Here is a 115343-nt window from a genome sequence, read left to right on the forward strand (position 1 = left end):
TTATACGAGAATTCAGTCAAACTCCGAATGCCAGCGACTTGTTATCCGGGAGTCAGACTGCGAGTGCTAAGATCCGTAGTCGAGAGGGAAACAGCCCAGACCACCAGCTAAGGTCCCTAAGTATACGTTAAGTGGAAAAGGATGTGGAGTTGCTTAGACAACTAGGATGTTGGCTTAGAAGCAGCCATCATTGAAAGAGTGCGTAATAGCTCACTAGTCGAGTGACTCTGCGCCGAAAATGTACCGGGGCTAAACGTATCACCGAAGCTGTGGATGCACACCATCGGGTGTGCGTGGTAGGGGAGCGTTCAAAGGGCGGAGAAGCCGGATCGTGAGGACCGGTGGAGCGCTTTGAAGTGAGAATGCCGGTATGAGTAACGAAAAGAAGGGTGAGAATCCCTTCCGTCGAAAACCCAAGGTTTCCTGAGGAAGGTTCGTCCGCTCAGGGTTAGTCGGGCCCTAAGCCGAGGCCGAAAGGCGTAGGCGATGGAAAACAGGTTGAAATTCCTGTACCACCTCCTTCCCGTTTGAGTGACGGGGGGACGCAGGAAGGTAGGGTAAGCGCGCTGCTGGAATAGCGCGTCCAAACCGTAAGGCCGATGAACAGGCAAATCCGTTCATCATTAGGCGAAGCGGTGATGGCGAGGGAAATAATAGTACCGAAGTTCCTGATCCTACACTGCCAAGAAAAGCCTCTAGCAAGGGAAGAGGTGCCCGTACCGCAAACCGACACAGGTAGGTGGGATGAGAATTCTAAGACGCTCGGGAGAACTCTCGTTAAGGAACTCGGCAAAATGACCCCGTAACTTCGGGAGAAGGGGTGCTCTCTAGGGTGAATAGCCTTGGAGAGCCGCAGTGAATAGGCCCAAGCGACTGTTTATCAAAAACACAGGTCTCTGCGAAGCCGCAAGGCGAAGTATAGGGGCTGACACCTGCCCGGTGCTGGAAGGTTAAGAGGAGGGGTTATCCCTTTTGGGAGAAGCTCCGAATTGAAGCCCCAGTAAACGGCGGCCGTAACTATAACGGTCCTAAGGTAGCGAAATTCCTTGTCGGGTAAGTTCCGACCCGCACGAAAGGTGCAACGACTTGGGCACTGTCTCAACGAGAGACCCGGTGAAATTATAATACCTGTGAAGATGCAGGTTACCCGCGACAGGACGGAAAGACCCCATGGAGCTTTACTGCAGCTTGATATTGGATTTTGGTACAGCTTGTACAGGATAGGTAGGAGCCTTGGAAACCGGACCGCCAGGTTCGGTGAAGGCGTCGGTGGGATACTACCCTCGCTGTACGGAAATTCTAACCTCGGACCGTAACCCGGTCCAGGGACAGTGTCAGGTAGGCAGTTTGACTGGGGCGGTCGCCTCCCAAACAGTAACGGAGGCGCCCAAAGGTTCCCTCAGAATGGTTGGAAATCATTCGCAGAGTGCAAAGGCAAAAGGGAGCTTGACTGCGAGACCTACAAGTCGAGCAGGGACGAAAGTCGGGCTTAGTGATCCGGCGGTACCGTATGGAAGGGCCGTCGCTCAACGGATAAAAGCTACCCTGGGGATAACAGGCTTATCTCCCCCAAGAGTCCACATCGACGGGGAGGTTTGGCACCTCGATGTCGGCTCGTCGCATCCTGGGGCTGAAGTAGGTCCCAAGGGTTGGGCTGTTCGCCCATTAAAGCGGCACGCGAGCTGGGTTCAGAACGTCGTGAGACAGTTCGGTCCCTATCCGTCGCGGGCGCAGGAAATTTGAGAGGAGCTGTCCTTAGTACGAGAGGACCGGGATGGACACACCGCTGGTGTACCAGTTGTTCCGCCAGGAGCATGGCTGGGTAGCTACGTGTGGACGGGATAAGTGCTGAAAGCATCTAAGCATGAAGCCCCCCTCAAGATGAGATTTCCCATAGCGCCAAGCTAGTAAGACCCCTTGCAGATGACAAGGTTGATAGGTCTGAGGTGGAAGCGTGGTGACACGTGGAGCTGACAGATACTAATCGGTCGAGGGCTTATCCAAAACAAAGGTAAGCGCCTCGTAGAGCGGCTCATGTATTTCGTTGTGCAGTTTTGAGGGAGCAATTCCCTATCAAGAAAAGGATCGTTGAGATGTTGTCTCCTATGACGATGATCAAACGATTCCATCCAAAGTCTGGTGACGATAGCGAAGAGGTTCCACCCGTTCCCATGCCGAACACGGAAGTTAAGCTCTTCAGCGCCGATGATAATGAAGGGGCAACCCTTTGTGAAAGTAGGACGCTGCCAGGCCATAACGAAAGCTGTCAGAATAGAATTCTGACAGCTTTTTTGGATTTTTAAAAAATGGCTCTATTATATTTGTTGGGGTAAAAACACGCAAGCTCCAAAATCCTTTACACTTGAATTGTCCAAGAAACAAGAAAAAGATTGGAGTTGCGCAAAACGGAAGAGATAGGGGAGGCATTTTATCTCCACGTGGAGATACCTCGTAAATCCCATCGGTGTCCAGCATGCGGGGAAAGAACAAGCCGAGTCCATGATTACCGTATCCAAAAGATCCAGCACCTTAAAGTATTTGAACGAACGTCTTATTTATTTTATCGAAGGCGTCGTTATGTGTGCTCCTGCGGCAAACGCTTTGCGGAACGCAATCCTATCGTCCAGCGGTATCAACGCCACTCCAGGGAATGGAATCAAGCCCTTGGTCTGGTGTCATTCAAGGAAAAAATTTCAAAGATACGGCAAGTCAATTTCGTACATCCTCTGCTACCGTGATTCGGCGTTTTGATTCGATGTCGGCCCCAACGTTAAAGGAAGTGAAGAGCCTGCCGCCGGTGATTGCGATCGATGAATATAAAGGGGATACGAATGAAGGGAAGTATCAAGTAGTCATTGCGGATGGAGACACCAGAGCTCCTCTCGATATTCTTCCTAATAGATCCGTTGAAACGGTGAAAAACTACTTACGGGAAAAGGGTTCCGACGTGGAGATGGTGATTATGGATATGAGTTATGCCTTTAAGTCTGCCGTTCGAAAAGCATTAGGAAACCCTATCATTATTGCGGACCGTTTTCACTTTTGCCGCTATATTTATTGGGCATTAGAGCGCGTGAGAAGGAAAGTGCAGAAAGAGTTCCACGAGTATGACCACGAGTATGATCGGAAAAAATGTAAACGAATGAAACATGTCTTTTACAAACGGTATGAAGAGTTAAGTGAAAAGCAGCTCTGGTATTTAGAGTTATCCGATGAGTTAAGAAGAGCCTATCATTTAAAAGAAGTGTTTCGAAATTGGTTTGAAGAAGCGAAAGAAAAAGGAAAAACGGCTGCCGGACAAGTGAAAGAGGAATTATACGCTTTGTATCAACAGGTACATAACGAGAGCATGCCGGAGTTTATTCAAACGATTCAAACGCTGAAAAACTGGCAGGTAGAGATATTAAACAGTTTTGCCTTTGGATATACCAATGGCTTTATCGAAGGCTTAAATAATCAAACAAAGGTGATGAAACGAAATGCTTTTGGCTTCAAGCGTTATGATCGTTTAAGGTTACGTGTCTTATTACATCACCAATATAAAACAACGGAATTTCAAGTAGGAGCAAGCCACTCCTACCCCAACATTTGACATAGAACCTAAAAAATACAGGATTTTACTGGCAGCCAATATAAACAAAACGACGACATTCAAAGTACAGGAACGCCGTTGTCACAGTACTTGGTGTTTTATACTATCAATTGACTTCCACACACTTCTTCTAAGTTGAATCCCACAGTATGCGTGGATTTTTAGCAGAAGTACATTAAATCTGCCGCCAAAAACCTCCATGTTCTGTGGCTTTGGCTACATTAGCACGTCCTATACATCAAGCGTGTTGCGTGCAGTAGAAGCTCCTTACCTTAGCCGAACTTCCTTTTTTAGGATTATACTTTGATCCTTTAACAAAGGTAAAATTTTCTAAAAGTATAAAAAGGGAGTAGCTCCCTAAAAATCGAAGATATGAAGATATATAGTTACCACACAAAATCCCAAGATTCAAGGACAACTCTTTGTGCTGAAGAAGCACTGTACCTAAGCCTCTCACGAACAGGAAATTAGATTTGCTTAGAGATTTTGTCTCCAAGACTTTTTGAAGGCATAAGATTTTTTAACTGAGAAATTAGGTGTGATCCTCATTCATTCTTTGCATGTCTAGCAATGTTAGTGGGTATAAGAAATAAAATATAATAATATACATAGGCTTAAAAGCAGGGAGGGGAAATGCATATGGATATGTGGCTTGATCAGGAAGCATATACAATAATAATTAGAATACTAGCAGCTGCTTTTCTGGCAGGATTAATTGGAATAGAACGAGAATATAAACGACATCCTGCTGGATTCCGAACACACCTTTTAGTTGGGACAGGGGCATGCTTAGTGATGGTTATGGCACTATTTGGATTCCAGGAATACATGGAAGCAAATAAAGAAATTGTACGATATGACCCATCTCGGCTTGCTTCTTATGTGGTGAGCGGGGTCGGCTTTTTGGGAGCAGGGACAATTATCGTTCAAGGCGTTTCCATCAAAGGTTTAACAACTGCAGCTTCTATTTGGGTGGTAGCTGCGATAGGACTAGCTGCTGGAGCCGGAATGTTTTTTGCAGCTGTTTTTACTACAATTGTTGTTTTACTGAGTTTATTTTTTCTTAATAATGTTGACCGTTTTTTTCGAGCCTCTTCACGTCCTGAGAAAATAGAGGTTACTGTACGAAAAAATACATCGGTTTTATCATCATTAATAGAAATATTGGAAGATAATGAAGTAATTATTAAAAAAGTAAATGGGAGTACAAAAGAAGGTAATGGTAAAGAAAGTAAATGTGTTTATGATCTGCATGTTCAATCTCCAAATGCCCTAAAGCGTTCCCAGCTTTATGAACGATTACTATTGACTGAGGGGATCTTAGAAGTTGAAATGCAAATGGAAGAAGAATGATTAAAGACAACTTGGCTATAATGAATAGTACCGTCTGCTTGAAATTTGCAGACGGTTATATTATATTTATAGTCAAAGATAGTCAAGGTCAAAACCTGAGGGGAACGGCTTACAGCAGGAAGGGGGTTGTTTTCTTGCGTAATATTTCTGATGTGATTGAAAACTATTTAAAAGAAATTCTTATGCAAAGTGAGAAGGATTTAATTGAGATTAAACGAAGTGAGTTGGCTAAACGGTTTGAATGTGTTCCCTCTCAAATTAATTATGTGATAAGTACTCGTTTTACAACAGAAAAAGGGTATATTGTAGAAAGCAAAAGGGGCGGCGGTGGGTATATACGTATTTCAAGAGTGAAAATTGGTGACCATGCTGAGCTTATTGATCAATTAATACATTTAATAAAAGAAGGAATTGACCAGCTCACAGCCGAAAGTATTATTATGCGTCTTTTTGAAGAGAATGCAATATCTAAAAGGGAAGCTAATATTATGCTTGCATCCGTACATCGTTCGATAATTTCCTTGCGGCATGCAGAAGACAGAGACTATATCCGGGCCAAAATGCTGAAAGCTATGCTTCACAGCTTACGTTATAAATGAGTATATTAGCTGCGAAGGGAGGAGATGAAAATGCTCTGTGAAGAATGTCACCAGCGTCAGGCCACGTTGCATTTTACAAAAATCATAAACGGAAAAAAAGAAGAGATGCATCTGTGTGAGGAGTGTGCTCGTGATAAAGGGGAACATATCCCGGGTTCAAACAGCTATTCTATCCATGATTTATTATCAGGGTTGTTAAACTTTGAACAACCGATGGGGAATGGGGGGCCTCACCCTTCAAGGGCTTCTGTTCAAAAGCAGCTTGTTTGTGATTCTTGTGGGCTTTCATATGAACGTTTTGCAAAAACAGGAAGATTTGGATGCTCGCACTGTTATAAGGCGTTTGACCCAAAACTTGACCCAATTTTCAAAAGGGTTCACAGTGGAAATGTACGTCATGCTGGCAAGGTTCCAAAAAGAGCTGGCGGCCGAATGCAAATTCAAAATCAGATAGATAAGTTGAGAAAACAAATGCAGCAGCATATTGAACAAGAGGAATTTGAAGAAGCAGCCCAACTCCGCGACCAAATTCACGATTTAAATGAAAACATACGTGATGGAAAGGGGGGTGCTTAATGTCACTTCAACGTTTCATTTCAGAAGCGATCAGTCCGTGGATGAAAAGTGGGCCTGGTCCAGAAGGTGATATTGTTTTAAGTACAAGAATCCGTTTAGCAAGAAACTTGGAAAATTACCCTTTTCCAATTGTGGCTTCCGAGGAATCGGCAAACACGATGCTTCACTACACTTCAAAAGAATTGGCAAAGGATCCATATCAATATGTTGGAAATCTGGAAGTATTAAAAATGGATGATCTTTCTTCCAATGAAAAAAGAGTATTAGTAGAAAAGCACTTGATCAGCCCGCATTTGGCAGAAAAAGCTCAACATGGTGCTGTAATGCTGAGTGAAGATGAGTCTGTTAGTATCATGCTTAACGAAGAAGATCATATAAGGCTTCAATGCTTATTCCGGGGTTTTCAGTTAAATGAAAGTCTAGTTTTATCTAACGGTTTAGATGATTGGATTGAAGAAAAAGTGACATATGCTTTCGATGAGAAAAGAGGATTTTTAACAAGCTGTCCAACAAACGTTGGAACAGGTATGAGAGCTTCGGTTATGATGCATCTTCCTGCACTCGTTATGACTCAGCAGCTCAATCGTATATTACCTGCGATTAATCAGTTGGGGCTTGTGGTGAGAGGTATTTATGGAGAAGGAAGCGAAGCGTTAGGAAACTTATTCCAAATATCAAACCAAATGACACTTGGTAAATCAGAGGAAGATATTGTAGAAGATCTTAGAGGCGTTGTGATGCAGTTAATTCAACAGGAGCGTTACGCAAGAGAAGAGTTAATACGTACTTCAAAAATCCAAATAGAGGATAAAGTATTTCGTTCATTCGGACTGCTAACAAATAGCCGGGTGATGGAGTCAAAAGAAGCAGCAAAAAGACTGTCCGATGTTAGATTAGGGATTGACATTGATTTAATCCAAGGAATTTCGGGTAATATTTTAAATGAACTAATGATTCTAACTCAGCCTGGTTTTCTGCAGCAATATGCAGGTAAAGGTCTTACACCGGATGAGCGTGATGTGAGACGGGCGGCGTTGATTCGTGAGAGAATGAACTTAGAGAGAGAAGATTAAGCAAAATTTGGAGGTGCGCATATATGATGTTTGGAAGGTTTACAGAACGAGCGCAAAAGGTATTAGCCTTGGCTCAAGAAGAAGCGATCCGTCTTGGGCATAATAATATAGGTACAGAACATATTCTGCTAGGGTTAATTCGTGAAGGTGAAGGAATTGCAGCAAAAGCACTGCAAGCACTTAATCTTGGCTCTGAGCAAATCCAAAAAGAAGTGGAGTCTTTAATTGGAACTGGTCAAGAAGGCTCTAAGACTATCCATTATACTCCACGTGCTAAAAAAGTTATTGAATTGTCCATGGATGAGGCTAGAAAGCTTGGTCATTCATATGTAGGGACAGAACATATCTTGTTAGGATTAATACGAGAAGGCGAGGGAGTGGCTGCAAGAGTATTAAACAATCTTGGTGTCAGCTTGAATAAGGCTAGACAGCAAGTGTTACAGTTGCTTGGAAGTAATGAGGCATCAACCTCTAATCACCAGCAGGCTTCTGGAGCCGGCTCTTCCAATGCTAATACACCGACTCTAGATAGTTTAGCGAGAGACTTAACTGCAGTTGCTAAGGAAGAAGGGCTTGATCCAGTGATCGGCCGCAGCAAAGAAATTGAACGAGTCATTCAAGTGTTGAGCCGTCGTACAAAAAACAACCCTGTTTTAATCGGTGAGCCAGGGGTTGGTAAAACAGCAGTTGCTGAAGGGCTTGCCCAGTCCATTATTTCAAATGAAGTGCCGGAAATTCTTAGAAATAAACGCGTGATGACGCTTGATATGGGTACAGTAGTGGCAGGAACCAAATACCGCGGCGAGTTTGAAGATCGTTTGAAAAAAGTAATGGAAGAAATTCGACAAGCAGGTAATGTGATACTGTTTATTGACGAACTTCACACTTTAATTGGTGCAGGTGGAGCAGAAGGAGCTATTGATGCTTCGAATATCTTAAAACCATCACTTGCTCGTGGAGAATTACAGTGCATTGGAGCTACTACGCTAGATGAATACCGCAAATATATTGAAAAAGATGCAGCATTAGAACGCCGCTTTCAACCTATCCAAGTGGACGAACCGACAACTGAAGAGTCCATTCAAATTCTCGCAGGTCTTCGCGATAGGTATGAAGCACACCACCGGGTTACTATTACGGATGAAGCTATTGCTGAAGCCGTTAAACTTTCTGACCGTTATATCTCGGATCGTTTCCTGCCAGACAAAGCAATTGACTTAATTGATGAAGCTGGTTCAAAAGTACGGCTGCGTTCCTACACGGCTCCGCCAAACTTAAAAGAGCTCGAGCAAAAACTAGAAGAGACACGAAAAGAAAAAGATGCCTCTGTTCAAAGTCAGGAGTTTGAAAAGGCGGCTTCCTTACGGGATAGTGAACAACGGCTTCGTGAAGAATTAGATAAGATGAAAAACGAGTGGAAAGAAAAACAAGGTCAGGAGAATACGGAGGTAACCCCTGAAGATATTGCACAGGTTGTAGCTAGTTGGACGGGAATTCCTGTCTCTAAGCTTGCTGAAGAAGAAACAGATCGCCTTCTTAAAATGGAAGATATTTTGCACAGTCGTGTCATTGGCCAGGAAGAGGCGGTAAATGCAATTTCTAAAGCAATCCGCCGTGCTCGTGCAGGATTAAAGGATCCAAAACGTCCGATTGGTTCTTTTATTTTCCTTGGGCCTACTGGTGTCGGGAAAACAGAATTAGCCCGGGCTGTTGCTGAGACATTATTTGGTGACGAAGACTCGGTTATTCGTATAGATATGTCTGAATACATGGAAAAACACGCGACCAGTCGTCTTGTAGGTTCCCCTCCTGGTTATGTAGGGTTTGAAGAAGGCGGCCAGTTGACGGAAAAAGTTAGACGTCACCCATATTCCGTTATCCTGCTTGATGAAGTAGAGAAAGCTCACCCAGAAGTGTTCAATATCCTTCTCCAAGTTCTTGAGGATGGTTTTCTCACCGATTCCAAAGGGCGCCGCGTTGATTTTCGAAATACCGCAATAATCATGACATCCAATGTCGGGGCTAGTCTGCTAAGACGCAATAAAAATGTAGGCTTTACCACACAATCAGAGGGAGAAAAGTTTCAGGATATGCGGGATAAAGTAATGGGAGAATTAAAAAATACGTTCCGGCCTGAATTTTTAAATCGTCTGGATGAAATTATTGTCTTCCACAGTCTTGAAAAAGAGCACATTAAGAAAATTGTGGTGCTTATGACAGAACAATTACAAAAACGTTTGGCCGAACAGGGTATTAATGTTGAATTAACAGAAGAAGCTCAGAATAAAATTTCTGATGAAGGATTTGACCCTGAGTATGGTGCACGTCCATTGCGTCGTGCTCTGCAAAAGCAAGTCGAAGACCGTTTATCAGAAGAACTTCTTCGCGGAAAGATTCAAAAAGGTGATACGGCAGTGATCGATGTGAAAAACGATGACTATGTCGTTGAAACGAAAACAGGAGCTAGAACGTAAATATATTAAGAGATAAGACTGTCCGATATTATTTTCGGACAGTCTTTTTCACCCAATTTCTGTTACTTTTTCGTGGTAAAATAGAAGGTGGTATACATAAGTTAAAGTGAGGGTAAAAAAAGTATGGCGAAACAAAAATCAAAATTTGTTTGTCAAGAATGCGGATATGAATCAAGAAAATGGATGGGGCGCTGTCCTGGCTGCAACCAATGGAATACCATGGTAGAGGAGTTAGAGGGTCCGTCAGTTAAAAGTGGAGGAAGGAAATCATTAAGTACTTCACCAGATGGAACCCGCCAACAACCACAACCCATTACGAATGTAACTGGAGAACGTGAACCAAGAATTGATACTTCCTTAAAAGAGCTTAATCGCGTACTTGGAGGAGGAATCGTTCCTGGATCATTAGTGCTTGTAGGAGGGGATCCAGGAATTGGTAAGTCTACTCTTCTATTACAAATGACAGCCATTTTAGCAGCTCGTGATCATAAAGTGTTGTATATATCAGGAGAAGAATCAATAAAACAGACAAAATTACGCGCTGATCGACTCGGAGCACATTCTGATAAACTATATGTATTTGCTGAAACAGATATGGACTTAATCGAAAATGCCATTGACCAAATACAACCAACACTAGTTGTTATTGACTCAATCCAAACAGTACACCAGGCCGGGGTTACCTCTGCTCCCGGAAGCGTTGCGCAAGTCAGGGAATCAACTTCTATGTTTATGAGAATTGCCAAAACACGAGGCATCGCTGTTTTTATTGTAGGTCATGTAACAAAACAAGGCTCAATTGCAGGTCCAAAAATGTTAGAACATATGGTGGACTCGGTGTTGTATTTTGAAGGAGAACGACATCACACTTACAGGATGTTACGTGCAGTGAAAAACCGTTTTGGTTCAACAAACGAGCTGGGCATTTTTGAAATGAAAGAAATGGGATTAAAAGAAGTGAAAAATCCGTCTGAAATTTTTTTAGAAGATCGAACAGAAGGAAGCTCTGGTTCTATCGTAGTTGCTTCCCTTGAAGGCACACGTCCGGTTCTAGTGGAACTGCAGGCCCTAATAGCCCCTTCTAGTTTTGCCAATCCGAAGAGAACCTCTACAGGGGTGGACCAAAACCGAATTGCATTATTAATGGCAGTTTTAGAGAAAAGGTTAGGAATGCTTCTGCAAAACCAGGATGCATATATTAATGTCGCAGGCGGTGTGAAACTTGATGAGCCTGCAATTGATCTTGGTATTGCTATTTGTATTGCTTCAAGTTTTCGAAACCATACAACAAATCCTACAGACGTAGTGATCGGAGAAGTTGGACTAACAGGAGAAATAAGACGGGTCGCTAGAATTGAAGAAAGAATTCAGGAGGCAGCAAAACTAGGTTTTAAAAGAGCAATCATACCTGAAAAAAACATGGATGGATGGACGTCTCCTAACAATATAGAAGTTGTGGGAGTAACAACACTAGAAGAAGCGCTGGATATTACACTGGAGGGGAGAGCACCGTCTTGGTAATCGCGCTGGTCAGCAAAAGGAGGAAAAGAAATGCTAGATAAACAACGTGACTCATTCATTCGAGAAGTACTGCATTTCGTTGCCCCCGGCACCCCCCTTCGTGATGGTATAGATAACGTTTTGCGGGCTAACACGGGTGGTTTGATCGTTCTTGGATATTCAGAAAAAATAAAAAGTATAGTGGACGGTGGTTTTTTTATTAATTGCCCTTTTACCCCAGCTTATTTGTATGAACTAGCAAAGATGGACGGGGCCATTATTTTAAGTGAAAAAGGCGAGCGTATCCTTTATGCGAATACACAGCTCGTTCCTGATAACACCATTGTTTCCAACGAGACAGGAATACGGCATCGTACAGCTGAAAGAGTTGCTAAACAAACAGGAAATCTTGTCATTTCTATTTCACAGCGTCGTCAAGTTATTACTTTGTACAAAGGTGCATACCGATACTCCCTCAAAGATATGGAAATGATTTTAACGAAAGCAAATCAGGCCGTACAAACCCTCGAAAAGTACAAAGCGGTGCTTGATCAGAGCTTGACCAATCTGGGGGCGCTGGAATTTGAAGAGCTGGTTACTTTCCAGGAAGTGGCACAAGTCATTCACCGAATTGAACTGGTTATGCGAATAAAATATGAAATCTTAAACTACGTGATGGAATTGGGAAATGAAGGTCGTTTAATAGCAATGCAGCTCAATGAATTAGTTTCTAACTTAGAAGAGGAGACGTACCATTTAATAAAAGATTATATTGCAGATGCCAGTATCGACCCAGAAGCCATTAATCAAAAGTTAAAACAAATGACAAATGAAGAACTTATGGATGACACCGTTATTATGAGATTGCTTGGTTATTCTCAACGAACCAATTCTTACGAGCAGTCTGTTTCTCCAAGAGGGTATAGAATATTGCATAAAATTCAGCGGCTGCCAGCTGGAATAATTAACAACTTGATTCATCGGTTTGAAAACTTAGGAGGAATAATGAAAGCTTCTATTGAAGAACTTGATGAAGTTCAGGGAATAGGCAGAACCCGTGCAAAAAAGATAAAAGAAGGACTGAGCCGTATTCAGGAACAGTTATTTATTGACCGGCATATATAGATTACATCTGACCTCTCTCCAAAAAAAGTGATTGACGTTACAATTTGTTCACGATACAATGAAAATTTATTAAAAACTATGACAATCCCGTAAAAATTTGCTACATTAATAATAAACGTTCCCATAAAAAGTAAATTATTGGGTGATTGAAGTTTCATAGGTTTTAAAATAAAGTATTTGTCTATAATAGAGAAAAGGAGGTGCATGTTAAGGTGTTAAAAAGGATAGTACAATTGTTTTTTATACTTGCCGGGGCTACACTCGGATTTATTTTTATACCGGAATTTATTACCTTATTGGATTATAGCTCATTTCCTGAGTGGCTCGGTAATCCTTATGTCGGCGGTCTTATCGGCGCGGTTATTCTCTTTTTGTCGACATTCTGGTTTGCAGATTATATCGTGAATGGCATGAGAGTACTAGAAGAAATGATTGTTAAAGCACCAGTGACAGACGTATTATTTGGTACACTTGGATTAGTTTTTGGATTACTTGTTGCTTTTCTTATCGGTATTCCTTTAAACTCCGTAGATTTTCCGGTAATCAGTTCCGTCTTGCCTATTTTCATCACATTTTTTCTTGGCTATTTTGGCTTCCAGGTAGGGTTTAAAAAACGAGATGAACTTATGAATTTATTTCCAGCAAGCCGTGTTGCAGCTAAAAAAAGGGAAGAAACGGGGCAAATTTCAAACCAATCCAAAGTAAAGATTCTTGATACTAGTGTAATTATTGATGGACGTATTGCAGATGTTTGCCAGACTGGTTTTCTTGAAGGTACTTTAGTTATACCGGAATTTGTATTAGAAGAACTCCAACATATTGCTGACTCTTCTGATGTTTTGAAACGAAACCGAGGACGCCGGGGACTTGATATTTTAAACCGCATTCAAAAGGAATTGGCTGTGGAAGTTGAAATTTACGAAGGAGACTTTGAAGACATACAAGAAGTTGACAGTAAGTTGGTGAAGCTGGCCAAGGTTAGACAAGGAATGGTCGTAACCAACGATTTTAATCTTAATAAAGTTTGTGATCTGCAAGGTGTAGAAGTCCTAAACATTAATGACCTTGCCAATGCTGTTAAGCCCGTCGTTTTGCCAGGCGAAGAAATGAATGTCCAAGTAATAAAAGATGGAAAAGAGCAAAACCAAGGAGTTGCCTACCTTGATGACGGTACAATGATCGTCGTCGAAGGCGGACGTGATTATATAGGTGAAACGATTGAAGTTGTGGTAACAAGTGTTTTGCAAACAAGTGCTGGACGAATGATTTTTGCAAAACCTAAGTTAATGGAGAAAGCACTTTAATTTATATACGGAAATGCCTCTGTCGGGTGGTTTTTTAAACCGGTTCACAGAGGCATTCTTTTGTGAAATCTCATCAACAATTGGTGAAAAGATGTGGTGGATAAGTCATTGCCTAGTACGATCTTTCAAGTGTATGATAATAAGAGCCTGAAAAATGACTGAAATTACATTGGAGAGGTAATATGAATTACGATGTAGTTATACCCGCAGCCGGGCAAGGTAAACGAATGCAGGCGGGCTGTAATAAACAATTTTTAATGCTTGAAAAAAAGCCTGTGATTATTCATACCGTTTCTATTTTTGATAATGACCCTTGGTGTGAGCGGATTATTATCGCAGCTAATAGCAATGAGATCAATGCAATGGAACGTTTGATGAAAGATTGGAATATTAAAAAGGTAAAGGCTATTGTAGCGGGCGGTCGGGAAAGGCAGGACAGTGTGTTTAAAGGTTTAAAACAGCTGAATTCCTCCAGTCTGGTTCTCATTCATGACGGCGCTCGTCCCTTTATTACAAAAGAACAAATTCATTCTTTAGCCGAGAAAGCCAACACAGACGGAGCGGCTGTATTGGGTGTGAAAATGAAAGATACCGTAAAAAAAGTAAAAGATGGGCTTGTTCTAGAAACGATAGAACGTTCTAGTGTATGGTCTGTGCAGACACCCCAAGCTTTTCAATTTCCTATTATTTTTGATGCTTACAAGAAGGCAGCAATGGATGGGTATGCTGGAACAGATGACACTAGTTTAGTAGAGCGGTTAGGCTTTCCGATACATATGGTTGAAGGCAGCTACGATAACATAAAATTAACCACTCCAGAAGACATGACAGTAGCTCGAGCTATCTTAAATAAACGAAAGGAGGAGGCATAAGAGTGAGAATAGGACATGGATTTGATGTACATCAGCTTTCAGAGAACCGCCCGCTTATTATCGGCGGTGTGAATATTCCTCATAGTAAAGGCTTAATCGGTCATTCTGATGCAGATGTTTTACTTCATGCAATATCAGATGCCTTGCTCGGTGCAGTAGGGGAAGGTGACATCGGCAAACATTTTCCTGATACAGACCCGGCCTTTAAAGGTGCAGACTCCGCAAAGTTGATGAAACATGTTTATCAACTAGTTGATGAAAAAGGCTATTACATAGGGAACGTAGACTGTACGATTATGGCAGAAAAGCCAAAGTTGGCTCCTTATATTAAGGAGATGCAGTCCACAATAGCAAGCATTTTTGAAATAGAACAAGCTCAAGTAAATGTAAAAGCTACTACAACAGAGAAGCTGGGATTTACAGGAAGAGAAGAGGGTATTGCCGCTCATGCTGTAGTATTACTGCAGCCATTATAGTAATTTTATTCTTCTTTAATTGGTGGTAAAATAGGAAAAGTATTTATACACAACGTTAGGTATATCTAAAAAATAAAACAAACTAAATCTGATAAAATATTGAGAAATGGAAGGTGTAGAAACATGAGCAATGAAGTACGAGTACGTTTTGCTCCTAGTCCAACTGGACATCTTCACATAGGAGGCGCACGTTCTGCTCTTTTTAATTATCTTTTTGCAAGAAGTCAAGGCGGAAAATTTATTATTAGAATTGAAGATACCGATCAAGCAAGAAATGTTGAGGACGCTACAGAAAAACTAATAAACAGCATGAAGTGGCTCGGTGTCGATTGGGATGAGAGTGTGGATATTGGCGGACCTTATGGACCGTATCGTTCCATGGAACGGCTTGAAATATACAAAGAGTATATTCAGCAGCTTCTAGATGAAGGTAAAGCATACTATGACTATATGACAGAAGAAGAATTAGAAAAAGAACGGGAAGAACAGCTTGCACGAGGCGAAGCTCCAAAGTACAGCGGGCGGGACCGTGACCTGACAGAGGAGCAGCGGAAAGCGTATGAAGCGAAAGGGATTAAGCCCGTTATTCGTTTTCGTGTGCCGGAAAATCAACAAGTCCTCATCGAAGATGCTGTACGTGGAGAAGTAACTTTTGAAACGGATGACATTGGAGATTTTGTTATTGCTCGTAAGGATGGTATTCCTACGTATAACTTCGCTGTGGTAGTAGATGATCATTTGATGAAAATTTCTCATGTCATTAGGGGAGAGGAGCACTTGTCTAATGCTCCGCGTCAGGCTCTTGTATTTGAAGCACTTGGCTGGGAGAAGCCGATGTTTGCCCATGCCTCTCTTATTTTAAATCCAGACCGCCAAAAAATGAGTAAGCGTGACGAGTCTATTATTCAATTTGTAGAACAGTATAAAGAGCTCGGTTATCTTCCAGAAGCAATTGTTAACTTCCTTGCTTTATTAGGCTGGTCTCCAGTGGGCGAAGAAGAAATTTTTTCATTAGAAGAACTAGCATCTCAATTTAGTTTGGAACGTGTCTCTAAAGCTCCGGCCGTTTTTGATACCGATAAGCTCGCATGGATGAATAATCAATATGTGAAAGAAGCAGATATTGAGCGGTTGACACAACTGGCTGTTCCACACCTTCAGAAAGAAGGAAAACTCCCAAGTGAACTGTCAGAAGAGCAATATGAATGGGCTAAAAAGCTGGTAGCATTATATCAGGAACAAATGCATTATGCTGCAGAGATAACAGACTTAACCGAACTGTTCTTTAAGAAAGAAATAGAGTATAATGAAGAAGCGAAAGAAGTACTTAACGGTGAACAAGTTGCACAAGTTTTAGAGCAATTTTCTAAAGAATTGGACGGCCTTGAAAACTTTGAGCCGGATGAGATTAAAGCTGCAACAAAAGCAACACAAAAAGAAACAGGGCAAAAAGGAAAAAAATTATTTATGCCTATCCGAGTTGCTGTTACAGGTCAAACGCATGGACCTGAACTTCCTCACGCTATTTCTTTATTAGGTAAAGAAGTCGTACAAACACGGCTTCAACAAGCTATTAAACAATAAAAACAGAATTAAATAAGAAAAAAGCATTGAAGGGAAAAAGTAGGAATGTCAATTTCTGTACAGAGAGAATCACGCTGCTGAAAGTGATTTCAGAAATCATTCTGAACATGCATCCCTGAGCCTTCTGTTGAATAAAGTAGGCAGAAGCGGCAGACATCCGTTACATGTTTAAGGGGAAAGGCAGTATATACATGCTTCTTATCTGCTGCCTTTAAACAGAGTGGAACCGCGCCATAAAAGCGTCTCTGTGCAAAACAAGCACAGGGATGCTTTTTTAGTTATTGTAAAAAGTTTAAAAGCTAAAGGTTTTACGCGGCTAATACAATTCGTAGTATCACTCAAAAACAGTCGCTTTTGGGAGGATAGAGGAGAGGAGAGAAGTAATATGTTAAAGACATTTAAAAACGATATAGATGTTGTCTTTGACCAGGATCCAGCTGCTAGAAGCAGAATGGAAGTAGTATTGACCTATGCAGGTGTGCATGCGATTTGGTCACACCGAGTAGCTCATTGGCTTTGGAAGAAAAAAATGTATTTTTTAGGAAGGCTTCTTTCCCAAATAAGCCGTTTTTTTACAGGTATTGAAATTCACCCGGGTGCTGTAATAGGCGAGCGTCTTTTCATTGACCACGGTATGGGAGTGGTAATTGGAGAAACCTGTGAAATAGGGGATAACGTTACCATTTATCAAGGAGTAACACTTGGAGGTACAGGGAAAGAAAAAGGGAAACGCCATCCAACCGTAGAGGACAATGTGCTTATCGCTACAGGAGCTAAAATTCTTGGCTCAATGACAATTGGAAAATACTCAAGGATTGGGGCAGGCTCTGTCGTTTTAAACGAAGTTCCTCCCAATTCAACGGTAGTTGGTATTCCAGCAAAAGTAGTTGTCCAAGATGGTGTGAAGGTGAAAAAAGATGAGCTTGCCCATCATATACTTCCTGATCCGGTTGCCGATAAGTTTAAGGAACTTGAAAAAGAAATTTCAGAGCTCAAAAAAGAATTAGACGCATATAAAGATAACAAAACTGACGGAAGGACCGATGAATAATGGCCATAAAATTATATAATACATTGGCTAGAAAAAAAGAAGAATTGAAACCTCTTCAAGATGGAAAAGTGACGATGTATGTATGCGGGCCAACAGTGTATAACTATATACACATCGGAAATGCCCGCCCTGCTATTGTTTTTGACATGATCAGAAAATATTTAGAATACAGGGGCTATCATGTGCACTTCATTTCTAACTTTACCGATGTGGACGATAAAATCATTAATGCTGCAAAGGAATTAAAAGAAGAAGTTCCCGTATTAGCTGAACGTTTCATCGAAGCTTATTTCGAAGACACCGGTGCACTTGGAGTGAAAAAAGCTGATATACATCCGAGAGTAACCGAAACAATGCCTGATATTATTTCCTTTATAAAAGCATTAATGGAAAAAGGCTATGCTTATGAAGCAGAAGGCGATGTATATTTTGAAACAAAATCTTTCAAAGAATACGGCAAGCTTTCTTCCCAATCCATTAATGATTTACAAATGGGAGCACGGATTGAAATTGGCGAAAAGAAAAAGGATCCACTGGATTTTGTGCTTTGGAAGAAAGCAAAAGAAGGTGAAATTTCTTGGGATAGTCCATGGGGAAAAGGTAGACCAGGATGGCACATTGAATGCTCTGCGATGGTAAAAAAATATCTTGGCGATACCATTGACATTCATGCAGGCGGACAGGATTTGGCTTTTCCGCATCATGAAAATGAGATTGCTCAATCAGAAGCATTGAATAATAAGCAAATGGCTAAGTATTGGCTGCATAATGGATATATTCAAATAAATAACGAAAAAATGTCGAAATCACTCGGAAATTTTGTATTAGTGCATGACATTATTCAAAAGCATCGCCCTGAGGTTATACGTTTTTTTATGCTGCAGTCTCACTATCGCAGTCCGCTTAATTTTAGCGAAGAATTGTTAGAAAGCGCGAAAAGCAGTCTTGAGCGTATTCATACAACGACAAATAACTTGAAACACCGGTTCAATGAGAGCGCTGATTTTGGTGAAGAAAGTGATTGGATCGACACGGTTCGACAGCATAAAGAAGCGTTTATTAGGGAAATGGATGATGATTTTAACAGTGCAAATGGAATTAGTGTACTTTTTGATTTAGTAAAAGATGCTAATCGTTATCTTCAAAAAAACCATTCGTCCAAACGGGTGATGCAAACATTTTTGGATGTTATTCGTGAAATTGGCGGGGTTCTTGATATTCCAGTCGAAGCTGAAGAGGAAATATTGGATGAGGAAATCGAACGTTTGATTGAGGAAAGAAACCAAGCAAGAAAAGAAAGAAATTTTGCTCGGGCTGATGAAATTAGAGACTCATTAAAAGAACAAGGCATTATTTTAGAAGATACTTCACAAGGAACACGATGGAAGAGAGAGTAGACAATATGATAGGAAAGCTAGAAGGAGATAAAGTGGACGCTAAACAATTGAATGCTCTGGCGCTAGCTTATATAGGAGATACAGTTTATGACCTTTATATAAGGCATTACCTCATTGCGTCAGGACGGGTGAGACCTCACCTATTACATCGAACCTCTACATCTTTTGTGTCTGCTTCAGCTCAAGCAGCAGTTATGTTTGAAATTCTTGATAAACAACTCCTCACAAAAGAGGAAGAATCGGTGGCTCGTCGAGGAAGAAATGCAAAATCAGGAACGGTACCAAAAAATACCGACCAAAACACTTATCGTTACAGTACTGCTTTTGAAGCTTTATTAGGCTATTTGTATTTTCTAGGTAGAGAAGAAAGAATAGAGCATCTGGTCACATTTGCCATTGAAACAATTGAAAGGAGTGAAAAGGAATGAAAGAAGAGTGGATTTCTGGAAAAAATCCAGTACTAGAAGCAATACGTTCTGAACGATCGATCAATAAAGTTTGGATAGCAGAAGGTGCTGGAAAAGGGCAAATGAAACAAATTTACCAGACTGCTAAAGAAAATAATATCATTGTTCAGCAAGCCCCTAGAAAGAAGTTAGATGAGCTTTCTGGTACTTCTCGCCACCAAGGTGTTGTTGCTTCAGTGGCAGCATATCGTTATGCAGAACTAGAAGATATACTTGAAAAAGCAGCCGATTTGCAAGAAGATCCTTTCTGTATTTTATTAGATGAAATAGCTGATCCTCATAACCTTGGCTCCATTTTAAGAACAGCAGATGCTGCAGGAGCTCATGGAGTCATCATTCCTAAAAGAAGATCTGTGGGCTTAACTCAGTCTGTTGCTAAATCTTCTACAGGCGCTATAGAACATGTACCTGTCGCTAGAGTTACCAACATGTCTCGGACAATGGATGAGTTAAAAAAACGAGGATTGTGGCTTGCGGGTACTGATGCTTCGGGAAAAGAAGATTTCAGAGAATGGAATGCTGATATGCCGCTTGGGCTAGTTATTGGGAGTGAGGGCAAAGGGATGAGCCGTTTAGTAAAAGAAAAGTGTGATTTCTTATTAAAAATCCCGATGAAAGGACATGTTACATCCTTGAATGCCTCTGTAGCTGCCAGTCTCCTAATGTATGAGGTATACAGGAAACGTCAGCCGATAGGAAGAAAATAACATGAAAGATATACTGTTAGTAGATGGTTATAACATGATTGGGGACTGGCCGGAATTAAAAAAATTAAGAGATAAAAGTTTAGCAGAAGCTCGTGATCGCTTGGTTGAAAAAATGGCAGAATATCAAGCCTACAAAGGATGGGAAGTTAAAATCATTTTTGATGCCCATATGGTTCCTGGTGTAGGACGTAAATACAACAATTATCTCGTAGATATAATTTATACTCGAGAAAAAGAAACGGCCGATGAAAGAATCGAAAAACTGGTCGGAGAATTAAAAAACATAGAGACGCGGGTGCATGTTGCAACGTCTGACTATGCTGAGCAATCAGTTACTTTTGGAAGCGGAGCACTGCGGAAATCTGCACGGGAACTTCGGGTAGAAATGGAAGTTGTCGAACAAAACATTTCACGCGAGGTAAAAGAGCAAAGTAAGCATGATAATTTGTCGAATTTTCCGCTCACTGAGGAAGTTGCTGAAATTTTTGACAAATGGCGTCGAGGCGACCGCTGAGCTGTTGACGCTTGAATCAAAGGTGCTATATAATTAGGCTATATTCATACAATCAGTCGAGGGCGGAGGGATTGTATTGGGTTTAGACCTCAAAGAAACGGAACACCAGTACTTTGATAAAGCAGAAGATGAATTATTAGTTGAAAAAGTGCGTTCAGGAGATAGTGCTGCATTAGAGTTCCTGATTAATAAGTACAAGAACTTTGTCCGGGCAAAAGCCAGGTCATATTTTCTTATTGGCGGTGACCATGAAGATATTGTACAAGAAGGCATGATTGGATTATATAAAGCAATTAGGGATTTTAATGGAGACAAGTTATCGTCTTTTAGAGCTTTTGCCGAACTGTGTATTACAAGACAAATTATTACAGCTATAAAAACGGCAACCAGGCAGAAGCATATGCCATTGAACTCATATGTTTCCCTGGACAAGCCTCTTTATGATGAAGAATCAGAGCGAACTTTATTGGATGTGCTTTGCGGTTCGAAGGTTAGTGATCCAGAAGAATTGATTATTAATCAAGAAGAATTTGATGATATAGAACTGAAAATTGGAGAAATACTCAGTGATCTTGAACAAAAAGTACTGAGGCTGTATTTGGACGGGAGGTCTTACCAGGAAATATCGGGTGAATTGAACCGCCATGTCAAATCGATCGACAATGCGCTTCAGCGTGTGAAGCGAAAATTGGAGAGGTGCGTGGAAGTCAAGGGTATCAGTTCATAATGAGGGGGACCTTTTATTTTGGAACAATAAAGAAAGCGTTTTCAAGCATCCTGATCCGAGGGTGCTTTTCTGCTTTTGGTTAATTAAGGCTTTATAGTAGATGATGTTGTGGTGTCTTCTTCGAAATCAGAAAGAAAGCGACCGTGGACAAATGGTACGTTTGTTATTATGAATGAATCACTCTGCACAATGAATCCGCTATAGAAATCGAGCAATATCCAACGTATTGGCACGTAATAGCTGAATAGATGTCCACTCAACCTTTTATAAGAGATATAGCAGAACAAATATCCGATCCGTAATGCAAAAGCAATGACTGACCAACTTTTGAGATAAACCCATCTTAGGAAATTTCTTTTAGCAACTTTTAAACAGAGGCCTAAATTAAACAGTGTTTTTGGTAAAATTGACACGGTTTTTTCAATGTGATAAGGTAATTAAGCGTATGCAAAGGGAACCTGTCAAATTCAGGAGGTGCTCAATGCGGAATAAAGTAGTACTAGCATGTACGATTTGTTTATCAAGAAATTACACAAGTGAAAAGAATAAGCAAAAGCAACCCAACCGCATTGAGATGAAGAAGTTTTGCAAACACTGCAATGCGCATACCCTTCATCGTGAAACAAAATAGCAGCGGTTATTTTTTTATTCCTAAAAAATAGTAAAAACAACAGGTTTGTATTACTGGTATAGAGGAGAATCGTTTTTCTGCTGATCTTACATAAGTGGAATAGCGAACGGTTTGGAGGTGGCTGTATGGCTGATGGAGCAAAAAATCCAGCAAGGTTTCTTCGCGACGTAGGAAGGGAAATGAAGCGCGTCACATGGCCGAATCGCAGGGAACTGACAAAATACACCGTCGTTGTAATTATAACGATTATATTTTTTGTTATATTTTTTGCTGCAGTAGATTCAGGCTTGTCTGAGCTGGTGCGTTTACTGCTGGATTAAAAAATTTTGAACCGAAAGAGGAGGAGGGAAGGACGTAACCGTCCGGAAAACAATGGAAAAGAACTGGTTTGTAGTTCACACATACTCCGGTTACGAAAACAAAGTAAAAACCAATTTGGAAAAACGTGTGGAATCAATGGAAATGACCGATAAAATCTTTCGCGTCCTCGTTCCGGTAGAAGAAGAGACTGAAGTGAAAAACGGGAAAAGTAAGGCTGTAACCCGTAAGGTTTTCCCAGGTTACGTGATTGTTGAGATGGTGATGACCGATGATTCCTGGTACGTGGTTCGAAATACTCCTGGAGTAACCGGGTTTGTTGGTTCGGCTGGAGCTGGCTCTAAACCGACACCTCTCTTGCCGGATGAGGTAGATAACATTTTACGTCAAATGGGTGAAAGCGAACCGAAAGCAGAAGTAGACTTCGCCTTGAAAGAATCAGTGAAAGTAAAAGAAGGACCCTTTGCCGATTTCACAGGAACAATTGAAGATATTAATACAGAAAAACAAAAGGTGAAAGTCCACGTAAATATGTTCGGGCGCGAAACACCGGTGGAGCTTGAGTTTAACCAAGTAGAGAAGATATAAAAAATCAAGTCTTGCAGATCTTTGTTTGAAGTGATAAGATTTTAATGTTTGGTATTAAAATTAACAGCAGAGGGGTTAGTAGGTATATTTACACTGTGCCCCTTTTTATGAGTGGGAGGACAATTTGTCCGACAAACCACATCACGGACTAAGGAGGTGTGTCGCGTGGCTAAAAAAGTCGAGAAAGTAGTAAAGCTTCAAATTCCTGCCGGCAAAGCTAATCCGGCTCCGCCAGTTGGCCCTGCATTAGGTCAAGCAGGTGTTAATATTATGGGATTTTGTAAAGAATTTAACGCTCGTACTTCAGATCAAGCAGGTATGATCATTCCTGTTGAGATTTCAGTATATGAAGACCGTTCGTTTACTTTTATTACAAAAACACCACCTGCAGCTGTACTTCTTAAGAAGGCAGCAGGCGTGGAGAGCGGTTCTGGAGAACCAAACCGCAATAAAGTAGCTACGGTAAAGCGTGATCAAGTACGTGAGATCGCTGAAACGAAAATGCCAGATCTTAATGCGGCTGATGTAGATGCAGCGATGCGTATGGTAGAAGGTACAGCACGTAGTATGGGAATTACAGTAGAGGACTAATGAATGCCTTGCCTAAGGTTGCGACTGCCGTTCCGAATGGGGCGGATACCTTGTTCGCAACCTTTAATAGTGGGAGGTCTAACCGCTAAAACCACAAACGAGGAGGAAATGAAATTGGCTAAAAAAGGTAAAAAGTATCAAGGTGCTGTAGCGCTTGTTGACCGTGAACAGCAATATAATGCCGAAGAAGCCATAGAACTTGTGAAAAAAACATCTATCGCAAAATTCGATGAGACAGTAGAAATTGCTGCACGTCTTGGAGTGGATCCTCGAAAAAACGACCAGCAAATCCGCGGAGCAGTTGTGCTTCCGCATGGTACTGGTAAAACACAGCGTGTTCTCGTTTTTGCAAAAGGGGATAAAGCACAAGAAGCAGAAGCTGCTGGGGCTGACTATGTTGGAGAAGAAGATCTTGTGAACAAAGTTCAACAAGGATGGTTTGACTTTGATGTAGTTGTTGCCACTCCTGATATGATGGCTCAAGTTGGTAAACTCGGTAAGACATTGGGACCAAAAGGTCTTATGCCAAACCCTAAGACAGGTACTGTAACAATGGACGTTACAAAAGCAGTTGAGGAAATTAAAGCAGGTAAAGTGGAATACCGTGTAGATAAATCCGGGAACATCCACGCACCAATTGGTAAAGTGTCTTTTGATACAGATAAACTAGTTGAGAACTTCAACACGTTAATTGACACGTTAGTAAAAGCAAAACCAGCTGCTGCTAAAGGCACCTACATGAAGAATGTTGCTGTAGCCTCTACAATGGGACCAGGAGTAAAAGTAAGTACCTCAACCCTTAATTTAAAATAATTGTTGACGAAAGCTGTAGAAGTCGCTATACTAAATAGCGGTGTGAAAGCTTTGAATAAAATATAAATGTTTACCGCAGACAGCAGGTGCGCTTGCCGCTTAATTTCCTGCCGAGGTAGTTTTCGACACACTCTTATTTGTGATAAGGGGAGAGTGTGTATATATTGAGAACAAACCTTCATGTCTGCGGACATGAAGGTTTTTTATGATTTCATAGACTGAGATCATAAAACACCATCTGTTTGCGGAACGTCATAAATGAGAGCAGGAGGTGTGACAGTTGAGCAAAGTAATCGAACAAAAACAAAGTGTTGTTCAAGAAATTGCAGAAAAACTTGAGAATAGTGTTTCTACAGTTGTGGTTGATTATCGCGGCTTGGATGTTGCTGAAGCAACAGAATTACGTAAGCAGCTTCGTGAAGCAGGCGTTGACTTTAAAGTGTACAAAAACACAATGGTTCGTCGTGCTACAGAAAAAACCAACCTAACAGAACTTGATGAATTTCTTGTTGGACCTACAGCAGTAGCTACAAGTACTGAAGATGTAGTTGCTCCGGCGAAGGTTCTTAACAATTTTGCTAAGGACCACGAACAGCTGGAAATTAAAACAGGTGTCATTGAAGGTCGCGTAGCTTCCTTAGAAGAAATCAAGGAGCTTGCCAGTCTTCCTTCTCACGACGGTTTGGTTTCCATGCTTCTCAATGTTCTGCAAGCGCCAATCCGGAACTTTGCGTTGGCTTCTAAAGCAGTTGCTGATCAAAAAGAAGAAGAAGGCGCATAAGCAAAACGATATACAGATGTACATTTGTCATGTGTTTTAGAATAAAATTATTATTTAAGGAGGATCAACACAATGAGTAATGAACAAATCATTGATGCGATCAAAGAAATGTCCGTTCTTGAATTAAACGATCTTGTAAAAGCAATTGAAGAAGAATTTGGTGTAACAGCAGCAGCTCCTGTAGCAGTTGCTGGCGGCGGTGCAGCAGAAGCTGAAGAAGAGCAAACTGAATTTGACGTAGTTCTTGAAGAAGCAGGTGCTTCTAAGATCAACGTTATCAAAGTTGTTCGTGAAATTACTGGCCTTGGCTTGAAGGAAGCTAAAGCTCTAGTAGATGGAGCGCCAGAAACAATTAAAGAAGGCGTTGAAAAAGAAGAAGCAGAAGAGCTTAAAGGCAAGCTTGAAGAAGCAGGCGCTAAGATCGAACTTAAGTAAATTGATGCAAAAGAGCTTTCTCTATTCGTTAGAGAAGGCTCTTTTTTACACTATCAAGGGGTTGTCCTATAAGTCGGGTCGGCTAAGAAAAAGGATCTTCTACGAAGAAATAAGGAACTTCTACTAAAAACCGCACACTCCTGTGTGCAACGTAGAAGCCACCGCATCCTTCGGAAGTCCGTCCTGTGATCAGCGCCGACATTAGAACGTCGGCTTCGTCAAAGCAACAGTCTGAAAATCCTGCAGTGAGCGGTCTTTGCTCACGAGGAAGCTGAAGTGTTGCAAAGAAGACACTACGAGAACGATCAAAGAGAGTTTGAGTAGATGTTGCACTTGTGCCCTGAGGGTGAAAGCGAAGTGTATTTCAGCAGAAAAAACCTTTTGGGACAGCCCTTTTTCATAAAAAGATTGTTTGAGAGTTTTGGCTTACTTTTTTATACTGAAGCAAGCCCTTTATTAAGCTGTGTTATTGAGGGACTATATGGAAAGAAGACAATGATCAAACGAAGGACGTGGAAAAATGAGCAGTCATTATTTTGATAAATCTCCTGATAAAGAAAGTGAAGAGAGGATAATAAAGAGTTACCTTCGTAGAAAAAACATGACGTTCAAGAGTGATCATTCCGTTTTTTCAAAAAGAGAAGTGGATTTTGGGAGCAAAACACTGTTAGAAGCTTTCGAGTGGCCTGATGCTCAAGGTGACATTTTAGATATCGGCTGCGGATATGGCCCGATTGGAATTACTCTTGCTAAAGAGACGGAACGAACAGTTTGGTTAGCAGATGTCAATGAAAGAGCTGTTTCGCTTTCGAAAAAAAATGCAGCCTATTATGGTCTTCAAAACATTAAAATAGTTGAAAGTGATCTGTTTTCTGGAATTCAGGCCCGAGATTTTGCCGCAATAGTAACAAATCCACCAATAAGAGCAGGGAAGAAAGTAATTCATTCCTTATTTGAGCAAGCTCATGCACATTTGCAAAAAGGCGGGGAGTTCTGGGTAGTGATTCAAAAAAAACAAGGGGCACCGTCGGCAAAAGAAAAATTAGGCTCTCATTTTGAAAAGATAGAAACTGTTAAAAAGAATAAAGGATATCATATTTTTTGTGCAAAGAAAAGTTGACCGTACTGCTGTTTTGTGTTATTGTTATTTAATGCGTATAAGTATCCGATTGGATATAATACATTTTTACGTCCGCTCTATATTTTTCATACCAAAATCATGTATAAAAAAGGCAGGAACTGGGAAAAATAATATAATCAGCCTGACAGTTGGAAAATAGTGGTTCTTTTTAAGAAGAAACCATTTTTTTCTTTGTACGAAAAAGAAGGGTCGGGCACTAAAAGATGGAGAAAACATAATGGATTCTGTTTTTTGGGATCAGTTATGTTTCTATATTTTTGGCAGCCGCCTTGGGTATACTGCCTGTCGAAAAGATAGGTGGACACTATGCGATATTTAAGGGGTGACTCAGTTGACAGGTCAACTTATTCAGTTTGGACGCCACCGCCACAGAAGAAGCTATGCAAGAATTAACGAAGTATTGGACCTTCCAAACTTAATTGAAATTCAAACAGCTTCCTATCAATGGTTTCTTGATGAGGGTATTCGTGAAATGTTTCAGGACATCTCTCCCATCGAAGATTTCACGGGTAATTTGGTTCTTGAGTTTATTGATTACAGCCTTGGTGAGCCGAAGTATTCTATTGACGAATCCAAGGAAAGAGACGTTACGTATTCTGCGCCTTTGCGAGTGAAAGTTCGTCTTATGAATAAAGAGACCGGTGAAGTGAAAGAGCAGGAAGTATTTATGGGAGACTTCCCTCTCATGACGGATACCGGCACATTTATTATTAATGGGGCAGAGCGGGTTATTGTTTCTCAGCTTGTGCGTTCACCGAGCGTTTATTTTAATGAAAAAACGGACAAGAACGGCAAAAGAGGATACACAGCTACGGTGATACCGAACCGGGGTGCATGGCTGGAATTAGAAACCGATGCTAAAGACATCGTATATGTCAGAATAGACCGTACCAGAAAACTGCCTGTTACGGTACTCTTGCGTGCGCTTGGATTCGGGTCTGATCAAGAGATCATTGATTTGCTTGGTGAAGATGAGTACTTACGTAACACATTGGAAAAAGATAATACCGAAGGAACGGAAAAAGCATTATTGGAAATTTATGAACGCCTTCGTCCTGGAGAGCCTCCAACTGTCGAAAGTGCAAAAAGTTTATTAGAAACAAGATTTTTCGATCCTAAACGGTATGACTTAGCAAATGTTGGTCGTTATAAGGTAAATAAAAAGCTTCATATCAAAAATCGTCTTTTTAACCAACGTTTAGCTGAAACCCTGGCTGACCCTGAAACAGGGGAAGTTCTTGCTGAGGAAGGCGCTGTTTTAGATCGGAGAACGCTCGATCGTCTTCTTCCTTATTTAGAGAACAACCTTGGATTTAAACGCTATACGGTTTCAGGAGGCGTTGTAGAAGAAGCTGACCTTGACGTTCAATCTATAAAAATATATCCGCCAGAAGGACAGGAAGAAGAAAAAGTTATTAACGTTATTAGTAATGGCAATATTGAACGCAATATCAAAAATATCATGCCAGAAGATATCATTTCTTCTATTAACTATTTCTTCAACCTTCTTCATGGTGTTGGTTTAACAGATGATATAGACCACTTAGGAAACCGCCGCCTTCGCTCGGTCGGTGAGTTATTACAAAATCAATTCCGAATTGGCTTATCTCGTATGGAAAGAGTCGTTCGCGAACGCATGTCGATTCAAGACCCAAGTGCGATTACTCCGCAGGCTCTTATCAATATTCGCCCAGTGATCGCTTCTATTAAAGAGTTTTTCGGAAGCTCTCAGCTTTCTCAATTTATGGATCAAACGAATCCGCTTGCTGAGCTTACCCATAAACGACGGTTATCAGCACTTGGGCCCGGAGGTTTGACAAGAGAGAGAGCAGGGTTTGAAGTTCGTGACGTCCACTATTCTCACTATGGGCGCATGTGCCCGATTGAAACACCGGAAGGACCTAACATTGGTCTTATTAACTCACTCTCAAGTTATGCAAAAGTTAATGAGTTCGGTTTCATTGAAACGGCATATCGCCGGGTGGACCATGAAAAAGGTCAAGTTACCGAAGAATGTGACTATTTGACTGCAGATGAAGAAGATAATTATGTTGTAGCTCAAGCAAACGCTAAGCTGAACGAAGATGGTTCATTTGCTGATGATAATATTATTGCCCGCTTCCGAGGAGAAAACACAATTGTTCCTAAGGAAAAAATTGACTACATGGACGTTTCTCCTAAGCAGGTAGTTTCTGCAGCTACTGCATGTATTCCTTTCTTGGAAAACGATGACTCTAACCGTGCTTTAATGGGGGCTAACATGCAGCGTCAAGCTGTACCGCTGCTTGAACCGGAAGCGCCGTTGGTAGGTACGGGTATGGAATATGTATCTGCTAGAGACTCCGGGGCAGCTATTGTGGCCAAAACAAGAGGTGTTGTAGAGCGTGTTACAGCTCGTGAGATTTGGCTGCGGCGCATAGAAGAAGTGGACGGAAAAGATGTAGAAACAGACATTGATAAATACAAGATGTCTAAATATATTCGTTCTAACCAAGGAACAAGTTATAACCAACGTCCAATTGTCAGCGAAGGCGACCGAATTGAAAAAGGAGAAGTACTCGGTGATGGGCCTTCAATGGATAAGGGTGAAATGGCCCTTGGCCGCAACGTGCTAGTCGGGTTTATGACCTGGGACGGTTATAACTATGAAGATGCGATTATATTAAGTGAACGTTTAGTTAAAGATGATGTATATACTTCCGTACACATTGAAGAATACGAATCAGAAGCTCGAGACACCAAACTTGGGCCGGAAGAAATCACACGTGATATACCGAATGTAAGTGAAGAAGCATTAAAGAATTTAGACGATCGCGGTATTATCCGAGTCGGTGCAGAAGTAAAAGATGGAGATATTCTAGTCGGAAAAGTAACACCGAAAGGGATGACCGAACTCACAGCTGAAGAGCGCCTGCTTCACGCAATATTTGGTGAAAAAGCAAGGGAAGTACGAGACACTTCATTAAGAGTTCCTCACGGTGCAGACGGTATTGTGCTTGATGTCAAAATCTTTAACCGCGAAGATGGAGATGAACTCCCTCCCGGGGTGAACCAGTTAGTTCGTGTTTATCTCGTGCAGAAGCGTAAAATTCACGAGGGAGATAAAATGGCTGGGCGCCACGGAAACAAAGGTGTTATTTCAAGAATCTTACCAGAAGAAGACATGCCTTATCTTCCTGATGGAACACCTATTGAAATTATGTTAAACCCGCTTGGGGTTCCATCCCGTATGAATATAGGCCAGGTTCTTGAATTGCACTTGGGCATGGCCGCTCGTTCTTTAAATCTTCATATGGCAACGCCGGTATTTGACGGAGCTAGAGAAGAAGACGTATGGGAAACTCTAGAAGAAGCAGGAATTGCTCGTGATGGTAAAACTGTTCTCTACGACGGACGGACCGGAGAACCTTTTGACAGTCGTGTTTCTGTCGGGGTTATGTACATGATTAAACTTGCTCATATGGTTGATGATAAACTTCACGCGCGCTCCACTGGTCCATACTCCCTTGTTACGCAGCAGCCTCTTGGCGGTAAAGCCCAGTTTGGCGGTCAGCGTTTCGGTGAGATGGAGGTTTGGGCCCTTGAAGCTTACGGCGCAGCCTATACTCTACAAGAAATTTTAACAGTGAAATCAGATGACGTTGTCGGTCGCGTGAAGACGTACGAATCAATTGTAAAAGGTGAAAATGTACCGGAGCCAGGAGTACCTGAATCTTTTAAAGTGCTGATTAAAGAACTTCAAAGTCTTGGTATGGACGTTAAGATGCTTTCTAGTACCGAGGAAGAGATCGAAATGAAAGAACTCGATGATGAAGACGAACAATCCAGCGATAAATTAAATTTAAAAATGGAGTCCAGTGAAAACGCCTAAAGAAAGTTCAAAGCACAAACACTGATAAAGAAGGTTAGCAAATTTAAAGCACAGATGAAACTTCTTCCTTGAAAAAGGGAGGGTTTCCTCTGGCCTGCTTTTCTTATACTAAAACTTTCCCGTGCTTGTACTTTTAGCTACCCAAAGTTCGAAAGGGAGGTTGACCCCTTGATTGATGTGAATAATTTTGAATACATGAAAATCGGTTTGGCATCGCCGGATAAAATTCGTTCGTGGTCCCGCGGAGAAGTCAAGAAGCCCGAGACCATTAACTACCGCACATTAAAACCGGAAAAAGACGGTCTTTTTTGTGAGAGAATATTTGGTCCAACGAAAGACTGGGAATGCCATTGCGGGAAGTATAAAAGAGTTCGTTATAAAGGCGTAGTATGTGATCGCTGCGGGGTGGAAGTGACCCGTGCAAAAGTCAGACGTGAACGTATGGGCCATATTGAATTGGCTGCTCCTGTTTCTCATATCTGGTATTTCAAAGGAATCCCTAGTCGTATGGGACTGGTGCTGGATATGTCACCAAGGTCACTTGAAGAAGTGATTTATTTTGCTTCCTATGTAGTAACAGATACAGGGGAGACTCCACTAGAATATAAACAATTACTTTCTGAAAAAGAGTATCGTTCCTATTATGATAAATATGGACGTGGCTTTTCTGCTCAAATGGGAGCAGAAGCTATCCGTAAACTTTTGCAAGATATTGATTTAGATAAAGAAGTAAAGATTCTCAAAGACGAGTTAGAAACAGCTCAAGGTCAAAGAAGAACTCGTGCTATCAAACGCTTGGAAGTTTTAGAGTCTTTCCGTAATTCAGGGAACCATCCTTCGTGGATGATTTTAGATGTTCTTCCGGTAATCCCTCCTGAATTGCGCCCAATGGTACAGCTAGACGGCGGACGTTTTGCCACTTCTGATTTGAATGACTTGTACCGCCGCGTCATAAACCGAAACAACAGGTTGAAGCGTCTGCTTGACTTGGGGGCGCCAAACATCATTGTGCAAAATGAAAAACGGATGCTTCAGGAAGCAGTTGATGCGTTGATTGATAATGGCCGCCGCGGCCGTCCGGTTACTGGACCTGGAAATCGTCCACTTAAATCTCTTTCTCATATGTTAAAGGGAAAACAAGGTCGTTTTCGTCAAAACCTTCTTGGTAAACGTGTAGACTATTCAGGTCGTTCTGTTATCGTTGTAGGTCCAGCATTGAAAATGTATCAATGCGGTCTTCCTAAGGAAATGGCACTTGAATTATTTAAGCCTTTTGTAATGAAAGAACTGGTCAGCAGAGGTTTGGCTCATAATATAAAGAGCGCAAAACGTAAAGTCGAACGTGTCCACCCTGAAGTGTGGGACGTACTTGAAGAAGTGATTAAAGAACACCCAGTACTTCTTAACCGTGCACCAACATTGCATCGTCTTGGTATCCAGGCTTTTGAGCCGACACTGGTAGAAGGCCGGGCTGTTAAACTTCACCCGCTCGTATGTACAGCATACAATGCGGACTTTGACGGCGACCAAATGGCTGTTCACGTTCCTCTGTCGGCAGAAGCTCAAGCCGAAGCTCGTATATTAATGCTAGCTGCTCAAAACATTTTGAATCCAAAGGACGGAAAACCAGTTGTAACGCCATCTCAGGATATGGTTCTTGGTAACTACTATCTTACGCTAGAAAGAGCTGGTGCAGTAGGGGAAGGATCAATATTTAAAGATACTAATGAGGCTTTAACTGCTTATCAAAATGGATATGTGCATTTACACAGCAGAGTTGCTATTCCTGTATCATCTTTATCAAAAACGAACTTTACGGAAGAACAAAACAAGAAATTGCTTCTTACAACCGTAGGGAAAATTATATTCAATGAAATACTCCCTACATCTTTCCCATATGTAAACGAACCAACAGCTACTAATTTGGAAGAGCATATACCTGAAAAATATATCGTACCGATGACAGCTGATATTAAAAAAGAATTTGAAAACCGGGAAACTGTTCCTCCATTTAAAAAAGGGTTTTTGGGAGATATAATTGCAGAAGTCTTTAAGAACTTCCAGATAATAGAAACTTCTAAAATGCTTGACCGTATGAAAGACCTAGGATTTTACTATTCTACGAAAGCCGGGATAACGGTTGGGATCTCAGACATTGTCGTTCTAGGTGATAAGCAAGTTATCCTAGATGATGCAGAAGAAAAAGTAGAACGTGTAATGAAGCAATTCCGCCGCGGTCTTATTACAGAAGAAGAGCGTTACAATAAAGTGATTTCTATTTGGAGTGAAGCCAAAGACACTATTCAAGATAAGTTGATGGGAACACTAGATAAAACGAACCCTATCTTTATGATGAGCGATTCCGGGGCTCGTGGTAACGCATCAAACTTCACTCAGCTTGCTGGAATGCGCGGGCTGATGGCCAATCCATCAGGACGTATTATCGAACTTCCAATCAAGTCAAGTTTCCGCGAGGGATTAACAGTACTCGAATACTTTATTTCTACTCACGGTGCCAGAAAAGGTCTTGCAGATACAGCCCTTAAAACGGCAGACTCAGGTTATCTTACCCGCCGCCTTGTGGATGTTGCTCAAGACGTCATCGTTCGTGAAGATGATTGTGGTACTGATAGAGGCCTTGACGTTCAAGCTCTTAGAGAAGGAAATGAGGTTATCGAACATCTTCAGGACCGCCTAATCGGCCGTGTACTGTTTAAAACAGTCCGCCATCCGGAAACGAACGAAGTACTGGCTAAAAAAGGTGAACTAATTAATGAAGATAAGGCAAAACTTATTGAAGAAGCCGGCGTAGAAAACGTCACAATTCGTTCTGTCTTCACGTGTGATACTCGGCACGGCGTTTGTAAAAAATGTTACGGGAAAAACCTTGCTACAGGTGCCGATGTAGAAGTTGGAGAAGCGGTAGGCATTATTGCAGCCCAATCTATCGGTGAACCGGGAACGCAGCTTACCATGCGTACGTTCCACACTGGCGGGGTAGCAGGAGACGATATCACGCAAGGTCTTCCTAGGATTCAAGAACTGTTTGAAGCACGTAATCCAAAAGGTCAGGCTGTCATCTCTGAATTATCAGGTGAAGTCATAGATATTAAAGAGCTGAATGATAAAAAAGAAATTACCGTAAAGGGAAATCTTGAGTCAAGAAGCTACACTACTCAATTTGGAGCTCGCCTGAAAGTGGAATTAGGGGAGCAGATCGTTGCTGGTCAGGCTCTAACAGAGGGTTCTATTGATCCAAAAGAATTGCTCAAGGTAACTGGTCTTCAAGCTGTTCAAGAGTATCTACTAAAAGAGGTACAAAAGGTATACAGTATGCAAGGGGTTGAAATCGGCGACAAACACGTGGAAGTTATGGTACGCCAAATGCTGCGTAAAATACGTGTAGCAGATTCCGGAGACACAGAAGTACTTCCGGGAAGTCTTGTAGAAGTCCACCATTTTGATACTGCTAATGAAAAAGTACTTGAAAATGGAGGACACCCTGCTGTTGGACAACCGGTTATCCTTGGTATTACAAAAGCTTCACTTGAAACAGATTCTTTCCTCTCGGCAGCTTCCTTCCAGGAAACTACTCGTGTATTGACTGACGCAGCAATTAAAGGGAAGCGCGATGAGCTTGTCGGGTTGAAAGAAAATGTGATAATAGGTAAACTTGTTCCAGCCGGAACGGGTATGCAGCGTTATCGTTCGTTGGAAGTGGATCTACCTGAAGAGGCATCACAAGAAACATCAGAGACGGGAGAAGAAGCTGTTCCACAGGAATAAAATAGTGTTGACATCTGTAGTTTACGGTGATATGCTATCAAAGTGTGCCTAACTCCCTGTGCTTTGGAGGATATAGAATGTCTTATGAAAAAGTATCACAGGCGGCTGAGGTTTTAATAGGAACGAAGCAAACGTTAAAAGCTCTGGAGTCGAACTCCGTCCAATCAATAATAGTCGCTGATGATGCAGAGAACAGGGTTATTAATAAAGTCCTTCTCGCAGCGGAAGCAAAAGGAGTACCGATTCACACAGTAGATTCTATGCGAAAGCTTGGAAAAGCTTGTGGAATTGATGTTGGAGCAGCTGCGGTTGCGTTAAAAAAGCAATGATGTTTTTGCTGGTAGGGAGCACCCTATCGGCAAAAACTTTACTTTTGCTTTGAAGTGAACCACCTGGAACGGTGGTCATAAAAAATAGCTTGAAGAAAGGAGGAAACAGCATGCCGACTATCAACCAATTGGTACGTAAAGGCCGTCAGGCAAAAGTGAAAGGTTCTGACTCTCCAGCTTTGAATAAAGGGTATAACAGTTATAGAAAAATCCCTACGGATCAAGATTCTCCGCAAAAACGTGGAGTGTGTACTCGTGTTGGAACTATGACACCAAAAAAACCAAACTCGGCTTTGCGTAAATATGCACGTGTTCGTTTGACTAACCAGATCGAAGTGACTGCTTATATCCCTGGTATTGGTCATAATTTGCAAGAGCACAGTGTGGTGCTGATTCGCGGAGGCCGTGTAAAAGACCTTCCTGGTGTACGTTATCATATCGTGCGCGGAGCGCTTGATACTGCTGGTGTTCAAGATCGTAAACAAAGCCGTTCTAAATACGGTACAAAGCGTGGAAAGAAATAATCTTTTGAAATATATTACATTAGTAAATTAAGCGGAAAGGAGGAGTGACCCATGCCTCGTAAAGGACCTGTACCACGCAGGGATGTACTGCCTGATCCTATTTATAATTCTAAATTGGTTACTCGTTTGATCAACCGAATTATGCTGAATGGTAAAAAGGGGAAAGCGCAGAACATCCTATATAATGCGTTTGACCTTGTACGTGAAAGATCTGGCCAAGAGCCAATGGAAATCTTTGATCAGGCTATGAAAAATGTTATGCCAGTGCTTGAAGTTAAAGCACGCCGTGTTGGTGGTGCGAACTATCAGGTGCCAATCGAAGTAAAACCAGACCGTCGTACTACTTTAGGATTGCGCTGGGTAGTGAGCTATGCTCGCCTTCGTGGTGAGAAAACAATGGAAGAACGTCTTGCGAATGAAATCCTTGATGCAGCCAACAACACTGGAGCTGCTGTGAAGAAGCGTGAGGATACGCATCGTATGGCAGAAGCTAACAAAGCATTTGCTCATTATCGCTGGTAAAATCAATTCAATAAATAATACAACTAACTTTAGGATTGAAGAAAGGAGAAAGGAAGTCCATGGCACGAGAATTCTCCTTAGAAAAGACTCGTAATATCGGTATCATGGCTCATATTGATGCCGGTAAGACTACTGCTACAGAGCGTATCCTTTATTACACAGGCCGTATCCATAAAATTGGGGAAACACACGAGGGTGCTTCCCAAATGGACTGGATGGCTCAAGAACAGGAGCGCGGTATCACGATCACTTCTGCTGCAACGACAGCACAATGGAAAGATCACCGTATTAATATTATTGATACTCCTGGACACGTCGACTTCACTGTAGAAGTGGAGCGTTCTCTTCGTGTATTAGATGGAGCGGTAGCAGTACTCGATGCTCAGTCAGGGGTTGAGCCTCAAACAGAAACAGTATGGCGTCAGGCTACAACTTATCATGTCCCGCGTATTGTTTTTGTTAATAAGATGGACAAAGTAGGTGCGGATTTCATCTACTCCTTAGGTACGTTAAGTGATCGTCTTGGAGCAAACGCTGCTGCAGTACAGCTTCCAATTGGTGCAGAGGACAATTTTGAGGGGATTATCGACTTAGTAACAATGGAAGCTTATTACTATATGGATGATCTCGGTACCCGTACGGAAGCGCGCGATATTCCAGATGAATACAAAGCTCAAGCAGAAGAATATCGTGAGAAGCTAGTAGAAGCTGTATCTGAACTCGACGAAGACTTAATGATGAAATACCTTGAGGGTGAAGAAATCACCACTGATGAATTGAAAGCTGCAATTCGTAAAGGTACGTTGGATGTTGAATTCTATCCTGTTCTATGCGGCTCTGCGTTTAAGAACAAAGGTGTTCAACTTATGATCGACGCTGTTCTTGATTATCTTCCATCACCACTGGATGTTCCTCCAATTAAAGGGATTCTTCCAGATAGTGATGAAGAAGTTGAAAGAAAAGCAGATGACAACGGGCCTTTCTCTGCACTAGCTTTTAAAGTTGCAACAGACCCGTATGTGGGTAAACTTACATTCTTCCGTGTGTATTCCGGTAAACTTGATTCCGGTTCATACGTTCGTAATTCTACCAAGGAAAAACGCGAACGGGTTGGTCGTATTCTCCAGATGCATGCCAACTCACGTGAAGAAATCTCTACGGTTTATTCTGGGGATATTGCCGCTGGTGTTGGTTTGAAAGACACTGGTACTGGTGATACTCTATGTGATGATAAAAATAGAGTTATTCTTGAATCTATGGAGTTCCCTGAACCGGTTATTTCTTTATCTGTTGAGCCAAAATCTAAAGCAGACCATGACAAAATGGGTATTGCATTAGCTAAACTGGCTGAGGAAGACCCAACATTCCAAACAGAAACAGATGAAGAAACGGGTCAGACTCTTATTAAGGGTATGGGCGAACTTCACTTAGATATTATTGTTGACCGTCTTAAGCGTGAATTCAAAGTGGAAGCGACTGTCGGTGCGCCGCAAGTTTCATATCGTGAAACAATTCGTGCTGCTGGTAAATGCGAAGGTAAATTCGTTCGTCAATCTGGTGGACGCGGTCAGTACGGACACGTTTGGGTAGAATTTGAACCAAACGAAGAAGGAGCAGGCTTTGAATTTGTAAACAAAATTGTCGGCGGTGTCGTACCGCGTGAGTATGTACCTTCTGTACAGCAAGGTATTGAAGAAGCACTTCAAAATGGTTTGTTAGCTGGATATCCGATGATTGATGTAAAAGCTACACTATTTGACGGCTCTTATCACGATGTCGACTCCAACGAAATGGCGTTTAAAGTTGCAGCGTCCATGGCGCTCAAAAAAGCTAAGAATCTGTGTCAGCCTGTTATCTTAGAACCGCTTATGAAAGTTGAAGTAGTTGTTCCTGAAGAATACATGGGTGACGTAATGGGTGACATTACTTCACGACGCGGCCGTGTGGACGGTATGGAAGCTCGCGGTAATTCTCAAGCTATTAAAGCATTTGTTCCACTTGCTGAAATGTTTGGGTACGCGACAAACCTTCGTTCCAATACACAAGGACGCGGTAACTACACTATGTTCTTTGACCATTACGAAGAAGTACCAAAGAACATATCAGAGGAAATTGTTAAGAAAAACAGTGGAGAATAATTCTCTAAAAATGATTGTTTGTAAAAATGTTTTATTGTAAGCTAAGGAAGGTGACCCTACTACTAGGTACACCTTTCTGGCTTCCATATAATTTACCTGTATTAAGGGAGGAAATTAATAATGGCTAAAGAAAAGTTTGATCGTTCCAAAACGCATGCCAACATAGGTACTATCGGCCACGTTGACCATGGTAAAACTACATTGACTGCTGCTATCACCACAGTTCTTCATAAAAAATCCGGTACAGGTGAAGCAATGGCTTATGACTCCATTGACGGAGCACCGGAAGAGCGTGAACGTGGTATCACAATTTCTACTGCACACGTAGAATATGAAACAGATACTCGTCACTATGCACACGTAGACTGCCCAGGACACGCTGACTATGTTAAAAACATGATCACAGGTGCAGCACAAATGGACGGAGCAATTCTTGTTGTTTCCGCTGCTGACGGCCCAATGCCTCAGACTCGTGAGCACATTTTGCTTTCCCGTCAAGTAGGTGTACCTTCTATCGTTGTTTTCTTAAATAAAACAGACATGGTTGACGATGAAGAGCTTCTTGAGCTTGTAGAAATGGAAGTTCGTGACCTTCTTTCTGAATATGACTTCCCTGGCGACGATGTACCGATCGTAAAAGGATCTGCATTGAAAGCCATCGAAGGTGACGCTGATCATGAGCAAGCTATCGTTGATCTCATGCAAGCAGTAGACGATTACATCCCAACACCAGATCGTGACAAAGATAAGCCATTCATGATGCCTGTTGAGGACGTATTCTCCATCACTGGACGCGGGACTGTTGCTACAGGACGTGTAGAACGCGGTATGCTTAACGTTGGTGATGAAGTTGAAATCATTGGTATCGATGAAGATGCTAGAAAAACAACTGTTACAGGTGTTGAAATGTTCCGTAAGCTTCTAGATTACGCAGAAGCTGGGGACAATATTGGTGCGCTTCTTCGTGGTATTGACCGTGAAGACATCAAACGCGGACAAGTACTTGCTAAACCAGGAAGCATCACTCCACATACTAACTTTAAAGCTGAAGTTTATGTTCTTTCTAAAGAAGAAGGTGGACGTCATACTCCATTTTTCACAAACTATCGCCCGCAGTTCTACTTCCGTACGACGGACGTAACTGGCGTAATCAACCTTCCAGAGGGCGTTGAAATGGTTATGCCTGGCGATAACGTAGAAATGACTGTTGAATTGATTTCACCAATCGCTATCGAAGAAGGTACAAAGTTCTCCATCCGTGAAGGTGGACGTACTGTAGGTGCCGGCGTTGTTTCTACAATTGAAAAATAATTTCTACAGCAGAAACCCCGTCCTCGAGATGGGGTTTTTTATTATAGTTAAAATTCGTTTTAGTAACTTATTTAAAGGAATTTTAAAAACTTCTTGCATTTAGCAGCATGAATCATTATAATAGATAAAGTGTGACCACGGACTGTGTCTTAATTGATATGGAAATAACATTTTAGATACAGTTGTGGTTAGGGCGATGATGTGAAAGGTTACCGACACACCCGGACCCTTTGCCATGGCCGGGAGGATGGAAAATTTTCACGGAGTATGTCTGTTAAAAAATCGGGCGAAAAGGAGGGCTCATAATGGCAAAAGAAAAGATCCGCATTCGTTTAAAGGCTTATGATCATCGTGTACTAGATCAATCTGCCGAAAAGATCGTTGAAACAGCAAAACGCTCTGGTGCAGGTGTTTCAGGACCAATTCCGCTTCCGACGGAAAAGTCTGTATACACAGTGCTTCGTGCAACTCACAAGTATAAAGATGCTCGTGAACAGTTTGAAATGCGCACACATAAACGTTTGATTGACATCGTAAGTCCAACACCGCAGACGGTCGATGCTCTAATGCGTTTAGATCTGCCATCTGGGGTAGATATTGAAATTAAACTTTAAGATATTGAAATAAATGATAAATAATTTTAGGAGGTGTGACTGATGACCAAAGGAATCTTGGGCAGAAAAATTGGCATGACCCAGTTGTTCAACGAGAATGGTGAACTTCTTCCGGTCACAGTCATTGAAGCTGAGCCGAATGTTGTGCTTCAAACAAAAACATCAGAAGCTGATGGTTATGAAGCGATTCAACTTGGTTTCATTGACAAAAAAGAAAATCGCGCTAACAAGCCTGAACAAGGCCATGCTGACAAAGCAAGTTCAGCTCCCAAGCGCTACGTACGTGAAATCCGCGAAGTGAACAGCGGAGATTACGAAGTTGGTCAGGAAGTCAAGGTAGATACATTTACTGATGGAGAAATAGTGGATATCACTGGAACATCCAAAGGGAAAGGTTTTCAAGGTGCGATTAAACGTCACAACCAATCCCGCGGACCAATGACCCACGGTTCTCGCTATCACCGTCGACCTGGTGCAATGGGTCCAATTGATCCTAACCACGTGTTAAAAGGTAAAAAGCTCCCTGGACGTATGGGTGGTAAAACAGTAACTGTACAAAATCTGGAGGTTGTAAAAGTTGATCCAGAACGTAATTTGCTGCTCATTAAAGGTAATGTACCCGGAGCAAAGAAAAGTTATGTAACGGTAAAGAGTGCTGTAAAAACAGCTAAATAATGATTGAAAGAAAGGAGGCTCCATCATGCCTAAAGTAGCATTGTTAAACCAGACCGGCTCAAAGGTCGGCGACATTGATTTGGCTGATACTATTTTTGGTATTGAACCAAATGAAACAGTTCTTCATGATGCTGTCGTGATGCATCAGGCATCCCTTCGTCAGGGAACTCATAAAGTGAAGAACCGCTCTGAACGTAGAGGAGGCGGACGTAAACCGTGGCGCCAGAAAGGTACTGGACGAGCTCGTCAAGGGTCCATCCGTTCCCCTCAATGGGTTGGAGGAGGAGTCGTATTCGGCCCAACTCCCCGTCAATACAGCTATAAACTACCAAAGAAAGTCCGCCGCTTGGCTATCAAATCTGCACTTTCCACGAAAGTAAAAGAAGAAGCTATCGTTGTAGTAGATAGCCTGCAGCTTGAAGCGCCGAAGACAAAAGAAATGGTTAACATATTATCTGGTCTGTCTGTGGACGAAAAAGCATTGGTAGTAACGGCAGACTATAATGAGCAAGTAGCATTGTCAGCACGTAATATTCCTGGAGTGACCTTCGCAACTGTTGATGGCGTGAATGTATTAGAATTACTAAAACACGATAAACTTGTGATCACGCAAGAGGCAGTGGAGAAGGTAGAGGAGGTGCTCGCATAATGGAAGCACGCGACGTAATTAAGCGCCCCGTCATCACTGAACGTTCTGCTGATCTTATGGATGAGAAAAAATATACGTTTGAAGTTGACGTGAAAGCAAATAAAACACAAATCAAAAAGGCCGTTGAAGAAATCTTTGAAGTGAAAGTGGATAAAGTTAATACACTCAACTACAAAGGGAAATTCCGCCGCTTCGGACGCTACACTGGCTATAAGCCAAAGCGTAAAAAAGCCGTAGTGACATTGACAGAAGATAGTCAAGAACTCGAATTCTTCGAAGGCGTATAAACAATCAACGAGTGAAGGAGGGAAACAATTATGCCTATCAAGAAGTATAAACCGACTACAAATGGTCGCCGCCATATGTCAGTTAACTTACAAGCAGAAGTTACAACAGACCAGCCTGAAAAATCATTGCTTGAGCCGCTTCATAAAAAAGCTGGACGCAACAATCAAGGGAGGATTACGGTTCGTCATCAAGGCGGTGGTCATAAGCGTCATTACCGTGTGATTGATTTTAAGCGTGATAAAGATGGAGTGCCGGGCCGGGTCGCAACTATTGAATATGACCCTAACCGTTCTGCTAATATCGCACTTATTCACTATACTGATGGGGAAAAGCGTTACATTTTGGCTCCAAAAGGACTAAAAGTAGGTCAAGAGATCGAATCTGGTCCAGATGCTGATATTAAAGTTGGTAATGCTCTTCCACTTACTAACATTCCAGTTGGTACAGTTATTCACAACATCGAATTGAAACCAGGCCGCGGAGCTCAATTGGTACGCTCTGCAGGTGCTGAAGCACAAGTACTAGGTAAAGAAGGAAAGTATGTACTTGTACGTCTTCGTTCTGGAGAAACTCGCTTGATTCTCTCTACTTGCCGCGCTACTGTTGGCCAGGTAGGTAATATCGAACATGAGCTTGTGAATGTCGGGAAAGCTGGACGTTCACGCTGGTTAGGCAAGCGCCCTGTTGTTCGTGGTTCTGCGATGAACCCAAGCGATCACCCCCATGGTGGCGGGGAAGGACGTGCTCCAATCGGACGGAAATCACCAGTTTCACCTTGGGGTATGCCTACAGTTGGTTACAAAACCCGTAAAAAGAATAAAGACACGGACAAATATATCGTACGCCGTCGTCGTAAAAAATAACGGGATTGAGCTGCGGTTCTTACGAATCGCAGAACAATCACGAAAGGAGGTTTCCTCATGGGTCGCAGCTTAAAAAAAGGACCTTTTGTCGATGATCACTTGATGAAAAAAGTGGAAAACCTAAACGAAAACAATGATAAACAAGTTATCAAAACATGGTCGCGCCGTTCTACAATCTTCCCTGATTTTGTAGGTCACACTATTGCTGTGTATGATGGACGCAAACATGTTCCAGTATACGTTTCTGAAGACATGGTAGGTCATAAGCTAGGTGAGTTCGCACCATCTAGAACATTTAAAGGCCACAAAAATGACGACAAGAAAACCAAACGGTAAACAGAGGGGAGGTTCTCTAAATGCAAGCTAAAGCAGTTGCTAAACAAATTCGCATTGCCCCTCGTAAAGCACGGTTAGTCATTGATCTTATCCGGGGCAAGGAGGTCGGTGAAGCAATCGGCATATTGAAAAACACTCCGAAAGCAGCTTCTCCGATTATCGAAAAAGTACTAAACTCTGCTATTGCAAACGCGGAGCATAATTATGAGATGGAACCAGAGGATCTCTATGTCAGCGAAGCATTTGTTGATGAAGGGATTACCTTAAAACGTTTCCGTCCGCGTGCAATGGGACGTGCAACACGTATTAACAAGCGCACAAGCCACATTACTGTTGTGGTAACAGAAAAGAAGGAGGGATAATGCGTGGGTCAAAAAGTAAATCCAGTAGGACTTAGAATTGGTGTCATTCGTGACTGGGATTCCAAGTGGTATGCAGAAAAAAACTATGCAGACTTGCTTCACGAAGATGTGAAAATCCGTGAGTATATTGAAAACAGACTCAAAGATGCATCTGTCTCCACAATCGAGATTGAACGTGCTGCAAAGCGTGTCAATATTACTATTCATACTGCTAAGCCAGGTATGGTTATTGGTAAAGGCGGTTCAGAAGTGGAGGCATTGCGTAAAGCTCTTAATGACCTTACTGGCAAGAGAGTTCATATTAATATTGCAGAAGTAAAACAAGCTGATTTAGATGCAAGATTGGTTGCAGAAAATATCGCTCGCCAGCTAGAAAATCGTATTTCTTTCCGTCGTGCGATGAAGCAATCTATACAGCGCACAATGCGTGCTGGGGCTCTTGGAATTAGAACTGAAGTATCCGGGCGTCTTGGCGGTGCAGATATCGCTCGTAACGAAAGCTACAGTGAAGGAACTGTTCCACTCCACACCTTGCGTGCAGACATTGATTACGGAACTGCAGAAGCAGATACAACGTACGGTAAACTTGGTGTGAAGATTTGGATTTATCGTGGAGAAGTCCTTCCATCGAAAGGTGCTAACAACGAGGAAGGAGGAAAATAATTATGTTAATGCCAAAACGTGTCAAATATCGTCGTGAACACCGCGGCAGAATGAGAGGCCGTGCAAAAGGCGGTACCGAAGTTTCTTTTGGTGAATATGGTCTTCAAGCTCTAGAAGCTTCTTGGATCACAAATCGTCAAATTGAGTCAGCTCGTATTGCGATGACTCGTTACATGAAACGTGGCGGTAAAGTTTGGATTAAGATTTTCCCTGATAAACCTTACACTGCTAAACCTTTGGAAGTCCGTATGGGTTCCGGTAAAGGTGCTCCTGAAGGCTGGGTAGCTGTTGTAAAACCAGGTAAGATCATGTTTGAAATTGCAGGTGTTTCTGAAGAGGTCGCTCGTGAAGCACTTAGACTTGCGTCTCACAAACTTCCAATTAAAACTAAGTTTGTAAAACGCGAAGAAGTGGGTGGTGAGGCAAATGAAAGCTAATGAATTGAGAGATTTGACTACAGCGGAAGTAGAAGAACAAACAAAGTCTCTAAAAGAGGAACTTTTTAATTTGCGCTTCCAACTCGCAACTGGCCAACTAGATAACCCTGCCCGCATTCGCAGCGTCCGTAAGGATATTGCACGTGCCAAAACCGTTTTACGTGAACGGGAGCTAGGCATCAATAAAGGTTAAAATGAGAGGAGGTTTGGCAGACAATGGCTGAACGTAACCAGCGTAAAGTATACAATGGACGTGTTGTTTCCGATAAAATGGATAAAACCATTTCGGTCCTTGTAGAAACCTATAAAATGGATTCTCTCTACGGAAAGCGCGTTAAATATTCAAAGAAATTCAAAGCGCACGATGAAAACAATGAAGCAAAAAAAGGTGACATTGTGAAAATCATGGAGACTAGACCACTTTCTAAAGACAAACGTTTTCGTCTAGTGGAAATCGTGGAAGAAGCAGTGATCATCTAAAACATCTTTCTCTGATGAAGGGAGGTTCGGCAGACTATGATTCAACAAGAAAGTCGATTAAAAGTTTCGGATAACTCTGGTGCTCGTGAAGTGCAATGCATTAAAGTGCTTGGCGGTTCTGGGCGTAAATCTGCAAATATTGGCGATATGATCGTCTGTTCTGTGAAGCAAGCAACACCTGGTGGCGTTGTCAAGAAAGGTGAAATAGTCAGAGCGGTAGTTGTACGTTCTAAAAGCGGTGCTCGTCGTTCAGATGGTTCATACATTCGCTTTGATGAAAATGCAGCAGTTATTGTCCGTGATGACAAGAGTCCAAGAGGTACTCGTATTTTCGGACCTGTAGCTAGAGAGCTGCGTGAAGAGCAATATATGAAAATCGTTTCACTAGCTCCGGAAGTGCTTTAATAGAAACGAATATAAAACGGTCATGCCTGACTAAGGAGGTGCGATTATGTCTCAACCTAAACTCCACGTGAAAAAGGGCGACAAAGTAAAGGTTATTACTGGGAAAGATAAAGGCCAAGAAGGTGTCATTCTTCAAGCTTACCCAAGTCAACAGCGTGTATTAGTTGAAGGCGTTAATATTGTAAAAAAACACGCTAAACCATCTCAGGAAAATCCGCAGGGCGGAATCCTTAATCAAGAGGCTCCTATTCACGTATCGAATGTGATGCCTCTAGATCCCAAATCTGGTGAGCCTACCCGAGTAGGCTTTAAAGAAGAAGACGGAAAAAAAGTGCGCATCGCCAAAAAATCCGGCGAGCCTCTTGATAAGTAAGTCATTCAGATGATGAAAGGAGGTCAACCTAATGAACGCTCTGAAAGAGAAATTTAAAAATGATATTGTGCCTCATTTGCACAATAAATTTAGCTACTCCTCGGTGATGGGAGTTCCAAAGATCGAAAAAATCGTTATTAACATGGGGGTGGGTGATGCTGTTCAAAACCCTAAAGCCCTTGATAAAGCTGTAGAAGAGCTTACTGAAATCACTGGTCAGAAACCGTTGATTACAAAAGCGAAAAAATCTATCGCGGGTTTTAAACTTCGTGAAGGTATGCCTATTGGAGCGAAAGTTACACTTCGCGGAGAACGTATGTATGATTTTCTTGAAAAATTAATTAATGTTTCACTCCCACGTGTACGTGACTTCCGTGGTGTTTCTAACAAAGCATTTGATGGTCGCGGCAATTATACACTCGGGGTAAAAGAACAATTAATTTTTCCAGAAATCGAATATGACAAAGTAGATAAAGTTCGCGGTATGGACATCGTCATTGTCACTACTGCTGAAAACGATGAAGAAGCTCGTGAATTATTGACTCAAATGGGAATGCCATTTCAAAAATAATTTAAAAAACAATGAAGGAGGGAATACGGACCTTGGCAAAAAAATCTATGATCGCCAAACAGCAGCGTCCCCAAAAGTTCAAAGTGCGTGAGTACACTCGTTGTGAGCGTTGCGGACGTCCTCATTCCGTCATCCGTAAATTTAAACTTTGCCGAATTTGTTTCCGTGAACTTGCATATAAAGGACAAATTCCAGGCGTGAAAAAAGCCAGCTGGTAAGCCCGATATAGGGAAGGAGGTAAATCGATATGGTCATGACAGATCCAATCGCAGATATGTTGACTCGTATTCGTAATGCGAACACTGTGCGTCACGAAAAATTAGAACTTCCGGCATCAAACCTTAAAAAGGAAGTTGCAGAAATTCTTAAAAACGAAGGTTTCGTCCGTGATGTGGAAAATATCGAGGATAACAAACAGGGTATCCTTCGTATTTTCTTGAAATATGGAGCAGAAAATGAACGTGTTATAACTGGACTGAAACGCATTAGTAAGCCAGGTTTGCGTGTGTATGCTAAAGCTGATGAAATTCCTCGCGTCCTTGGAGGATTGGGAATCGCAGTTATTTCCACTTCTAAAGGCGTAATGAGCGATAAGGAAGCAAGAAAGCAGCAAGTTGGCGGCGAAGTACTTGCTTATGTCTGGTAATAAATAGTGTAAGAACGGAGGTGCAAAGTAATGTCTCGTATTGGTGTAAAACCTATTGCAATTCCGGACGGCGTGGATGTAACGATGGACGGTAACACCGTTACAGTTAAAGGGCCGAAAGGAGAGCTTAAGAGAGATCTTCATCCGGATATTAGTGTTAATATTGAAGATAGCGAAATTACATTCGAAAGACCTTCTAACCATAAAGAGCATCGTTCCCTGCACGGAACTACTCGCAGTGTTGTTAACAATATGGTAGAAGGTGTTACAAAAGGTTATGAAAAAGGACTTGAGCTTGTTGGTGTCGGTTACCGTGCTTCCAAGTCTGGAAATAAACTTGTATTGAATGTTGGATACTCTCATCCGGTAGAATTTGAACCGGAAAACGGTGTAGAAATCGATGTTCCTTCCAACACAAAAGTCGTTGTAAAAGGTATTGATAAAGAACTTGTAGGTGCAGCGGCATCAAATATCCGTGCAGTACGTACTCCTGAACCTTATAAAGGAAAAGGAATTCGTTATGAAAATGAATATGTACGTCGTAAGGAAGGTAAGACTGGTAAGTAATGTCTAGGTAACGGTTTTACGAAAGGAGGAGCGATTCATGACCACTAATTCAACGAAGTACGTAAAACGTAAGAAACGCCATGCAAGTATTCGTGTGAATGTAAAAGGAACTTCTGAGCGTCCGCGTTTAAACGTATTCCGTTCTTCTAAGCATATTTATGCACAATTGATTGACGATGTAAAAGGGGAAACAATTGTGGCCGCTTCAACATTGGAAAATGATTTGGACGTGAAGAATGGTGGAAATAAAGATGCAGCAAGTAAAGTCGGAGAATTAATTGCAAAGCGTGCATCTGAAAAAGGATATGAGTCTGTAGTGTTTGACCGCGGAGGCTTTGTTTATCATGGCAGAGTAGAAGCTCTTGCAGACGCTGCACGCGAAAACGGATTAAAATTTTAAGGTGTAAGGAGGGAAAAGAATGCAAATTGATGCTAGCAAGCTTGATGTCGAAGAAAGAGTGGTAGCCATTAACCGTGTGGCTAAAGTTGTAAAAGGTGGACGTCGTTTCCGCTTTGCGGCTCTTGTTGTAGTTGGTGACCGCAATGGCCATGTTGGTTTTGGCATGGGTAAAGCATTAGAGGTACCAGAAGCAATTCGCAAAGCTGTAGAAAACGGTAAGAAAAATATGGTTGAAGTTCCAAGAGTAGGAACAACGATTCCTCATGAGATTGTTGGTCATTATGGAGCAGGGAATGTACTGTTAAAACCTGCTGCTGAAGGTACTGGTGTTATTGCAGGAGGCCCGGTGCGTGCTGTTCTGGAACTTTCCGGTATCACTGATATTCTCTCCAAATCTCTTGGTTCCAACAACCCGATCAACATGGTTCGCGCTACCATTCAAGGTCTAACTGAGCTTAAAACAGCTGAACAAGTTGCCAGACTACGTGGTAAAAGCGTTGAAGAATTGTTAGGATAAGGAGGGATACGATATGGCAAAACAAGTTGAAATCACCCTCAGCCGCAGTCTCATTGGTCGTCCGGAGGACCAGCGCGTTACGGTAAGAACGCTTGGTCTTCGTAAAGTCAACCATACAGTGGTGAAAGAAGATAATCCCGCAATACGCGGAATGATTAATAAAGTGTCTCATTTGTTGACTGTAAAAGAATTGGATGCATAAATGATACAACAAAGTGATAGGGAGGTGTCAGCATGAAACTTCATGAGTTGAAACCTGCAGAGGGATCTACGAAAACCCGTAACCGTGTAGGACGCGGTGCTGCTTCAGGTAATGGTAAAACGGCTGGTCGCGGCACAAAAGGTCAAAAAGCCCGCTCCGGCGGTGGTGTGCGTCCTGGTTTTGAAGGTGGCCAAAATCCTATATACAAGCGTCTGCCTAAACGTGGTTTCACAAATCCGACCCGCAAAGAGTTCGCGATCGTGAATGTGGAAACATTGAACCGTTTTGAAGCAGGTACGGAAGTTACTCCGGAGCTTCTTGTTAAAGAAGGCGTCATCAACAAAACAAAAGACGGTGTGAAAGTTCTGGGTAATGGAAGTTTGGAAAAAGAGCTTAACGTTAAGGCGGATAAGTTCTCTGCTTCTGCAGTAAAAGCGATTGAAGCGGCCGGCGGAAAAACCGAGGTGATCTAATGTTCCGCGCGATTTCAAATATTTTTCGCGTGAGTGATTTAAGAAGCAAGATCTTTTTCACTCTAGCCATGTTATTTGTTTTTCGAATCGGCAGCTTCATTCCAGTTCCCGGTTCTAATAACGATGTGTTAAACTTTGCAGACCAAGCAAATGCGTTTGGCTTTTTAAACACATTTGGAGGCGGAGCCCTCTCGCAATTTTCCATTTTTGCTATGGGGGTAATGCCTTATATCACGGCTTCAATTGTTGTACAGCTTTTGCGAATGGACGTCGTTCCAAAATTTACGGAATGGGCAAAGCAAGGTGAAGCAGGTCGTCGCAAATTAGCTCAATTTACTCGGTATTTCACCGTAATTCTTGCTTTTATTCAAGGTTTGGGAATGTCTATTGGATTTAATAACATTTTTAGTGGACTTATTCCTGACCCAAGTATTCCGAAATACATTTTTATAGCTCTGGTAATGACCGCTGGCACCGCATTTTTAATGTGGCTTGGAGAACAAATTACTGCTAAAGGAGTAGGTAATGGTATCTCCATTCTCATCTTCGCAGGGATTGCAGCTGGTATTCCGAGTGGAATTAACCAGATTTATGCTACGCAGATAGAAGATGCCGATCAGCTCTTTATGGGTATTGTAACTGTATTGCTACTAGCGATTGCAGTTTTAGCGATAATCGTTGGTGTGATATTCGTACAGCAAGCCCTTCGTAAAGTACCGATTCAATATGCAAAACGTTTGGTTGGACGCAGCCCTGCGGGTGGTCAATCAACGCATCTGCCTTTAAAAGTTAACTCTGCTGGAGTTATCCCGGTTATTTTTGCATTATCGCTGTTTATTTTCCCGCCAACAGTGGCTGGTTTTGTCGGTGAAGACCATCCAGTTGCCCGCTGGGTCATTCAAAATTTTGATTACACTCAGCCAGTTGGTATGGTGATTTATGCAGCATTAATTATTGGCTTTACGTATTTCTATACGTTTGTACAGGTTAATCCCGAACAAATGGCAGATAACCTAAAAAAACAAGGCGGATACATTCCTGGGATTCGACCTGGGAAGACAACGGAAACATATATCCGTAGAATTTTATACCGCTTAACTTTTGTTGGGGCTTTATTCCTTGCTGTTATTTCGGTAATTCCTGTATTCTTCACAACACAAATGGGGCTTCCACAAACCATTCAGATTGGCGGAACAGGCTTACTGATTGTCGTTGGTGTAGCTCTAGATACTATGAAGCAGATTGAGAGTCAATTAATACAGCGAAGTTATAAAGGCTTTATTAAATAGATAGAAAATAGGGGGAGGGGTGAGTACGTTCGCCTTGCCCCTGGCTGAAATCGGAATGATGGAGGAGATATCATGAATTTGATATTAATGGGGCTTCCTGGTGCTGGTAAAGGCACGCAAGCCGAAAAAATTGTAGAGAAGTATGAAGTTCCGCATATTTCTACTGGTGACATGTTTCGCGCAGCGATTAAAGAAGAAACACCTTTAGGGAAAGAAGCTAAGTCTTATATAGATAGAGGCGAGCTTGTTCCTGATGAAGTTACAATAGGTATTGTAAAAGAAAGACTTGGAAAAGATGATTGCAAAGCTGGTTTTCTTCTTGATGGCTTTCCGCGGACTGTTGCGCAGGCCGAAGCACTAGAAGATATTCTTTCTTCTTTAAACAAAAGCCTGGATTATGTTTTAAATATTGATGTTCCAAGAGAAGACCTTGAGGAACGGCTTACCGGCCGTCGTATTTCTCCAACATCAGGCAGAACGTACCATGTTAAATATAATCCCCCAAAAGTTGAAGGAATCTGCGATGAAGATGGCAGTGAACTCGTTCAAAGAGACGACGATAAGCCAGAAACAGTGAAAAAACGTTTAGACGTAAATATCGAACAACAGCAGCCTCTGATTGATTTTTATGAAGAAAAAGGTTATCTTCGTAATATCGATGGAGGTCAGGATATAAATAAAGTTTTTGAGGATATTGAAGAACTGCTGAAAGGACTTCATGCATGATTATTTGTAAAACGGATCGTGAACTCGATATAATGCGGGAAGCAGGTAGAATTGTTGCGATAACGCATCAAGAACTGCAAAAACACATTCAACCAGGGATTAGTACAAAAGAGTTGGATAAGATTGCGGATAAATCGATCCGTCAACACGGGGCAATCCCATCATTTAAAGGCTACGGTGGATTTACTGGCAGCATTTGCGCTTCAGTAAACGAAGAGTTGGTACATGGAATTCCGGGTGACCGGGTTTTAAAAGAGGGCGACATTATTTCAATTGATGTCGGGGCCAAGTATAATGGTTATCACGGAGATTCTGCCTGGACTTATCCTGTAGGGAAAATATCCAGGGAAGATCAGCGCTTACTTGATGTAACCGAAGACTCTTTATATATAGGGTTGAAGGAAGCAAAACCAAAAGAGCGCTTATCCAATATTTCCCATGCCATTCAAACTTATGTTGAAGCTGAAGGTTTTTCTATTGTACGTGAATACGTAGGACATGGCGTTGGGCAGGAATTGCATGAAGATCCGCAAATCCCACATTTTGGTCCCCCTGGGAAGGGTCCGCGTTTAAAGCCGGGTATGGTTTTGGCCGTAGAACCAATGGTGAACGCAGGAGAGCGGTATGTACACACGCTCTCGGATAACTGGACAGTGGTCACAACTGATGGCAAGAGCTGTGCTCATTTTGAGCACACGATTGCAATAACCAATACAGGCTATGAAATACTGACTAAAGCCTGAATATAGGTGATGACTGGATGAAAGAAGCTGAATCACCGCCTGAAGTCGGTCAGGTTGTCCGTATAAAACGAGGACGAGAAGCTGGCAACTTTGCGGTAGTCATTGGAGTGTTAAATGAACGATTTCTCCTTTTAGCAGATGGAGAAAAACGTAAATTTGACCGAGCTAAAAAGAAAAATATCAACCATGTAGAAATTTATCCGCACCTCTCCAATGAGGTCAAAAGAAGTATTGAAGAAACCGGACGTGTTACCAATGCTAAATTAAGGTTTGCTCTTCTTTATTTTTTAAAAGAGCAGCCTGAATTACTGAAGGAAGGAGAGTAAATTCATGGCCAAAGATGATGTTATTGAAATGGAAGGCACAGTCATAGAGCCTCTTCCAAACGCCATGTTTCGGGTGGAGCTTGAAAATGGGCATAAAATTCTGGCCCATGTTTCTGGAAAAATTCGTATGCACTTCATTCGAATTCTTCCTGGGGACAAAGTGACTGTGGAAATTTCGCCATATGACTTATCCCGCGGACGGATTACGTACCGCTATAAATAAAATTGCAGTTAAGAAGGCTGACATGAGTCCGAACTACGTTTACTCTCGCATGTACTCCGCGCAGTTAAGGAGGTAAATGGACATGAAGGTGAGACCATCTGTCAAACCAATCTGTGAAAAATGCAAAGTCATTCGCCGTAAAGGTACGGTAATGGTCATTTGTTCAAATCCAAAGCATAAACAAAAACAAGGATAATAATAAAGGAGGTGTCGACTAGATGGCACGTATTGCAGGTGTTGATATTCCTCGTGATAAACGAATTGCAATTTCCCTAACGTATGTGTACGGAATTGGAAAATCCCGTGCTCTTGAAATCGTTAAAGAAGCTGGTGTAGACGAAAGCACACGAGTTCGTGATTTGACCGAAGAAGAACTCGCTCAAATCCGTACAGTACTAGAAAATTATACGGTGGAAGGTGATCTTCGCCGTGAAAAATCTTTAAACATCAAACGTTTGATTGAAATTGGAAGCTACAGAGGTATTCGTCATCGTCGTGGATTGCCGGCCCGCGGTCAAAACACGAAGAATAATTCCCGTACAAGAAAAGGTCCTCGACGTACAGTAGCAAACAAGAAAAAATAATAAGGTAAAGGAGGTAAGTCTACCATGGCAAAAGCTAAAACTAATACTCGTAAACGTCGTCAGCGTAAGAATATTGAGGCTGGAGTCGCTCATATCCGCTCGACGTTTAACAATACCATCGTGACGATTACAGACACGCAGGGGAATGCTCTTTCTTGGGCAAGTGCTGGTGCTCTTGGTTTTAAAGGTTCCCGTAAATCTACACCATTCGCAGCTCAAATGGCTGCAGAAACAGCTTCAAAAGCGGCAATGGAACATGGTTTGAAAACAGTAGAAGTTGCTGTTAAAGGACCTGGTGCTGGTCGCGAAGCAGCAATTCGTTCTCTGCAAGCTACAGGGCTTGAAGTTAGTGTCATCCGCGATGTGACTCCGGTACCTCATAATGGCTGCCGCCCGCCGAAACGTCGCAGAGTTTAACCCGCAGAAGTATAGATTTTCCTGAAGTGTCAATAATGGGTAAGGTCATATATAGGACGGATCCCCTTACGCATTGTTGACGAGTAAGGCTGTTAATGTGATCGGGACTGCCTAATGCAAAATTCCGGATAGACGGGAAAGCCTTCTGCCGGAGTTTGGACGTTTTGAAGGAGGGTATTTTAAAGAATGATCGAAATCGAAAAGCCTAATATCGAAACGGTTGAAGTAAGCGAGGATGCCAAATACGGCAAATTTGTCGTAGAACCGTTAGAACGTGGTTACGGTACAACTCTAGGAAATTCCTTGCGTCGTATCCTTTTATCCTCCCTTCCAGGAGCTGCTGTTACGACAATTCAAATCGATGGGGTGCTTCATGAGTTTTCAACCATTGAAGGGGTTGTCGAAGATGTCACTACGATCGTTTTGAATTTGAAGAAGCTTGCCTTGAAGATATACTCCGATGAAGAGAAAGTGCTTGAGATTGACGCACAGGGCGAAGGCGTTGTAACTGCAAAAGATATTACACACGACAGTGACGTTGATATCCTTAATCCGGATTTGCACATCGCTACACTTACAGAAGGTGCGAACTTTCATATGCGTCTAACGGCGCATCGTGGACGCGGTTATGTTCCTGCTGAAGGAAATAACAGCGAAGACCTTCCAATTGGGGTGCTTCCTATTGATTCTATCTATACACCAGTTGCCCGGGTAAACTATCAAGTGGAAAATACGCGTGTTGGTCAAATTACTAACTATGATAAGCTGACACTTGATGTGTGGACAGATGGAAGCATTCGCCCTGAGGAAGCTGTTTCGCTTGGTGCTAAAATCATGAATGAGCATTTGAATATTTTTATCGGCCTCACGGATCAGGCACAAAATGCTGAGATCATGGTTGAAAAAGAAGAGGACCAGAAAGAAAAAGTACTTGAAATGACAATTGAAGAACTGGACCTTTCTGTTCGTTCTTACAACTGCTTAAAACGAGCAGGTATCAATACAGTACAGGAACTAACGCAAAAATCGGAAGAAGATATGATGAAAGTCCGAAACCTTGGCCGCAAATCTCTTGAGGAAGTTCAAGAGAAGCTAGGTGAATTAGGTCTTGGCCTGCGTAAGGAAGAATAAAAGACAACAGTGTTAATTAGTGTCTCGGAAAAGGAGGGGAATATACATGTCTGCATATGCAAAGCTTGGACGTAATAGTTCTGCACGTAAAGCACTATTTCGTGATCTTACGACAGATCTTATCATTAATGAACGTATCGAAACCACTCATGCAAAAGCGAAAGAATTGCGTCCTGTCATTGAGAAAATGGTGACACTTGGGAAACGTGGAGATCTTCATGCACGCCGCCAAGCAGCTCAATTCGTTCGTAAGGAAACAGCAGATGAGGAAAATGGAAAAGATGCTGTTCAAAAATTGTTCGATGAGATTGCACCTCGTTATGAAGAACGTCAAGGCGGATATACCCGCGTTCTGAAAGTAGGTCCTCGCCGCGGGGATGCTGCGGAATTAGCTATCATTGAATTCGTATAAGTCACTTCTATCATGAATAATGGGACTGCTAATGCAGAACACACAGACGCTGCAGTACAATGTAGCGGTCTTTGTCTGCTTTAGTACATCATGAATGATGGCAAGCTAGATTGACTTATAAGGGCAGAGGGCATACTGCTCAAAAAAGATAATACATTTGGTTATTTCTTTTTCGTAAAAACCACCTATACGTTTAATCATCCGTAAGGGCAGGACTGAACCTATTTTAGGTTACCACGTCTGTGCCCTTTTTTTAATTAGGTGCAAGAGTGTATGATATCCCGGCATACCTTCCGATCTGCTCAAAACACACACTGAACCTTCGTAAAGTAGCTTATAGACATGTGAAGTGTTGTCACGAGGTATGGCCGCAGCTCCTTTTTATAAGTCCATGTGGAGTAAGATGTGGCGATAAATGTTAAGAAATAAGAAATAAAGAAGTCCTTGAGTTGTGTTTGTTAACCTAATATAATGTTCTTGTTAACGTTTAGGAGCGGGTTTATTACAAAGGCAGGTGAAAGCAATGAATGCTGTACGGTTGAAAAATGTTTCCTTTCGATATGATGAAGAAGGACCTTGGATTTTAAATAAATTAAATGCTTCCATTCATCATGGCGAATGGATCGCTGTTATAGGTCCAAATGGTTCCGGAAAATCAACGTTGTCCCGGCTTTTTAACGGGTTATTTTCTCCAACGCTGGGTGAAGTTTTTATAGGGGAGCAATCTACAAAAGCAGAAGAAAATCTACCTGATATTAGAAAGCATGTAGGGATGGTATTTCAAAATCCAGATCATCAGTTTGTGGCTCCTACTGTAAGAGATGATATTGCATTTGGAATGGAGAATGCAGGAGTAGAAAGGGAAGAGATGGTTCTTCGGATCGAGCAGGCTGCAAGCCAGACAGGAGTCGAAAGGATACTCGAAGCAGAGCCGCACCGTCTTTCAGGAGGTCAAAAACAGAGGGTAGCAATTGCGGGGATACTGGCGTTACACCCTAAAATAATGGTATTAGATGAAGTGACTTCTATGCTCGATCCAAAAGGGAGAAAGGAAGTAATGGCCACTGTGGAAAACCTCCATACCAACGAAGGCGTCACGATAGTATCAGTCACTCATCACCTTCATGAAGCACTGCTTGCAGACCGTGTATGGTACATGGAAGAAGGAAACATTGCTTTTGATTTAGAATCTGAAAAGTTATTTTCCGAATTAAAATGGCTCAAAGATAAAAATATTCCCCTACCTTATGGATTTGAACTGCTAGAAGCCTTACGAAAAAGAAATCAGCCTACCTCTTCGTTAGAAACCTTTATTAGGGAGACGGTGAAGTATGAAGATCGTATTTGAGCAGGTAGAACACATTTATATGGAAAAAACCCCGTTTGAAACCAGTGCTCTAAAAGATGTTTCGATTACGTTTCCGAACAATTCGTGTACTGCCGTAATTGGGCGGACAGGTTCGGGCAAGTCAACTTTAGTCCAGCATATTAATGGTCTGCTAAAGCCCAATAAAGGAAATGTAATTATTGGAGATCAAGTCATTCATGCTAATACAAAACGAAAACATATAAAATCCTTGCGTAAAAAAGTAGGGATGGTTTTTCAATACCCAGAACATCAGTTATTTGAAGATACTGTAGAAAAGGATTTGTTATTTGGACCAAAAAATATAGGGTTAAATGTTGAAAACAAGAAAAAAGAACTTCCGGAATTGTTAGAGCGTGTTGGTTTAGATGAAACGTTTTTAGAACGCTCCCCATTTGATTTAAGCGGGGGACAAATGAGACGAGCAGCAATTGCTGGTGTGCTTGCAATGGAGCCTGATATCCTAATATTGGATGAACCAACAGCGGGACTTGATCCAAAAGGACAGGAAGAGATACTGACGTTATTTAAAGATTGGCATGAACAAAAGAAAACAACAATGATTATGATTACTCATCAAATGGAAGAAGCATCTCGTCTAGCTGAACAAGTTATTGTTATGGATGACGGACAGATAGCAATGGAAGGGTCTCCAAAAGAAATATATAAACGAGAAAATGAGTTAAAACAATTGGATTTGGATATACCTGAAGGTGTCAAAGTACTAAAATACCTAGAAGAAAACACAGGGGTTTCATTTTCAGAATGGTCCTTGACCCCAGAGAAAGCAGCAGACGAACTTATGATGCTATCAAACAAGAAGGAGTAAAAAAGCATGTTTGAACATGTGATTATAGGCCAATATTTGCCTGGTTCTTCTTTTTTACATCGAATGGATGCCAGGGCCAAATTAATAGCAGTGTTTTCATTTATTTTTATTATATTTTTGATGAATAGTTGGGCTGGATACGGTATGCTCTGGGCAGGAGCAGCTATTATTTATTTTTTATCCGGAATACCGTTTCGCTATATTCGTAAAGGGATGTTCCCGATTTTAATTTTAATTGTGTTTACTTTCTTTCTTCATGCTCTTTTCACTAAAGAAGGGGAAATTCTTATATCTGCAGGATTTTTTACACTATATAAGGGCGGTGTAGAACAAGGTGTGTTTATCGCATTTCGATTAATTTTACTTGTGTTTATTACCTCCCTATTGACGCTGACTACCAGTCCGATTGATTTAACCGATGCACTAGAGCAGCTGTTTACTCCTTTAAAACGTATTGGAGTACCAGCACACGAAATAGCATTAATGATGTCAATTGCAATCCGTTTTATTCCGACACTGCTGCAGGAAACAGAAAAAATCGTCAAGGCCCAGTCAGCCAGAGGTGCTGATTTTAATAAAGGTACATTTCAAGAGCGATCACAAGCATTTGTTGCATTGCTTGTTCCATTATTTGTTCGAGCGTTTAAGCGGGCAGAAGATCTAGCTTTTGCTATGGAAGCCCGTGGTTATAATGGAGGAGAAGGAAGAACAAAACTTCGTCAACTGACTTGGTCATTTCGTGATAGTGCAGCCTGTACAGCTGTACTGATATTTGGAATTTTATTGCTTTTTTTCAGGGATTAAGGAGAGATATATTCATGCAGAGAGTAAAAGCTGTCGTTAGTTATGAAGGTACATTCTTTTCAGGATGGCAAAAGCAGCCAGGTAAACGTACAGTTCAAGAAGAAATAGAAACAGCTTTAATAAGCATTCAAAAAGGACAAAAAACAAAGGTCACAGCTTCAGGACGAACTGATGCTTCCGTTCATGCTATCGCTCAAGTTATTCATTTTGATACCTCCTTATCTATCCCAGCCGATAAGTGGCCAAAAGCAATCAACAGCAAATTACCGGAAGATATACAAATTAAAGAAGCAGAGTATACAAGTTCTGATTTTCATGCACGCTTCGATGCTGTCGAAAAAGAGTACCGTTACCGCGTTCTTCCAAAACGAGAAAAAGATATATTTAGAAGAAATACTACCTTTTTTTACCCGTACCCTATAGAAGTGGCTGAAATAAAAAAAGCAGCTGCTTACCTTAAAGGAACGCATGATTTTTCTTCCTTTTGTGCATCTGGTACCGATGTGGTGAATATGGTTCGGACAGTGTATAAAGCGGAAGTACTCGAAAAAGGAGATGAATTGCACTTTATTTTTCGAGGAAACGGCTTTCTATACAACATGGTGCGTATAATGGTGGGAACTCTGCTTGAGGTAGGAAAAGGCATGAGAAGACCAGAAGATATCCTTGAAGTAATCTACACAAAAAAACGAAGTGCTGCTGGAAAAACAGCGCCTGGCCATGCATTATATTTATGGGAAGTATGCTATGAAAAATAGGTGCTAGAACTTAGGCAATTGGACGCTGGGCGGTAAAAAACTAAGATTTTTTGCTAAAACAACAAAAAACACATGTTTTTAATAAAAAAACAACGTCGCCAGGTGTAGCAAACCATTGACATTACCCTCGCAATGTTATATGATGTTATTTGGCATTTCACGTCCCACAGCCCCGGGATCGGAAATGATGAACGTAATGACATGTGATATATAAATGTATGATAAAAGATTTAGGAGGGACATTGATGCGTACGACATATATGGCTAAGACCGACGAAGTAGAGCGCAAATGGTATGTTATCGACGCAGAAGGCCAAACACTGGGTCGTTTGTCCAGTGAAGTAGCTTCTATTCTTCGCGGCAAAAACAAGCCTCAATATACACCGCACATTGATACGGGAGATAATGTGATCATTATCAATGCAGAGAAAATTGAACTTACTGGAAAGAAGCTCCGTGATAAGATGTATTACAGCCACAGTCAGTATCCTGGCGGATTAAAAGAAACACGCGCGTCTGAAATGCGTGCAAATAAACCAGAGAGAATGATTGAGCTTGCAGTAAAAGGAATGCTTCCAAAAGGTTCACTCGGACGTAAGCAAGCGAAAAAGCTTCATGTATTTGCAGGACCAGAACACAATCATCAAGCACAACAGCCTGAGAAGTACGAACTTCGCGGCTAAATTAAAGGGAGGGTATTATTTTGGCACAAGTGCAATATTACGGTACTGGCCGTCGTAAGAACTCCGTTGCCCGTGTATTCGTTGTACCTGGTGACGGTAGTATCACTATTAACAATCGCGACATTGATGAATATTTTGACCTTGAAACACTTAAACTTGTCGTAAAACAACCACTTGCTGAAACTGGCACAGAAGGTCAGTATGATTTAAAAGTAAACGTAAACGGTGGAGGATTTACAGGACAGGCAGGTGCTATCCGTCATGGTGTAGCACGTGCACTTCTTGAAGTAGATCCTGATTTCCGCAAGCCGCTTAAGAACGCTGGTTACCTTACTCGTGATGCTCGTATGAAAGAGCGTAAAAAGTACGGTCTCAAAGCAGCACGTCGTGCGCCACAGTTCTCGAAGCGTTAAGAAGAACGTATCTTATTATTTCATGGGTTTGCCCTCTTTGCTCTCACAGAGCGGAGAGGGCTTTTTCTTGTTTGCCATGCGACTGGAAAATCGTTTGCAAAAGAGTGCGTATTTAAAAATATTTTAGCCATGCTCTTTTTACGGATTCGCCGGGTCCCCTGTAAGACGTCTTTTGATTTACTGCTAATCGATTGCTTCTGGTCGGCTAGTAAGGATTGATTTTTAGTTAAAAAGAAGGGACCTGCCCTTCTCATTTATTGCTGCGGATTACTGTAAAGCCCTTTCATATAAATAGTTGTCATATGCTTGATAATATCCTCGATATCATTAGAGGGCGATTCATGAATGACTTCCCACATAAACATCTCGTTTGTATAAAACCATAACCTTGCTACTAAAGATGGGGAAAGGCTCGAATCGGCAAGTTTATACTCTTGAGCATACATAATGTCCTTTGTAATGCTGGCTGTAAATTGATCACGAATATCTTGCCATCTTGCTTCTACTTCTTTTGAAACACCAATTGCTTCCTTGAATACCTTCATCAACTCTTTTTTCTTTATAGCTAGTGACAGAAAGAGTTTAACTTGGTTTGAAACAAGTTCATAAGCTTCGTTTGATGTAGCAGGATGAAACGGAATAGAAGCAATCTTTGTAAATTGTTCCATCGTATCTTCCATTATTTTAATAAGGAAATCTTCTTTATTTTTAAAGTATACGTAAGCTGTTCCATGGCCTGTTTCTGCTTTATTATTAATGAGTCGAATCGTTGTATTTTGAAAACCATGTTCTAGGAAAACTAACTCTGCTGCTTTCAATAATCTATTCTTTGTTTCTATGGCTTGCTGCTGCCTACTATTAGCCACCAAATCTCTCCCTTATCGTTAATGAATGTCTCATCCCATTATAACTTAAATTTAATATAAAATTTTAGACTTCATTCTTTTCGTTGACAATAAGTCATTGACAAAGTGTCAATAAAACTATAACATTGCTTATATAATATGTTTGACAATTCTATCAATTTAAAATTTTGAGGTGGAATGGCAGTGAACCAAAACCATTTATATTCAGAAAAGTACGCAAAAGAATTAGACCAAGAGGATCCTTTAAAGGATTATCGAGAGGAATTTTATATAGGAGATGCTATTTATCTGGATGGTAACTCTCTCGGTCTTTTATCAAAAAGAGCAGAAAAGTCCCTTATGACTATTCTGAACTCGTGGAAAGAATACGGTATTGATGGTTGGACCAGCGGTGAAAATCCGTGGTATTACCTTTCCCGGGATTTAGGGAAGAAGCTGGCCCCTTTAGTTGGTGCTCAAGCTGAAGAAGTAATTGTTACAGGATCTACGACAACCAATATTCATCAGCTAGTGTCTACGTTCTATAAGCCAACTTCTAAAAGGTACAGAATATTAGCTGATGATGCTACCTTCCCATCTGACATTTATGCGTTAAAGAGCCAGCTGCAATTGAAAGGATATAACCCTTCTGAAGCACTTATTCAAGTAGAGAGCCAGGGTGATATCCTAGTAGAAGAGCAAATCATCGATCAGATGAAAGAGGACGTAGCTCTCATTTTATTACCAAGCGTGCTTTATAGAAGCGGACAAATTTTAGATATGAAAAGACTGACAGCAGAAGCTCACAAAAGAAATATTATTATAGGCTTTGACTTATGTCATTCCATTGGAGCAATTCCTCATGAGCTTGATAAATCGGATGTTGATTTCGCTATGTGGTGTACCTATAAGCATATAAACGGAGGGCCTGGATCTGTCGGGGCATTGTATGTTAATAAAAAGCACTTTGGCCAGAATCCCGGATTGTCCGGCTGGTTTAGCTCTAGAAAAGATATCCAGTTTGAAATGAAACACGAATTAACGGCAGACGTAGATGCTGGTGCTTTTGAAATCGGCACCCCCCATGTTTTAAGCATGGCACCGCTGATTGGCTCGCTTAATATGTTTAATGAAGCGGGCATAAACAGCATTCGAAAAAAGTCCTTGGCACTTACAGATTACATGTTAGACTTAATCACCTATGAGCTGAAAGAATTTGGTTTCGAGATTGTAACACCACTTGAACACTCAAAACGTGGCGGACATATTCTTTTAAAACATCCGTACTCAGCAAGTATTTGCAAAGCACTTAAAAGTGCTCGTATCATTCCTGATTACAGAGAACCTAACTTTATTAGATTAGGGCCTGTTGCATTATATAACTCGTTCCATGACATTTGGAAAACGATTCAATCGCTCAAACAAATTATGACAGAAGAAAAATATAAAAATTTTGCTAATAAGCGAGACATTATCGCCTAAGGATGGATGGAAATGAAAAAAGGAAAGTGGATAGACATATCCCAGCCGGTTCATGACAATATTGCACATTGGCCCGAGGATATTCCGTTTTCATATGAATTATCGTTTACAAAAAAAGAGACAGGATCAGTAAACATTGGAAGGATTACTACCAGCCTTCATACAGGCACTCATGTTGATGCACCGTTCCACTTCTCAGACAACGGTGAAAAAATTATAGATCTGGATATTAATCATTTTATTGGACCGTGCCTTGTTGCAGATGTAACCAGTTTAAAAACAATTAACAGAGCAGCCCTGGAAAACCTTCATATCTGTGGAGCCGAGCGCTTATTATTAAAAACCTCCACTAAGTGCAGCCCGAATACTTTTCCTAAAAGTGTTCCCTGTCTTACGGTAGATGCTGTGGATTTCCTAAAAGAAAGTGATATCAAACTACTGGGGGTCGACGTTCCATCCGTTGATCCGTTAGACAGTAAAGAATTACTGGTTCATCACCAATTGTATAAACACAAAATTAATATCCTGGAAAACGTAAAACTAGACCATATTAAGCCAGGTAAATATGAATTGGCCGCTCTTCCGCTTCCTCTAAAAGAGGGAGATGGAAGCCCGGTTCGTGCAGCCCTTAGGGTGCTTTAGTAAAAAGTAATGTTGAGGAGTGATTAGATGAAAAATCCAACTAACAACGAAAACAATATTGAAACGAACTTTAAGGAAAAGATGACCTATGGAGAATATTTGCAGCTTGATTCCTTACTCTCAAGCCAGAACAGATTATCTGGTCACCATGACGAAATGCTTTTTATTATCATTCATCAGGTAAGTGAACTTTGGATGAAGTTAATACTGCATGAGCTGAATGCTGCAATAGAAGCTATCAAAAAAGATCATTTATCTGTCAGCTTTAAAAAACTGGCTCGCGTATCACAAATCCAATTTCAAATAATACAGGCTTGGGATGTTCTGTCTACGTTAACCCCATCTGAATACCTTGAATTTAGAGACTCTCTAGGAAGTGCTTCTGGCTTCCAATCTTATCAGTATAGATTAATTGAATTTGCTTTAGGTTATAAATCAGATTTCATTCTAAAGATTTATGAAAAGGACACAAAACTACACCAGAAGTTAGAACAGGCTTATAGAGCACCCAGCCTTTACGATGTTTCTATCTCCGCCTTAAAAAGGGCAGGCTTCGACATTTCCGATGACATTCTGAAAAGAGATGTTTCTAAAGCTTATACATTTGATGAGAGTGTACATAAAGCTTGGAAAGAGGTTTATCTAAACACAGAGGATTACTGGGACCTATACCAACTTGCCGAAAAACTTGTTGACATTGAAGACCGTTTTCAACAATGGCGTTTCCGTCACATGAAGACGGTGGAAAGAATTATAGGTTTTAAAACAGGAACGGGCGGGTCATCAGGTGTTCATTATTTAAAAAAGGTTTTAGACCAAAGATTTTTTCCAGAACTATGGGATTTGCGGTCAGAATTGTAGGCAGGAATCTTAATAAAAACCCATATGCTATGATTACAACGATTGAGGAAAGGATGATTAAATGTCTGTTCCGAACGTAAGGGAAATCAAGGTAAAACAGCATCGAAAAAAGTTTGAGATGCCGGATGTAGTAGTCATTTTGTTTGGTTTTTTGCTATTAGCCTTTATTGTTTCGTTCATACTGCCCTCTGGGGCTTATGAGCGGGTGGAAAGAAACGGGGTAACCCAAGTAGACCCAGAGACTTTTCAATACATACCAATGGAGCCGCTTTCTATCCTAGATATCTTTTCATCCATACAGATAGGGCTTGTCAACGCCTCAAGCATTATATTTTTAATTTTAATTGTCGGTGGAACTATTAAAGTGATTGAATCGACAGGGGCCATTAATGCAGGAATCCATTCTTTTATTACAAAATCAAAAGGGAACTATCAATTATTAATTTTTACATTCTGCACTATGTTTGCCCTTCTTGCCTCTTTAGGGATTGCTCCTAACCTTGCCATCGCTTTTGTTCCGATAGGGCTTTTGTTAGCTCGTTCTTTAAAATTGGATCCCATTGTTGGAGTGGCAATGGTTTTTCTCGGAGCCTATGCAGGTTTTAGCGGCGGGGTATTCGACCCTGTAGTTACTGTCATGGGGCAGACGATCGCAGAACTGCCCCTCTTTTCTGGATACCTATTTCGAATGGCTATATTTGCAGCCTTCTTATCTATTACAATAATATACATTTGCTTATACGCAAAAAAAATAAGAAATAATCCTGCTAAAAGCTTCATGGGAGCAGATTCCTTTTCTGAACATCTCGAAGAAAATGTTTATATGGAAGAGAACACTTTTACGAGCCGTCATATGATTGTTCTCTTATTATTCTTTTTATCTATTGGTTTGTTTGTATACGGTGCGTTTTCGTTTGGCTGGTCTATAAATGAGCTTGCAGCAATCTTTCTCATGCTCGGTATAGCTGTTGCTTTCATAATGAAGATCTCTCCAAATGGTTTAGTGAAGAGGTTTATGGACGGGGTAAGAGAAGTGGTGTACGGTGCTCTAGTCATAGGAATAGCAGGAGCTATTATAGTTCTGCTTAATGAAGCGCAAATTGTAGATACCATAGTACACTTCACTGCTTCTTCTTTAGAGGGGTTTTCACCAAGTGCAGCAATGCTGCTGTTGTATATTTTTAATTTGGTATTTAATGGATTGATTACATCGGGAACAGGGCAGGCAGCTATTGTTATGCCAATTATGGTTCCTATAGGTGATATGCTGGAAGTGACCAGGCAGTCCGTGTTTATTACCTTTAAATTAGGAGATGCGGTAACCAATATCATTACACCGCTGTCCGGAACACTAATGGCTTGCCTGGCAATAGCAAAAGTATCCTTCATTGACTGGATTAAATTTACTTTCCCATTATTCCTTCTCTGGCTTGTCCTGGGAGCAATATTTATAGGCATTGCCGTTTCAATAAATTATGGCCCATTATAAAATATTGTTTTTTGAAAATTTTATTATTTTAGCACTTTTCTCTTAGTATGCTGCAAGGCACTATGGCGAAATTATAACAAGGGAGTAATCATTATATGAGTAAAAAGGCAGTACTGGACTTTATTGACGATAATAAACAGCCGATGCTGAACCTCTGGGAACAGGTGGTGAACATTGAAAGCGGCCCCGATCAGAAGAAAGGAACAGATGCCATTTTAATGTTATTAAAAAAAATCCTAGAAGATGAAGGATTTCATACACGTATGGTTTCCTATGACAAAGCCGGAAATACTCTAATTGCGGAATTTGGAAACCAGATTCTTTCAAAGCCAATTGCATTTATTGGTCACGTTGATACTGTTTTTTCTAAAGGATTTTTATTAAATCACCCTTTCCGGCTGGAAGATGGAAAAGCTTATGGTCCTGGAATACTTGATATGAAAGGGGGAATTGTATCCACAATTTATGTGCTAAAAGCATTAAGGTCAATTCATTATGATAAGCATCCTTTAAAGGTTATTATTGTAGGTGATGAGGAGACCGCTCATATTCATTCCGCCTGCAAAGAGTTATTAGTTAATGAACTAAAGGGCTGTATGTGCGCTTTTAATACCGAAACAGGAAATTTAGAAAATCAATTAGCTATTGGAAGAGCTGGAGGTGCTGCATACGAACTCGAAGTCGAAGGTGTAGCCAGCCATACTGGCATGGACTGGCAAAGTGGAAGAAATGCGATTATTGAACTTTCCCGAAAGATGCTAGAGATAGACGCGGCTTCGTGCTTTGAAGAGGGTTATACTTTTAATGTTACCCTTGTAGAGGGAGGAGCCGCAGTAAACACATGCCCTGATTATGCGAAAGCGACCATCGGAGTAAGATACCAGACAAAATCCCAACAAGAACTGACCAACCAAAAATTAAAAGAAATTGCATCACGTTCCTATATCCAGGGAACAACATCAATATTAACTTACAAAGGCGGATTCGATCCGATGGAAGTAACCGAAGCAAGTAAAGATTTGTTTGAAATTATTAGAAAGAGCGCCAAAGAAATTGGTACTCAACAGCCTGGCTCATTTTTCAGCCAAGGAAGTTCAGATTCTTCTTATGCGGTTGCAGCCGGTGTTCCAACGGTTTGTGCCCTCGGACCTCAAGGAGAAGGCAACCATACTCCAGACGAATATGCTGTAGTTGATTCTATATTCACTAGAAGTAAACTGATTGCCGCTACTATTCTAAACCTATAAAAGATAATTTCATCAGCTTTTACATTTTTTCTACAATGCACATCCATTTAAGAGTTAGGTAAAACTATAATCATTAATACTTCTTTAAGTTGTTCATTTAAAGAAGAAGCTGGCATGTAACCGAGTGATTGATTTTTCATTCTATACAAACGCTTAGAATAACATAACGGGCATTTCTAAAACTCGGCAGCTTAAGCCCTGCCGTTACTTTATCAACTCTTTAAACCAATTTGATGTTTGCCAATATTGATTGCGATGATTAAACTGACTTTCTTTTACCCTTTACTCTATATCCAATGTTACAGCTGCCAACGCTGCCTGAGGTTGTGCAGCTGTAAAGGTATCATTTGAAAATGCTGTATAAATATCCCCGCTGGTATTCTCCCATCCAATAAACAATTTTTCACGATTTCTTCTTTATCATCTTAACATTGAGCAGTCTTATTTTTATTCAATTAAAAAATGATTAAACATAATAACGGATATATCATTGTGACATATATTAACTTTATTATCGTCTCTTCGTTCATTAAATAAATCTCAAATTTTGTATAAATTTGTATGCTCTAAGGCTGTTTAAGTCCCCGCCGGTTCGAACAGAAAGTGTTTTATCCTTGCCTGTAATGGTAAACACCAACTCGTATTTCTGAGAGCCTCTAACACATAATAAAATTGAGGAGGGAGGCTTTTTTATGGGGACCGTTGTATCTTTAGAACCGCATCGTTTAAAAAAAGAATGGGAAGAAGAGAAAAAGCTCTTACAAGAACTCCGGGTTGAAGAAATCAAGTCTACAGCAGAAAATATATTTGTTCCGGTATTCAGTCGTTTTCACTTTCCATATTCTTTCTTAGAAGAGGCCTGTATGGACCTTGCGCTTGAAGCGTTTTTATCTGGCGGAAAGTTCAGCAGGTATGTGGACAATGGTGAATTAGCGTTTCGCTTTAAAATGCAAGCGGTGCTTGCGATTAGCAGCATAACCACTGAGTTATACGAATTTATGAGCGGATGGGTAGAAGAACCGGCTGCTCAAAGGTCTGATCTTAAAGAAATAGTGGAATGCTTTGTGACGTATTGGTGGAAAAGAGGTCTTGAAGCTGGAACAAAAAGACACCTATTACGCCTTTAAACAGGAATACTTGGCCCGCTCTTTCATATATATGATACAAGCTAGAGAATGAAAAGGAGCGGGCATGTATGAAAAAATGGCTTGGAATTGCCATTCTATTCATAGTATTAGCTGGAACTGCCTTGTTTATGCATGAGCGGTTTATGACGAAAGATTCAATGACAAATTGGCATGTTCCATTATCCGGAAAAGTGATCATTTTAGATCCTGGACATGGTGGAGTTGATGGAGGGTCTTCAAGCAAGGATGGTGTATTGGAAAAGGAAGTCGCTCTTAATATTTCATTAATGCTTCGAGAATATCTTCAGGAAGCTGGAGCGCTTGTATTCATGACCAGAGAAGGCGATTATGATCTTGCCAGAGAGGGTTTAAAAGGGTACAGCAAACGAAAAAAAGAGGATTTAAACAAACGTGCTGAAATTGTAAATGAGAGCGGCGGCGATGTATTTGTGAGCCTTCATTTAAATGCTGTTCCTTCTTCACGGTGGAATGGTGCTCAAACGTTTTATCATCCGAGAGTTCCTGATAATAAAAAATTAGCCAATCTCATTCAAGAAGAAATGATGAACAATTTGGAAAATTCAAGCAGGACGACAAAACCTATTAAGGAGTTATTCATTTTAAGACAAGCGGACATACCAGGGGTGTTGGTAGAAGCTGGATTTTTATCGAATCCAAGTGATGCCTCCTATTTAAAAACGGAAGAATACCAAAATAAAGTTGCATTATCTATTTATCGTGGATTGCTGCGTTATTATGCTGGAGAAGAAATAAAGGAATAATAATTGTAAACGTTTGAAAGAGGGGGAGGGAAAACGGTATGCTATACTTAGAATAATTTTAGTGCCAATTAAAGGATGGTGTCCGTGTTGTTAAGTGAAGATAAGGTTTTTGATACATTAAAAAACATAAAAGATCCCGATCTGCAAAAAAGCATTGTAGAAACAGGCGGAGTTCGGGAAATGAAAATAAAAGAAGATAACGTGAGTTTGAAAATTGCACTAGCCCGTACAGGAACTGCTGAGCAAATGCAATTACAACAGCAAATTGTACAAGCTGTAAAAGAAGCAGGCGCGGAATCCGTTGGATTAAGGTTTGATACATTGGGGGAAGAGGAAGTAAAACAGCATGGCGGCTCCTCACAGTCACAAGAAGAAAAAACTTCGCTGCTCTCAAAAGAAAATAAGACTAAATTTATTGCCGTGACAAGCGGAAAAGGCGGCGTCGGAAAATCGACAGTTTCTGTAAATATCGCTACAGCAATGGCCAGGGCCGGAAAAAAAGTCGGTATTATCGATGCAGATATTTATGGATTTAGTGTTCCTGATATGATGGGGATAGATCAGCGCCCTACCGTGAAAGGCGAAACGATTTATCCAGTAGAGCGCTTTGGAGTAAAAGTGATTTCCATGGGCTTTTTTGTAGAAGATAATGCACCGGTTATTTGGAGAGGGCCAATGCTTGGAAAAATGCTTAATAATTTCTTTAATGAAGTAGAATGGGGCGAGCTTGACTACTTAATTCTTGATCTGCCGCCTGGAACAGGGGATGTGGCTCTTGATATTCACACGATGCTGCCAGAGTGTAAAGAACTGATTGTAAGCACTCCACACGCAACAGCAGCATTTGTTGCTGCACGTGCGGGAGCTATGGCAATAAAGACAAATCATGAGATCCTTGGCGTGATTGAAAATATGGCTTATTTTGAAAGCAAACTTACTGGAGAAAAGGAGTATGTATTTGGACAAGGAGGCGGGGAACGTTTAACCGAAGAACTAAAAACCGAACTTCTTGGACAAATTCCATTGGGACAACCAGATATAGATGAAGAAAATTTTGCACCTTCAGTGTACGATAGGGAACATCCAATCGGAGCAATTTATGCAAATATAGCAGATCGTATTATTGAAAAAATCGGTAAATAAATTCACAAAAAGCACCAAAAGGAGGTTTCTCCTGAGGTGCTTTTTGTATTAACCGCCGCCGCTGCCTCCGCCAGATCCGCTTCCACCGCCGGAACCACTTTCTTCACCACCTTGACCTTGTTTACTATCTTCTTTTTTCATTTGTTCTTCGGCGATTTTTGCTAGGATTTCACTGATTTTAGCTTTAAAGTGCGGACTTTCAAACGCTTCTGTCATGATAGTCATGACTTGCTGCCTGTATTCCTTTCCTTTTAAAAGCTCTAACGTGGCTTTTTCCATCTCCGGGTCTTTCATGACGTCCATCAGCATTGTCTGGTATTCAGGATCTTTCATAAGTCCTTTTAATAATTTTTCGTTTTCTTCTTGCATACTATCTGCTAAAGCTTTGGAAAACTCAGGATCTTTCATCATCTCCTGCCAGAAAGTTTTCCCTTTATCTGATGTCATCGTGTCTTCAATAGATTTTTTTACCGTTTCCTGTTCGATGACAATGCTTTTCTTCATTTCCTCATCACTTAAAATTTCACGGATAGCACTTTTTCCGTCATCCGTTTTTAACAAATCAACAAGCATCTTTTTCGTTTCCTCATAATCGGATTGCCCTCCGCCTTGTTCTTCTGCTGCAGCGGCGCATCCTAATAACAGGCAAAAGCAGATAACAGCAGTTAAGCCAGCTTTTACATAACGCATAATAATGCGCTCCTTTCTGCATATCCTCTCCCATAAATTGACTGCTGTATTGGCAGTCCGTTGACATATTTAAGCTTTGTTTTATATACAATTCACATTAATAATATGGCTGAGATGTGAAAAAATTATGCACAAAAGTAAGCGTGTATAGCTTTTTTTTCGTTACATTGGTAAAATCATTACGGTGGCTAATTTAGACAGGTTTTATTGAGGAGCGCGATCTTTTTGAATGCAAGAAAGCTTGTTTACTTATTTTTCTCTACTTTATTGATAGGAGCTTCTAGCGGAGCCATAGTGGGAGTTCTTTTAGATCTTGAAACATACATCAGCGGAGGTATATTAAATTTTATATTCGGAGTATTGTGGATGTTTGGTATCAGTGCAGCCATTAGTTTGGTGGCACAGATGGGGTATTTTGCATATTTGACTTTGCACCGATTTGCGCTTGGTTTATTTAAGTCAGTCAAACTGTGGAACTGGGTCCAAATCGTATTGATTTTATTTGTTCTGTTTGATTTAATTTACTTGCGTTATGTTGCATTTGCTTCTGAAGAGGAAACGATAGCAGGATACGTAATTATGCCTTTATTGCTTTTCGTTTACTGTATTCTTGTCGCTTTTCGCAAACAACAAGAAACAAACAAAGAAGCATTTGTTCCTGCATTGTTTTTTATGTTTGCAGTCACGACCATAGAGTGGGTCCCTGCCTTAACGGTAGAAACGGTAAATGAAACAAAGTGGCTGTGGATTTACCTGACTCCATTGATTACAGCCAATACTTGGCAGCTTCTTATTTTACACCGTTTAACAGGCGGGTCTTTACGTACAAACAAATAAAACCACAGCGTGTAACCATCAAGCTGTGGTTTTTTGGTTTTACGCTGTTAGAGCTTCCAAATACCGCCGTTGTCCCAGAAACATACTTTCACACGATGTGGTGACTTTTACGTTGACTTAAACAGGATGTGTTGACTTCTGCCTGGTACAGGACGTTCACGAACTTAGCAGAAGTTCTTTTACCTAGACGTTTCCTTTATTCTTGCGGCAAGCAAAGTTTTTTTATGACAATTATTTAATTTCCTCAATGTTTGCTTCTGCTTGAGATATGAGTTCTTCTATATCTACAAAAGAATAATTCTCATTATGGAGCTTATCAATGATAATTGGAAGTGCTTCTCCTGTTTGTTTAGCTGAATCTGAAGCATGGAGTAATATAACATCTCCAGGCTTTATTTCATCAGTTATATTATTGACGATAGTATCCACACCAGGATTTTCCCAATCTTGTCCTCCTACGCTCCAATGGACAACAGAGTATCCAAATCGGTCAACGGTCTCTAATACACTTTTGTTAAAATCTCCATGAGGCGGACGAAAATATTCTACATCCTTTTCTGTTACGTCTTTAATTTTTTTATGACTTAAATTTAAATCACTTATTATTTCATTTTCCTCTAGCCGCGGATAATGCTCATACCTGTAACCGTGGTTGCCAATTGTATGCCCATCTTTCATCATCTTTTCCACAATATCGGGATGCCGCTCGGCCCATGCTGCAGAGATAAAAAATGCTGCATTTACTTCCTTCTCTTTTAAAACGTCTAATATTGGTAGTGCTTTGTCTTCGCCCCAACTAATATTAAATGTTAAAGCAACCTTTTTTTCTTTTATATCTGCTCTGTAAAATGCTGCTGGTTCTTCATTGGTTGAAAAGACGGGCATTAAGGAATTATTTATTATAAATCCTCCCAATGTAATAAATACCCCTAACAATAAAAGAAATAATAGTTTAAATTTTTGACTACCAATTATCCATACTTTTCTAGGCACCGTATTCGACTCCCTCCAAAGAATCATCCTTGGCATAAACCTATGCACAAAAGGACAAGATATGAATATAACATTTATTGGAAGCAGGGATTATTATGATGGGTATTCTTATTAATGTTAAAGAAGCACAAGAAATGGAGTATCTTCTAAAAAGAGAATTAGAAGAGCTGCTTTTAGATTTTGAAGACAACAGAATCGATCCTGTTGTAAAACGCGCAATGGAAGAAAAATATCGAATTGTTTTAGGGATATATCGGCGTTTTGCATCTTCTGCTGAATGTAGCAGATATATAAAATCATTTTGAAATTATTATTTTTTTATTAATTATGGTTGACGCTCTTTGGAAGTGCGTGTTAAATTATTAAATGCGCCTTTGAGAGAACAAAGCAATGAGCTCAAAACAATATTAAATTTATTGTTGACTTAATTGGGCAGACGTGATAATATATAAAAGTCGCCAATTAAGAGGGAAGGCGAACAAAGTTGTCCTTTGAAAATTGAATGAAAGTCAAGCGTCTGTTAATTTCTTTAATTGTTATGTAAGATACAGCTTGTATCAGACGAACCAATTTATTGGAGAGTTTGATCCTGGCTCAGGACGAACGCTGGCGGCGTGCCTAATACATGCAAGTCGAGCGCGGGAAGCAGGCAGATCCCTTCGGGGTGACGCATGTGGAACGAGCGGCGGACGGGTGAGTAACACGTGGGCAACCTGCCTTGCAGACTGGGATAACCCCGGGAAACCGGGGCTAATACCGGATGATCAGCCAAATCGCATGATTTGATTGTAAAAGTAGGGACTTGTTCCTTACACTGCAAGATGGGCCCGCGGCGCATTAGCTAGTTGGTGAGGTAAGAGCTTACCAAGGCAACGATGCGTAGCCGACCTGAGAGGGTGATCGGCCACACTGGGACTGAGACACGGCCCAGACTCCTACGGGAGGCAGCAGTAGGGAATCATCCGCAATGGGCGAAAGCCTGACGGTGCAACGCCGCGTGAGTGAAGAAGGTTTTCGGATCGTAAAGCTCTGTTATCTGGGAAGAACAAGTACCGGTCGAATAGGCCGGTACCTTGACGGTACCCGATCAGAAAGCCCCGGCTAACTACGTGCCAGCAGCCGCGGTAATACGTAGGGGGCAAGCGTTGTCCGGAATTATTGGGCGTAAAGGGCGCGCAGGCGGTTTCCTAAGTCTGATGTGAAAGCCCACGGCTCAACCGTGGAGGGTCATTGGAAACTGGGGAACTTGAGTACAGGAGAGGAGAGCGGAATTCCACGTGTAGCGGTGAAATGCGTAGAGATGTGGAGGAACACCAGTGGCGAAGGCGGCTCTCTGGCCTGTAACTGACGCTGAGGCGCGAAAGCGTGGGGAGCGAACAGGATTAGATACCCTGGTAGTCCACGCCGTAAACGTTGAGTGCTAGGTGTTAGGGGTTTCGACGCCCTTAGTGCCGCAGCAAACGCATTAAGCACTCCGCCTGGGGAGTACGACCGCAAGGTTGAAACTCAAAGGAATTGACGGGGGCCCGCACAAGCGGTGGAGCATGTGGTTTAATTCGACGCAACGCGAAGAACCTTACCAGGTCTTGACATCTTCTGCCACTTCCAGAGATGGAAGGTTCCCCTTCGGGGGACAGAATGACAGGTGGTGCATGGTTGTCGTCAGCTCGTGTCGTGAGATGTTGGGTTAAGTCCCGCAACGAGCGCAACCCTTAACCTTAGTTGCCAGCATTCAGTTGGGCACTCTAGGGTGACTGCCGGTGACAAACCGGAGGAAGGTGGGGATGACGTCAAATCATCATGCCCCTTATGACCTGGGCTACACACGTGCTACAATGGATGGTACAGAGGGACGCGAAGCCGCGAGGTGAAGCGAATCTCAAAAAGCCATTCTCAGTTCGGATTGCAGGCTGCAACTCGCCTGCATGAAGCCGGAATCGCTAGTAATCGCGGATCAGCATGCCGCGGTGAATACGTTCCCGGGCCTTGTACACACCGCCCGTCACACCACGAGAGCTTGCAACACCCGAAGTCGGTGAGGTAACCCTATGGGAGCCAGCCGCCGAAGGTGGGGCAGGTGATTGGGGTGAAGTCGTAACAAGGTATCCCTACCGGAAGGTGGGGATGGATCACCTCCTTTCTACGGAGTATTTTCCGAGTCGAGCTCCGCTGGATCTCATGATCCAGGGAGCGGACGCTGTGACTTTCATTCAATTTTGAGAGGAGAACTCTCAATGAATGATCTTCGGCTAAGTACGTCACGTCCTGTGACAACGCCGAAGGCAGGACATCCTGTCCGTTGTTCCTTGAAAACTGGATAACGAATGCAAGAGCCAAAGAATACACCGGAGTTTCATCAAGGTGGTCAGTACATGACCATGATTGTGAGACTTTCGAGGCGTGTTTTAGAATGATACAACTACCTTTGTAAGGTTAAGCTAGAAAGGGCGCACGGTGAATGCCTTGGCACTAGGAGCCGAAGAAGGACGCGACGAACGGCGAAACGCCCCGTGGAGCTGTAAGTAAGCTTTGATCCGGGGATATCCGAATGGGGAAACCCACCATCCATAATGGGATGGTATCCGCACCTGAATCTATAGGGTGTGAGAAGGCAGACCCGGGGAACTGAAACATCTTAGTACCCGGAGGAAGAGAAAGCAAATGCGATTTCCTGAGTAGCGGCGAGCGAAACGGAATCAGCCCAAACCAGGGTGCTTGCACCCTGGGGTTGTAGGACACTCCATCGGAGTTACCAAGAAACAGCGTAGGCGAAGCGGCCTGGAACGGCCCGCGAGACACGGTAAGAGCCCGGTAGTCGAAACGCTGTTTCCTCCGGAGTGGATCCTGAGTACGGCGGGGCACGGGAAACCCCGCCGGAATCCGGGAGGACCATCTCCCAAGGCTAAATACTCCCTAGTGACCGATAGCGAACCAGTACCGTGAGGGAAAGGTGAAAAGCACCCCGGAAGGGGAGTGAAAGAGATCCTGAAACCGTGTGCCTACAAGTAGTCGAAGCCCGTTTATGGGTGACGGCGTGCCTTTTGTATAATGAACCGGCGAGTTGCGATCGTATGCAAGGTTAAGCGGAAGACGCGGAGCCGAAGCGAAAGCGAGTCTGAACAGGGCGTACAGTATGCGGTCGCAGACCCGAAACCGTGTGATCTACCCATGTCCAGGGTGAAGGCAGGGTAACACCTGCTGGAGGCCCGAACCCACGCAAGTTGAAAATTGCGGGGATGAGGTGTGGGTAGTGGTGAAATGCCAATCGAACTCGGAGATAGCTGGTTCTCCCCGAAATAGCTTTAGGGCTAGCCTCGGATAAAAGAGTCCTGGAGGTAGAGCACTGATTGGACTAGGGGTCCCTACAGGATTACCGAATTCAGTCAAACTCCGAATGCCAGCGACTTGTTATCCGGGAGTCAGACTGCGAGTGCTAAGATCCGTAGTCGAGAGGGAAACAGCCCAGACCACCAGCTAAGGTCCCTAAGTATACGTTAAGTGGAAAAGGATGTGGAGTTGCTTAGACAACTAGGATGTTGGCTTAGAAGCAGCCATCATTGAAAGAGTGCGTAATAGCTCACTAGTCGAGTGACTCTGCGCCGAAAATGTACCGGGGCTAAACGTATCACCGAAGCTGTGGATGCACACCATCGGGTGTGCGTGGTAGGGGAGCGTTCAAAGGGCGGAGAAGCCGGATCGTGAGGACCGGTGGAGCGCTTTGAAGTGAGAATGCCGGTATGAGTAACGAAAAGAAGGGTGAGAATCCCTTCCGTCGAAAACCCAAGGTTTCCTGAGGAAGGTTCGTCCGCTCAGGGTTAGTCGGGCCCTAAGCCGAGGCCGAAAGGCGTAGGCGATGGAAAACAGGTTGAAATTCCTGTACCACCTCCTTCCCGTTTGAGTGACGGGGGGACGCAGGAAGGTAGGGTAAGCGCGCTGTTGGAATAGCGCGTCCAAACCGTAAGGCCGATGAACAGGCAAATCCGTTCATCATTAGGCGAAGCGGTGATGGCGAGGGAAATAATAGTACCGAAGTTCCTGATCCTACACTGCCAAGAAAAGCCTCTAGCAAGGGAAGAGGTGCCCGTACCGCAAACCGACACAGGTAGGTGGGATGAGAATTCTAAGACGCTCGGGAGAACTCTCGTTAAGGAACTCGGCAAAATGACCCCGTAACTTCGGGAGAAGGGGTGCTCTCTAGGGTGAATAGCCTTGGAGAGCCGCAGTGAATAGGCCCAAGCGACTGTTTATCAAAAACACAGGTCTCTGCGAAGCCGCAAGGCGAAGTATAGGGGCTGACACCTGCCCGGTGCTGGAAGGTTAAGAGGAGGGGTTATCCCTTTTGGGAGAAGCTCCGAATTGAAGCCCCAGTAAACGGCGGCCGTAACTATAACGGTCCTAAGGTAGCGAAATTCCTTGTCGGGTAAGTTCCGACCCGCACGAAAGGTGCAACGACTTGGGCACTGTCTCAACGAGAGACCCGGTGAAATTATAATACCTGTGAAGATGCAGGTTACCCGCGACAGGACGGAAAGACCCCATGGAGCTTTACTGCAGCTTGATATTGGATTTTGGTACAGCTTGTACAGGATAGGTAGGAGCCTTGGAAACCGGACCGCCAGGTTCGGTGGAGGCGTCGGTGGGATACTACCCTCGCTGTACGGAAATTCTAACCTCGGACCGTAACCCGGTCCAGGGACAGTGTCAGGTAGGCAGTTTGACTGGGGCGGTCGCCTCCCAAACAGTAACGGAGGCGCCCAAAGGTTCCCTCAGAATGGTTGGAAATCATTCGCAGAGTGCAAAGGCAAAAGGGAGCTTGACTGCGAGACCTACAAGTCGAGCAGGGACGAAAGTCGGGCTTAGTGATCCGGCGGTACCGTATGGAAGGGCCGTCGCTCAACGGATAAAAGCTACCCTGGGGATAACAGGCTTATCTCCCCCAAGAGTCCACATCGACGGGGAGGTTTGGCACCTCGATGTCGGCTCGTCGCATCCTGGGGCTGAAGTAGGTCCCAAGGGTTGGGCTGTTCGCCCATTAAAGCGGCACGCGAGCTGGGTTCAGAACGTCGTGAGACAGTTCGGTCCCTATCCGTCGCGGGCGCAGGAAATTTGAGAGGAGCTGTCCTTAGTACGAGAGGACCGGGATGGACACACCGCTGGTGTACCAGTTGTTCCGCCAGGAGCATGGCTGGGTAGCTACGTGTGGACGGGATAAGTGCTGAAAGCATCTAAGCATGAAGCCCCCCTCAAGATGAGATTTCCCATAGCGCCAAGCTAGTAAGACCCCTTGCAGATGACAAGGTTGATAGGTCTGAGGTGGAAGCGTGGTGACACGTGGAGCTGACAGATACTAATCGGTCGAGGGCTTATCCAGCACAAAGGTAAGCGCCTCGTAGAACGGCTCAAATATTCGTTATGCAGTTTTGAGGGAGCAATTCCCTATCAAGAAAAGGATCGTTGAGATGTTGTCTCCTATGACGATGATCAAACGATTCCATCCAAAGTCTGGTGACGATAGCGAAGAGGTTCCACCCGTTCCCATGCCGAACACGGAAGTTAAGCTCTTCAGCGCCGATGATAATGAAGGGGCAACCCTTTGTGAAAGTAGGACGTTGCCAGGCTTAATTTTTATATTTTACATAGGCTTCCTTAGCTCAGCAGGCAGAGCGCATCCATGGTAAGGATGAGGTCAGCGGTTCGAGCCCGCTAGGAAGCTCCATACATATCACTTATTTGACAAGGGTTTCAAAGAATAATGAAACTCTTTTTTCCTATGTAGAAAATTATATTTTATCTATTGTGTGTAACTAACTATCCCATTTTATTTCAACTCGTCAAATCAATCACCACCAATTTGATTAGGTGATCCTGTGAGAAACCTAAAAATAGCAATAACACTAAATCAAAAGTTAGCAGCACCGCTGCCGTATCAAATTCCCCAAAATGCTCTTCATCTGCCTTTTACTAAAAATTCAGAAATGATTTTACTACGTCACTTCCTAATAAAAAGATATTGATAATAAGGTAAGCCATTGGTGTTGGGGCAGATGATTACTGCACGGACTTTTCCTTCCGCTGCTATAACTCGAAAACTAGACCGCCTTAGCAGGCTTTTTTGTAATTAAGGGTGAACGTAGCTGAGATTGCAAAATAAACGAGTAAAGGAAAACCGATGATTAAAAATGCGAAATATTTAAATAATATTATTGACAAATTCTAAATAGTAAGTTACTTTTATATTAACTTGTATGGTACATTTAACATACAAGTTTTACTAAGTTGCTTCTTGTATGGTACATGGCAGTTAGGGGGATGAAAAATTTGGTTGTGGAATAAGCGGACGAACCTGAGGAACTAGATTACAAAGAGGCAGCACACCGGCATAAAAAGAAAATTAAGTATGAATTATGATGATAATAAGACGCGAAATGGGAAGTATTCCGAGAACATACAGTTCGCCCCTTTACTACTGGTTTGGATGGCAGAAGAGGTTTACTTAGCTCATCAATGGATTGAAAAGCAGTGAAAGTACGGGCAATACTTGGTTGATACCATAAGAGTAAAAATGAAAGAGGTGCATGAAAATAGCAATTTCAACAGCAAGTATTACGACACAAGTAACAGAGGAAATTAGAAATGCGATTGTTAAAGGAGAATATGAGCCAGGTAAAAAACTTTCCGAATCAGCGCTGTCAAAACATTATGGCGTCAGCCGGACGCCGGTTAGAGAAGCCTTAAAGCAATTAGAAAGAGAAGGATTAGTAGAAATCAGTCCTAGAGTCGGTACCCGTGTGACCAAACCAACGGAAAAAGAACTTAATGAGTTATTCACTGTCAAAGCGTCTTTAGAAGGGCTTGCAGCTGGTTTATTAGCTAAGAATCAAGAAGTAAGCAAAATTGATGCCATTGAAGAAGCAGTAAACCAAATGGAAAAAGCTGTAGAAACAAAAGATCATGATTTATTCGTGAAATCGAATAAATATTTCCATGAAGTCATATTAGAAGGGGCTGATAATTCAAAGCTGAGTTATTTATTGGAACTTCTACTCAATCAAATGCCGTATCAACGATATGTCTACTTAAGTATTGAGGTGCCTAATCGTTTAGAACAGTCTTTCTTGGAACACAAAAAGGTACTAACTGCCCTGAGGAAAGGGGACCCGAAAGAAGCGGAAGAAATGATGAGAGCCCATGTCGAAGCGAGCGGCAAGCAATTAAAAGAAGGTATAGCTCAAAAACTAATAAAGGGGTGATTTAATGAAATTCGGAATATTTGCTAACTTAACAGGAAGAGGGAGATTAAATGAGTTTAACAAGGTTTTAGAAGAAGCGAGAGAGCAAGCGGTTTATTGTGATGAAAACGGCTATGATTCTATTTGGTATACGGAGCATCACTTTGGCCATGAAGGGAATGAGTTAATACCAAACCCTATACTAATGGGGGCCGATACTGCTGCTAGAACGAAAAATATTAGAATTGGCCAAGCAGCAAATGTCATCACTTTTTGGCATCCGCTTCGTTTAGCAGAAGATTTAGCTATGTTGGATCAGCTGAGCGGCGGCCGGCTGGATATAGGGTTAGCTCGCGGACTGTATGGAAGAGAAGCTGCTAATTTAAATATTAATGCTGACCCTTCTAATCAAGAGTTAAATCGAAAGTTGTTTGAAGAAACTTTTGACGTATTAAAGAAAGCGCTATCAAGCAAATTTTTTTCACATAAAGGAGACTTCTATGAGTTCCCGCCTTCTGGACTAAAATGGAGTCATCCAATGAGCCCGCCCTCCGAAAAATTTATGGATATGGATAAAGAAGAAATCAATAAAATATCTGTTATCCCGAGTCCCGTCCAAACACCACACCCGCCGTTCTGGCAAACGATTGACTCGCCGCGCTCCATCCAGTCGGCAGCGAAAATTGGAAACAGGGGAATCTTTTGGATGCCTACCGTAAAAGAGTTAAAAAATCGATTCCAATTGTATAAAGACACTGCCTCTGAGGCGCAAGAACAAGACGTATCGCTCGGGGAAGGGATAGCGCTCGTCAGAGATGTTTACGTAGCAGATTCAATGGAGCAAGCAAGGAAAGAAGCGGGAGAAGCCGTATTAAACAATTACCGCTGGGTTTGTCATTGGAGAGGCCTGGGTAATTTACTAGACCCTGGCGAAGAATTGAAACCTGGTCAGGAATTAACCTATGATTTTCTCCATCCTCGTAATTTATTGTTTGGTACGCCTGAATATGTAGTAGAAAAAATTCAAGAGTTAAAAGAAGAATTAAATCTGCAGCATTTGCTGTTATGGGTGGATCACAATGGACTTGACCACGAGAAAAAGATGAGAAGTTTAAAACTTTTCACCGAAGAAGTTATGCCAAAATTCAAACAAGAAGCAATTTCAAGCACAAATATTTAAAATAAATAGGGGGAAATACACATGTTAGAAGTAAGAAAGGTATACACAGCAATTGAGGAGACACGTATGGAAGGTGGAAAGGACCTCAGCACGCCAATTAAAATTGTCGCTTCGATGGCGGTCATAAAAAATCCATGGGCCGGTCGAGGTTTTGTAGAGGATTTAAAGCCGGAAATTGATGAATATGCACCGGAGCTTGGAGAGCTATTAGTAGGTGAATTGCTGAATGCAGTAGGTTCTCCGGAAATGGTAGAAGCATTCGGAAAAGCGGGAGTTGTGGGTGTAGATGGAGAAATTGAGCATGCATCTGCTTTCATTCACACATTGAAATTTGGTAACAAATATAGAGATGCAGTAAAAGGGAAAAGCATTTTAAGTTTTACGAATAAGCGAGGCGGTGCTGGTACATCAATCACCATTCCGATGGTTCATAAAAACGACGAATCGAAACGATCCCATTACATTACTTTTGAGACAATGATCCCGGATGCACCACGTTCAGATGAGATCGTCGTTGTAATTGGAGCATCAACAGGAAGTCGTCCACATCCGCGCACAGGGGATAGACATACGGACATGAAGGAAATGGGGCTTATTTAATGCCGGTGCCAACCTTGAATAACGGAAAAACGCACTGGAAGGAAATAGGGAAAGGAGATCCTGTCATCTTCATACATGGTGTGGGAATGGACCACACCATGTGGGAAGAGCAATCTGATTATATGTCTTCCTATTACCGTGTCATTGTATACGACATGATCGGCCACGGATTATCCGAAAAGCCGGACAAAGAATACGAACTCATTGATTTTGTGAATCAGCTCCGAGACTTAATGGAACATTTATCGATTGAGAAGGCTCATATTATAGGATTTTCCATGGGTGGATTAGTAGCTCAGTTATTCGGCATTCAATATCCTAATAAAGCGAAAACACTTACATTTATGAACACTGTTGCCAACCGTACCGAAAAGCAGCAGAAAGCGGTATGGAGCCGGGTGAAACAGGTGGAGCAGGAAGGACATCAAGCGACGATTTACGTAGCGATCACACGCTGGTTCAATGAGAGTTACAGACAAAAGCATCCACATATGATTGAAAAAGTAAGGAAACGGTTGGAAAACAACGATCCAATTTCTTACTTAAGAGCGTATAAGGTGTTTGCGACGGCAGATCAAGAGGTTTGGCCGCAGTTAAGCAAAATAACTATCCCTACCTTAATTATGACGGGAGAAGAGGACGTCGGTTCTACACAGCAAATGGCGGAAGAAATGCATGAGAAATGTGCACAATCTGAACTTATTGTTGTACCGGAATATAAGCACATGCTTCCAATAGAGGGAAGAAAGTCGGTAAATAAAGCCCTTCACACGTTTATTGAACGACATAGTTAGGACGACAAAGGGGGATGAATGTGAGCGAATTAAAGAAATATAACATGTATATCGGAGGAGAATGGGTTCCTTCATCGGATCATCAATACTTTGAAAGTTTTAACCCGGCAACTGGTCAGCCGTGGTGCCAGATTGCTCAGGGAACAAAAGAAGATGTAGAGAAAGCGGTAAAAACAGCTCATGACGCATTTTTCAGTGACAAATGGGCTGATATGACATATACAGAGCGAGGACATTTACTAAGAAAATTGGCTGATTTACTAACGGAACATGTGAATGAACTTGCCGAATTTGAAACATTGGATAATGGTAAGTTGATTCGTGAAATGAAAGGCCAATTACATTACATGCCTGAATTTCTATATTACTACGCAGGGCTGGCGGATAAAATTCAAGGGGAAACGCTGCCCGTTGACAAAAAGAATATGTTTGTTTTTTCGGAAAGAGAACCTTTAGGTGTTGTCGCAGCTATTACTCCATGGAATTCTCCACTTTACCTCACTTTTATCAAGCTGGCGCCGGCATTAGTTGCTGGAAACACAATTGTCATTAAGCCATCTGAGCACACATCGGCTTCCATCCTTGAATTCGTAAAATTAGTTGAAAAAGCAGGCTTTCCAGCAGGAGTAGTCAATGTAATAACCGGGTTTGGCAAAGACGTTGGCGATCCTTTAACTTCGCACCCGCTTGTCAGTCGCATCGCTTTTACCGGTGGAGAGAAGACTGCACGAAATATAGTTAAAAATTCCTCAAATAACTTTGCACAATTATCATTGGAGTTAGGAGGAAAATCCCCTAACATCGTTTTTGATGATGCCAATTTATATAACGCCGCAATGGGAGCAATTGCTGGAATATTCGGAGCCACTGGCCAGAGCTGTGTTGCGGGGTCGCGAGTTTTTATCCACGAAATTGCTTATGAAGAGTTTATGGATATTCTTTTGACTCGTGTAAATAAAATAAAAATTGGTGATCCGATGTCAGCTGAATCGGAAATAGGTCCAGTAGCTACCTATCAACAGCTTCAAAACATTGAAAGGTATGTTGATTTAGGGAAAAAAGAAGGTGCGAAGCTGTTAACGGGCGGTAAAAGACCAATTCACATGAAAAACGGGTGGTACTTTGAGCCGACAGTTTTTGAACATTCCAATCACTCCTCTTGCATTATGAAAGAAGAAATATTTGGACCGGTTCTGAGTGTGATGACGTTTAAAGAAGAAACCGACGTGATCAACTTAGCCAATAGTACAGATTACGGTTTAGCTGCTGGTATTTGGACAAATGATATCGCAAAAGCACACCGCATTTCTAAACGTGTACGTGCCGGTATTGTCTGGGTTAATACGTATCGAGCCATTTCACCTATTGCTCCTATTGGCGGTTCTAAGCTTAGCGGTTATGGTCGAGAAGGTGGACTGGAATCGGTCCATGACTATACTCAAAAGAAAACTGTGTGGATCAACACTTCTTCTGAAACAATGTCTGATCCATTCGTAATGAGATAACTCACGGAAGTAGAATGAGTAGAGAGAGTGTGTGATATGATATGTCGTCTTTCAAAACAGCATACGATGAGCTTCAAACAGGACGTCTTATCGTTTTAGTGGATGATATAAACCACAATGTAAGTTATGTAACGGGACTTCTTGATAAAGTGACTCCGGAACAAGTTAATTTTATGATTAAGTTCGGGAAAGGACTCGTATATGCAGGCATTAATAAAAAACAGGCAGAAAGACTCGAGCTCCCTATTATGGCTGGTGATGGATGGCGGGATGGGAGTACAATATCTGTAGACTATTTCTCATCTTCCACGGGAATTTCTGTAAATGAAAGAGCAGTCACATTACAAGCATTGAACAGGGAGTCAGTAAGGCCGGAGCATTTTATTAGACCCGGCCACGTATTTCCCGTTGTTTATGCTGAGAATGGGCTGTTAGAACGCAGAAGTATTTTTGAAGCAGCTGCAGAGCTAGCTGGATACCATGGGAGTTTAGCAAACACGTTTATTTGTGAGCTGCTAAATAACAAGGGGGAAGTCGCAAGTTATCATGAAGTAATCTCTTTTTGTCAAACCCATGAGCTTTCTTATATAACAATGAGTACCATATTAAAAGAGAAAGGGAATCGTTCATTAACTAGATTTACTGTTGAATCCACTAAAATACCCTATGTTAATCATACCATTGGTTTTCCGAATATTAATTTAGGTCTGAAAAATCCCCTTCCTCCAATCCGTACAGGTGTCTATGGCATACGAGTAACGTGTGACCAGCAGACAGACATAGGTATTATGCATGTGAATGAAACAGAAGAAACCGAAAGCGGAAAAATTTTTGATATGTATGTAGAAAGCTCATTCTCGCAGGTATTGGCAAATAAAACAGTTTCTATCGAAGTGAATTTCTTTTTAAGACCGCTTAAGTTCTTCTCTTCCTCCTCGATTGATGACTTAGTTGTCATGTATAAAAAGGATGACGAGCAGGTAAGAAAATTCTTTCATTTCATTGCTCATGACAGGATAGAAGGAAGATTCGTTTTATGAAAGGAATTATGAAAGAAATTTATTTTATCCCGAATTGAAGTTCGTAAGGTTTTGTAATGAAAGTATGGCATTAACAGAGGAATATTTAATGTCATTGATGAGTGGTTTTATGAAAAGGGGGTGGTAAATATAGTGAAAAGAAGAAAACTGATAGTGGATTATTTTAGGATTTAAATCATTCCTCTCACGAGATTAAGTTTGGAAGCGGTGAAGTAAAAAGATCTCTCCAAGTATATATTGATAAACAAATGCCTGACGAGGGTATAGACAGTACATCTATACTGAAGATATAAGACGATGTACGTATTTACCTAAACTTTATCTTGTATGGTACATGGTACATTGGTTGAAATTTTTAAACTGTCTCCGTGAAAAATCCAATAATGGTGCCCCGGTAACTCGGTCAAGAATCACAGTATTTAAATTAAGTAGAGGGGGATAATCAGTGCAAAATTTTAATTGGAAAGAAAGGATCAATTGGACTGTATTTATTTTAAGCGGAGGACTGTTATTGTTGTTTGTTGTCATGTCCTTTTTGTTTACGGATGGAGTAGCTGCCTTTGTTAATTGGGGATTTGATAAGTCCATCACTTACTTTGGAGCTTTCTGGCAAGTTTTATTACTGGCTACCTTTGCTGTAGGAGCAGTGTTAGCTATTTCGAAGTACGGAAAAGTACGACTTGGAAATACCAGCAGGCCAAGTATGAGTTTTTTTAAATGGGCTTCTATTATAACTGTTTCCGGACTAGGAGCAGGAGGGATATTCTGGGCTGCAGCGGAACCGATGTATTATTTCATGGAAGTACCGCCCATGCATAATGGAATTACTGCTGGCACGGAAGAGGCAACGGATGTAGCCATGGCACAAAGCTTCATGTCGTGGGGGTTTACTGCTTGGGCTGTATACGGAGCGATTACCGCTATCATTATAATGTATGCTCACTATAACAAGGGGTTATCTTTAAAGCCCCGCACGCTTTTATATCCTATATTTGGAAAAAAAGTCGAACAAAATGCCTGGGGTGTTGCAACAGATGTATTTTGTATCATTGGTGCTGTAGCCGGGACCATAGGAACGATTGGATTTTTTGGATTCCAATTCAGTTATTGGATGCATGACTTATTTGGTATTCCTGATGTATTGCTTACGCAAATCCTAGCGGTAGGAGGGTTAATTACCCTTGTTACGATTTCCACAGTGACAGGTATTGAGAAAGGAATTCAGTTTTTAAGTCGTTTTAATGTTTGGTTTGCCATTGCTATCGGTGTAATTATGTTAATTATTGGTCCTGGTGGTTTTATTATTGATACATTTATATCATCCTACGGTACCTATGTGGAAGAATTTATGAATATTCACACATTTAGAGGAGATAATGGCTGGCTCGGGTTTTGGATGATATTTTTCTTTGGCTGGTTTATCGGGTTTGGCCCCCTCATGGCTATTTTAGTTGCGAGAATTTCAAGAGGACGGACAATTAGAGAAGTGTTTTTTGTAGTTTCAATTGTAACCGCTTTATCATCGAATGTGTGGTTCAGTACTTTAGGAGGGAGCGGTATCTTCTATGAACTCCAAAATACAGGATCTGTAAGTGAACCATTAATGGAGAATGGGCTGCCTGCAGCAATTATTGCTATTGCTGGTCAGTTACCAATGGGTGGATTAATGGCTATCGTTTTTCTCTTGTTAACAATCACTTTTGTAATTACAACCGCGGACTCTATGTCTTATTCAGTTTCTATGGCAGTGACTGGGGAAGGGGATCCCCCAAAAGGAGTTCGTATTTTCTGGGCTGTTTTAATGGGAGCTATTTCCGTTGTTTTGATCAATATCGGAGAAGGAAGCATTAGTGCCTTACAATCATTTATTGTAGTGACGGCTGTTCCTATTTCGATAATTATGTTACCGGTCTTATGGACAGCACCAAAATTAGCTAAAACAATGGCGATTGAGCAAGGGATTATCGAAAAAGAGAATACAAGTTATTCAAGTAACAACGTAAGTGAAAAAGTAGAAAATCTATAGGAAACGATAAATACTAGTAAAAGGAGAGAATAATCATATCATAATAATAAGGGAAGTGAAGGAGCTATAGAAATTCACACCTCATTTTGGATCGATACCAAATTAAATAGAGAAGACCTGTTGTACACAAACGAGCAGCAGGTCTTTTTTTGATTTCTATAATCGCGAGGCATCATCCTTATTATTAGGTGTTCTTCGAGGCTTTCTATTGTTACGTCGCAACCTATTATTTCAGCGCTTATCACAAGATTTGAGGAATCTGCAAAGTGCCTAAACGTATCAAAGAGGTGGTCATTTTGAGTGGAAGCCTATCTATTTGTTCTGGATCCATGGTACTGCTTAATCATAAAATGTTGTTATTCTTTTTCCACATAATATTAATTCGTTCGTTACGAATAATATTGAGTTAGATATTCGACAGCATTGTTATACCCATTTATATAGGAAAGTTAAGTTTTTGGGATGGATGAAATATTTCAGTGGAGTAATAGGAGAGGCAACAAAAGTAGGAAATTATATAGAATAAAATGGAATAATCGTGGCCTTCCTCTAATGCTCTGTTTATAAGTTATCGTATTTTTGCAGGTTCTCATGTTTTTCATTTTTTTTGTCTTCTAAAAATGCTTTAAAGTGTTCTTTTGATACGCCGGATTCCATTGCTTCTTTTAATACTTCAAGCCAAACGTCATCTAGTTCTGTTTCTTTTTCATCCACGCTTTGAGGCCCGAGCAAAGATTGAACAGAAATATTTAGTTCATGTGAGAGGTTTTCAAGACATTGAACAGAAGGGTAAGGATATTTATTTTCTTCTATTTTTTGAAGATGGGTGATAGAAGTTCCTGCTCGTTTTGCTAAATCAAACATGTACAGGTTCTGTCTCATGCGGTAATGAACTATTCTTTGACCAATCATATTTTCATCTCCTAATTGGTTACAACATTATTCATTTTTGGACAAGGGCAATATTTAATATTGTGGTATTTAAAGAACGGTTGTAAGAAAAAATACCTATTTGTATTTATAATACAACAAATTTTGTAAATGTAAATGCCTTTGTAATTAATAAACAAAAAATTAATAAACATTTAGTCCTGCAAAGGCTTTTACTTATTGATTCTTTAGACAACGAAAAGGTGTGAAATATTAACAAGTTTATAAACATGTTTGTATTATTAGTCAAACTCACTTGTTAAGTTAAAATAGCAAAAACCAAAAGCAAAAAGCACCCATACCGGGTGCTTTTTGGTCCGTGGCTCGAAAACTCCATTTCTAATTACTTTTTTGAAAAATAGGAGAATGGTTCAATCAACGGCTGTGTAACTTTTTTTACAATGGAAGAGGACAAAATAAATGTGAATATAATACATCCTAAGGCCAGGAGCATTACTTCAAATATGGTGTCCATGCCATCATAAAATTCTGTTTCACGCAAGTAGCGAAAAATGAAGCCATGAAGCAAATAAACATAAAGAGTACTTTTAGCATAAATAGACATTGGCTGTTTTTCTTGAGGAACGAATGCTAAAAAAGCAATGGAAATCGCAATAGTAGCCACATAAGCAAGCAATCTGTACGCGCTGCCGGCTGCAGCATTTTCAAATCCCATCGCTTGATACGATTCATTACCGTAAAACAACTCATATGGGATATCATAAGCATAAAAATAAAAAATAACAAATGATAATATAAATATTGCAGCTCCGATTATTTTTAGTCTGGCAAGTTGTAAAAACTCAAAATGATGTCGTTTCATGAAATACCCTGCCAAAAAGAAAGGAAAGAATACAATAGTACGAGATATACTAAACAAAGAGCTTGGTTCACCGAAACCAATGGCAACACCAAGTAAAATTGCTAAAATGATCATATACGGGCTGAATTTAAATAAGTGAATAATGAAATAAAAGGAAAACAACGTGAGCAGAAACCATAAAGACCAATGGGGTTCAAAAATTGGCACGTTCAATTGCTGCCCCATTATGTCATGGTAAAAAAACGAATAAATAACTTGAAAAATAATATAAGGCACAAGCAGCTTTTGGATCGGTTTCACAAATTCACGCTGGGCCACCGCTTTTTTTGCAAAGTATCCTGAAATAAAAAGAAATAATGGCATATGAAAACTAAAAAGAAGTAAATATACCCCCCTGCTGAATTGATGCCATTCGATAAGAGGCGTAATGGCATGGCTTATTACAACAAGAGCTATCAGTATAAATTTGGCATTGTCAAAAAAATAGTCCCTCTTTCCAGGCGTATAAAAAAGGGAGGAGGAAGTCGTCAAAATAATTCACCTGCCTCTGTCTAAAGCTCTTAGGCCAGTATAGACAGACACAACCCCTTGCCGCAACCCAAAAGCTTGTGTAAAACTATGGGTGAATTCTGAGGAAATATAGAAAACAGAGTCTCACGTTCTATTATCTTTGTGATTTACGATATCCTGATTCTTGGGCTTCTTGTTCTGTACAAAACATTTCCTCTGCTTTTGTTTGATCGTAATATTGCCCATCGGGTGTATGGTAAATAAGATCGCCATTCGAACTGTGATTCCCTTTTATGTGTGGATTCTCGCAATCCCTATGTTCAGGTGAGTTTTCTTTGTTCCTTTCCGCAGAGTTACTAACAGCATCAGGATGAAAACCTTCATCGGTTACGTAACCATCTTCACTCCAGATTCCTTTTTCTTTCTCTTTTGCTTCTTCCTCAATGTCTCGAAATTCATCTGCATATCTAGTGTTAGGTTCAATTATGTAAGCTACTCGTGCAAGTCCTTCTTCTAAGATCATTTTGTTATACATTTCATCCTCAACCCAAACATAGGCTAAAAAGCGGTCATAGTTGTCCCGGATAGAAGTGTCTATTTCAATTTCAACTTCCTTATTAACAGAAAGGTGCTCTTTTGCAAAGGCACTTGCTTCTTTTCCATACGGCTGTTCGGGTTCAGTGGGATGAACTGTTTCGGGTGTATCGATGAGGAGAAGACGAATCGTTTCTTCTGTCCCTTCCATATTTACTTTAATCGTATCTCCGTCTACCACTTCTGTCACAGTGGCAGAAATAGTGTCTTCAGGATGTGATATTTGTTTATCCGCAGATGAGTTAGCTGTTTGTTCATCCTGAATTTCTTCTTGCATAGATTGCTTAGTTTCGGGTGTCTGATCGATCGTAGATTTCTCAGCACATCCAGTAAGTATTAACAAAGCAGCAATAAAGAAAGAAGTAAACCTGTTTCCGAAAGATAAACGAAAGTGCACGTTCATATGAGCAATTTTATGTAAACAAATTAGCAGCATTTGTTATTATCCCCCCTCGCAATAGTAAAAGATATATACTTAAGGGGCAACCGTTTTCTACCTTCCCCAAATTAGACATAGCAGGAATATAGCAAAGTTTTCTAGAATATTACAAGTAGAGTCACCATGTTTGCAGAAAGGGTGGTAGAATGTCTGTTCAATACGAAGATCATTCCGTTACTATCTTTGAAAGCGCATTGCACCAAACGACTTCAACAGTTGCAGTAACAAAAGATGTCATAATAATAGTTGACCCCACTTGGCTTCCGGAAGAAATTCAAGCGATACAAAAACATGTAAATGAAAGAGATAGCGGCCAGCGCAAATATTTGCTTTTTACTCACTCCGATTTCGATCATATTATTGGATATAATGCTTTCCCAGAGGCAGTTACGATTGCTTCGAGAGGTTTTGCGGTAAGGTCTGGAAAAAAGGAAACAATTCAGGAAATAAAAGATTTTGACGACCAATATTATATACAACGTCCTTACCTGATTGATTACCCAAAAGTCGATATCATTATTGATTATGATGAACAAACCATAGATATAGGAGAAACATCTGTCACCTTTTATTTGGCTCCGGGGCACCAAGCTGATGGAGTATTTGCTGTTATAAACAATTTAAATGTTTTCATTGCCGGTGATTATTTAAGTGATATAGAATTTCCATTTATACACCATAATAGTGAAGCGTATAGCAGAACGCTTGATAAGGCTGAAAAGATCATTGGAGAAAAAGAGATAGGATTGCTCATTCCTGGACATGGAAAAGCAACGACGGATATAAAGGAAATGAAGGACAGACTTGAAGATTCCAGATGGTACATTGAAGCTTTGCGAAAAGAAGTAAGTGAAACAGGAAGCTATGATGTTCTGCAGGCATTTGTTGACAGCTTTTCTTTTTCACGATATCTCGGAGAAATGCATCAAGAAAATCTTCAGCAAATGAGAAAAGAAGAAAAGAAGAACAGCTAAAAAAGAAGGGTTATAACTATGCCGGAACTACAAGAGATAATACTATGGTTCCTTGCCGTTTTTATGGTAATCGGTGCAGTGGATAAAGTATTGGGAAATCGATATGGATACGGGGAAGCATTTGAAAGAGGATTTGCCTCGATTGGACCGATTGCCGTAGTTATGATCGGCATGATTTCTCTTGCTCCTGTCCTGGCGGAAATTCTTCGTCCAGTAGTAGTGCCTATCTTCCGATTTCTTGGTGCAGATCCGGCAATGTTCGCCACAAGTGTGCTAGCTCTTGATATGGGAGGATATGCCCTTGCAGAAGAATTGGCAGAAACAAAAGAATCTGCTAAGTTTGCCGGCATTTTGCTCGGTACAATGTTAGGACCTGCATTAACTTTCACTATACCGGTAGCCCTGACCATGATAAATAAAGAAGATCAAAATGCAATGGCAAAAGGAATGCTAGCTGGGATTGCAACAATTCCAATCGGTCTTTTGATTGGAGGTGCAGCAGCAGGATTTTCCTTACGACATATGTTAGCTGACCTTGTACCAATCATATTGTTTTCTATTCTTATTGTTATCGGTTTATGGCGTAAACCAACAATAATGGTAAGAGGATTTCAGCGGTTTGGAAAAGCTGTGGTGGCATTTACAACTTTTGCTACGGCAATTGTTATCATAGAAGCTTTAACCGGTTGGGCCCTTATACCAGGGATGAATCCATCAGAAGAAGGCATCCTTGTTGTTGGATCAATTGCTTTCATTTTGGCCGGAGCGTTTCCGCTCGTTCAATTTGTGAAAAATCACTGGAATGGTCAAAGCCTTCGATTAGGTGAACGCTTTTTTATGAATGAACCTGCTCTTTCAGGGTGGGTTTCTTCCTTTGCTCATGTAATACCGATGTTTGCGTTAGTTGAAGAAATGAAAGAAGAAGGAAAAGTGATGAACTTTGCTTTTACTGTCAGCGGAGCGTTCATTCTAGGAGGACACTTAGCATTTACGGCAGCAGTGGACAAAAATATGATCGTTCCGATGTTACTTGGGAAATTTTCAGGAGGAATATCAGCGATGGCTGTTGCTTACTGGATGATAAAGAAAGAGAAGACTCCATAAATCATACAATAGTAATAGATACCTTTGCCTTTTTTCTATGTGAAAAATATAATAGTATTCAGTACTGATATTATTCATCTTAGAACGCAGCGCTAGAAAGAAGGCATGTTATAAATGAAAAATTTTACAATTTTGGTTGCTTCAACTTTGATCATAACGGGCTGTTCTTCTAATACGGACTTTAACGGGGATAAAGAGAATACAGAGGAAGAAGAAGCGGAGCCTGTAGCAGGGGATGAGAATGAGAGCAGAGAAAAAGAGGAAGAAACAGATGAACAAGCGGTCGAAGCACCACAGTTAAATGAAAAAGGGGAACTTATGGAGCCAGAAAGTGAGCAGGTTCTCGTGAATAGAGAGTATCGTCTTCCTGAGGGATATGAACCTGAAGACCTGACAGTACCGGACATACCTTTTTCGTTTGAAGAAGATCATCCTAAAAAACAAATACGAGAACCCGCTGTTAAACCTTTAGAAGAACTCTTTGACGAGGCAAGCGAGGAAGGTCTCCAATTGTACGCTATATCCGGCTATCGTTCCTATGATCGTCAGGAAGCTATTTTTGCTGCAAATGTAGCGGAAGATGGAGAAAAAGAAGCAAATCAGTATAGTGCAAAGCCAGGACAGAGTGAGCACCAAAGCGGATTGGCCATGGATGTAAGTTCCCCTTCCGCTGATCTTGCCTTGACTGATGAATTTGGCGAGACACCAGAAGGTCAATGGCTCAAAGACAATGCCCATAGATTTGGGTTTATTATTCGCTATCCAGAAGATAAAACAGACATTACTGGTTTTCAATATGAACCGTGGCACCTTCGTTATGTAGGGAAGGAAGCTGCTGAGACGATGTATGAAAAGGATCAAACACTAGAAGAGTATTATGGTGTTGATGAGTAAAAAAGGGACTGTCTCTAGGAAGCTTAAGAGACAGTCCTTTCTTCCTGCGCTATGTGGAATAATTTGATTGGTTATATTTTTCTTGTACTTTAGAAATGTTTAACTTTGGTAAAGGATCAAGTATAAGTAAAACGACGTTTTCCACCATAGGGCTCGGCGGCAAGCCAGTTTTTCTAATCATTACATTAAAAAATAGCAGGCATTAGATGATCTCTTTATTTTTAGCCCTAACGGCTTGATTTAGTAAGTTACTGATCCCAATTCCTAATCTTGAAAATCTAGCATCCGATATTTCTCCTTTGTGCCAGCGGTAATAAATCTGCTGCAAAGTAACTGCAATTTTAAAAAAGGCAAAGCAAACATAATAATGTATATTATCTATATTCCGGCCGGTTTTTTTTGCATAAGCTTCTGCTGCATCACGGCGTGAATAAAACCCTTCTTTTTCTGCGAGAGATATGAGACCTGTTTCTGCGTCACCACGTTCTGTCCAATATGCCAGCGTTCCTGCAAAATCTGAAAGTGGATCACCTACAGTACATAATTCCCAGTCAAATACGCCGACAGCTTTTTCTGGGTTATCCTTAGCAAACATCATATTGTTTAGCTTAAAATCATTGTGCACAATAGAGTGCTCTGAATGAGATGGAATATTTGCGAGCAGCCATGGAATGATTTCTTGTACGGTGTCATTTCCCTCCACGATAGACCGTTCATAGCGTTTCAGCCAGCCTTCAATCGGTCTTTTTAAATATCCTTCCGGCTTACCTAAGGAGTCTGGCCCGTGCTGGCATATATCAATGTTATAAAGGCTGGGCTGCCAAAAAATAGTAGTTGAAGCTGGGGAAGACCTTAGTGACGGAGAAGTTGGTGAGCTTTGGATAAAAGGACCCTATGGTCGTTCAAGGTTATTGGAAAAATCAAGAAGAAGATAAGAAGTCATTTGAACACGGGTATTGGAAGTCTGGAGACATGGCTTATAAAGATGAAGATGATTTTGTTTACATTATGGATAGAAAGAAAGACATGATTAATAGAGGTGGAGAAAAAATATTTTCTGCTGAGGTGGAAAGTCTTATACGGTCATCCTTCTCTATTAGAATCAGCTATTGTAGGAATTCCAGATAAATTATTTGGGGAGCAGGTAAAAGCGTATGTAGTAATAAGAGACAATGTGAAGCCAAATGAAGAAGAAATCAAGGGGTTTTTAAAAGAAAGAATTGCAGATTATAAAGTACCTCAATACGTGGACTTTGTTCAAGAACTGCCTCGAAATCCAGGAGGAAAAGTTTTGAAAGACAAGCTTGTTCAAATGCATGGTTAAAGAAACAGTATTATCTGAATATTTAAAATCGTAGAGGGATAATCTATGAGCTTACCAATTTTTAATCTTACAGGTAAAACGGCTTTAATAACAGGAGGAAGTAAAGGAATAGGACTTGGTATGGCTAAAGCACTTGGAAAGGCAGGAGCAAATATAGTAATAGCTAGCAGGGGTGAAGAAGACCTTCAGAAAGCAGCAGAAGATATTCGTTCTTTTGGAGCAACTGTAAAGCAAAAGCAGACAGATGTGACAGATAAGAATAATGTAAACGACCTTATAGATTTCACGGTCCGCGAGTTTGGCTCATTAGATATTCTTGTAAACAACGCCGGTAGAAATATTAGAAAGAAACTTATCGATATTGAAGAAGACGATTGGAATAATGTTCTTGATACAAACTTAAAAGGGATTTTTCTGACTGGACAAGCTGCTGCTCATCAAATGATAACACAAAAAAGCGGAAAAATAATTAATATCTCCTCCATTTTCGGCAGAGTAGGAGGAAGTTTTCAAACAAGTTATGCAGCAAGCAAAGGAGGCATTAACCAACTGACGAAAGTTTGGGCAGATGAACTGTCTTTAGAAGGAATAAATGTGAATGCGATTGCACCTGCTTATATAAAAACACCGATGACACAAGGTTGGCTCTCTGATGAGAAACGATTCAATGAAATTGTTGATAAAACCATGATGAAAAGAGTGGGGGAGCTGAAAGATTTAGAAGGACCAGTTGTTTTTCTTGCCTCTGAAGCAGCTAGTTATGTAACGGGACAAATTCTTTATGTAGATGGCGGCTGGACAGCAAAATAATACAAAGAAGGTGAAACAAATGAACCTGCAAAAAAGTTTGAATCTGAAACTAGAATGGAAGAAAAAAACAATTTTATTTCGAAACTAGCTATTTACTGGTTTTGTCATAGCCAGTGCATAACTCATCACAAACGTCGTAATAATTTGAGCTGTAAATTCAAGTAATTGCCAAATGCGTAAAAAGGATACTGTAAAGCAAACTGCCCAATACTGCTTGAAGCTTTCATTAACCCATTACCTAATTCTCTTACATTTCCATAGAGCAGTAATGCTGCTGTTAGAAACATGAAGTTTACCGTGTTAAGGTCTAGTGTAAATCCGTTTGTTATAAAGTGATTTCCTAAATAGAAAAGCCCAAATAATCCCCCAAGCAGGACAATTCCTCTGCTTCTATCAAGTTTGTCATTAGGGCTCAATTGGTTAGAAGGTGTTTCATCTACTTGTACAGTGGTTTCTTTTAATAGTTCGGGATCTACTTGTATTCTTTGTTCTGGTTTCTTTGGGTGAATGAGTTTCATAATAAAAGGCAAAGTAATGAAAATAACGACGACTAACAATATGTTCATGATGGCAGCCTCATTAATCAGCTGGGGACTGGGCTTAGTTGTAGCAGGATCTGATCGAATAACACATCCGTTCCTGTAATATTTGAACCTAGTTGGAGCAGGATTGTGTATTTCATCCTAAGATGCTTGTGAGATAGTACATATTAATGAACTTCAGAAGGTTTAGGCTTTGATGCTGCCTGGTGTAACGTTTGGGGACGATTTTTAAAGGTGAATAGAAACAACGTGAGAGCTGCTACAGCTACCAAAACTAAGCATATATAAAGATTGGAAAAAATGATATTATCACCATGTTTTGATAAGGGATTTAAAGTAAGTGACACATTTTTAAATTCTAGAACAGCCCCAAATACCGCGCTGCTGACAGCTCCAGCCATAAAATTCAACAAGTTAAAAATCCCGATTCCAACCCCTGTTTCTCGCAGGGAAAGAATAGAAGATAAAATGTTTGCGGTGGAACTTTGGATAAGCGGAAATCCAATATAAGTGACGAGAAGAGCAAGAGCAACTACCCAAGGCGCATACCCGGCAAAGGTGGAGATGAGAAATGACCCGCCGCCTAATAAGCATAAAGATAGAATAACCACAAATTCACCACCACGGCGTTCGACGAGTTCTCCGCCCAATCTGCCAAGAAAACCAGCAATAATGGCTCCTGGGAACAGCACCATACCAATCCCTAAAGTGCTCATATCATATAATTGTCTCAACATAATAGGAATTACAAAAAGAAGTCCAAACAATACACTTGTACCCAGAAAACTAGTAAGTATGGTGACTGTGTAATACTTGTTTTTTAAAATGTCAGGACGGATAAAAGGTTCATTTGCTTTGATCGTTCTCCAAATAAACAAACCTGTAAATACAGCAAAAAGGAAAGGAAGAATGTATTTATGTAAAAAAAGCAGCAGTCCTTCACTCCAAAGGACGTACTGCTTTTTTTCTTAATACTTAGGGAAGTTTAAATTTGCTAAAGGATCAAAGCATAAGCAAAACTACGACTTCCGCCATAAGGATTCGGCGGAAAGCCAAGTTTTTCTAATCGTCAGCTGATTTATTTTCAAAATAATCTTTTCGCCGGCCGCCCCATAGGAAAACCCCTAGAACAGCCGCACCAAGTACTAAATGAGGAGCAATCATAATCAATATATAATCAAGGTCAAACATTTTTAACAGCTCCTTTTTATTTATTCCCCTGAATGTAGTCCGCATCAAACAAAAACAACCGCATTAACAGGTAAAGGGAAGGTATCAGTAAAAGCAGTCCGGCAAAAAAAGCCATAATTAATGCTATAGCCATCGTTTCATTTACAAAGCCATCATAAATGGTGAGATGAGGATATAACAAATATGGAAGGTGAGAGGCCCCATAACCGAACCAAGCACTGAAAAATTGCAGCATGACTAGAATAAAAGCTGTACCTAGGTGCCTTTTTTTATAAATGAAAAACATAGCTGCCAGAAAAAACAACAAGGATAAAATAAACATCCAGCTGATATCAAGCATACTGCTAAAATGTTCAGGGTTGTGATGACGTATTGCAAAGAAAATTAACACGCTTGCGAGTATTGTTGGGATCGACCAAAACAGTGTATACCGCCGGAAAAGCCAATAAGATGCAGCATCACCTGCTTTATAAGCATAATAAGTTAAAAAAGAAGCAGAAATAAACAAAACACTGACAATCGCTAAAAAAACAACACTCCAAGAATAACCGCTTGTTAAAAGCTCTCCAAGCATTAAAGTGACATTACCATTTGAAATATCAAGATAGCTTCCTTCGGAAATCGTCAGCACAATCGTAAAAGACGCGGGGATCAACAGCCCGCTCATTCCATAAAGAAAAGAATAGATTTTGCTGTCTTTTGAACCATACGTGTTAAAGGCATAATACGAACCGCGGATGGCAATAAGAACGATCGAAATACTTCCTGGAACCAACAGTGCGGTTCCGTAATAATAAGCAGTGTCTGGGAAGAAACCAATGATCCCGACAAAAAAGAAAACTAAAAAGACATTTGTAACTTCCCAAACTGGTGAAAGATAGCGTTGTATCAATTTGTTCACTTGATAATTTTTATGGGAGACCTTGTTGTAAAAGTGAAAGAAACCAGCGCCGAAATCAACCGATGCAACAATCAAGTAGCCATATAAGAAAAACCATAAGACGCTGATCCCAATAATTTCATAACTCATGTCCGCTCACCTCGATCTTCTACTCCTCTTTGCTCCAGTTCATGTGCAGCTGGGTTGTTATTAAACATTTTCTTAAGAACAATGGAGCAAGACAAACCGAGGATGGCATAAAGGCCGATAAACAGATAAAGCATAGCATCCACGTGATCAGATGTCGTTGCCCCTTCAGGAGTACGCATAATCCCATATAGAATCCAAGGCTGACGCCCGATTTCAGCAAACACCCAGCCAAGTTCAATCGCTAATATGGAAAGCGGTCCACCGGCAACAATGCTCCACAAAAGAACCTTACTATGCATAAGCTGCTGCTTTTTCCAGCTTAGGAGCAGGTATATCATCGAGACAAAGGCAAGATACATTCCTATGAAAACCATCCCATCGAAAAAATAATGAACGATAAGAGGCGGGGTATCTTCATCTGGAAATTGGTCCAGCCCAATTACTTCTGCTCCAGGAGTGCCATGTGCAAGAATACTTAATGCATATGGGATTTCCATTGCATACTTAATCTCTCCGTCATTTTCTAAATAACCTCCGAGAACAAGCGGGGCTTCTTCTTCTGTCTCAAAATGCCATTCAGCTGCTGCTAATTTTTCCGGCTGGTACTCAGCCAAGTATTTTCCGGAAAGGTCGCCAATAACCACGGTAGCAATTGAAAACACAAAGGCAGACATCATTGTTAAATGAAGAGCTTTTTTATGGTAAACATGTCTATCGCCTTTTAAGATCTTAAATGCCCCAATCATGCCAAGAACAAAAGCAGAAGTTAAGTAACAAGTGATAATGACGTGAGCTGTCTTTGTCGGGGTAGCCGGATTAAACATGGCTGCAATCGGATCAATGTCTGTAATTACACCATTCACCAGTTCAAAGCCTTGCGGTGCGTTCATAAAGGAATTAACCGTCGTTATAAAAAAAGCGGAAAAAGATGCGCCAATGACGACAGGAATAATCAACAAAAAGTGTTTCATTCTGCTTTTGAACCGGTCCCAAGTATATAAGTAGATCCCTAAAAAGATAGCTTCAAAGAAAAATGCAAAGACTTCCATAAACAATGGCAGCGAAATCGTCTGACCGGCAAGCTGCATAAAGTTAGGCCATAGTAAACTTAACTGCAGCCCAATTGCTGTACCTGTCACTACGCCTACTGCTACAGTCACGACAAATCCTCTGGCCCACCGGCGGGCAAGAAGACGGTAGTGCGGGTCATTTTTACGAATTCCCATCCATTCTGCTAGTGCAATCATTAAAGGTATGCCGACGCCGATTGTAGCAAATATAATGTGAAAACCGAGTGTAAGTCCTGTTAATATCCTGCTGTACACTGCTGGATCATATTCCATAAACATTAGGCATTCTCCCTTCACGAATGCAGTATATATATACTACCCGTGTTTTGCTTACAATAAAATAGAGTCCTTATGTGAAATATATCACAAACTGAAAGGTGTGAAAATAAAAAGGGGTGAGCATTTAATGAACGTTTATCGATTCACGAAACAGGACAAAAGAGACAATTCTCGTTTACTTTCTGATATGATAAGATATAGTGGTATTATTGTGTACAAAAACATCTATTTTTCATTTAATACTACATAAGAAGCTTTAAAAGAATAGGAGCGTTAATGTTGTGAACATCGATATAGACGGGGTGAAGGTAAATTACCATGTCTCCGGAGAAGGAGCAAGCGTGGTGCTTTTGCATGGATGGGGCGCTAATATTCAAGCTTTTGCCCCTGTTCATCAATCGTTAGAAAAACATTTTAAAGTATGGACGATTGACTTTCCGGGATTTGGGGAAAGTGAAGAACCACCCGAACCTTGGACGGTAGGGGATTATACAGAAATGCTTGGAAAGTTTCTGAGCAAATTAGAAATTGATCAACCCATTCTTGTTGGACATTCGTTTGGAGGCAGAGTCTCTATAAAATATGCTTCTTCGCACACTGTTCGAAAAGTGGTGTTAGTGGACAGTGCCGGGATTAAACCAAAACGAAAGTTGAAATATTACGTAAAAGTATATACCTATAAAGCTTTTAAAAAACTGTTGAAGCTGCCAATTATTAATAGGTACGAAGAAGAGATTTTAACAAAAGTTAAAGGGAAATTAGGTTCAGCAGATTATAAAAATGTCTCGGGTACGATGCAGCAGACAATGGTAAGGGTAGTAAATGAAGATTTACGCCACCATCTTCCTCATATTAAAGTTCCAACGCTGCTTGTGTGGGGGGAAAATGATGAAGCGACTCCTCTAGCAGATGGAAAATTGATGGAGGAAATGATTCCTGATGCGGGTCTTGTTATCTTAGAAAAGGCTGGTCACTATGCCTATTTGGATAAACTAAATCAATTTCTGATCGTGCTCGAATCTTTCCTTCAAAAGGATAAGGAGGGGCAAAGTTCATGATAGCTGTTTTAATCATATTCTTTTTAGCTGCCTGGAGCTATTATACAGCCAGGCTGATCAAGAAAAGTGCGCATATGCTTCAATTAAATTCTTACCGAAACGAACGGTTTTGGCGCTGGATGACTTCCAATTCAAGCCGGGTATTTCCTGCTCGCAACTACTTCCTGGCACTAGCGCTGCTCCCATTTTTGTTCGGAAGCTCTGTTTGGGCACTGCTTTTGGGAGCAGTTATTTTCGGGGCAATGGCGTTTGCAGTGAAAGAAGAGCAGGAAAAAAAGAAGCTTGTTATAACAGCAAGAGTGAAACGTTTGTTTATTACAACTGCTATCCTGTACGTAATCACAGCAGGTGTCGGATTGCTGCTAGGAACAGGAGAAGATGGTTCCCTTTTTTGGTTCGTTCTTTTAACCATTGCAGCAACCATGCTGACATACTTTTACACGATGGCAGCTAATGTATTAAACTGGCCGATTGAAAATCAAATTAATCAATACTACTTTCATGACGCTGAAAGAATTATTAAATCCATGCCTAATCTTGAAGTAATCGGGATAACAGGCAGTTATGGTAAAACAAGTACAAAACATATTTTAGAAACCGTTCTGTCTTCTCAGTTCAACGTGTTAATGACACCAGAAAGCTATAATACGAAAATGGGAGTTACTAGAACCATCCGTTCTATGCTTAAACCGTATCATGACATCTTTATTGCTGAAATGGGAGCAAAACAAGAGAATGATATTCAAGAAATATGCGAACTCGTTCATCAAAAATATGGGATCCTTACCGCTATTGGTGAACAGCATTTAGAAACATTTAAGACGTTAGAAAACATTAAAAAGACAAAGTTTGAATTGATAGAGACCCTTCCGCATGAAGGGACGGCTTTTCTAAACAAAGATGATAAAAACATCATGTCCTATGAGCAGCGCAACAAATGCCGGACAATTTTTTACGGGATTGAAGCGGTTGACCTTCATTATCGTGCAGCAGACATCCGTTATTCCTCAAAAGGTTCAGAGTTTATGGTATACAAATACGACGGCAGTACTGTGCAGATCCAAACCAAGCTGCTGGGACGTCATAACATCTATAATATTTTAGCAGCTATTGCTATCGGGTCGGAAAAAGGGATACCTCTAGAAAAGATAGCACGGGCGATTAAGAATGTTCAGCCAGTAGAGCATCGACTTGAACTGAAAAAAACTTCTGGAAACATAACCATTATTGATGACAGTTTTAATTCCAACCCTGTGGGGTCGCGCATGGCTCTTGAAGTACTAGGACAAATGCCTGAACACAAAATTTTAGTTACACCTGGAATGATAGAGCTAGGGGAAAAAGAATACGAATTAAATAAAGCATTTGCTGAATATGCGGCAGAAGTATGTGACTTTGTCATACTAGTTGGGAAAAAACAAACTCGTCCATTACAGGATGGTTTGGTTGAAAAAGGATACCCTGAAGACCAATATTATGTTGCGGCTAATCTTCAGGATGCGTTGGATAAAATGAACCAAGCGGCCGTAAAAAAATCGGTGGTACTGTTGGAAAATGATTTACCGGATACTTTTAATGAGTGAGGAAGAGAGGGAAAACCGTAATGAAAACCAGAGTGGGTGTAGTTTTTGGCGGAGTTTCGGTCGAGCATGAGGTGTCCGTTATCTCTGCTCTTCAAGCAATCAAAGCAATGGATGACAACCAATATGAGGCAGTTCCTGTTTACATCAGCAAAGATAGAAACTGGTACACCGGGGAAGAGCTCCTTGACATTGAAGCATATAAAGATTTAAAGCAGCTTTTGCAAAACGCTCAAAAAGTCTCGATAACTAAATCGGATAACGGAAACGTAATATTGCAGAAAGATCCGGTTCCTAAGTTCGGTAAGCGTTCTGTTGCAGAGATCGATGTGGCTTTTCCAATTGTTCACGGAACATTTGGTGAGGATGGGGTTTTGCAGGGCCTTTTTGAGTTATACGACCTTCCTTATGTTGGCTGTGACGTAATGTCATCTGCCGCCGGCATGGATAAAGTGATGATGAAGCAAATACTTAGAGATTCTAAACTTCCTGTTTTAGATTATGTTTGGTTTCACAGCAGTCATTGGACAGACGATAGTGAAGATATTATAACTATGATCGAAGAACGTCTCGGTTTTCCAGTCATTGTAAAACCTGCAAATTTGGGTTCTAGTGTTGGGATTAATAAAGCCCAAACTCGTGAGGAACTTGAAGAAGCAGTCGAAGAAGCAATGTCCTTTGCGTCGAAAATTTTAGTAGAATATATGGTTCAAGATATGAAAGAAGTAAACTGCTCGGTTCTTGGGGATTATGAAGAAGTGGAAGCTTCTGTGATTGAAGAAGTATTGAAATCGGAGGAAATATTAAGTTATCAGGATAAATATCAAGGCGGTGGAAAAGGAGCAGATGCAGCAAAAGGAATGGAGAGCACAGATCGTGTGATTCCTGCCCCTCTTGACGATAAGAGTACGACAGAAGTTCAGGAACTCGCAAAAGACACGTTTCAAATTCTTGGCTGCAGTGGAGTTTCTCGTATTGACTTTTTAATTGATCAAACGGAAAATAAGGTTTACGTGAATGAAATTAATACGATTCCTGGTTCCTTGTCTTTTTATCTATGGGATCCAGCAGGCAAAAACTATACACAATTAACTCACCAGCTTATTCAGCTTGCTTTAAAACGAAAGCGCGAACGAGATAAGCTGACATTCTCGATTGACTCTAACCTTTTCTCTCTGCAAAGCGCAGAAGGAGTAAAAGGTGGATCTAAGTCGAATAAACCAAATGCATAGTATTTAATAAAGAAACCGTCCGAACGAAAGGGGCGGTTTCTTTATTGCACTTTTATTTTTGGTAAAAAGTAAAGAAAACGAGGAAAATCAACGGACAGAACGTATTTTTACGCGATGTGAGGGCTTTTACGACCAGGATAGAACGTTCACAAACGATGCAGAAGGTTCTTTTGGTTTGTCGCCAAAAGACTTTGCCTCTTAAGGCATTGGTTGCATCAGCGTTTCCTTGTTTGGGCGTTTTTAGTAGACTTCCTTAATCTTAACCGGTATTCCTTTTTCAGGTGCTTGCAATTTCTTAGAGAAGGGAAGGATATTCATTTCAGGACAAACGACCTTTCTTATGTAGTGCAATAGATGTATTAAAAATAACTTCTAAAAAAATTAAAAAAAAACCTTGCAACAATTTAATGCATTAAGATATAATATCATATGTCAGCAAGAGAGGGAGCTTTTTCTTGTAAATGCGGCCCGTTGGTCAAGTGGTTAAGACACCGCCCTTTCACGGCGGTAACAGGGGTTCGAATCCCCTACGGGTCACCATTATTTTTCATTTTACATACAGAAAACCGTTGACAAAAATCCAATGGTTTGTTTAAATAGAACGGTGCCTTACTTAATTGGAGGGGTAGCGAAGTTGGCCAAACGCGGCAGACTGTAAATCTGCTCCCTCTGGGTTCGGCGGTTCGAGTCCGTCCCCCTCCACCATTTATTTAAAATTTGTAATATAGGACAAACTATTGTACAATATTCTTTAGCTGCTTACTTAACGAGTTTTACGAGGATTAGCGAACCGTAAACCTCAATGAATAACATCCCTGTAGGTTTGCGAGGAGCAGTGATGCGAACATGACGCACGAGCACAAAGCATCATTGAATGATCATCAATCATGTTTATTTTTGATCTTCACGAAGTGCTGGACAAAAATAAAGAACGCTTCATTACCATAAGACAACAATAATGAAGTAGCGTAAAACTAATAATAAGAGCCATTAGCTCAGTTGGCAGAGCATCTGACTTTTAATCAGAGGGTCGGAGGTTCGAATCCTCCATGGCTCACCATTAACCGTAAAATAATTACATAATATAACCTTTTCGGACGCGGAAGTAGTTCAGTGGTAGAACACTACCTTGCCAAGGTAGGGGTCGCGGGTTCGAATCCCGTCTTCCGCTCCATTATGCGGGTGTAGTTTAGTGGTAAAACCTCAGCCTTCCAAGCTGATGTCGTGGGTTCGATTCCCATCACCCGCTCCATTCCATATATACATATTGGGGCCTTAGCTCAGCTGGGAGAGCGCCTGCCTTGCACGCAGGAGGTCAGCGGTTCGATCCCGCTAGGCTCCACCATTAATAGTTAATATTTGAATCACAGTGCGGAAACTGTGGTTTTTTTGTGCTCAGATGAGGCAAGATGTTAAGGGTGAAAGACAGTTTATGCCTTAAGACTCGGTGGAGTGCCAAGTCTTAAGGGCCTAACGCATATTCCCGTAAAATTCTTCGACTTGTTCGTAAATCGATAGCAATTCATATAGAACAATTAGTTCTGGCGGGAAATGGGTGGGATGCTGATTATTATTTTTGGTAATTTCCTCATTTTCTTCCCAAAACAATTCCATTAAGTGACGTACTTGTTTGTGATGAATTGGCTGATCGTAATAAGAATCGCTTTTCATGCTTTCGGCTAAATGACGAACCGCTTTCATAATCACCGTTCTCTCTTCAGCTGACCAGGAAATGGTTTCTAAAGGTGTATTAAGTAAATTGCCCATGTGGTAACGAATTAAACGAAGCCGTACTAATTGATACTGGGCAAGGTGGAACAAATCTCTTTCATTACCAGCCAGAGGATGAAATTTTGATTCTTCTTTTTGAAAGCGTACCAATGTTTCTGTTTTATGCAGCTTTTTATCTAATTGATCCAATAACTCTTTTTGGCTGCTGACGTCCTTTTGATCTTTTTCTAGAGCTTTTTTAAAAACCTTATCAATAGCAGTTCCTGTATGTTGAGCCATTTTATTAATATTTTGAATAATATCCTGCGTGTAATCTGGAGGTAAAATAAACATATTAACGGCAGTGGATACTAATAAGCCGATCGTAGTTGTTCCAAGCCTTATTAAAAAAGAGATAAAGTAATTGTCGTGAAGAACTTCTACCATAGCTACAGCAGTAAGAGTAGCAACTAGCAGGCCGGCATGCAGTTTCAGTCTAACACAAGTAGCAATAGTAAATACGGCGGCAAGTGCATAAGTTAGTGGAGAATGATCAAAGAAATAAATAAACAAAACTGCATAAAACGAACCGAGAGCCGAAGCTGGTAAACGTATGATTCCTTTTTTGATAGAATCGGAAACAGTAGGTTCTAAAGTAACAATAGCAGTGATCACAGCAAAAACTGGCGGCCAAGTTAATAATTGGCAAATCCATGCGGTGATTAAAATAGCTACACCTGTTTTGATCACTCGATTTCCAGCAAATGGTAATCGTTTCATATCTTATTCTCACCTTCATATGCATATAGGGCTCTATGTATGTTTTTTTCCTATTAGCAGGAAGGGTCTGACTCTAAATAAAAGTCAGACCCTTTTTTCATCTAAACTTATTGAGCTTTAGTTGCAGATAATGTACTGTCATATTTATTTAAAAGTTGATCAAGTTCTTTGCTTAAACGAACGACTTCATCAGAAAATAGAGGTTTATTCCATGCGATGCTATTCAGTTTTTCTCGTTTAGTTTCAATTTCATGCAGCAAAGACTGCTCAGACACTATCTTTCACCCCCGAATGGATGATGTTTAATTTTATTTTTACCTAATTTCAAAGATTTGAAAACAAAATTAATGTTAGTTTCACAGAATTGTAAATTCCTCATCCTAATGAATGAATGTTCATGTTACAATTATTATCATAGAAAAAAATGTAAATCAATCGTTTGATTGAATTTATTAATAAAATATGAACGACTCGGTCAATGGGTTGTTCATTTTTGCATGAACAAATAACAGCGAAATAATCAAAGAAATTTTTTAAAAATGAAACGAATAAAGTGGAAAATACGTAAGAAAGATACCCGCAATTGGGTGGAGGTCTAGATATGGATGCGGTAGTTAAACGGCTGATAAGAGCAATTAAAAAAGAAGAGGACCAGGATGCATTTGCAGAATTAGTAGATTTATATAAAGATAAAGTTTTTCAAATTGCATACCGGATGACAGGAAACAGCTATGAAGCACAGGATATGGCACAAGAATCCTTTTTAAGAGCATATGCGAATTTAGAAAGCTACGATGAAAAGAGAAAGTTTTCTACTTGGTTATTTCGCATTACAACAAATTTATGCATTGACCGCCTGCGGAAAAAAAAGCCCGATTATTCATTAGACGCCGAACTGCAAGGAACCGAGGGCCTGACTGGATATTCGCAAGTAGCAGCTTCAGAGAAGCTTCCTGAGGAACAGGTAGTTACGATGGAAATGCAGCAATGGGTGCAAAGAGAAATTTCTTACTTGCCGCCAAAGTATCGATCGGCTATTATATTACGATACATAGAAGGTTTGCCTATAAAACAAATTAGTGAAATACTAGATCTTCCGGCTAATACCGTTAAGACACACATACATCGAGGCCGGGAAGCCTTGCGCAAACGGCTTAAGGATGCGTAAGGGGGGAGGAATTAAAAATGGCTTGCAATAAAGAGTACGAAACCCAACTGCACAAATACTTGGATGGGGAAATGATTGATTCAGAACGTACGGAGTTCCACAATCACTTAGATGCATGTGAGGAGTGTGCAGCCCATTATAAAGAATTAAAGAAAGCAGTTATGCTTGTGCAAAGCTCCTCCCATATTGAAGCGCCAGAAGGTTTTACTGAAGCTGTGATGGAGAGACTTCCAGTAAAAAAGAAAAGAAAAAATTGGAAAAAATGGATGAGACAGCATCCTATCCTGGTAGCTGCATCATTATTTGTTTTTCTAATGACTTCCAGCGTTTTATCTGTTTGGGTGGATCAATCAGGTGAAGAACTTACTGTGATTGGAAGTCAAGATGTTGAAATCGACCGTGATAATGGAATGGTCGTTGTACCAGAAGGAGAAATCGTTGAAGGGGACCTCTTTGTTAAAAACGGGCGTGTAGAAGTCGAAGGAGAAATTACAGGTGACCTTACTGTCATTAACGGTGATCAGTACTTGGCATCGGCAGGAAAAGTGTCTGGAGAAATTGAAGAAGTGGATCAGGCATTGGAATGGATATGGTATCACACGAAGCGCATAACTTCTGATGTTTTTTCTTTTGGAGAAGAAAAAAATAATGAATAAAAATTCAGATTTAAGGTTTCACATATTTTTACAAAAGGTAACATGTAACAAAGAAGATGCCTAGGCCGACTATTTCCTAGGTATCTTTTTTACTACTGTTAAGAAATCACTAATAGTATAAATCAGATTGAACTAATAAATAGAATTGACCTATAAGCGAGCAGAAAATAAAATATGCTATAATGAGTGTATTGTTTTCTTTTTCTTGCAAGAGCTAATTGGAGGAAGCGCGATGTTGCCTGGAGAAGACTTTCAATTTTTAAGCGTGTTAGGAACGGTTATAGACATTACGCTGGTGGCGTATGTTATTTATAAACTGATAACCGTTATCCGCGGAACGCGGGCTGTACAGCTGTTAAAGGGTATTACTGTTATTTTAGCTGTTTGGTTTTTGAGCAGCTTTTTTGGGCTGCGTACATTGCAGTATATAATGTCACAAGCTGTTACTTACGGTCTTTTAGCAATCATTATTATTTTTCAGCCTGAATTACGGCGTGCTCTTGAACAATTAGGAAGAGGACGGCTATTTGGCCGCTCAACTATACCAGAAGAAGAAGATACCGTTAAAACAGTAGAAGCCATTATGAAGTCAGTGAAGTATATGGCAAAGCGCCGCATCGGTGCACTGTTATCCATTGAAAGGGAAACCGGTATGAATGATTATGTAGAAACAGGCATTCCAATGAACGCTACCGTGACATCAGAATTGTTGATTAATACATTTATACCGAATACACCGCTTCATGATGGAGCTGTCATTTTACGAAATCAAGAAATTGCGGCTGCTGCCTGTTATCTTCCCTTATCGGAAAACCCGTTTATTTCAAAAGAGCTGGGAACACGCCACAGAGCAGCCTTAGGGATTAGTGAAGTAACTGATTGTTTAACGATTATTGTTTCAGAAGAAACTGGAAGCATTTCTGCCACTAAAAATGGGGATTTACATAGAAATCTCGATGAAGAAACGTTACGGGCTATGCTCGAACGGGAGTTAATTGCTGATGCCAAAAATACCTCGGGGCTATGGCATTGGGGAGGCAAAAAAGATGGATAAATTATTCAATAATCACTGGTTTGTCAAATTTGTCTCCTTGCTGATTGCGGTTATGCTTTATATGATGGTAAATATGAATAATATCAGCAATCAGCCAGGTGTGCTTCCGGACAACAACGATCATAGTTCATATACTATTAAAGATGTAGAAGTAAATGCTTACTACGATGAGGAGAACTATGAAGATGTTGAGCTGGAAGAAACCGTTGATGTAGAACTAAGAGGCCCCCAAACCTCTATTCTGCTGTTTCAATTATCAAGACCGGCATATGAAGTATATGTAGATCTTGAAGATCGGGGGGCCGGCGTACATAATGTACGATTGGAATATCGTAACTTTCCTGCTGATCTTGATGTTTCTATTACACCCCGCTTTGTAAGTGTGGAACTTCAGCAGTTAGAAACAGTTTCGTACCCGGTAGAGGCAGAGGTGATGAATAAAGATGAAACAGCAGAAGGTTATACTTTGGGAGGAGCAAAAGTTACTCCTTCTGAAGTCGACGTAAAGGCTTCTCCGTCTGTTCATGATCAAATTGCATCATTGAAAGCTTTTGTAGATGTGGAAGGAGCAGATGAGCGGCTTGAATCAGAATCTGAGGTAGTAGCTTACGACCAAAATGGAAATGAGCTGGATGTACCCATTAATCCAGAAACAGTAGAAGTAGAAGTACCAATCTCTAGTCCTTTTAAAAAAGTACCGATAAATTTATCGAGGGAAGGGACGCTGCCTGATGATCTAAGCATCGAAGCGCTTAATATGGAACCAACAGAAACAACAATTTTTGGTCCGTTGTCTGATATTGAAGGCATAAGTAATGTTGAAGCTGTTCTAGATTTATCGGAAATAGAAGGTGATGGGTTAATAGAAGTAGATTTGATATATCCTGAAGGAGTAGAACGTCTTCAACCCGAAACAGTTGAAGTGGAAGTGGAGGTTGGAGAGAGAGAAGAAACTGCTTTTGAAGAGATTCCTATAGATGTAGAAAACATTCCAGAAGATTATTCCTTTGAAATTAAAGATCCTGAACAAGGTGTATCAGATGTAACGATTTCCGGCTCTTCTGCTGTTTTAGAGAACATAAATGAAGATGACATTTCGTTAATTGCTGATTGGGAAGATAGAGAGGAAGAAGGGAACCCGCAAACACTGCCTGTTTTGACCTCCGGGCCGTCTGAAGTCAACATTGAACCAGAAGTTCATGAAATTGAGGTTGAATGGTCGCAAGAGGAGGACACTGAGGGGACAGACATCGTTGAAGAAGAAGTGGAAGATTAAACGTTAGAGAAACGTTTGGAGTATTTTACAAAGAAGATTTTTTAATAGCAGATGGAACTTCTGAACATGCCAGTACATCTTGTTGAACTGAAGGAGAGATGGAGTATGGGTAAGTATTTTGGAACGGACGGGGTGCGCGGTATTGCCAATACTGAGCTGACACCGGAACTTGCTTTTCGCCTCGGCCGTGCCGGGGGGTATATCCTAACCAAAGAAGCCAATCAACCGAAAATTCTTATTGGAAGGGATACAAGAATTTCAGGAGAAATGTTAGAAGGAGCTCTTATTTCCGGGTTATTATCTATGGGAGCAGAAGTAATGCGTTTAGGTGTCATATCAACTCCAGGTGTGTCATATCTTACAAAGGCAATGAGTGCGCAAGCTGGGGTAATGATTTCTGCTTCACATAATCCAGTAGAAGATAATGGTATTAAATTTTTTGGTTCTGATGGATTTAAGCTTTCGGAAGACCAGGAAGCTGAAATTGAAACATTATTGGATCAGGAAGATACAATGCCCCGCCCAACTGGAAAAAACATAGGAGTTGTTAATGATTATTTTGAAGGCGGTCAAAAATATCTTCAGTTTTTGAAACAAACGGTTAGTGAAGACTTTTCTGGTCTTCACATTGCGCTTGACTGTGCTCATGGTGCTGCATCTTCGTTAGCTCCGCATTTATTTGCAGATTTAGATGCTGACATTTCTACAATTGGTAATAATCCTGATGGTATTAATATTAACGCTGGGGTAGGTTCTACACATCCTGAAGCACTGGCAGCTTTTGTAAAAGAAAAAGGTGCAGATGTTGGGCTGGCATTTGACGGAGATGCTGATCGATTGATTGCGGTAGACGAAAAAGGCCAGTATGTAGATGGTGACAAGATCATGTACATTTGCGCTAAGTATCTTAAACAGGAAGCGATGCTTGCCCACAATACGGTTGTAACGACGGTTATGAGTAACCTTGGTTTATATAAGGCTCTTGAAAGACTCGGCATAGCTTCAAAAAAGACAGCAGTTGGCGACCGGTACGTAATGGAAGAGATGCGCCAAGGCGGATATAGTATTGGCGGTGAACAATCAGGGCATATCATTTTTCTTGATCATGTGAAAACAGGAGACGGTATGCTTACCGCTCTGCAGCTGGTTGATATTATAAAAGCTTCAGGGAAACCATTATCTGAGTTAGCTGGAGAGATGGAGAAATTTCCGCAAAAACTTGTAAATGTACGAGTGACGGATAAATATGAAGTTACCTCCAATCCTTATGTTAAAGAGGCTATCGACAGAGTAGAAGCGGATATGGGAGGGAATGGACGTATATTGGTTCGACCTTCGGGTACTGAACCTCTTGTTCGCGTCATGGCAGAAGCAGAGTCAGAAATACTTTGCGATAAATATGTACAGGAAATAGCTTCTGTTGTGGAAAAGCATATGGGGAAAAAAGAAGAAATATAATACAATATGTGCACAGTTTGCACTGTCATTCATAGCAGGCTGTGCATAGTTTGATAATGAACTATTTTTTAAAGAACACTCCCTTATAAAAACATAATATATAGGGGAAGTTTGAAGAAGTTACACAAAGGGTAATTCTTCAAAGTAATCTTATCAAATAATGATTGCTTAACGAATCAGCTTGTAGTAAGATAAATCAAGATTCTAAAGGAAAGATAAGGAGGATCGCAAAAACTTCATACTTTAAAGCGCCCGGACTGCTTGTTAATGGACGCAACGAAAGAGCAGTTGACGAGGAGGAGGTTTATCGATACATCGGCGGATGCCTCCCGGTTGTTGAACGTCACAACCGTAAAATTCAGGTTAAAACATAGAGGTGACTCTGTGAACAAAAGCTTGAATATTGACGTCCTCAAGAATTAAAAAATAAAGATAAGAGCGGGGCATGGTATGCCCCGCAGCATACCATGGCTCCGCTGGGGAGGTCATGACAATATGTGTGGAATTGTAGGATATATCGGAAATGAACAAGCAAAAGATATTCTCATCAAAGGGCTGCATAAGCTGGAGTATAGAGGCTATGACTCTGCAGGTATAGCCCTTGTTGGTGATAATGGATTAGGATTGTATAAAGAAAAAGGCCGCATTGCTGAACTGGAAAAGACAATCGGAAAAGAAGCTGCTGGTAAGACGGGAATTGGTCACACACGCTGGGCAACACACGGCGCACCTAGCAAAGAAAATGCGCACCCGCACCAAAGTGTGTCCAAACGCTTTACTCTAGTACACAACGGTGTAATTGAAAACTACCAACAGCTAAAGCATGAGTACCTTCAGAACGTGGAGCTTGCAAGTGAAACAGACACAGAAATCATTGTCCAGCTCATCGAAACATTTGCAGAAAAAGGTCTAAGTACAGAAGAGGCGTTTCGCCGCACACTCTCTTTATTGCATGGATCCTATGCCATTGCTTTGGTAGATAATCAGGACAACGATACAATTTATGTCGGCAAAAACAAAAGCCCGCTTCTAGTCGGTATTGGAGACGGGGTTAACGTGGTAGCGTCCGACGCGATGGCAATGCTTCATATTACAAAAGAGTTCATTGAAATTATGGACCAAGAAGTAGTTATCGTGAAAAAAGACAGTGTTCAAGTGAAAAACCTCGACGGTACAAACGTGGCTCGTGAATCGTTTACTACTGATATTGACGAAAGTGACACAGAAAAAGGTACCTACAATCACTTTATGTTAAAAGAAATTGATGAACAGCCCTTTGTTATTCGTAATATTATCCAAAAATACCAAAATGAGAATGGAAAGATTAAGCTGGATCAAGACATTCGCACGGCTATTAATGATGCGGATCGTGTATATGTTATAGCTGCCGGAACGAGCTACCATGCAGGTTTAGTCGGAAAAGAACTTATGGAAAAGGTAGCAAAAAAACCGGTCGAAGTGCATATTGCCAGCGAGTTTTTATATAATGAACCGATACTTTCCGAGAAACCGCTCTTTATCTTTATTTCGCAAAGCGGTGAAACGGCAGATTGCCGCGGTGTATTAGTGAATGTTAAAAAACAAGGTCACAAAGCGTTAACCATTACGAACGTTCCTGGTTCCACTTTATCTCGTGAAGCAGATTTCACTCTTCACACCTATGCTGGTCCAGAAATTGCTGTGGCTTCCACAAAAGCTTACACAGCACAAATGGCTGTTTTCTCTATTCTTGCGATGGATAGTGCGTATGCACAAGGAATAGACACAGATTTTGATGCGATGCAAGAACTTGGTTTAATTGCCAATGCAATGGAGATCCTTTGCGATCAGAAAGATAAATTGGAACAAATTGCGCGCGATTATATGTTTGAAACAAGAAACTGCTTCTTTATCGGCCGTGCCCTTGATTACCATGTAGTTCAAGAAGGTGCGTTGAAGTTAAAAGAAATTTCTTATATTCAGGCAGAAGGATTTGCCGGTGGAGAACTGAAGCACGGCACTATTGCCCTGATTGAAGATGGTACGCCAATTGTCGCGGTTACGACTCAAAAACATGTAAATTTGAATATTCGCGGCAACGTTCAAGAAGTAGTAGCCCGTGGTGCTAACGCCTGCGTTATAAGCACCGAGTCCACAAAAGAAGAAGGCGACCAGATTGTATTACCAGACATCCATGAACTTATGACCCCGCTAGTATCCGTTGTACCGCTGCAGCTCATCGCATATTATGCAGCACTGCACAGAGGCTGTGACGTTGATAAGCCTAGAAACCTAGCAAAAAGTGTAACGGTGGAATAAGTAGAGAAAGCGGATTACGTTTTTTTGTTGTTTTATAATAAAGTCGTACCGTTTATAAAAAAGATGTACTGTTTAAAACAATGTTATACCGTTTGTAAAAAAGTTGCACCCGTTTTGCCCCTTTGGATATGATTGTCTAAAGGGGTGTTTTTGTGTCTAAAAGACAAAGAACATCTAAAGTGGGTAAAAGAAAATAACTAGAAAAGAGCTTGTTCTCGAGACACTTTCTATCGAGTTAACGGTTTTTTTTCGTGCGGCTGTAAGCATGTGGGGGATACGACTCATGACCGCGATAAAAACGCTTGTATCAACATAAAAAACGAAGCATTAAAGCAACCCATCGGGACGAAGGGGTTGCCTATGTATAATCGACCGGTAAGCCGGTTTTTAGGAATCCCCCACTTCAGCATTTGGAAGTGGGGGTAGTTCAATCTGTTAAAAGCTCTTTTATTTAAGGTCAAAACGATCGGCATTCATCATCTTAACCCAGGCAGCGATAAAGTCATGGACAAACTTCTCTCGGTTGTCGGCTTGGGCATATACTTCGGCAAGGGCACGCAGGACAGAGTTGGAACCAAACACGAGGTCCACTCTTGTTGCGGTACGGACGACTTCCCCTGTCTGGCGGTCACGTCCTTCATAAATTCCGCCGTCTGCAGGCTTCCACTCGACTCCCATGTCAAGCAGGTTCACAAAGAAGTCGTTCGTGAGTGTGCCGACACGATCTGTAAAGACGCCGTGTTGTGTGCCGCCGTAGTTGGCCCCAAGAACACGCATGCCGCCAATCAGGACCGTCATTTCAGGGGCGGACAGGTTTAATAGCTGTGCCTTGTCTATCAAGAGCTCTTCTGGGCTGACACTATACTCTTTCTTCTGATAGTTACGGAACCCATCTGCGAAAGGCTCCAGCACTTCAAAGTTTTCTACATCCGTCTGTTCTTGTGCAGCATCACCGCGTCCGGGTGCAAACGGCACTTTGACATCAAATCCTGCATCCCTTGCTGCTTTTTCGATGGCTGCGCTGCCGCCCAGCACAATCAAATCGGCCAGGCTGACGTTTTTATCCAGCTGACTTTGAATGCCTTCCAGGACAGTTAATACTTTCGAAAGCTGTTCCGGCTGATTCACTTCCCAGTCTTTCTGTGGAGCAAGACGGATACGGGCGCCATTCGCACCACCTCGCTTATCCGAGGCGCGGAAGGTACTGGCGGAAGCCCACGCCGTTGTGACAAGCTCGCTCACTGTAAGCTCGGAGTCGAGGATTTTCGCTTTCAGTTCTTCGACTTCGGCATCCGTTAACTCATAATCAACGGATGGGACAGGGTCCTGCCAGATGAACTCTTCTTCCGGCACTTCCGGTCCAAGGTACCGTTCGCGAGGACCCATGTCACGGTGCAGAAGCTTAAACCATGCACGGGCAAAGGTATCGGCAAACTCGTCTGGATTTTCGTGGAAGCGACGGGAAATCTTTTCGTAGGCCGGATCCATACGCATGGCCATATCCGCCGTAGTCATCATCGTTGGAACGCGTTTGGCTGAATTTTCTGGATCAGGTGCAAAATACTTCTCGTCCGGATTTACAGGAGTCCACTGATAGGCACCGGCAGGGCTTTTCGTCAGCTCCCATTCATATCCAAACAGCAGATCAAAGTAACTCATATCCCATTTTGTCGGCGTAGGAGTCCAGGCCCCTTCAATTCCACTGGTGATAGTGTGAGGACCATTGCCGGTTTCGTGTGTACTTATCCAGCCTAAGCCCTGTGCTTCCATAGGAGCTCTTTCAGGTTCTTCACTAACATGAGAGGGGTCTCCTGCACCGTGTGCCTTACCGAATGTATGACCGCCGGCTGTGAGTGCCACGGTTTCTTCATCGTTCATTCCCATACGTTTAAAGGTTTCACGGATATCACGACCGCTTCCGACCGGATCCGGCTCACCGTCTGGACCTTCCGGATTCACATAGATTAAGCCCATTTGAACGGCAGCAAGCGGATTCTCCAGCTCACGCTCCCCGGAGTAGCGATTATTCTCGAGCCATTCTGTTTCAGGCCCCCAGTTGACATCTTCTTCCGGATGCCAGATGTCTTCTCGTCCTGCGCCAAACCCTATGGTCTTTCCGCCCATTGATTCAATCGCTACATTCCCTGCGAGAAGGAGCAGGTCAGCCCAGGAAATTTTGTTGCCATACTTCTGTTTTATTGGCCAAAGCAGGCGGCGGGCCTTATCGAGGTTGCCGTTATCCGGCCAGCTGTTAAGAGGAGCAAAACGCTGCGAGCCGCTTCCTCCGCCACCGCGGCCGTCTCCTTGACGATACGTACCTGCTGCGTGCCAGGACATGCGGATAAAGAATGGACCATAATGTCCATAGTCCGCAGGCCACCAATCCTGACTGTCTGTCATGAGATTATAAAGGTCCTTTTTTAGCGCATCGTAATCCAACTTTTTAAATTCTTCTGTATAATCAAAATCTTCTCCCATTGGGTTTGTCTTCTTGTCATGCTGATGAAGAATATTCAAGTTCAGCTGATTCGGCCACCAGTCTCTGTTTGAAGTAGCAGTAGAGGTATTACTAGTGGCACTTCCATGCATGACCGGGCACTTTCCAACGTTCTCAATGTCTTTCATAGCTATACGTTTCCCCTTTCTGTGTGG

General features: G+C 41.3%; 115 protein-coding genes, 7 tRNA genes, 4 rRNA genes, 1 pseudogene and 3 other annotated features (1 of these 130 cut by a window edge). Of the genes and pseudogenes, 112 read left to right on the forward strand and 15 right to left on the reverse strand.

Features of this window, described 5'->3' with window-relative positions:
* Positions 1 to 2004 (forward strand) — a sequence feature (mutual gap in cmsearch alignment for this rRNA model is longer than 100); it begins 943 nt to the left of the window's first position.
* Between the two features lie 131 nt (positions 2005 to 2135).
* From rrf (CEF16_RS16535) to rpsI, 71 genes and pseudogenes are all read left to right on the forward strand, one after another.
* Positions 2136 to 2252 (forward strand): 5S ribosomal RNA (gene rrf, locus CEF16_RS16535).
* A 114-nt stretch (positions 2253 to 2366) separates the two neighbouring features.
* Positions 2367 to 3592: pseudogene (locus CEF16_RS16540) on the forward strand (ISL3 family transposase).
* Between the two features lie 639 nt (positions 3593 to 4231).
* Positions 4232 to 4945 (forward strand): MgtC/SapB family protein, encoded by a 714-nt coding sequence (locus CEF16_RS16545; RefSeq protein WP_091587373.1) that lies wholly within the window; start codon positions 4232 to 4234, stop codon positions 4943 to 4945.
* A 134-nt stretch (positions 4946 to 5079) separates the two neighbouring features.
* Positions 5080 to 5544, forward strand: a complete 465-nt coding sequence (locus CEF16_RS16550; protein WP_091587371.1) for a CtsR family transcriptional regulator — start codon at positions 5080 to 5082, stop codon at positions 5542 to 5544.
* A gap of 30 nt (positions 5545 to 5574) precedes the next feature.
* Positions 5575 to 6120 carry a protein-arginine kinase activator protein McsA gene (mcsA, locus tag CEF16_RS16555; protein WP_091587369.1) on the forward strand — a complete coding sequence of 182 codons (546 nt, stop codon included), beginning with the start codon at positions 5575 to 5577 and terminating at the stop codon, positions 6118 to 6120.
* Positions 6120 to 7193 carry a protein-arginine kinase McsB gene (gene mcsB / locus CEF16_RS16560; protein ID WP_091587367.1) on the forward strand — a complete coding sequence of 358 codons (1074 nt, stop codon included), beginning with the start codon at positions 6120 to 6122 and terminating at the stop codon, positions 7191 to 7193. The genes mcsA and mcsB overlap by 1 nt, the downstream gene beginning before the upstream one ends.
* Before the next feature lie 23 nt (positions 7194 to 7216).
* On the forward strand, positions 7217 to 9667 hold the full coding sequence (clpC, locus tag CEF16_RS16565) for an ATP-dependent protease ATP-binding subunit ClpC (RefSeq protein WP_091587365.1): 2451 nt from the start codon (positions 7217 to 7219) through the stop codon (positions 9665 to 9667).
* 123 nt (positions 9668 to 9790) lie between these two features.
* Positions 9791 to 11188 carry a DNA repair protein RadA gene (gene radA, locus CEF16_RS16570; protein WP_091587364.1) on the forward strand — a complete coding sequence of 466 codons (1398 nt, stop codon included), beginning with the start codon at positions 9791 to 9793 and terminating at the stop codon, positions 11186 to 11188.
* A gap of 30 nt (positions 11189 to 11218) precedes the next feature.
* Positions 11219 to 12292: a DNA integrity scanning diadenylate cyclase DisA gene (gene disA / locus CEF16_RS16575; RefSeq protein WP_091587362.1), complete on the forward strand. Its 1074-nt coding sequence runs from the start codon at positions 11219 to 11221 to the stop codon at positions 12290 to 12292.
* A 212-nt stretch (positions 12293 to 12504) separates the two neighbouring features.
* Positions 12505 to 13596, forward strand: coding sequence for a PIN/TRAM domain-containing protein (locus CEF16_RS16580; protein WP_091587360.1), 1092 nt, complete (start codon positions 12505 to 12507; stop codon positions 13594 to 13596).
* A 182-nt stretch (positions 13597 to 13778) separates the two neighbouring features.
* The gene (gene ispD / locus CEF16_RS16585) at positions 13779 to 14468 is read left to right on the forward strand and encodes a 2-C-methyl-D-erythritol 4-phosphate cytidylyltransferase (RefSeq protein WP_091587358.1); all 690 of its coding nucleotides are present in this window, start codon (positions 13779 to 13781) and stop codon (positions 14466 to 14468) included.
* 2 nt (positions 14469 to 14470) lie between these two features.
* A complete protein-coding gene (gene ispF, locus CEF16_RS16590; protein ID WP_245917901.1) occupies positions 14471 to 14944 on the forward strand; it encodes a 2-C-methyl-D-erythritol 2,4-cyclodiphosphate synthase in 474 nt (157 codons plus the stop codon).
* 123 nt (positions 14945 to 15067) lie between these two features.
* On the forward strand, positions 15068 to 16528 hold the full coding sequence (gltX, locus tag CEF16_RS16595; protein WP_091587355.1) for a glutamate--tRNA ligase: 1461 nt from the start codon (positions 15068 to 15070) through the stop codon (positions 16526 to 16528).
* 17 nt (positions 16529 to 16545) lie between these two features.
* Positions 16546 to 16778: a binding site (T-box leader), on the forward strand.
* 135 nt (positions 16779 to 16913) lie between these two features.
* Positions 16914 to 17579, forward strand: coding sequence for a serine O-acetyltransferase EpsC (gene epsC / locus CEF16_RS16600; RefSeq protein ID WP_091587353.1), 666 nt, complete (start codon positions 16914 to 16916; stop codon positions 17577 to 17579).
* Complete coding sequence (cysS, locus tag CEF16_RS16605; protein WP_175488383.1) at positions 17579 to 18976, forward strand: cysteine--tRNA ligase; 1398 nt, start codon at positions 17579 to 17581, stop codon at positions 18974 to 18976. Before epsC ends, cysS begins: the two co-directional genes overlap by 1 nt.
* A complete protein-coding gene (locus tag CEF16_RS16610; RefSeq protein ID WP_425427996.1) occupies positions 18961 to 19404 on the forward strand; it encodes a Mini-ribonuclease 3 in 444 nt (147 codons plus the stop codon). Before cysS ends, CEF16_RS16610 begins: the two co-directional genes overlap by 16 nt.
* The gene (gene rlmB / locus CEF16_RS16615) at positions 19401 to 20150 is read left to right on the forward strand and encodes a 23S rRNA (guanosine(2251)-2'-O)-methyltransferase RlmB (protein ID WP_091587349.1); all 750 of its coding nucleotides are present in this window, start codon (positions 19401 to 19403) and stop codon (positions 20148 to 20150) included. The genes CEF16_RS16610 and rlmB overlap by 4 nt, the downstream gene beginning before the upstream one ends.
* Before the next feature lies 1 nt (position 20151).
* Positions 20152 to 20664, forward strand: coding sequence for an NYN domain-containing protein (locus CEF16_RS16620; protein WP_091587347.1), 513 nt, complete (start codon positions 20152 to 20154; stop codon positions 20662 to 20664).
* Between the two features lie 76 nt (positions 20665 to 20740).
* A complete protein-coding gene (sigH, locus tag CEF16_RS16625) occupies positions 20741 to 21391 on the forward strand; it encodes an RNA polymerase sporulation sigma factor SigH (protein WP_091587345.1) in 651 nt (216 codons plus the stop codon).
* Between the two features lie 481 nt (positions 21392 to 21872).
* Positions 21873 to 22022 (forward strand): 50S ribosomal protein L33, encoded by a 150-nt coding sequence (gene rpmG / locus CEF16_RS16630; RefSeq protein WP_091587343.1) that lies wholly within the window; start codon positions 21873 to 21875, stop codon positions 22020 to 22022.
* 125 nt (positions 22023 to 22147) lie between these two features.
* Positions 22148 to 22342 (forward strand): preprotein translocase subunit SecE, encoded by a 195-nt coding sequence (gene secE / locus CEF16_RS16635; RefSeq protein WP_091587341.1) that lies wholly within the window; start codon positions 22148 to 22150, stop codon positions 22340 to 22342.
* Positions 22343 to 22394: 52 nt separating this feature from the next.
* Positions 22395 to 22928 (forward strand): transcription termination/antitermination protein NusG, encoded by a 534-nt coding sequence (gene nusG / locus CEF16_RS16640; protein ID WP_091587339.1) that lies wholly within the window; start codon positions 22395 to 22397, stop codon positions 22926 to 22928.
* Positions 22929 to 23093: 165 nt separating this feature from the next.
* Positions 23094 to 23519, forward strand: a complete 426-nt coding sequence (gene rplK / locus CEF16_RS16645) for a 50S ribosomal protein L11 (RefSeq protein ID WP_091587338.1) — start codon at positions 23094 to 23096, stop codon at positions 23517 to 23519.
* A 69-nt stretch (positions 23520 to 23588) separates the two neighbouring features.
* Positions 23589 to 24332: a 50S ribosomal protein L1 gene (gene rplA / locus CEF16_RS16650; protein ID WP_091587336.1), complete on the forward strand. Its 744-nt coding sequence runs from the start codon at positions 23589 to 23591 to the stop codon at positions 24330 to 24332.
* 55 nt (positions 24333 to 24387) lie between these two features.
* Positions 24388 to 24546: a sequence feature (ribosomal protein L10 leader region), on the forward strand.
* 66 nt (positions 24547 to 24612) lie between these two features.
* On the forward strand, positions 24613 to 25113 hold the full coding sequence (gene rplJ, locus CEF16_RS16655; protein WP_091587334.1) for a 50S ribosomal protein L10: 501 nt from the start codon (positions 24613 to 24615) through the stop codon (positions 25111 to 25113).
* 72 nt (positions 25114 to 25185) lie between these two features.
* On the forward strand, positions 25186 to 25548 hold the full coding sequence (gene rplL, locus CEF16_RS16660) for a 50S ribosomal protein L7/L12 (protein ID WP_091587332.1): 363 nt from the start codon (positions 25186 to 25188) through the stop codon (positions 25546 to 25548).
* Between the two features lie 520 nt (positions 25549 to 26068).
* Entirely contained in the window at positions 26069 to 26668 is a 600-nt protein-coding gene (locus CEF16_RS16670) for a class I SAM-dependent methyltransferase (protein WP_091587329.1), read from the forward strand.
* A gap of 352 nt (positions 26669 to 27020) precedes the next feature.
* Entirely contained in the window at positions 27021 to 30560 is a 3540-nt protein-coding gene (rpoB, locus tag CEF16_RS16675) for a DNA-directed RNA polymerase subunit beta (protein ID WP_091587327.1), read from the forward strand.
* Between the two features lie 168 nt (positions 30561 to 30728).
* Positions 30729 to 34346, forward strand: coding sequence for a DNA-directed RNA polymerase subunit beta' (gene rpoC, locus CEF16_RS16680; RefSeq protein ID WP_091587326.1), 3618 nt, complete (start codon positions 30729 to 30731; stop codon positions 34344 to 34346).
* A 77-nt stretch (positions 34347 to 34423) separates the two neighbouring features.
* On the forward strand, positions 34424 to 34675 hold the full coding sequence (locus CEF16_RS16685; RefSeq protein WP_091587324.1) for a 50S ribosomal protein L7ae-like protein: 252 nt from the start codon (positions 34424 to 34426) through the stop codon (positions 34673 to 34675).
* A 110-nt stretch (positions 34676 to 34785) separates the two neighbouring features.
* Positions 34786 to 35199, forward strand: a complete 414-nt coding sequence (rpsL, locus tag CEF16_RS16690; RefSeq protein ID WP_091587322.1) for a 30S ribosomal protein S12 — start codon at positions 34786 to 34788, stop codon at positions 35197 to 35199.
* A gap of 51 nt (positions 35200 to 35250) precedes the next feature.
* A complete protein-coding gene (gene rpsG, locus CEF16_RS16695; protein ID WP_091587320.1) occupies positions 35251 to 35721 on the forward strand; it encodes a 30S ribosomal protein S7 in 471 nt (156 codons plus the stop codon).
* A 59-nt stretch (positions 35722 to 35780) separates the two neighbouring features.
* Positions 35781 to 37859, forward strand: coding sequence for an elongation factor G (gene fusA, locus CEF16_RS16700; protein ID WP_091587318.1), 2079 nt, complete (start codon positions 35781 to 35783; stop codon positions 37857 to 37859).
* Between the two features lie 120 nt (positions 37860 to 37979).
* Positions 37980 to 39170 carry an elongation factor Tu gene (gene tuf / locus CEF16_RS16705; RefSeq protein WP_091587317.1) on the forward strand — a complete coding sequence of 397 codons (1191 nt, stop codon included), beginning with the start codon at positions 37980 to 37982 and terminating at the stop codon, positions 39168 to 39170.
* Between the two features lie 305 nt (positions 39171 to 39475).
* Complete coding sequence (rpsJ, locus tag CEF16_RS16710) at positions 39476 to 39784, forward strand: 30S ribosomal protein S10 (RefSeq protein WP_091587315.1); 309 nt, start codon at positions 39476 to 39478, stop codon at positions 39782 to 39784.
* Positions 39785 to 39826: 42 nt separating this feature from the next.
* Complete coding sequence (gene rplC, locus CEF16_RS16715) at positions 39827 to 40459, forward strand: 50S ribosomal protein L3 (RefSeq protein WP_091587313.1); 633 nt, start codon at positions 39827 to 39829, stop codon at positions 40457 to 40459.
* 25 nt (positions 40460 to 40484) lie between these two features.
* Positions 40485 to 41108, forward strand: coding sequence for a 50S ribosomal protein L4 (gene rplD / locus CEF16_RS16720; protein ID WP_091587312.1), 624 nt, complete (start codon positions 40485 to 40487; stop codon positions 41106 to 41108).
* Positions 41108 to 41395 carry a 50S ribosomal protein L23 gene (rplW, locus tag CEF16_RS16725; protein WP_175488382.1) on the forward strand — a complete coding sequence of 96 codons (288 nt, stop codon included), beginning with the start codon at positions 41108 to 41110 and terminating at the stop codon, positions 41393 to 41395. The genes rplD and rplW overlap by 1 nt, the downstream gene beginning before the upstream one ends.
* A 30-nt stretch (positions 41396 to 41425) precedes the next feature.
* Entirely contained in the window at positions 41426 to 42259 is an 834-nt protein-coding gene (gene rplB, locus CEF16_RS16730) for a 50S ribosomal protein L2 (RefSeq protein ID WP_091587309.1), read from the forward strand.
* A 57-nt stretch (positions 42260 to 42316) separates the two neighbouring features.
* Positions 42317 to 42595, forward strand: a complete 279-nt coding sequence (rpsS, locus tag CEF16_RS16735) for a 30S ribosomal protein S19 (protein ID WP_091587307.1) — start codon at positions 42317 to 42319, stop codon at positions 42593 to 42595.
* 20 nt (positions 42596 to 42615) lie between these two features.
* Positions 42616 to 42957 carry a 50S ribosomal protein L22 gene (gene rplV, locus CEF16_RS16740; protein ID WP_091587305.1) on the forward strand — a complete coding sequence of 114 codons (342 nt, stop codon included), beginning with the start codon at positions 42616 to 42618 and terminating at the stop codon, positions 42955 to 42957.
* Positions 42958 to 42960: 3 nt separating this feature from the next.
* Complete coding sequence (gene rpsC / locus CEF16_RS16745) at positions 42961 to 43620, forward strand: 30S ribosomal protein S3 (RefSeq protein ID WP_091587303.1); 660 nt, start codon at positions 42961 to 42963, stop codon at positions 43618 to 43620.
* A gap of 2 nt (positions 43621 to 43622) precedes the next feature.
* Positions 43623 to 44057, forward strand: coding sequence for a 50S ribosomal protein L16 (rplP, locus tag CEF16_RS16750; protein WP_091587301.1), 435 nt, complete (start codon positions 43623 to 43625; stop codon positions 44055 to 44057).
* Positions 44047 to 44250, forward strand: coding sequence for a 50S ribosomal protein L29 (rpmC, locus tag CEF16_RS16755; protein ID WP_091587300.1), 204 nt, complete (start codon positions 44047 to 44049; stop codon positions 44248 to 44250). Before rplP ends, rpmC begins: the two co-directional genes overlap by 11 nt.
* Positions 44251 to 44273: 23 nt before the next feature.
* Positions 44274 to 44537 carry a 30S ribosomal protein S17 gene (gene rpsQ / locus CEF16_RS16760; protein WP_091587298.1) on the forward strand — a complete coding sequence of 88 codons (264 nt, stop codon included), beginning with the start codon at positions 44274 to 44276 and terminating at the stop codon, positions 44535 to 44537.
* A 36-nt stretch (positions 44538 to 44573) separates the two neighbouring features.
* The gene (gene rplN, locus CEF16_RS16765) at positions 44574 to 44942 is read left to right on the forward strand and encodes a 50S ribosomal protein L14 (protein ID WP_091587296.1); all 369 of its coding nucleotides are present in this window, start codon (positions 44574 to 44576) and stop codon (positions 44940 to 44942) included.
* 46 nt (positions 44943 to 44988) lie between these two features.
* The gene (rplX, locus tag CEF16_RS16770; RefSeq protein WP_091587294.1) at positions 44989 to 45315 is read left to right on the forward strand and encodes a 50S ribosomal protein L24; all 327 of its coding nucleotides are present in this window, start codon (positions 44989 to 44991) and stop codon (positions 45313 to 45315) included.
* Between the two features lie 31 nt (positions 45316 to 45346).
* On the forward strand, positions 45347 to 45886 hold the full coding sequence (gene rplE, locus CEF16_RS16775) for a 50S ribosomal protein L5 (protein WP_091587293.1): 540 nt from the start codon (positions 45347 to 45349) through the stop codon (positions 45884 to 45886).
* Positions 45887 to 45918: 32 nt separating this feature from the next.
* On the forward strand, positions 45919 to 46104 hold the full coding sequence (gene rpsN, locus CEF16_RS16780) for a 30S ribosomal protein S14 (RefSeq protein WP_091275188.1): 186 nt from the start codon (positions 45919 to 45921) through the stop codon (positions 46102 to 46104).
* A gap of 29 nt (positions 46105 to 46133) precedes the next feature.
* Complete coding sequence (gene rpsH, locus CEF16_RS16785; protein WP_091587291.1) at positions 46134 to 46532, forward strand: 30S ribosomal protein S8; 399 nt, start codon at positions 46134 to 46136, stop codon at positions 46530 to 46532.
* A 30-nt stretch (positions 46533 to 46562) separates the two neighbouring features.
* Positions 46563 to 47099: a 50S ribosomal protein L6 gene (gene rplF, locus CEF16_RS16790; protein WP_091587290.1), complete on the forward strand. Its 537-nt coding sequence runs from the start codon at positions 46563 to 46565 to the stop codon at positions 47097 to 47099.
* A 37-nt stretch (positions 47100 to 47136) separates the two neighbouring features.
* Positions 47137 to 47499 carry a 50S ribosomal protein L18 gene (gene rplR, locus CEF16_RS16795; protein WP_091587288.1) on the forward strand — a complete coding sequence of 121 codons (363 nt, stop codon included), beginning with the start codon at positions 47137 to 47139 and terminating at the stop codon, positions 47497 to 47499.
* A 19-nt stretch (positions 47500 to 47518) separates the two neighbouring features.
* On the forward strand, positions 47519 to 48016 hold the full coding sequence (gene rpsE, locus CEF16_RS16800; RefSeq protein WP_091587286.1) for a 30S ribosomal protein S5: 498 nt from the start codon (positions 47519 to 47521) through the stop codon (positions 48014 to 48016).
* Positions 48017 to 48029: 13 nt separating this feature from the next.
* Positions 48030 to 48218, forward strand: coding sequence for a 50S ribosomal protein L30 (gene rpmD, locus CEF16_RS16805; protein WP_091587284.1), 189 nt, complete (start codon positions 48030 to 48032; stop codon positions 48216 to 48218).
* A 32-nt stretch (positions 48219 to 48250) separates the two neighbouring features.
* Positions 48251 to 48691, forward strand: coding sequence for a 50S ribosomal protein L15 (gene rplO / locus CEF16_RS16810; RefSeq protein ID WP_091587282.1), 441 nt, complete (start codon positions 48251 to 48253; stop codon positions 48689 to 48691).
* Positions 48691 to 49980 carry a preprotein translocase subunit SecY gene (secY, locus tag CEF16_RS16815; RefSeq protein WP_091587280.1) on the forward strand — a complete coding sequence of 430 codons (1290 nt, stop codon included), beginning with the start codon at positions 48691 to 48693 and terminating at the stop codon, positions 49978 to 49980. Before rplO ends, secY begins: the two co-directional genes overlap by 1 nt.
* A 72-nt stretch (positions 49981 to 50052) precedes the next feature.
* Positions 50053 to 50706: an adenylate kinase gene (locus CEF16_RS16820; protein ID WP_091587278.1), complete on the forward strand. Its 654-nt coding sequence runs from the start codon at positions 50053 to 50055 to the stop codon at positions 50704 to 50706.
* Positions 50703 to 51449: a type I methionyl aminopeptidase gene (map, locus tag CEF16_RS16825; RefSeq protein ID WP_091587277.1), complete on the forward strand. Its 747-nt coding sequence runs from the start codon at positions 50703 to 50705 to the stop codon at positions 51447 to 51449. The genes CEF16_RS16820 and map overlap by 4 nt, the downstream gene beginning before the upstream one ends.
* Positions 51450 to 51466: 17 nt before the next feature.
* On the forward strand, positions 51467 to 51775 hold the full coding sequence (locus tag CEF16_RS16830; protein ID WP_091587275.1) for a KOW domain-containing RNA-binding protein: 309 nt from the start codon (positions 51467 to 51469) through the stop codon (positions 51773 to 51775).
* Between the two features lie 4 nt (positions 51776 to 51779).
* On the forward strand, positions 51780 to 51998 hold the full coding sequence (infA, locus tag CEF16_RS16835; protein WP_026702375.1) for a translation initiation factor IF-1: 219 nt from the start codon (positions 51780 to 51782) through the stop codon (positions 51996 to 51998).
* Between the two features lie 82 nt (positions 51999 to 52080).
* On the forward strand, positions 52081 to 52194 hold the full coding sequence (gene rpmJ, locus CEF16_RS16840) for a 50S ribosomal protein L36 (protein WP_026702374.1): 114 nt from the start codon (positions 52081 to 52083) through the stop codon (positions 52192 to 52194).
* Between the two features lie 22 nt (positions 52195 to 52216).
* On the forward strand, positions 52217 to 52582 hold the full coding sequence (gene rpsM, locus CEF16_RS16845; RefSeq protein WP_091587273.1) for a 30S ribosomal protein S13: 366 nt from the start codon (positions 52217 to 52219) through the stop codon (positions 52580 to 52582).
* A 24-nt stretch (positions 52583 to 52606) separates the two neighbouring features.
* Positions 52607 to 52999, forward strand: coding sequence for a 30S ribosomal protein S11 (gene rpsK / locus CEF16_RS16850; protein WP_091587272.1), 393 nt, complete (start codon positions 52607 to 52609; stop codon positions 52997 to 52999).
* A 186-nt stretch (positions 53000 to 53185) separates the two neighbouring features.
* Positions 53186 to 54130: a DNA-directed RNA polymerase subunit alpha gene (locus tag CEF16_RS16855; protein ID WP_091587270.1), complete on the forward strand. Its 945-nt coding sequence runs from the start codon at positions 53186 to 53188 to the stop codon at positions 54128 to 54130.
* 46 nt (positions 54131 to 54176) lie between these two features.
* The gene (gene rplQ / locus CEF16_RS16860) at positions 54177 to 54542 is read left to right on the forward strand and encodes a 50S ribosomal protein L17 (RefSeq protein WP_091587269.1); all 366 of its coding nucleotides are present in this window, start codon (positions 54177 to 54179) and stop codon (positions 54540 to 54542) included.
* Positions 54543 to 55065: 523 nt separating this feature from the next.
* Complete coding sequence (locus CEF16_RS16865; RefSeq protein ID WP_091587267.1) at positions 55066 to 55890, forward strand: energy-coupling factor transporter ATPase; 825 nt, start codon at positions 55066 to 55068, stop codon at positions 55888 to 55890.
* Entirely contained in the window at positions 55874 to 56737 is an 864-nt protein-coding gene (locus tag CEF16_RS16870) for an energy-coupling factor transporter ATPase (protein ID WP_091587265.1), read from the forward strand. The genes CEF16_RS16865 and CEF16_RS16870 overlap by 17 nt, the downstream gene beginning before the upstream one ends.
* A gap of 6 nt (positions 56738 to 56743) precedes the next feature.
* Positions 56744 to 57541, forward strand: a complete 798-nt coding sequence (locus CEF16_RS16875) for an energy-coupling factor transporter transmembrane component T family protein (RefSeq protein ID WP_091587263.1) — start codon at positions 56744 to 56746, stop codon at positions 57539 to 57541.
* Positions 57542 to 57555: 14 nt separating this feature from the next.
* Entirely contained in the window at positions 57556 to 58299 is a 744-nt protein-coding gene (gene truA, locus CEF16_RS16880) for a tRNA pseudouridine(38-40) synthase TruA (protein WP_091587260.1), read from the forward strand.
* A gap of 245 nt (positions 58300 to 58544) precedes the next feature.
* Positions 58545 to 58982: a 50S ribosomal protein L13 gene (gene rplM, locus CEF16_RS16885; RefSeq protein ID WP_091587258.1), complete on the forward strand. Its 438-nt coding sequence runs from the start codon at positions 58545 to 58547 to the stop codon at positions 58980 to 58982.
* A gap of 20 nt (positions 58983 to 59002) precedes the next feature.
* Positions 59003 to 59395 (forward strand): 30S ribosomal protein S9, encoded by a 393-nt coding sequence (gene rpsI, locus CEF16_RS16890; protein ID WP_091587255.1) that lies wholly within the window; start codon positions 59003 to 59005, stop codon positions 59393 to 59395.
* Positions 59396 to 59649: 254 nt separating this feature from the next.
* Here rpsI and CEF16_RS16895 read toward each other — a convergent pair whose 3' ends face one another.
* On the reverse strand, positions 59650 to 60261 hold the full coding sequence (locus CEF16_RS16895) for a TetR/AcrR family transcriptional regulator (protein ID WP_245917902.1): 612 nt from the start codon (positions 60259 to 60261) through the stop codon (positions 59650 to 59652).
* 177 nt (positions 60262 to 60438) lie between these two features.
* Between CEF16_RS16895 and kynU the strand changes: the two genes are divergently transcribed.
* The 8 genes from kynU (at position 60439) to CEF16_RS16935 (ending at position 69013) form a co-directional block, all read left to right on the forward strand.
* The gene (kynU, locus tag CEF16_RS16900; protein WP_091587249.1) at positions 60439 to 61722 is read left to right on the forward strand and encodes a kynureninase; all 1284 of its coding nucleotides are present in this window, start codon (positions 60439 to 60441) and stop codon (positions 61720 to 61722) included.
* Positions 61723 to 61734: 12 nt separating this feature from the next.
* Complete coding sequence (gene kynB, locus CEF16_RS16905) at positions 61735 to 62364, forward strand: arylformamidase (RefSeq protein WP_091587246.1); 630 nt, start codon at positions 61735 to 61737, stop codon at positions 62362 to 62364.
* 27 nt (positions 62365 to 62391) lie between these two features.
* Complete coding sequence (gene kynA / locus CEF16_RS16910) at positions 62392 to 63225, forward strand: tryptophan 2,3-dioxygenase (RefSeq protein WP_091587245.1); 834 nt, start codon at positions 62392 to 62394, stop codon at positions 63223 to 63225.
* A 61-nt stretch (positions 63226 to 63286) separates the two neighbouring features.
* Positions 63287 to 64714, forward strand: a complete 1428-nt coding sequence (locus tag CEF16_RS16915; protein WP_091587243.1) for a YfcC family protein — start codon at positions 63287 to 63289, stop codon at positions 64712 to 64714.
* Positions 64715 to 64809: 95 nt separating this feature from the next.
* Positions 64810 to 65961: a M20 family metallopeptidase gene (locus CEF16_RS16920; protein ID WP_091587241.1), complete on the forward strand. Its 1152-nt coding sequence runs from the start codon at positions 64810 to 64812 to the stop codon at positions 65959 to 65961.
* A 692-nt stretch (positions 65962 to 66653) separates the two neighbouring features.
* Positions 66654 to 67088, forward strand: a complete 435-nt coding sequence (locus tag CEF16_RS16925) for a DUF2521 family protein (protein ID WP_091587235.1) — start codon at positions 66654 to 66656, stop codon at positions 67086 to 67088.
* A 68-nt stretch (positions 67089 to 67156) separates the two neighbouring features.
* Positions 67157 to 67870, forward strand: a complete 714-nt coding sequence (cwlD, locus tag CEF16_RS16930) for an N-acetylmuramoyl-L-alanine amidase CwlD (RefSeq protein WP_091587233.1) — start codon at positions 67157 to 67159, stop codon at positions 67868 to 67870.
* A gap of 87 nt (positions 67871 to 67957) precedes the next feature.
* Complete coding sequence (locus CEF16_RS16935) at positions 67958 to 69013, forward strand: Mrp/NBP35 family ATP-binding protein (protein ID WP_091587374.1); 1056 nt, start codon at positions 67958 to 67960, stop codon at positions 69011 to 69013.
* Positions 69014 to 69061: 48 nt separating this feature from the next.
* Here CEF16_RS16935 and gerD read toward each other — a convergent pair whose 3' ends face one another.
* Complete coding sequence (gerD, locus tag CEF16_RS16940) at positions 69062 to 69703, reverse strand: spore germination lipoprotein GerD (protein ID WP_091587232.1); 642 nt, start codon at positions 69701 to 69703, stop codon at positions 69062 to 69064.
* A 225-nt stretch (positions 69704 to 69928) separates the two neighbouring features.
* Here gerD and CEF16_RS16945 point away from each other — a divergent pair, with 225 nt between their 5' ends.
* Entirely contained in the window at positions 69929 to 70540 is a 612-nt protein-coding gene (locus CEF16_RS16945) for a KinB-signaling pathway activation protein (RefSeq protein ID WP_091587231.1), read from the forward strand.
* A gap of 231 nt (positions 70541 to 70771) precedes the next feature.
* Here the strand turns inward: CEF16_RS16945 and pdaB are convergent, their stop codons facing one another.
* A complete protein-coding gene (gene pdaB / locus CEF16_RS16950; RefSeq protein WP_170032021.1) occupies positions 70772 to 71533 on the reverse strand; it encodes a polysaccharide deacetylase family sporulation protein PdaB in 762 nt (253 codons plus the stop codon).
* A 95-nt stretch (positions 71534 to 71628) separates the two neighbouring features.
* Between pdaB and CEF16_RS16955 the strand changes: the two genes are divergently transcribed.
* The 12 genes from CEF16_RS16955 (at position 71629) to CEF16_RS17015 (ending at position 85907) form a co-directional block, all read left to right on the forward strand.
* Positions 71629 to 71838, forward strand: coding sequence for a hypothetical protein (locus tag CEF16_RS16955; protein ID WP_091587229.1), 210 nt, complete (start codon positions 71629 to 71631; stop codon positions 71836 to 71838).
* Positions 71839 to 72104: 266 nt separating this feature from the next.
* Positions 72105 to 73673, forward strand: a 16S ribosomal RNA gene (locus tag CEF16_RS16960).
* 291 nt (positions 73674 to 73964) lie between these two features.
* Positions 73965 to 76904, forward strand: a 23S ribosomal RNA gene (locus tag CEF16_RS16965).
* Between the two features lie 130 nt (positions 76905 to 77034).
* Positions 77035 to 77151, forward strand: a 5S ribosomal RNA gene (gene rrf, locus CEF16_RS16970).
* The 16S, 23S and 5S rRNA genes sit together here with 1 tRNA gene alongside, the layout of an rRNA operon.
* Before the next feature lie 22 nt (positions 77152 to 77173).
* Positions 77174 to 77249 (forward strand) — tRNA-Thr (locus tag CEF16_RS16975).
* An 859-nt stretch (positions 77250 to 78108) separates the two neighbouring features.
* Entirely contained in the window at positions 78109 to 78783 is a 675-nt protein-coding gene (locus tag CEF16_RS16980) for a GntR family transcriptional regulator (protein WP_091588076.1), read from the forward strand.
* A 4-nt stretch (positions 78784 to 78787) separates the two neighbouring features.
* A complete protein-coding gene (locus tag CEF16_RS16985) occupies positions 78788 to 79942 on the forward strand; it encodes an LLM class flavin-dependent oxidoreductase (RefSeq protein WP_091588074.1) in 1155 nt (384 codons plus the stop codon).
* Between the two features lie 21 nt (positions 79943 to 79963).
* Positions 79964 to 80542: an amino acid synthesis family protein gene (locus CEF16_RS16990; protein WP_091588072.1), complete on the forward strand. Its 579-nt coding sequence runs from the start codon at positions 79964 to 79966 to the stop codon at positions 80540 to 80542.
* A complete protein-coding gene (locus tag CEF16_RS16995; RefSeq protein ID WP_091588071.1) occupies positions 80542 to 81336 on the forward strand; it encodes an alpha/beta fold hydrolase in 795 nt (264 codons plus the stop codon). The genes CEF16_RS16990 and CEF16_RS16995 overlap by 1 nt, the downstream gene beginning before the upstream one ends.
* A 14-nt stretch (positions 81337 to 81350) precedes the next feature.
* Positions 81351 to 82841 carry an aldehyde dehydrogenase gene (locus CEF16_RS17000; RefSeq protein ID WP_245917903.1) on the forward strand — a complete coding sequence of 497 codons (1491 nt, stop codon included), beginning with the start codon at positions 81351 to 81353 and terminating at the stop codon, positions 82839 to 82841.
* Between the two features lie 41 nt (positions 82842 to 82882).
* A complete protein-coding gene (locus tag CEF16_RS17005) occupies positions 82883 to 83881 on the forward strand; it encodes a 3,4-dihydroxy-2-butanone-4-phosphate synthase (protein WP_091588069.1) in 999 nt (332 codons plus the stop codon).
* A gap of 445 nt (positions 83882 to 84326) precedes the next feature.
* On the forward strand, positions 84327 to 85907 hold the full coding sequence (locus CEF16_RS17015; protein ID WP_091588067.1) for a BCCT family transporter: 1581 nt from the start codon (positions 84327 to 84329) through the stop codon (positions 85905 to 85907).
* Between the two features lie 561 nt (positions 85908 to 86468).
* On the opposite strand, the gene CEF16_RS17020 is transcribed toward CEF16_RS17015, so the two are convergent.
* The 3 genes from CEF16_RS17020 to CEF16_RS17030 all read right to left on the reverse strand — a co-directional run bounded on the left by CEF16_RS17020 (position 86469) and on the right by CEF16_RS17030 (position 89200).
* Entirely contained in the window at positions 86469 to 86819 is a 351-nt protein-coding gene (locus CEF16_RS17020; RefSeq protein ID WP_091588065.1) for a helix-turn-helix domain-containing protein, read from the reverse strand.
* Positions 86820 to 87180: 361 nt separating this feature from the next.
* Positions 87181 to 88191, reverse strand: a complete 1011-nt coding sequence (locus CEF16_RS17025) for an acyltransferase family protein (RefSeq protein ID WP_170032025.1) — start codon at positions 88189 to 88191, stop codon at positions 87181 to 87183.
* Between the two features lie 133 nt (positions 88192 to 88324).
* Positions 88325 to 89200 (reverse strand): thermonuclease family protein, encoded by an 876-nt coding sequence (locus tag CEF16_RS17030; RefSeq protein WP_245917904.1) that lies wholly within the window; start codon positions 89198 to 89200, stop codon positions 88325 to 88327.
* 149 nt (positions 89201 to 89349) lie between these two features.
* Between CEF16_RS17030 and CEF16_RS17035 the strand changes: the two genes are divergently transcribed.
* From CEF16_RS17035 to CEF16_RS17045, 3 genes are all read left to right on the forward strand, one after another.
* Entirely contained in the window at positions 89350 to 90177 is an 828-nt protein-coding gene (locus CEF16_RS17035; RefSeq protein WP_091588061.1) for an MBL fold metallo-hydrolase, read from the forward strand.
* Between the two features lie 18 nt (positions 90178 to 90195).
* The gene (gene eutH, locus CEF16_RS17040) at positions 90196 to 91281 is read left to right on the forward strand and encodes an ethanolamine utilization protein EutH (protein ID WP_091588059.1); all 1086 of its coding nucleotides are present in this window, start codon (positions 90196 to 90198) and stop codon (positions 91279 to 91281) included.
* 114 nt (positions 91282 to 91395) lie between these two features.
* Positions 91396 to 92175, forward strand: a complete 780-nt coding sequence (locus CEF16_RS17045) for a M15 family metallopeptidase (protein WP_091588057.1) — start codon at positions 91396 to 91398, stop codon at positions 92173 to 92175.
* 202 nt (positions 92176 to 92377) lie between these two features.
* On the opposite strand, the gene CEF16_RS17050 is transcribed toward CEF16_RS17045, so the two are convergent.
* On the reverse strand, positions 92378 to 93058 hold the full coding sequence (locus CEF16_RS17050) for a phosphotransferase (protein WP_091588055.1): 681 nt from the start codon (positions 93056 to 93058) through the stop codon (positions 92378 to 92380).
* Positions 93059 to 93214: 156 nt separating this feature from the next.
* Between CEF16_RS17050 and CEF16_RS17055 the strand changes: the two genes are divergently transcribed.
* Entirely contained in the window at positions 93215 to 93499 is a 285-nt protein-coding gene (locus CEF16_RS17055; RefSeq protein ID WP_245917906.1) for an AMP-binding enzyme, read from the forward strand.
* 45 nt (positions 93500 to 93544) lie between these two features.
* Positions 93545 to 94309, forward strand: a complete 765-nt coding sequence (locus tag CEF16_RS17060) for an SDR family NAD(P)-dependent oxidoreductase (RefSeq protein WP_091588054.1) — start codon at positions 93545 to 93547, stop codon at positions 94307 to 94309.
* Positions 94310 to 94434: 125 nt separating this feature from the next.
* Here the strand turns inward: CEF16_RS17060 and CEF16_RS17065 are convergent, their stop codons facing one another.
* From CEF16_RS17065 to CEF16_RS17080, 5 genes are all read right to left on the reverse strand, one after another.
* A complete protein-coding gene (locus tag CEF16_RS17065) occupies positions 94435 to 94875 on the reverse strand; it encodes a TIGR00366 family protein (protein WP_091588052.1) in 441 nt (146 codons plus the stop codon).
* A 143-nt stretch (positions 94876 to 95018) separates the two neighbouring features.
* A complete protein-coding gene (locus tag CEF16_RS17070; protein ID WP_170032028.1) occupies positions 95019 to 95729 on the reverse strand; it encodes an MFS transporter in 711 nt (236 codons plus the stop codon).
* Between the two features lie 184 nt (positions 95730 to 95913).
* Positions 95914 to 96042: a cytochrome bd oxidase small subunit CydS family protein gene (gene cydS, locus CEF16_RS24940; RefSeq protein ID WP_281259183.1), complete on the reverse strand. Its 129-nt coding sequence runs from the start codon at positions 96040 to 96042 to the stop codon at positions 95914 to 95916.
* Positions 96043 to 96058: 16 nt separating this feature from the next.
* Entirely contained in the window at positions 96059 to 97072 is a 1014-nt protein-coding gene (locus CEF16_RS17075) for a cytochrome d ubiquinol oxidase subunit II (RefSeq protein ID WP_091588048.1), read from the reverse strand.
* On the reverse strand, positions 97069 to 98421 hold the full coding sequence (locus tag CEF16_RS17080) for a cytochrome ubiquinol oxidase subunit I (RefSeq protein ID WP_425427997.1): 1353 nt from the start codon (positions 98419 to 98421) through the stop codon (positions 97069 to 97071). The genes CEF16_RS17075 and CEF16_RS17080 overlap by 4 nt, the downstream gene beginning before the upstream one ends.
* 281 nt (positions 98422 to 98702) lie before the next feature.
* On the opposite strand from CEF16_RS17080, the gene CEF16_RS17085 reads away from it, so the two are divergent.
* The 9 genes from CEF16_RS17085 (at position 98703) to CEF16_RS17125 (ending at position 103636) form a co-directional block, all read left to right on the forward strand.
* Positions 98703 to 99479: an alpha/beta fold hydrolase gene (locus CEF16_RS17085; RefSeq protein WP_091588047.1), complete on the forward strand. Its 777-nt coding sequence runs from the start codon at positions 98703 to 98705 to the stop codon at positions 99477 to 99479.
* Positions 99476 to 101062 (forward strand): UDP-N-acetylmuramoyl-tripeptide--D-alanyl-D-alanine ligase, encoded by a 1587-nt coding sequence (locus CEF16_RS17090; RefSeq protein WP_091588045.1) that lies wholly within the window; start codon positions 99476 to 99478, stop codon positions 101060 to 101062. The genes CEF16_RS17085 and CEF16_RS17090 overlap by 4 nt, the downstream gene beginning before the upstream one ends.
* Before the next feature lie 20 nt (positions 101063 to 101082).
* Positions 101083 to 102291 carry a D-alanine--D-alanine ligase family protein gene (locus tag CEF16_RS17095; RefSeq protein ID WP_091588043.1) on the forward strand — a complete coding sequence of 403 codons (1209 nt, stop codon included), beginning with the start codon at positions 101083 to 101085 and terminating at the stop codon, positions 102289 to 102291.
* A 465-nt stretch (positions 102292 to 102756) separates the two neighbouring features.
* Positions 102757 to 102831 (forward strand) — tRNA-Glu (locus CEF16_RS17100).
* Positions 102832 to 102910: 79 nt separating this feature from the next.
* Positions 102911 to 102996 (forward strand) — tRNA-Tyr (locus CEF16_RS17105).
* 279 nt (positions 102997 to 103275) lie between these two features.
* Positions 103276 to 103351: transfer RNA gene (locus tag CEF16_RS17110), tRNA-Lys, on the forward strand.
* A 39-nt stretch (positions 103352 to 103390) separates the two neighbouring features.
* Positions 103391 to 103465, forward strand: a tRNA-Gly gene (locus CEF16_RS17115).
* A 4-nt stretch (positions 103466 to 103469) separates the two neighbouring features.
* Positions 103470 to 103543: transfer RNA gene (locus CEF16_RS17120), tRNA-Gly, on the forward strand.
* A gap of 17 nt (positions 103544 to 103560) precedes the next feature.
* A tRNA-Ala gene (locus tag CEF16_RS17125) sits at positions 103561 to 103636 on the forward strand.
* 125 nt (positions 103637 to 103761) lie between these two features.
* Here the strand turns inward: CEF16_RS17125 and CEF16_RS17130 are convergent.
* Both CEF16_RS17130 and CEF16_RS17135 read right to left on the reverse strand, forming a co-directional pair.
* The gene (locus CEF16_RS17130; protein WP_091588041.1) at positions 103762 to 104781 is read right to left on the reverse strand and encodes an aromatic acid exporter family protein; all 1020 of its coding nucleotides are present in this window, start codon (positions 104779 to 104781) and stop codon (positions 103762 to 103764) included.
* Positions 104782 to 104888: 107 nt separating this feature from the next.
* Positions 104889 to 105056 carry an aspartyl-phosphate phosphatase Spo0E family protein gene (locus tag CEF16_RS17135; RefSeq protein WP_102776566.1) on the reverse strand — a complete coding sequence of 56 codons (168 nt, stop codon included), beginning with the start codon at positions 105054 to 105056 and terminating at the stop codon, positions 104889 to 104891.
* A 326-nt stretch (positions 105057 to 105382) separates the two neighbouring features.
* Between CEF16_RS17135 and sigW the strand changes: the two genes are divergently transcribed.
* From sigW to glmS, 6 genes are all read left to right on the forward strand, one after another.
* Positions 105383 to 105949 (forward strand): RNA polymerase sigma factor SigW, encoded by a 567-nt coding sequence (gene sigW / locus CEF16_RS17140; RefSeq protein ID WP_091588038.1) that lies wholly within the window; start codon positions 105383 to 105385, stop codon positions 105947 to 105949.
* A 17-nt stretch (positions 105950 to 105966) separates the two neighbouring features.
* The gene (locus CEF16_RS17145; RefSeq protein WP_091588036.1) at positions 105967 to 106605 is read left to right on the forward strand and encodes an anti-sigma factor family protein; all 639 of its coding nucleotides are present in this window, start codon (positions 105967 to 105969) and stop codon (positions 106603 to 106605) included.
* Between the two features lie 232 nt (positions 106606 to 106837).
* Positions 106838 to 107659: a diadenylate cyclase CdaA gene (gene cdaA, locus CEF16_RS17150; protein WP_091588035.1), complete on the forward strand. Its 822-nt coding sequence runs from the start codon at positions 106838 to 106840 to the stop codon at positions 107657 to 107659.
* The gene (locus CEF16_RS17155; protein ID WP_170032031.1) at positions 107652 to 108935 is read left to right on the forward strand and encodes a CdaR family protein; all 1284 of its coding nucleotides are present in this window, start codon (positions 107652 to 107654) and stop codon (positions 108933 to 108935) included. Before cdaA ends, CEF16_RS17155 begins: the two co-directional genes overlap by 8 nt.
* A gap of 105 nt (positions 108936 to 109040) precedes the next feature.
* Positions 109041 to 110393 carry a phosphoglucosamine mutase gene (glmM, locus tag CEF16_RS17160; RefSeq protein ID WP_091588031.1) on the forward strand — a complete coding sequence of 451 codons (1353 nt, stop codon included), beginning with the start codon at positions 109041 to 109043 and terminating at the stop codon, positions 110391 to 110393.
* Positions 110394 to 110888: 495 nt separating this feature from the next.
* A complete protein-coding gene (gene glmS, locus CEF16_RS17165; RefSeq protein ID WP_091588030.1) occupies positions 110889 to 112691 on the forward strand; it encodes a glutamine--fructose-6-phosphate transaminase (isomerizing) in 1803 nt (600 codons plus the stop codon).
* A 447-nt stretch (positions 112692 to 113138) separates the two neighbouring features.
* Here glmS and katG read toward each other — a convergent pair whose 3' ends face one another.
* Complete coding sequence (gene katG / locus CEF16_RS17170; RefSeq protein WP_096241757.1) at positions 113139 to 115316, reverse strand: catalase/peroxidase HPI; 2178 nt, start codon at positions 115314 to 115316, stop codon at positions 113139 to 113141.
* Between the last annotated feature and the right edge of the window lie 27 nt (positions 115317 to 115343).

This window comes from Alteribacillus bidgolensis (assembly GCF_002886255.1).
GTDB classification, from domain to species: Bacteria; Bacillota; Bacilli; order Bacillales; family Marinococcaceae; genus Alteribacillus; species Alteribacillus bidgolensis.

Excerpts from the sequence above, each read along its gene's own strand:
- CEF16_RS16545 (WP_091587373.1), top strand. The coding sequence starts at position 4,232 with ATGGATATGTGGCTTGATCAGGAAGCATATACAATAATAATTAGAATA.
- mcsA (WP_091587369.1), top strand. The coding sequence starts at position 5,575 with ATGCTCTGTGAAGAATGTCACCAGCGTCAGGCCACGTTGCATTTTACA.
- mcsB (WP_091587367.1), top strand. The coding sequence starts at position 6,120 with ATGTCACTTCAACGTTTCATTTCAGAAGCGATCAGTCCGTGGATGAAA.
- clpC (WP_091587365.1), top strand. The coding sequence starts at position 7,217 with ATGATGTTTGGAAGGTTTACAGAACGAGCGCAAAAGGTATTAGCCTTG.
- radA (WP_091587364.1), top strand. The coding sequence starts at position 9,791 with ATGGCGAAACAAAAATCAAAATTTGTTTGTCAAGAATGCGGATATGAA.
- disA (WP_091587362.1), top strand. The coding sequence starts at position 11,219 with ATGCTAGATAAACAACGTGACTCATTCATTCGAGAAGTACTGCATTTC.
- ispD (WP_091587358.1), top strand. The coding sequence starts at position 13,779 with ATGAATTACGATGTAGTTATACCCGCAGCCGGGCAAGGTAAACGAATG.
- gltX (WP_091587355.1), top strand. The coding sequence starts at position 15,068 with ATGAGCAATGAAGTACGAGTACGTTTTGCTCCTAGTCCAACTGGACAT.
- epsC (WP_091587353.1), top strand. The coding sequence starts at position 16,914 with ATGTTAAAGACATTTAAAAACGATATAGATGTTGTCTTTGACCAGGAT.
- cysS (WP_175488383.1), top strand. The coding sequence starts at position 17,579 with ATGGCCATAAAATTATATAATACATTGGCTAGAAAAAAAGAAGAATTG.
- CEF16_RS16610 (WP_425427996.1), top strand. The coding sequence starts at position 18,961 with ATGGAAGAGAGAGTAGACAATATGATAGGAAAGCTAGAAGGAGATAAA.
- rlmB (WP_091587349.1), top strand. The coding sequence starts at position 19,401 with ATGAAAGAAGAGTGGATTTCTGGAAAAAATCCAGTACTAGAAGCAATA.
- CEF16_RS16620 (WP_091587347.1), top strand. The coding sequence starts at position 20,152 with ATGAAAGATATACTGTTAGTAGATGGTTATAACATGATTGGGGACTGG.
- rpmG (WP_091587343.1), top strand. The coding sequence starts at position 21,873 with ATGCGGAATAAAGTAGTACTAGCATGTACGATTTGTTTATCAAGAAAT.
- secE (WP_091587341.1), top strand. The coding sequence starts at position 22,148 with ATGGCTGATGGAGCAAAAAATCCAGCAAGGTTTCTTCGCGACGTAGGA.
- nusG (WP_091587339.1), top strand. The coding sequence starts at position 22,395 with ATGGAAAAGAACTGGTTTGTAGTTCACACATACTCCGGTTACGAAAAC.
- rplL (WP_091587332.1), top strand. The coding sequence starts at position 25,186 with ATGAGTAATGAACAAATCATTGATGCGATCAAAGAAATGTCCGTTCTT.
- CEF16_RS16670 (WP_091587329.1), top strand. The coding sequence starts at position 26,069 with ATGAGCAGTCATTATTTTGATAAATCTCCTGATAAAGAAAGTGAAGAG.
- CEF16_RS16685 (WP_091587324.1), top strand. The coding sequence starts at position 34,424 with ATGTCTTATGAAAAAGTATCACAGGCGGCTGAGGTTTTAATAGGAACG.
- rpsL (WP_091587322.1), top strand. The coding sequence starts at position 34,786 with ATGCCGACTATCAACCAATTGGTACGTAAAGGCCGTCAGGCAAAAGTG.
- rpsG (WP_091587320.1), top strand. The coding sequence starts at position 35,251 with ATGCCTCGTAAAGGACCTGTACCACGCAGGGATGTACTGCCTGATCCT.
- fusA (WP_091587318.1), top strand. The coding sequence starts at position 35,781 with ATGGCACGAGAATTCTCCTTAGAAAAGACTCGTAATATCGGTATCATG.
- tuf (WP_091587317.1), top strand. The coding sequence starts at position 37,980 with ATGGCTAAAGAAAAGTTTGATCGTTCCAAAACGCATGCCAACATAGGT.
- rpsJ (WP_091587315.1), top strand. The coding sequence starts at position 39,476 with ATGGCAAAAGAAAAGATCCGCATTCGTTTAAAGGCTTATGATCATCGT.
- rplC (WP_091587313.1), top strand. The coding sequence starts at position 39,827 with ATGACCAAAGGAATCTTGGGCAGAAAAATTGGCATGACCCAGTTGTTC.
- rplD (WP_091587312.1), top strand. The coding sequence starts at position 40,485 with ATGCCTAAAGTAGCATTGTTAAACCAGACCGGCTCAAAGGTCGGCGAC.
- rplW (WP_175488382.1), top strand. The coding sequence starts at position 41,108 with ATGGAAGCACGCGACGTAATTAAGCGCCCCGTCATCACTGAACGTTCT.
- rplB (WP_091587309.1), top strand. The coding sequence starts at position 41,426 with ATGCCTATCAAGAAGTATAAACCGACTACAAATGGTCGCCGCCATATG.
- rpsS (WP_091587307.1), top strand. The coding sequence starts at position 42,317 with ATGGGTCGCAGCTTAAAAAAAGGACCTTTTGTCGATGATCACTTGATG.
- rplV (WP_091587305.1), top strand. The coding sequence starts at position 42,616 with ATGCAAGCTAAAGCAGTTGCTAAACAAATTCGCATTGCCCCTCGTAAA.
- rplP (WP_091587301.1), top strand. The coding sequence starts at position 43,623 with ATGTTAATGCCAAAACGTGTCAAATATCGTCGTGAACACCGCGGCAGA.
- rpmC (WP_091587300.1), top strand. The coding sequence starts at position 44,047 with ATGAAAGCTAATGAATTGAGAGATTTGACTACAGCGGAAGTAGAAGAA.
- rpsQ (WP_091587298.1), top strand. The coding sequence starts at position 44,274 with ATGGCTGAACGTAACCAGCGTAAAGTATACAATGGACGTGTTGTTTCC.
- rplN (WP_091587296.1), top strand. The coding sequence starts at position 44,574 with ATGATTCAACAAGAAAGTCGATTAAAAGTTTCGGATAACTCTGGTGCT.
- rplX (WP_091587294.1), top strand. The coding sequence starts at position 44,989 with ATGTCTCAACCTAAACTCCACGTGAAAAAGGGCGACAAAGTAAAGGTT.
- rplE (WP_091587293.1), top strand. The coding sequence starts at position 45,347 with ATGAACGCTCTGAAAGAGAAATTTAAAAATGATATTGTGCCTCATTTG.
- rpsH (WP_091587291.1), top strand. The coding sequence starts at position 46,134 with ATGGTCATGACAGATCCAATCGCAGATATGTTGACTCGTATTCGTAAT.
- rplF (WP_091587290.1), top strand. The coding sequence starts at position 46,563 with ATGTCTCGTATTGGTGTAAAACCTATTGCAATTCCGGACGGCGTGGAT.
- rplR (WP_091587288.1), top strand. The coding sequence starts at position 47,137 with ATGACCACTAATTCAACGAAGTACGTAAAACGTAAGAAACGCCATGCA.
- rpsE (WP_091587286.1), top strand. The coding sequence starts at position 47,519 with ATGCAAATTGATGCTAGCAAGCTTGATGTCGAAGAAAGAGTGGTAGCC.
- rpmD (WP_091587284.1), top strand. The coding sequence starts at position 48,030 with ATGGCAAAACAAGTTGAAATCACCCTCAGCCGCAGTCTCATTGGTCGT.
- rplO (WP_091587282.1), top strand. The coding sequence starts at position 48,251 with ATGAAACTTCATGAGTTGAAACCTGCAGAGGGATCTACGAAAACCCGT.
- secY (WP_091587280.1), top strand. The coding sequence starts at position 48,691 with ATGTTCCGCGCGATTTCAAATATTTTTCGCGTGAGTGATTTAAGAAGC.
- CEF16_RS16820 (WP_091587278.1), top strand. The coding sequence starts at position 50,053 with ATGAATTTGATATTAATGGGGCTTCCTGGTGCTGGTAAAGGCACGCAA.
- map (WP_091587277.1), top strand. The coding sequence starts at position 50,703 with ATGATTATTTGTAAAACGGATCGTGAACTCGATATAATGCGGGAAGCA.
- CEF16_RS16830 (WP_091587275.1), top strand. The coding sequence starts at position 51,467 with ATGAAAGAAGCTGAATCACCGCCTGAAGTCGGTCAGGTTGTCCGTATA.
- infA (WP_026702375.1), top strand. The coding sequence starts at position 51,780 with ATGGCCAAAGATGATGTTATTGAAATGGAAGGCACAGTCATAGAGCCT.
- rpmJ (WP_026702374.1), top strand. The coding sequence starts at position 52,081 with ATGAAGGTGAGACCATCTGTCAAACCAATCTGTGAAAAATGCAAAGTC.
- rpsM (WP_091587273.1), top strand. The coding sequence starts at position 52,217 with ATGGCACGTATTGCAGGTGTTGATATTCCTCGTGATAAACGAATTGCA.
- rpsK (WP_091587272.1), top strand. The coding sequence starts at position 52,607 with ATGGCAAAAGCTAAAACTAATACTCGTAAACGTCGTCAGCGTAAGAAT.
- CEF16_RS16855 (WP_091587270.1), top strand. The coding sequence starts at position 53,186 with ATGATCGAAATCGAAAAGCCTAATATCGAAACGGTTGAAGTAAGCGAG.
- rplQ (WP_091587269.1), top strand. The coding sequence starts at position 54,177 with ATGTCTGCATATGCAAAGCTTGGACGTAATAGTTCTGCACGTAAAGCA.
- CEF16_RS16865 (WP_091587267.1), top strand. The coding sequence starts at position 55,066 with ATGAATGCTGTACGGTTGAAAAATGTTTCCTTTCGATATGATGAAGAA.
- CEF16_RS16870 (WP_091587265.1), top strand. The coding sequence starts at position 55,874 with ATGAAGATCGTATTTGAGCAGGTAGAACACATTTATATGGAAAAAACC.
- CEF16_RS16875 (WP_091587263.1), top strand. The coding sequence starts at position 56,744 with ATGTTTGAACATGTGATTATAGGCCAATATTTGCCTGGTTCTTCTTTT.
- truA (WP_091587260.1), top strand. The coding sequence starts at position 57,556 with ATGCAGAGAGTAAAAGCTGTCGTTAGTTATGAAGGTACATTCTTTTCA.
- rplM (WP_091587258.1), top strand. The coding sequence starts at position 58,545 with ATGCGTACGACATATATGGCTAAGACCGACGAAGTAGAGCGCAAATGG.
- kynU (WP_091587249.1), top strand. The coding sequence starts at position 60,439 with ATGGCAGTGAACCAAAACCATTTATATTCAGAAAAGTACGCAAAAGAA.
- kynB (WP_091587246.1), top strand. The coding sequence starts at position 61,735 with ATGAAAAAAGGAAAGTGGATAGACATATCCCAGCCGGTTCATGACAAT.
- kynA (WP_091587245.1), top strand. The coding sequence starts at position 62,392 with ATGAAAAATCCAACTAACAACGAAAACAATATTGAAACGAACTTTAAG.
- CEF16_RS16915 (WP_091587243.1), top strand. The coding sequence starts at position 63,287 with ATGTCTGTTCCGAACGTAAGGGAAATCAAGGTAAAACAGCATCGAAAA.
- CEF16_RS16920 (WP_091587241.1), top strand. The coding sequence starts at position 64,810 with ATGAGTAAAAAGGCAGTACTGGACTTTATTGACGATAATAAACAGCCG.
- CEF16_RS16925 (WP_091587235.1), top strand. The coding sequence starts at position 66,654 with ATGGGGACCGTTGTATCTTTAGAACCGCATCGTTTAAAAAAAGAATGG.
- cwlD (WP_091587233.1), top strand. The coding sequence starts at position 67,157 with ATGAAAAAATGGCTTGGAATTGCCATTCTATTCATAGTATTAGCTGGA.
- gerD (WP_091587232.1), bottom strand. The coding sequence starts at position 69,703 with ATGCGTTATGTAAAAGCTGGCTTAACTGCTGTTATCTGCTTTTGCCTG.
- CEF16_RS16955 (WP_091587229.1), top strand. The coding sequence starts at position 71,629 with ATGATGGGTATTCTTATTAATGTTAAAGAAGCACAAGAAATGGAGTAT.
- CEF16_RS16980 (WP_091588076.1), top strand. The coding sequence starts at position 78,109 with ATGAAAATAGCAATTTCAACAGCAAGTATTACGACACAAGTAACAGAG.
- CEF16_RS16985 (WP_091588074.1), top strand. The coding sequence starts at position 78,788 with ATGAAATTCGGAATATTTGCTAACTTAACAGGAAGAGGGAGATTAAAT.
- CEF16_RS16990 (WP_091588072.1), top strand. The coding sequence starts at position 79,964 with ATGTTAGAAGTAAGAAAGGTATACACAGCAATTGAGGAGACACGTATG.
- CEF16_RS16995 (WP_091588071.1), top strand. The coding sequence starts at position 80,542 with ATGCCGGTGCCAACCTTGAATAACGGAAAAACGCACTGGAAGGAAATA.
- CEF16_RS17000 (WP_245917903.1), top strand. The coding sequence starts at position 81,351 with ATGAATGTGAGCGAATTAAAGAAATATAACATGTATATCGGAGGAGAA.
- CEF16_RS17005 (WP_091588069.1), top strand. The coding sequence starts at position 82,883 with ATGTCGTCTTTCAAAACAGCATACGATGAGCTTCAAACAGGACGTCTT.
- CEF16_RS17020 (WP_091588065.1), bottom strand. The coding sequence starts at position 86,819 with ATGATTGGTCAAAGAATAGTTCATTACCGCATGAGACAGAACCTGTAC.
- CEF16_RS17030 (WP_245917904.1), bottom strand. The coding sequence starts at position 89,200 with ATGCTGCTAATTTGTTTACATAAAATTGCTCATATGAACGTGCACTTT.
- CEF16_RS17035 (WP_091588061.1), top strand. The coding sequence starts at position 89,350 with ATGTCTGTTCAATACGAAGATCATTCCGTTACTATCTTTGAAAGCGCA.
- eutH (WP_091588059.1), top strand. The coding sequence starts at position 90,196 with ATGCCGGAACTACAAGAGATAATACTATGGTTCCTTGCCGTTTTTATG.
- CEF16_RS17045 (WP_091588057.1), top strand. The coding sequence starts at position 91,396 with ATGAAAAATTTTACAATTTTGGTTGCTTCAACTTTGATCATAACGGGC.
- CEF16_RS17060 (WP_091588054.1), top strand. The coding sequence starts at position 93,545 with ATGAGCTTACCAATTTTTAATCTTACAGGTAAAACGGCTTTAATAACA.
- CEF16_RS17065 (WP_091588052.1), bottom strand. The coding sequence starts at position 94,875 with ATGAACATATTGTTAGTCGTCGTTATTTTCATTACTTTGCCTTTTATT.
- cydS (WP_281259183.1), bottom strand. The coding sequence starts at position 96,042 with ATGTTTGACCTTGATTATATATTGATTATGATTGCTCCTCATTTAGTA.
- CEF16_RS17075 (WP_091588048.1), bottom strand. The coding sequence starts at position 97,072 with ATGAGTTATGAAATTATTGGGATCAGCGTCTTATGGTTTTTCTTATAT.
- CEF16_RS17080 (WP_425427997.1), bottom strand. The coding sequence starts at position 98,421 with ATGTTTATGGAATATGATCCAGCAGTGTACAGCAGGATATTAACAGGA.
- CEF16_RS17090 (WP_091588045.1), top strand. The coding sequence starts at position 99,476 with ATGATAGCTGTTTTAATCATATTCTTTTTAGCTGCCTGGAGCTATTAT.
- CEF16_RS17095 (WP_091588043.1), top strand. The coding sequence starts at position 101,083 with ATGAAAACCAGAGTGGGTGTAGTTTTTGGCGGAGTTTCGGTCGAGCAT.
- CEF16_RS17130 (WP_091588041.1), bottom strand. The coding sequence starts at position 104,781 with ATGAAACGATTACCATTTGCTGGAAATCGAGTGATCAAAACAGGTGTA.
- sigW (WP_091588038.1), top strand. The coding sequence starts at position 105,383 with ATGGATGCGGTAGTTAAACGGCTGATAAGAGCAATTAAAAAAGAAGAG.
- CEF16_RS17145 (WP_091588036.1), top strand. The coding sequence starts at position 105,967 with ATGGCTTGCAATAAAGAGTACGAAACCCAACTGCACAAATACTTGGAT.
- cdaA (WP_091588035.1), top strand. The coding sequence starts at position 106,838 with ATGTTGCCTGGAGAAGACTTTCAATTTTTAAGCGTGTTAGGAACGGTT.
- CEF16_RS17155 (WP_170032031.1), top strand. The coding sequence starts at position 107,652 with ATGGATAAATTATTCAATAATCACTGGTTTGTCAAATTTGTCTCCTTG.
- glmM (WP_091588031.1), top strand. The coding sequence starts at position 109,041 with ATGGGTAAGTATTTTGGAACGGACGGGGTGCGCGGTATTGCCAATACT.
- glmS (WP_091588030.1), top strand. The coding sequence starts at position 110,889 with ATGTGTGGAATTGTAGGATATATCGGAAATGAACAAGCAAAAGATATT.
- katG (WP_096241757.1), bottom strand. The coding sequence starts at position 115,316 with ATGAAAGACATTGAGAACGTTGGAAAGTGCCCGGTCATGCATGGAAGT.